Here is a 115,343-nt window from a genome sequence, read left to right on the forward strand (position 1 = left end):
CAAGCGACGTTAATGCCAAGTGCAGGCGGTAATTATAGTGTAAGGATTGTTAATTTGGTAACAGGTTGTGAGAACGACGACAGTACAGAAGTACAAGAAAGTGAGCCACCAAGTGTAACCATCGAGCAGTTAACACAAGCTTTTTCAGAAAACCACGTTATACAAGCAGTATTGGGAGATGAGATAGGCGAGTATGAGTTTAGTTTAGATGGCGGACCATGGCAAGATGAGCCACTGTTTAGTAATGTATCAGCGGGCGAACATGAGATTGTGGCTAGAGATAAGTTTGGCTGTGGAACCGACACCGCACAGACTTTTATAGTGGACTATCCGTTATATTTTACACCCAATGGAGATGGATTTAATGAAACTTGGAACATCGCAGGTATTGGAAGTAATGCAAAAATTTATATATTTGACAGATACGGAAAGTTGTTAAAACAATTAAGTCCAGATGGAAGTGGTTGGGATGGCACGTTTAATGGTAATTTAATGCCAACAAGCGACTACTGGTTCACAGTAGAGTATGACGAGCCAGGTACTGATATCCGTAAAGAATTTAAAGCCCATTTTACCTTGAAACGATAAAGAAAATATGAAATTAAAAAAGTATTGTTTAGTAGCCTTAATATCCTTAGTAGCAAATTTTGGATTTGCTCAAGAAGGAATCCCTAACTATTCAGATTATTTAACAGATAATTATTATTTAATTCACCCATCTATGGCTGGTGTGGCAAACTGTGCCAAAATTAGGTTAACGGCAAGGCAACAATGGTTTGGTGTAGATGATGCGCCTAGCCTTCAAACGTTAAGTATAAACAGCCGATTAGGAGACTCTCCTGTCGCTCTTGGTGGTGTTCTTTTTAATGATGAAAATGGATATCATTCTACGGTAGGTGGATATGCGACTTTTGCATATCACTTAATGTTCTCAAGAAATGAAATTGATTTAAATATGTTATCATTTGGTCTTAGTGCCGGATTTTTACAGTATAATTTAGATCAAACTAGTTGGTTAGCACCTGGTGAATTTGATCCTATTGTAGATCCTTCACAACAAAGCGCTACTAATTTTAATATAGATTTTGGTTTCTCTTACCACTTTGTAGACTTCTATGCACACTTTACAGCTAAGAATATTTTAGAAAACGATGGTGTTAACGTAAATGAAAACGGTCAATTTGAATTTAAAAATCTAAGAACATACTTATTATCTTCTGGTTATACATTTAGTAAATTTGGTAGTGAATGGAGCTATGAGCCTTCAATTATGTATATGTACAGAGATGCTACTGAAGAATCTTCTATAGACATTAATGCTAAAGTTTATAAAGAAATGGATTTTGGTAAAGTTTGGGGAGGATTATCTTATAGACGTAGTTTAGATGGTGCAGAATTTTTTGATGGTACTGGCGTTAGTAGTCAAAAATTACAATATATAACACCATTCTTAGGTGTTGATTATAATAACTTTGTATTTGCATACACATATTCTTATCAAGCAAATACTGTGAATTTTAATACTGGTGGATTTCATCAGTTTACTTTAGGATTCAACTTTAATTGTAGACGAGAGAAGTACGAGTGTAATTGTCCTGCAATTAACTAATAATATTAAAAAAGGCTCAATGAAAATTGAGCCTTTTTCTTTTTCTATAATTATATTATTCCCATTTATAGTTTTTCTTTTCCGCCTGAGTTTTTAATGCTTCAAGCATTGCATTTTCTAAATTGTTTGTAGAAGTTGTTTTTTGTTTAGCGACATAATTTCTTCGTTTTACGTTTAGTGCTTCTATTTCATCTTGCAATTTCTCTCTAGCTTTAGCTTTCTTTTCAACATAAGCTTTAATTTCAAGTTTAGTTTTTCCTTTTAACTCTTCAGGTAATTGTTTTTCATCTAAATCATCATAAGAAAAGTCTTCTTCTTTTTCAGCGTCAACTAAATCCCAAGAACTATTTTTATACAAACGAGAGCTTTTGCTAACCGTTCTGCTGACGGCATTAGCTTTATTATAGCTCATAGCATTAGAATCTTGTTCTGCTTGCATTTCCATTTTTTTACGGCCATTACTACCATACGCTATATATGTTTTATTCAGTTTTTTATTCAGCTCTAAAATTTCATCGTCATAAGGAGATGCAATATGCACTGTTGCTTCGTTATGATTAATAGCCATATAATTTCCGTGCGTTAAATCTGCGCCATCTTTCCAAGATGCTGTAATACCTTGGTTATAATCGCCACAAAAAATTGTGTTAACGGTAACATCGTTGTTATGTGCTAGTTTTGATGCTTCTTTATAACTTACACTACCTTGGGAGTAAGGTTCATTTCCGGCTATAAAAATGAGTTTTAAATCCTCCTTATTATCTCCCCATTTCAGTTGGTTTAATGCCGTTTTAATTACTTTACCACAGAATTCATTGCCTCCATTTGTGGTTAATGAAAATAGTGATTTTGAAATGTCATCTAAGTCATCACTGAATGCAATAACTTGTCTTAAGTAACCTTCATCAGCATTAAGATTGTCATTACCATATTCGTATAGTGCAATTTTTAAATTTGGACTTTCATCATCACATTTGGCATAAGATAATTCATTAACAATTTTCCATAATTGGGCTTTAGCTTGGTCTATTAATCCATCCATGCTGTTACTTGTATCTAACAAGAGTGCTACTTTAATTTCTGGATTATCTTTTTTTGTTTTGGTCTCAATGACTGTTTCCGCAATTAACTCATCAGTAAGGTTTGTCTTTTTATTGTTGGCATTGCAAGCCATTAAAGTTGATAGGCTTAATGCGAAGACTAAAGGTTTAAAATGTGTTTTCATAATTTTTTATTTTTTTTCATTAGTAATTAATGGGATTATAGTTTCGTCCTCCTTTAAGTACCCTTTTAATTCAAATATGTTTTTGTATTCATAGCCATAGAGGTTAATAAATGTTGGGATGTTTAAGGCTAAACGAACATTTTTATCTAATAAAGAAGTCTTTTTACTTTCAAAATTATTGTTACAGTATATAAGAATTCGGATTGTTTTATCAGGAATTATGGCTTCTAGTTTATCTTTTGTAAAATCTGAAAAATTGATATGAATTGCACCTTGTATATGGATTTCATCAAAAGCACTCTTAGATCTAGTATCTAGAATTATAGTCTTAGGTTCTTGTCTGAACGTATTAAAAGTGGCTTCATTTATTAACCTTTTTTTACGATAAGATTTAAGGCTATCACTTAATTCTACAAAGCCGTTGTAGTTGATTTTTTCAACACCATTTTGAGCAAAGGCAGTATTGCCAAGCATTGAAAGAATAATTAGTGATGTTATAATTTTAATAGTTTTCATTATTGCTTAGTATTTAGTTCCTTAACATCAATAGTTCCATTAGGAGAAATAACATAATACTTGTGGTCTATTTTTGTTTTTACAATGGGTTGCGGTTTTTGCTCCACGGGTTTAGGTGTGAAAACCAATTTAATATTCATGCCTATTTGCACAACAGGTTCTAAAATCGAAGGATTAATAACCACATCATAGTTTTCGTAAGTGAGTGGTTGATAATAGTAGGACGCTTGTTTCTTTACAGTTGTAACGCCTTTATTTTTGTTTAAAGCTTCAACAGAAGTACTATTGTATGCTTGGTAACTTTGGTAAAAATCTTTTGGAAAATAACAGTATTTATCATCTGCTATAGCAACATCATATTTAGACATATCAAAACCTAAAGCCTTATAGTAGACTTTTTTATCATCTATCAGTTTTAATAATTCGTCTTGTAGGTTTTTATAGACTTCTTGTATGTTTTCAATATAATAATCAACCTTAACTAAATTATAAACTTCACTTTGTGCACAAGCGTCTAAAATGGATTCAAATTGATTGGTTTTTGTAAATTGAATGTGAATATTTTGCTGTAGTTCAAATCCCTTAGGAACTTCAGTATACGTTTTGCTGAATAATTTTTTTGTAACCTCAACCTCGTAAATTGGAATAAAAGAAATAACATCAATAGCAATATCCTTTTGAGAAATACCTTTAGAGTTTAGTCTGTATTTAATACTATCAATGCGCTCTTTCATTAATTGACTTGTCTTCTCTGCAGTTGGACCCATTTGATATAAATTAAATATTGCAGTGTATGTCGTTGCACTTGCGTTTTGTAGCGCTTTTACGTCAACCGTTACTATATTACTTGGGTAAAGTGCTTTGTTAATTTGTTGTTGAACAGTTGGATTGTAGATTTGAGCATTACCAGATGTTAAAATATTCTGTCTGGAAATATCTTGTGTTATTTCATTATAATTTCCGCGATGTTGAGCAGAGAGTTGAATACTAAATGCTAACATAATAATTAAGGTAAATTTGATTGTTTTCATGCTATTTCTGTTTTTTGATTTATAGCGTAAAACTCTGTCTAAAAAACAACTAGTAAAAACCACAATGAGTAAAGTGTGCATTTAGATGAGTGAAACTGTCTACTCTTTTAGTAGAAGTGTCTTTTTTGAAGTTTAAATAGACCCATCTCTAAGTTTACCATTTTTTGGAACCAAATAAAGTGCGTAAGTTTAGTCCAAGAAATAAAATATTAAAGTGAAACTTTTTAAATCATATTGTTTAGTAGTGTTGTTTTCTATTGTAGGAAGTTTGTCTTTTGCGCAACAAAATGAGGTAGGCGATAGAGATACTAAAGCAGTTTTCTATACGATTAGAGGCTCTGTATATGAAAAAGATTCTCGTAAGCCTTATGAAAACGTTGAGATCATTGTAAATGGCGGACGCTATACAAGAACCTTGAGTGATGGCACGTTTACAGTAAGAGCACAAGTAGGTGATGAACTCATTATCAGTCATGATGATTTTGAAACCAAATATCATACCATTACATCTAATGAGCGCATTACAATTGTTGTTATTGACGCCAAGCAGAATGGCAGAAGTAATAATATAACGAGTGATAAAAACCGATTCAATGAAATGATAGATTCTGCAGATGCATACCTTAAAAAAGATGCAGGTAAGAGTTTAAAATTTATTGGAAACGCACTAGATGTAAATATTAACACAGCACAAAGTGCACAAGCTCAAGAACTATTAGGCGATGTTTATATGTATTGGAAACAGTATGATTTGGCAATTTCCGCTTATAAAATTAGCATTCAAAATGCTGAAACAACTTCAGCTCAACTCAAATTAGCAAGGGCGTATCTCAGTAATGAGGAATTCGATACAAGTCTTACAACTTTTCAGAACATAAAAAAGTCTAGTTTGTCTAATTATCAAAAAACGGTTTGGTATGAAGGTATAGGTGATACGTATCTTAAACTTAAAGACTACAAAAAAGCAATTGTGTCATATGAAGATGGATTAGAGGTTGCAAACAAACATTTAATAGCACCTAAGGTTACAGATTTAAATTCTAAAATAGCACAAGTTTACAGTGAACAAGGGCAGACAACTAAAGCTAAAATGTTCTTTAATAATTCGTTGAATTTAGCGAAAAATGAAAATAAAAAACGAGCAGTAGAGGAGCAAGTAAAAGTAGCGGAGTTCAACAGTGATAATGCTGATTATGATGATGAAATTATCCTGAGAAAACAAGCAATAGAAGGTATAAAGGATATTGAAAGAGATTCTGTAATTGCTAACGAAAGTGCCATTACAACTCAAAAGCAAAACTATAAAATAGGTAATGCTTACTATTTACAGAATGATATGGAAAGTGCTATTCCGTATTACGAAAAAAGTAGAGAAGAAGCAGAAGAAAGAGAGGATTTAGATGTAAAAATGGATGCTACAAGAAAATTGTCTGAAGCTCATTTAAGATCAGGAAACACAGAAGAAGCTATTGCATATACTGAAGAATATAATAATGTTGTTGATGAACAATATGCTAAAAAATTACAAGAAATTACACAAGCTGCACGTTTTAGTAGAAACATCGCAGAACAGCAAAGTAGAATAACATCTTTAGAAAGTGATAGAGCATTATCTAAAAGTAAATACGATTTAACTCAAGAAAAAAACAAAAGTCAGCAACTTATAATTTACAGTTTAATAGGTGGATTAATTTTACTATTAATAACAGGTTACTTGATGTTTAAATACATAAAGCAACAACGATTGGCGAATAATTTATTAGCTTTAAAATCGTTGCGTAGCCAAATGAATCCGCACTTTATATTTAATGCATTAAACTCGGTTAATACTTTTATCGCAACCAATGATGAGCGAACAGCCAATAAATATTTATCTGATTTTTCACTATTAATGCGAGCTGTTTTAGAGAACAGTGAAGAGGATTTTATCCCATTGAAAAAAGAAATTGAGTTATTAAATTTATATACAAAACTTGAACATTTCAGGTTTCAAGATAAGTTTGAATATGCTATAGTTGTAGATGAAAATGTTGATGTAGACGAATTTCAGATTCCACCAATGTTACTGCAACCCTATATTGAAAATGCGGTTTGGCATGGCTTACGTTATAAAACCGAAAAAGGACAACTGCATATACATATTGCGCCAAAATCTAAAGATGAGATAACAATAACAATATCTGATGATGGTATAGGACGTGACCGATCTAAAGCTTTAAAAACAGATCACCAGAAAAAGCAAAACTCTAAAGGAATGAACAACATTAAAAAACGTGTTGCCATTTTAAATGAAATGTATAAGGATAAAGTAGATGTAGCCATTAGCGATTTTCAAGAATTGGAAGATGCAGGTACAGAGGTTGTTGTAACCTTAAAAAAGGATTAAATATGAAATTAAACGCCATAATTGTAGAAGACGAAGAAAATAGTAGACTAATTTTAAGGAATTATCTAACTAAATATTGTCCAAATATTTCAATTCAAGGTGAGGCTTCAAATATTGAAGAAGCGCTTATTTTAATTAGAAATAACGATTTAGATGTCGTGTTTTTAGATGTAGAAATGCCTTATGGTAATGCGTTTGATTTGCTTGATAAAGTTGGTGATATAGATTTTGAAACCATATTTGTAACAGCCTACAATCATTATGCAATTGATGCATTAAATGCGCATGCCTCTTATTACTTAATGAAACCAATTTCTATAGATGAGTTAATAAAAGCTGTAGACTACGTTACCGAAATAAAAACCAAAGAAGACGCTTTACAAGATCAAGTCCTTGTGCCAAAAACCAATGCTGTAAACGGTAAAATTACGCTGCCTCAGCAAGATGGTTTTGAGGTTATAGAGACATCCGATATTATGTATTGTAAAGCTGATGATAATTACACAGAATTATATTTAAGCAACAACAAAAAGAAACTCGTAAGCAAAACTTTAAAATATATAGAAGAAAGTTTATCCGAAGGAAATTTTGCCAGAGTCCATAAGAGCTATTTGGTTAATGTCAATGAGATCGTAAAATACGTCAAAGGAAAAGGAGGTAGCGTGATTTTAAGTAATGGAAAAGAAATTATGGTATCTGCTTCTAAAAAATCTGATTTGTTGTCTTACTTTAAATAGTAACTTTTTGCTATTTACCTTAAAATTTAAATACCTAACTCTACTACTAAGCCTTCATTTGCTCTCACGTTAAAAACAGTATTATCTTCAAAAATTAAATATTGACCTTTAATTCCTACTAGTTTTCCTGAGTAATTGGGCGTTTTACTAAGATTAAGGCTTTTAGGTTTTTCAGGATATTGGTCTACTGGGAAATTGATGTGTGTTTCAGTATTATTTTCAATCACATATTCTTGCGCTTCTTCTGGTACATATTGTTTTAACTTATGTGACCAATCTAATAAATTTTCATCTTCAATATCATTCTTCAGCATTTTTCGCCAGTTGGTTTTGTCTGCAACATGTGCTTTGAGCGCAACTTCAGTAATACCTGCTAAATATCGGTTGGGTACTTCTACAATTTCCACAGCTTCGTGTGCACCTTGATCTATCCATCGTGTTGGGACTTGACTTTTTCTTGTAACGCCCACTTTTACGTTGCTAGAGTTTGCCAAATAAACAATATGTGGTTGTAGTTGTACCTTTTTTTCGTAGTCTAAATCTCTATCTTCTTTTCCTAAATGTGCAGTACTTAATTCTGGTCGCATTATCCAATCACCAGCAAAAGGTTTATCAAAAAAACAAGTTCTACAAAAGCCTTGTCTGTAAATAGGTCTATCTAATCCACAGCTTAAACATTGGTGTCCAACTAGTTTCATGTTAATAGATTTATTTAACAATTGATTCATGTGTATAAAATCATTTTCAAAGACTAAATAATACTGAATAGGTTCTAAAAATTCAGTTTGCATTTTTGTGAGGACTCCTGTGTAAACCATAAAAGAAATTTAGTATTTTTATCAAATTACATCTTTAGAATATCTGTAAAGAATGTATAAAACAACAAGATTTATATTTACCTTAACTAATAATATACCAATCTCGCCTGGCGAGTAAAGATAGCTATTCTATGCCAATTCCAATTGTAAACTCTATAGCTTCATGGTTTTTAAAAAAGCGATTTCATCAGATTGAATTGTTTATTAAATACCCAAATGAAGTACAGAACGAATTGCTTTTCAGCTTATTAAAAGTTGCAAAGGATACAGAAATAGGTAGAAAATATAATTTTGAATCTATAAAGTCATACCGAGAATTTAATCAAAGAATTCCTATTGTTAATTACGAAGAATTTCAACCGTTAATTGAACGCTCAAGAAACGGCGAACAAAATATCTTTTGGCCAAGTGCCATAAAATGGTTTGCTAAATCTAGCGGAACAACTAACGCTAAAAGTAAATTTATTCCGGTTAGTGCCGAGTCTCTAGAAGATTGTCACTATGCAGCGAGTAAAGATTTACTTTGTATGTATCTCAATAATAATGAAGATGCACAACTCTTTACAGGTAAGAGTTTACGATTAGGTGGTAGTAAAGAATTGTATAAAGAAAACGGAACAGCTTTTGGCGATTTAAGTGCTATACTTATTGATAATATGCCATTTTGGGCAGAATTTAGTAGTACACCAAGCAATAGAGTGTCTTTAATGAGTGATTGGGAAACTAAAATGCAAGCCATCGTTGAAGAAACTATTGAAGAAAACGTTACTAGTCTCGCAGGTGTACCATCATGGATGTTAGTATTATTAAATAATGTATTAGAAAAAACAAATAAGGATAGCTTATTTGATATTTGGCCAAACCTAGAAGTTTACTTTCATGGAGGCGTTAGTTTTAATCCTTATGTTGAGCAATACAAAGCAATATTGCCATCTCATAAGTTTAGATATTATGAAATTTACAATGCTTCAGAAGGCTTTTTTGCCATACAAGATCAAAACAATTCTAGTGATTTATTGTTAATGTTAGATTATGGTATTTTCTATGAGTTTATACCAATGGATAATTACCGAACTCCAAACCAAACAGTAATACCTCTAAGTGAAGTGCAACTTAACGTTAATTATGCTGTTTTAATAACAACAAATGCAGGTTTGTGGCGATACAAAATAGGTGATACCATTCGTTTTGTTAGTTTAAGTCCTCATCGTATAAAAGTAACAGGTAGAACAAAACATCATATCAATGCTTTTGGCGAAGAATTAATTATTGAAAACGCAGAAAGTGCTTTTAAAAATGTGTGCCTACAAACGGCTGCAGAAATTGTAGATTATACAGCGGCTCCCATTTTTATGGAAGGCAAAGAAAAAGGTTCTCATGAGTGGATTATAGAGTTTAAAACACCTCCAAAAGATATGTCTAATTTTGAAGCGTTGTTTGACCAAGAACTAAAATCCCTAAACTCTGATTATGAAGCCAAGCGGCTAAATAATATGACGTTAAATAAACCAAAAATTCATAGTGCCAGACCCAATTTATTTTACGATTGGTTAAGGGATAATGATAAGCTTGGTGGCCAACATAAAGTACCACGTTTATCTAATTCTAGAGCTTATTTAGAAGAATTACTACAACTCAACAACCAATAATGTAGGTTTTTTTTGACCGAAAAATTGACAATCTGTACAGTTTTGTCGTCAAAATTGGGAGATTTACCCAAAAAAATGTGAAAATTAGATAGTTTTTGTATGCATAAACGTATATTGAAATTGAATTAATCCATTATCCCTACATTATGAAATTTACAATTCATGTGCTCTGCGCACTACTGTTTTGTACATACACCTCGTATGACAAAACCGACCCAGTAAAATCAACAAAAGTTGATGCTCTCAATAAAAGCGGTTATGCTTTTAACGTAAAAGTTTCTCAAATAAATTCTAATTACTCCGAAATTGCAAGTGCTATGTTTAGAAATAAACTAGTCATTGTCTCTTCTAAAAAAATAGGAGGTTTAGGGTCTGGTGTAGATCCTAAAACTAAGGAACCATACACAGATTTATTTTGTTTAGATGTTGAAGAAAATGGCAGCTTTTCTCAGCCCTTTTTATTTAGTAGAATTTTAAATACAAAAGGAAACGAAGGTAAGGTTGCATTTTCTCCAGACGAACACACTGTTTATTACACGCGTAGTGAACGAGATAATGTTCTAAATTATAAACTTTATAAAGCAGAATTAAAGAAAAATTCACAAGGAAAGTGGATAAACGAAACAGAACTTGCTATCAGTAGTGATGATTATTCTGTAGAAAACCCACATGTTTCTGCAGATGGTAAATTTTTATTCTTTTCGTCTAATATGAAAGACGGTTTTGGTGGTTTTGATATCTATATGGCCAGAATTAACAAAGATGGTAGTATAGGAAGCCACGTTAATTTAGGCGGTAAGATTAACACTGAAAGTGATGAGAAATACCCTTATACAACAGATGATAATAAGGAATTATATTTTTCTTCAGAAGGTCACAATAGTATTGGTGGTTATGATATTTTTATTTCTAATCGTAAGCAAATAGCATATAGTAAGCCTAGAAATTTAGGAAGAGCAATTAATTCTAACAAGGATGATATTGCGTTTATGATTATTAATGGTGATACAGGTGTGTTTTCTTCTAATAAAGGGAAGTCAACTAATGCTTATAACATGTATCATTTTAAATCAGAAATGATTTATAAAGATTTGCAAGGTGTAGTTACAACCCAAGATAATAAGATTTTACCTAATGCAACCATTGTATTGTTAAATGACGAAGGCGAAGAGGTAGAACGACAAACAACGAGTGTAGATGCGTCGTACAGTTTTAAGTTAAAGCCTTATGATGATTATGAAATTGTTATTAAAAAAGAAGGTTTTGAAGCTTACACCAAAAAATTAGCGCCTAATACGTTTCCGGAGAAATCTGTTGTAAAAATGGAACCAAAAGTAGAGGTAAGTTATAATACCGTAAAACATTAACGGTTTGTCTGAAAAATATACAGTTAAATACCATAGAGCGTAAATTATTTAGCATTTAACCATTAAATGACAACAAATGGTTAAACTCTATTGAAGGCTTATATATTTGATAAAAATTAATGTGCTATTAACATAACAACAAATATTGCTAGCAATATTATTAATTAATCCTAACCAAAAAAACCACAATTTCAATATTAGAAATTGTGGTTTTTTATATAGTATTTTAATTGAGTTAAGACACGGCCTTAAGTTTTTTTAAAGTCGATTTATTTAATCGGTCTTCTGCATAGGCTTTAGTTATCGTCAACTTAGTTTCTCCAGATCCTGGCAATTCAAACATAGCTTCGGTAAGGATTTCTTCGCAAAGCGATCTTAATCCTCTAGCACCTAACTTATATTCTATGGCCTTCTCTACAATATACTCTAATGCACCATTAGTGAGTGTTAATGCAACCTCATCCATAGCAAACAATTTTTTGTATTGTTTTACAATAGCATTTTTAGGTTCTGTTAAAATAGCTCTTAACGTTTTAGCATCTAAAGGATCCATGTGTGTTAACACAGGTAAACGACCAATAATTTCAGGTATTAAACCAAAATCTTTTAAATCCTTAGGAATTATATATTGTAAAATATTGTCCTTGTCTACACTTTCTTTATTTATAGAGCTATAACCAATGGCTTGCATGTTTAAACGTTTAGTTATAACGCGTTCTATACCATCAAATGCGCCACCAGCAATAAATAAGATGTTTTCAGTATCGACTTCTATAAATTTTTGATCAGGATGCTTACGTCCACCTTTAGGTGGAACATTAACTACAGTGCCTTCTAAAAGTTTTAATAACGCTTGTTGCACACCTTCACCAGATACATCTCTAGTAATTGAAGGGTTATCACTTTTACGAGCAATCTTATCTATTTCATCAATAAAAACAATACCGCGTTGTGCTTTTTCTAGATTGTAATCTGCAGCTTGTAATAAACGCGTCAAAATACTTTCTACGTCTTCACCAACATAACCAGCTTCTGTTAATACAGTTGCATCTACAATGGCCAAAGGTACATTTAGCATTTTTGCAATGGTTTTGGCCATTAAGGTTTTACCTGTACCTGTCTGCCCAACCATAATGATATTACTTTTTTGTATTTCAATATCATCTTCTGTAGGTGCTTGCAATAAACGCTTGTAGTGATTATAAACCGCTACAGACATGACACGTTTGGTGTACTCTTGTCCTATAATATACTCGTCTAAGAAACTTTTTATTTCTTTAGGCTTTCTAAGCATTAACTCAGCGCTCAAATCTGAATTACCAGATTGTTTAGATTCCTCTATAACAATACCATGAGCTTGCTCTATACAACGATCACAAATATGCGCATCTAAACCAGCTATTAATAAACTAGTTTCTGGCTTTTTCCTTCCACAAAATGAACATTCTAATTCTTCCTTTGCCATAATTTTAAATTGGTGTCATTCTCATTAATGTGTCGCTTATTAAAAAGCGTTGCATCAACATGACTGTAAATAGTTTTGTAACTAGACATATTTAGTCGAAAGTAAATGGAATTACTTTCTTGTTAATACTTCATCAATCATTCCGTATTCTAATGCTTCTTGTGAGCGCATCCAGTAATCTCTATCAGAATCTTTTTCTACTTGTTCAATAGACTTACCAGAATGTTTTGCAATCACTGCATATAATTCTTCTTTAACTCTTATCGTTTCTTTTAAGGCAATTTGCATATCGCTTAACTGACCTTGAGTTCCGCTACTTACTTGGTGAATCATTACACGAGAGTGCGTTAATGCAGAACGTTTACCTTCTGCGCCAGCACATAATAAAACAGCTGCCATTGAAGCTGCAATACCTGTACAAATTGTAGCAACATCTGGCTTTACAAACTGCATAGTATCATAAATACCTAAACCAGCATATACTGATCCTCCTGGAGAGTTAATGTAAATTTGAATATCCTTTGTGGCATCTGTACTTTGTAAGAATAATAATTGTGCTTGTATAATATTAGCCACTTGGTCATTCACACCTGTACCTAAAAATATAATACGATCCATCATTAAACGAGAAAACACATCAAAAACGGCAATATTCATTTGTCGTTCTTCAATAATATTTGGCGTCATGTTGGAAGGGTACATGCTTTCTATTATTTTACTGTAATAGTTGCTATTAATACCTTGATCCTTTATTGCAAATTTTTCAAATTCTTTTCCGAAATCCATATAAATTTTAATTCTTTTAATTAATGAGTTTTATCTAATAAAACTGAAAATTACGCTAAATAGTATGTAAGTTTTTGATGTAAAACTAATTCCATAAAAAAAGCGTAAAACCAATCAGTTCTACGCTTTAAAGATACTAATTATTTTAAAGACTGCTTAACTATAAAATTCTTTTACGAAATCATCATAAGTGATTTCTTTAGTTTTTATATTAGCTTCTGTCTTATATAAGTTTAATAATTTTTGACTAACCAATTGCTCAGACATACGCTTTACTTCATCTTGGTTACCTAAAATACGTGCTGCAATGTCTTCTAATTCTTTTTCTGAAGGATTCATTTGACCAAATTGTGCCATTTGACCTTTAATCATATCCATAGAATACGACTTTAATTCTTCAAACTGTACTTGAAGATTGTGTTCTGCAATTAGCTTACCTTCAATAAGTTGGTAACGCATGCTTTTTTCAGACTTTTCGTATTCTTCTTTTGCTTGCTCTTCAGTCATTTCTTCTTCACCAGCAGTTTGCATCCATTTTTGTAAGAAACTAGATGGTAAATCGAATTTTGTATTTTCAATTAAGCTCTCGGTAACATCGTTTAATAATTTCTGATCACCTTGTTGTGCAAATTGCTTTTCAGAATCTTCTTTTATTTTGTCTTTTACTTCTGTAACAGACGTTACTTTACCTTCACCAAATAACTTATCAAATAACTCTTGGTCTAAATCTGCTAATTCACGTTCGTTAATTTCAGTAACGGTAAAGTTAACTTCAATTTCTAATCCGTGAGCATCATCGTGAGGTACTTTTAACGCATTCATTAAGTCGTGATCGTCATTAAATAAACCTTTTGTTTTTAATGTTATTACGTCACCAACTTTTGCTCCGATAAACTTCTTAGGATTTGTTTTTCCTTTTAATTTATCTAAAGTAATCATTGTAGAATTCTCGATTTCTTTTTCCTCGTTAGTAAACGTACCCGTAATTTCAGAGTCTTTTGTTACTTCGGTTTGAGAAACGATTTTTCCGTATTGTTTTTGGATGTTTTCAATTTGATCGTCGATCATTTTGTCATCTGCAACAATATTATAATGTGTTATTGCTTTTTTACTTTTTAGGTTGACATCAAATTCTGGAGCTAAACCTAATTCAAATTCAAACGAAAATGCTTCAGCATCCCAATCTAAATCGTCTTGAGCTTTTGGTAAAGGATTACCTAAAACGTCTAGTTTTTCTTCAACTAAATACTTACCAAGTGCATCTTGTAGTAATTTGTTTACTTCATCTACTAATACAGCTTTACCATATTGCTTTTTTACCATTCCCATTGGTACGTGACCTTTTCTAAAACCAGGAATGTTTGCAGACTTACGGTAATCTACTAATATTTTTTCTACTTTATCGCTATAATCTTCCTTTGCGATATCAACTTTTACAACTGCATTTAATGCATCGATGTTTTCTCTTGTAATGTTCATTTTTATTGAAACTAAAATTGGGCTGCAAAAATACAATATTTTTTGCAACCCAACAACAGTTTTAAGCGTTTGTATATCAGCTACTTTTTATCGTCTTTTAAAAAGGATTGTAGCAGCCATTGCAAGATAGACAGTAGGATGCTAAATAAAATTGCGGTTCCGAAATTGGCAACGCTAAATCCGTCGATTAATTTGTCTGCGACTAATATTATTATTGCGTTAATTACGATTAGAAAAAGTCCTAATGTAATTATAGTAATGGGTAAGGTTAAGATGACTAAAATAGGCTTTACCAATAAATTTAAAATAGATAATACAACGGCTACAATTAGTGCGCCAACATAACCATCTACCGCTACACCAGTTAAAACATGTGCTAAAACAAACACAGCTAGGGCGTTTAATAAAAGTCTTAAAATTAGATTCATAATTTTTTTAATTTATGACAAAAACAATTGGTATTGAGAACGGCATTTTTACGGCCTTACCAAATTGCATTGCTGGTTTAAATTTTGGCAACTCTCGCATGACTCTTTCTGTTTCAATTCTAAGAATATGATGAGGTGCTTTTATGCTTACAATACTTACATAACCGTAAATATCTACTTCAAATTTAACTAAAATTATTTGTTCGCCAGATAAACCAATATTGTTTGCTAAGTTAATATCGAAGTTATCTAGAATTATTTTATTAACCTTTTCATTGGTACATTTTTTAAGTGCCTTATTACTTTTGTGAGACTCGCAACCTGGATAAATTGCAACATTCTCTACGATACCTTCTGGTACCTTGGTGCTTTTTAAATTAGAGGCATTATCTAAATTGGTAGAACCATAATAGTATTTAATTTTCTCAGTTTTTTTGCCATTAGAATCATATCTTATCCAAGTATTATGCAAGCGATTTTTATTGTAATTACCTTTCCATTCTAAAATTTCATTGGGTAAATAGCGGTATTCATCGCCTTCAAGTTTATCCTTTTTATTTTGGCCTTTTAATTTGAGGTCTCCATTTTCGTAAAAATGCTTGTACAGGCCATTGCGCTCGTTATCTTTATAATTTACCAGCCATTCTATTGTTCCATTCTCATAATAGCGTTTCCATTCACCTGAAAGCCCATTTTTGTCATAATTAGCTTCAATTTCTAATGTTCCATTTTCGCGATAGGTTTTAAAATAGCCTCCTTTTAATTGTCGCTTATATTGTAAATTTCCGCTCTTGTAGTAGCCGAACCAAATATGTTCTCCGTTAATTTCTTCCGTTTTACTTCGTAATATTCCATCGTCGTAAAAAGAACGATATTCCACATTGAGTTTTCCTTTCTGATAACTGTACAATCTTGAAACTTGACCGTTTTCATAATAACTTTTCCAATCGCCATCGCGTTTTCCATTTTTATACTGTCCTTTAACCTTAATCGTATCTGAATCATAAAATATTTCAAATGGACCATCAGGAGGGTTTTGAGCAATTGAAAATTGAACGCTTAATAAGAAAACAATTAGTGTAAAAAGGTATTTCATATTGAAGATGGTTAACGACATTAGATTATCTACTAACTTGAAATACAATAGGAATAGAGAAAGGCATTATAACAGGTTTGTCTCTTTGAAATCCAGGAGACATTTTTGGCAACAATTTAATAACTCTTATCGCTTCTTCGGCTAAACCAGGATGAGGAGCTTTCGCTTTTGCCTCTATAACATTTCCGGTTTTGTCTATTTTAAAATTTAGGACAATTCTCTGTCTTCCTATTAAATTTAATTTTGTTGCTAATTCAGTGTTGAAGTTTTTACCAATTAGTTGGTTTACGTTTTTATTCATGCACCCTTTTCTAGTTTTATTGGTTAACATGTCTTCACAACCAGGATAAACAGGAACGCGCTCAATAACACCATCTGCAACTTTAGATGGGTTTAAAATCCCATTAAATTCAGCTTTGCTTGAAATTCCATCTTTAAATTTAATTTTTTCAACTTTCTTGCCTTTCGCATTATATTTAATCCAAGTATTAGCTAGTCTGCCATCTGCATAACTGCCTTCCCATTCAAGTATATTACCTTCTAAATATCTTTTTTCTTTGCCATGGAGTTTTTCTTTGGCCATAGAACCTTCTAATTTAAGATCTCCATTTTCATAGTAATTTTTATAAGAACCATGTCTATAACCATCTTTGTATGTTACGACCCATTCTAACTGGCCGCTTTCATAATATTTTTTCCATTCACCCACTAAATCAAATTTTAAATAAGTGGCAACGATTTCTTTAGCACCACTTTCGTAAAAACTTTTAAAATAGCCGGTTTCAAATTGCCTTTTATAATCTAAATTTCCACTTTTAAAATATCTAAAATTGACATAGACACCATCTTCTAATTCGGTTTTGTGGCTTAGAACACCATTTTCGAAATATGACATTTCTTCTTTATCGAATTTGCCATTTGTGTAGCTATAAATTCTTGAAACCTGTCCGTTTTTATGATACTGTTTCCATTTACCTACGCGTTTTTTGTTTTTGTATTGGCCTTCTTTTTTAAGTTCACCAGAATCGTAGAATTCTTTGTATGGACCATCTGGTTGTATTTGTGCTATTGTGAACTGAAACGTAAATAAGAAAACAGTTAATGTAATAAGGTATTTCATATTGAATATTATTGATGAAATTAGGTTATCTCGTAACTTGAAAAACTATAGGTATTGAAAATGGAAAATTTTTAAGTTTTCCATCTTGCATAGCAGGAACAACCTTAGGAAGCATTTTTATAACTCGATAAGCTTCTAATTTCAAAGAAGGAGTTGGTCCAGCTACATCTATGACTTCAATTTCTCCTTTTTTATTTGCTTTAAACTTGATGAAAATCCGTTTTTTTCCTGGAAGTAAACCCTTTGCTAGATTCGTATTAAAGTTTTTTAATATAAATGCACTAACGTTATTGTTCATGCAGGTTTTTCTTTTTCTGTTTGTTAAAGCCTTTTCGCATCCTGGATAAATAGGAATACGTTGAGTAACTCCATCAGGTACTTTAGTAGGAGTTATTATTTTCCTAAATTCTTTATTTGAAGATAATCCATTTTTAAATTTTATTTTTTCAGGTTTAGAACCTTCAGCGTTAAACTTCGTCCACGTGCCATGCAATTGGCCTTTTTGATAAGTCCCAGTCCATTCTAATTCTCTGTTTTTTAAAAACCTTTTTTCCTGTCCATTTACTTTGTCTTTAGAAATGTTACCTTCAAGCTTTATATCTCCATTTTCGTAGTATTGCTTGTACATCCCATGTCTATAACCATCTTTATAAGTTACAATCCATGCTATTTGTCCATTTTCATAAAATTGTTTCCATTCACCAGAAAGTTCAGAATTACTGTAGGTAGATTCTACAAGTAGTTTTCCGTTTTTTAAAAATTTTTTGAAATAACCATTGCCAAGTTCATTGATTGTTTTCAATTCACCGCTTTTGTAAAAACTTCTTTTAATATAAGTGTCATCTTCTTTTTCTGTTTTACTTTTAAGAGATCCATCTTCATAATAGGATATAAAGTCTTTGTTTTGTTTTCCATCTTTATAACTGTATATACTTTTAACTTGACCGTTTTTATAATAGCTCTTCCATGTTGAAGCACGTTTGTTAGATAAATATTGACCTTCAAGTAGTAATTCGCCAGAATCATAATATTTTTTATACGGACCATCTGGTTGTATTTGTGCTATTGTGAACTGAAACGTAAATAAGCACAAAACAACTAAAACTATATACTTCATATGGATTAATTAAGTTTTATAAAGTTAAACGAAATTTATGACAGCGTCATAAAATTCTTGAGGGTTTTCAGCATGCAACCAATGGCCAGCTTTGCTGATGGTTATAATTTTAGAATTGGGAAAATGACGATGAATAATAGTTTCGTCTGCTTTTGGTATATATTCTGAACGATCACCTCGTAAAAATAAAGTGTCCTTATTAAAACTGGCATGTATTGGTAAGGCTTCACCAACTTCAGAAACATTTTCTTTTAAAACTTCTAAATTAATTCGAAGACCTAGCTGTCCTTTCTCAACCCAATATAAGTTTTTTAGCAAAAACATACGTGTGCCAACGTCTTGTATATAATTACTTAGAGCTTTATCTGCTTCTCCTCTAGATTTAATTTGCGTAAAATCTAAACTACTTAATCCTTCTAAAATTGCATCGTGATGTACAGGGTAATAGCGTGGCGAAATATCAGCCACCAATAGTTTACTTACTAATTCTGGGTATTTTGAAGCAAACAGCATAGCTGTTTTTCCACCCATAGAGTGCCCTAATAATATGATGTCGTTTAAATTATGAGATTCACAGTAATTTTTTAAATCTTCAGCTAATAGATCATAATCAAAATCGTTTGAATGAAAACTGCGACCGTGATTACGTTGATCTACGAGGTGTATTTCAAAATTAGATTCAGAAAATTGTCTTGCCAAGGTTTTCCAATTATCTCCCATGCCTAAAAATCCATGTAGAATAATAAATGGTTTGCCTTCTCCTATAATGTTTGAGTGTAGTTTCATGTTTTTTAATTTTTACACAAAAGTGCAATGACAATGCGTGTTAAACGAGAATGTGTTTTTGTAAAATTGTATTTAAATAATTGAAATTTCTCATTTTAATCTGAGATACTTCAACTTTACAATATGGTTTTATTTTAGCTTTTCTAAATACATGCTAATTACATTCTCAATGCCTAAATATAAGCTTTCAGCAATAAGAGCGTGCCCAATTGAAACCTCTAATAATCCATTAATATGTTCTTTAAAAAACTGAATATTTTCTAAGGATAAATCATGTCCTGCATTAATACCAAATTGCAATGAATTTGCTAATTCTGCACACTCAGAATAAGGCTTAATCGCTTCTTTATTACCTAGGCTATATTGATGAGCAAACGCTTCAGTATAAAGTTCAATTCTATCCGTTCCTGTTGCTTTTGCACCTTCAATCTGGTGTAAATCTGGATCTACAAATATGGATGTTCTAATACCATTATCTTTAAATTCTTTAATTACTTCAACTAAAAAATCTTTGTGCTTTATGGTGTCCCAACCAGCATTAGATGTTATAGCATCAATAGAATCTGGTACTAAAGTAACTTGCGTGGGTTTTATTTTTAGAACCATGTCTACAAACTTAGGAATAGGATTGCCTTCAATATTGTATTCTGTGTAAACTTCTGGTTTTAAATCATAAGCATCTTGATAGCGAATATGTCTTTCGTCTGGTCTTGGGTGAATAGTGACACCTTCCGCACCAAAACGCTGAACGTCTTTTGCAAACTGAACCACATTTGGTACGTCACCACCACGACTATTTCTGAGAGTTGCAATCTTATTTATGTTTACACTTAATTTGGTCATAATTAAATTTTTTGATTAACAAAAATACAAACAAGTGCATGCTTTTTGTGGGTTTTTTTGATTAATTTGCACCTAAATTTATTTTGCATAATGGAGCTTCAAAATTTTGTAATCAATGATATTAAACCCTTAAGTGTAACTGATAAAATTGGCGATCTACAAACGTTATTTAATCAATTGACATATTCACATATTCCTGTAATGAAGGATAATGTCTATATGGGTTGTATTTCTGAAACTGATACGCATTGTTTTGAGAACAATATTACCATTAGTGACTGTGCCTATGCTATTGAAGGTTTTTTTGTGAGACCTACCACAAATTGGTTAGATGTATTAGAAGCATTTGCACAAAATGACTCTAATATTTTGCCAATTCTAGACCAGAATAATAAATATCTTGGCTATTATGAGCTAAATGATATTATACATTTGTTTAATGAAACGCCATTTTTTTCTGAACCTGGTGGAATTTTAATTGTTGAGAAAGGAATTAACGATTATTCGTTTAGTGAAATTAGCCAAATTGTAGAGTCTAATGATGCTAAGCTTTTGGGTGCTTTTATTTCTAAAATGGATGGCGATTTAGTGAAGGTAACTTTAAAAATAAGTAATGCAAGTGTTAATGAAGTGATTCAAACCTTTAGACGTTACAGTTATAACATTGTTTCTGGTCATGAAGATGATTCTTATATTGAAAGTTTAAAAGAACGTTCACAATATCTCGATAAATACCTTAATATGTAATGATGAATTAAACTGTTTTAGATTTTTTTTGAATAAAAATAAAAGCACCGTTTAAGACTATTATAGAATAACAATTATACATGAAAGTAGCAATATACGGTCAAAATTACGTTAAGGAAACTACACAAAAGGCTGTAGAGCAATTACTTGATGTCTTATTAGATAAAAAGGCTGATGTTTTTTTTGAACGCGAATTTTTAACGACTCAGAGTTCTGAAATCCAAAATAGTTCAAAAGTGCAAATATTTGATGCGCTTGATACATCGTATGATCTATTAATTAGTGTTGGAGGTGATGGTACCATTTTAAGAGCTGTAACCTATGTTAGAGATTTAGGAATACCAATTGTAGGTATTAACACAGGGCGTTTAGGGTTTTTAGCAACTATACAAACCGAAGATATTGAGTCTGCATTAACTGAGATTTTTAAAGGCGAATACAAAATATCGGAGCGTTCATTGTTAAGTGTATCCACCGAGCCAGAACATGAGGATATACTTAAAACAAATTTTGCTCTTAATGAAATAGCTATTAGTAGAAAAAATACAACCTCTATGATTACTGTAGATACACATCTTAATGATTTGTATTTAACGTCTTATTGGGCAGACGGTCTTATTTTGTCTACACCAACTGGGTCAACAGGTTATTCTTTAAGTTGTGGTGGGCCAGTGATAACGCCAGATGCTAAGAGTTTTGCTTTAACACCTATAGCGCCTCATAATTTGAGTGCTCGTCCGCTTATAATACCAGATAATACAACAGTAAAGTTAAAAGTCAATGGACGAGAAGATCAGTTTCTCATGTCTCTTGATTCTAGAATTGTAACCTTATCTAATACAACCACTGTAACGATAGAGAAAGCAAATTTTGTTGTAAAAATGGTGGAATTATTAGATGAAACCTTTCTAGAGACGCTTCGAAAAAAATTACTTTGGGGAGAAGACCGACGCAACTAAATAATTAGGAATAACAATAAATACCTTAAAAATCAGTTAATCTGTAATACATTTTGTGTCAAATTGTTTCACAAAATTCTTAATTGTTATATTTGCAAACTTTGAAAAATTTATGAGGTATTTTTTTCTATTTTTATTTAGTGCTTTTATGGTTAACACAATTGATGCTCAAATCTATGAGGTTGGTGTGTTTGTTGGTGGTAGTAATTTTATTGGAGATGTAGGCTCGAGTAAATACATTTCTCCAAATCAGCCAGCTTTTGGAGCTTTATTTAAGTGGAATAGAAGTCCTAGGCATTCATTTAGAGCTTCCGTTACGTTTACAGATTTAAACGGTATTGATGGAAAATCTGACGATCCTAGAAGAATAGAAAGAGGTTATGAATTTAATTCTAATATTTTAGAAGTATCAGCAGGTATGGAATTTACGTTTTTTGATTTTGATCTTCATACAAGCGGAATGAAAGGAACACCATATTTATATACAGGTATATCAGTTGCCAATCATGATAATTTTTATTTTTCGCCAGCAGGCGAGATTGTTTCAGAAGATACAGATAGTTGGGCATTTGGGATTCCTATGGCCATTGGTTATAAAACCAATATTACCAATCAATTAATTTTGGCAGCAGAAATTGGTGCTCGTTATACGTTCTCAGATGAGTTAGATGGTAGTATGCCAGACTCAGAATATAGAGAGCAGTTTAGTTTTGGAAACATCAATAATAATGATTGGTATATGTTTACAGGATTTACACTAACTTACACCTTTGGTAGACGACCTTGTTATTGCAATTTTTAAAATGAGTATTAAAGAACAAATAAATAAAGATAAGCTTCCTAAACACATTGCTGTTATTATGGATGGTAATGGACGTTGGGCAAAGCAGCAAGGGCTAATAAGAGCAATTGGTCATGAGAATGGTACAAAATCTGTAAGAGAAACTGTAGAAGCCAGTGCAGAATTAGGGATAAAAAACCTCACACTTTATGCGTTTTCTACAGAGAACTGGAATAGGCCAAAATTAGAAGTTCAGACATTAATGAAACTTTTGGTTAAATCTTTAAAGAAAGAGATTAAAACCTTACAAGATAATGGTATAAAACTATCAGCCATTGGATCGCTAAAAGATTTACCTAGAAAAGCGCATAACGAACTATTAGATGTAATAGAAAAGACAAAAAATAATGATAATATGACATTAACCTTAGCGTTAAGCTATGGTTCTCGTGAAGAAATTGTTAATGTTATCAAAGAATTGTCAGTTAAAGTTAAAAATAATATAATTTCTTCTGAAAGTATTGATGAATCAATTATAAATAAGCATCTTTACACGCAAAATTTACCAGACGTAGACTTACTTATTCGCACAAGTGGAGAACAACGTATTAGTAATTTTTTGCTTTGGCAGATAGCCTATGCAGAATTATATTTTACAGATATTTTATGGCCAGATTTTAAAAAAGAAAATCTTTATGAGGCAATCGTAAATTATCAAAACAGAGAACGAAGATTTGGAAAAACAAGCGAACAACTTACCTAATAATTCAGTTTTGAATTCATTCATAAAACTTTTTTGTACTGTATTACTGTTTACAATTTCATTTGCAAGTAATGCTCAAGTAAAAGCAGGAGAAACCTATTTAATTAAAGAAATTACGGTTACAGGAAACACTAACTTTAGTGCACAAACCATAATAGCCTATTCTAAATTAAGAAAGGACGAAGAAATACAAGTTGGTGGAGAAAAAATCGCCAATGCTGTAAAAACATTATGGAAATCTAATTTATTTAGTAGTATTGATATCTATGTGACTAACATTGATGGAAGCACTGCAGATTTAGAAATTCAATTAATTGACTTGCCAGAACTTAAAGAACTTACTATAGAAGGTGTTAAGAAAAGTAAGAAAGATGAAATAATTTCGGAAAATAAATTAAAGCCTGGTGTAAAAGTTACAGAAAACTTAATCGCTACTACTAAAAACTATCTTACCAATAAATATAGAAAAAAAGGGTTCTTAAATACTAAAGTTAGTATTAAGACCACCCAAGTTATTGATTCTGTTGAGAAAGAGCGTGTTAATATGACTTTGGATATTAACCAAGGCGAGAAAGTAAAAATTAAGGCTATTACTTTTGATGGTAATGAAAAAATAGCGGATAAAAAGCTTCGTAAAGCAATGAAAAACACGAAGCAAAAAAGTCTAAGTCCGTTGAGAATCTTAAAACGCTCTAAATATATTGAAGACGATTTTAAAACAGACCTAGTTAGCTTAGTTGATTATTATAAAGAGAATGGATACAGAGATGCGAGAGTGATTTCAGATTCTATTACTTATATAGACGATAAAACGATAAACCTTAATATAAAAGTAGAAGAAGGTGAGAAATATACGTTTGGTAAAATAACTTTTGTAGGTAATACAGTATATTCTGACAGACAACTAGCACTATTATTAGGTATTAAAGAAGGCGATACATATAATGGAGTAGAATTGAGAGAACGTATTGCAGATGATACCAATCCAGATGCTCAAGATATTACCAACTTATATCAAAATAACGGTTACATGTTCTCTACAATTAATCCAGTAGAAGTAAGTGCAGAAGGTAATGTTATTGATATGGAAATTAGAATTTCTGAAGGTAAGCCAGCTTATTTTAACAACGTGACAATTGTTGGAAATGATGTTACTAATGATCATGTTATTTATAGAGAAATAAGAACACGTCCAGGAGAGTTATATAGAAAGTCTGATATAATTAGAACAATTAGAGAATTAGGACAATTAGGATTTTTTGACGCTCAGCAAATTACGCCAAATATCAAAAACCCTAATCCTGTAGATGGTACATTAGATGTAGAATATTCTGTTGCAGAACAAGGATCTAGTCAAATTCAACTGCAAGGTGGATATGGTGGAGGAGGTTTCATCGGTACTTTAGGTTTGTCATTCAATAATTTCTCAATTAAAAACCTTTTTAATAAAGAAGCGTACGTACCAGTTCCTAGAGGTGATGGCCAAAGTTTAGCATTAAGACTTCAAGCTAGTCAGTATTTTCAAACATATAGTTTTTCATTTAGTGAGCCTTGGCTTGGTGGTAAAAAGCCATACCAGATGTCAACGTCGCTTTCGCATTCTAAACAGTTTTTGTATGATTCATCTACAGGAACAGCAAATAAGAGTAGAAGTTTTAATATTACAGGTATAACCTTTGGATTGTCTACTAGACTTTCTAAACCAGATGATTACTTTTTATTATCACAGGCATTAAGTTATCAACATTATAATCTAAATAACTACACAACCAGCTTATTTACATTTGGTAACGGGACGTCTAATAACCTTTCTTATACTATTGGCTTAAGTAGAAGTGACCTTAGAATTGATCCAATTTTCCCAACAGGAGGTTCAAGTTTCAATATTTCTGCTAAATTTTCATTCCCATACTCTTTAGTAAACGGTGTAGATTACGGAGCCTTAAGCGAAGATAGAGCAGATGAGGTAGAAAATTTAAATAACTCAACCGTTGGAAGTACAGCTTATAACGATGCTAATACTAGAATTGGAGAGATAGATCAAGAACGTTTTAAGTGGTTAGAATTTTATAAAATTAAATTTAAGGCAGATTGGTACCAATCTTTAACAAAAAAGTTTGTATTAAAGCCTAGTGTAGAATTCGGGTTTCTTGGAGCATATAACAATGATAGAGGTGTAATCCCTTTTGAACGTTTCTTCGTTGGTGGTGATGGATTAGCAAACTATTCCTTAGATGGAAGAGAAGTGATTCAGTTACGTGGTTATCCTAATCAATCATTATCAGATACTGATGGTGGTTCTATATATAGCAAATTCTCTTTAGAATTGCGTTATCCTATTACTTTAGCCTCTCAAGCTAAAATATATGCGTTAACATTTTTAGAAGCAGGTAGTTCTGTGAATACATTCAAGGATTTTGATCCGTTTAACCTACAGAGATCAGCCGGTTTTGGGCTTAGAATCTTTATGCCAGCCTTTGGTTTATTAGGGATAGACTTTGGTCATGCATTTGATGCAGCTCCATATGGTGCTTCAGTGAAAAGATGGGAAACTCACTTTATAATTGGTCAACAATTTTAAGTTTGGCACGATATTTTCTAATAGCTTATTAAGAAATCATCATGGTGTTAAAATTTTTAAGAATTTATTTCGTTAAATTTGAACATTAGTAACATTAAACTATAAAAATTTAATGTTACGACAAAAATGTCTCAAAACATGAAAACAAAAATGATGAATTTTAAAGTTCTTTTTTTATTAGTAATTATAAGTTTCTTTGGCTTTAATGCAAATGCACAACGAGGTGTTAGAATAGGATATATTGATACAGAGTATATCTTGCAAAATGTACCAGAGTATCAAGAAGCTTCTGCGCAATTAGATAAAAAGGTATTAGGATGGAAATCTGAAATAGAATCAAAACTAAATGTCATTGCTCAAAAGAAAAAGGAGTTAGATAACGAAAGTGTTCTTTTAACGAAAGAGTTATATGACGAACGTTATGAAGATATCACTTATGAAGAAGCAGAGGTTTTAGATTATCAACAAAAGCGATTTGGACCAAATGGCGATTTAATGATACAGAAGCGTCAATTGATTGAGCCCATTCAAGATCAGATTTTTGCAGCTGTACAAGATATAGCAGAAACAGGTAAATATGATTTTGTGTTTGATAAATCAGCAGATGTTGTAATGCTATATTCAGCAGATCGCTATGATATTAGTGAGCGTGTTTTAAAAACGATTACAAGATCATCTAAACGCTCGCAAGCCAAAAGTAAAAAAGAACGTAAGGCTTTAGAGGAGGAGGAAGTTGTACCAGAAGTAAGTGAAGGTAAAGATGAACGTCAAAAAGCATTAGAAGAGCGTAAAGCTAAGCGTGAAGAACAATTGGCAGCAGCAAGAGCAGAGCGTGAAAAAGCAGCAGAGGAAAGAAAAATAGCTCAGCAAGAATTAAGAGATAAAAAGAAAAAGGAAGCAGAAGAACGTCGCCAGAGTGCAATTGATAAGAGAAACGCGAGAACTGAAGCTGTAAATAAAAATACTGACACGAAAAAGGATTCGATATCAGATAAAAGTAAATCAGCAGTAAAAGTAGATAGTACCATGGCAAAAGGAATCGTTAAGAAAGATTCTTTGAGCGGCAAGACACCTAAAACACCAGCTGAAATAGCAGAAGCAAAACGTCTGCAAAAAATAAAAGAAAGAGAAGCACGCCAAAAAGCGTTAGAAGATAGAAAAAAGAAAATTTTAGAAGACCGTAAAAAAGCGAGAGAAGAACGTGAGAGGCAAGTTAGAAAGAATGACTCTATCGCTAAGGCTAAGAAAAATGACTAAATAGTAAACAAACAACAAACAATAAATAATTTATAACACACAAATACACTTTAGAAAAATGAAACATTTAAAAACATTATTATTTGCAGCAGTACTTTTTATTGGAGCTACTAGTTTTACATCAGCACAAAGTAAAATTGCACATATAAATAAGCAAGAGCTAATTAAGGCGATGCCAGAATATGCTTCAGCTCAAGCTGAGATTGAAAAATTAGGTAAAACCTATGAGGCAGAAATTCAAGGTTCTTACAAAGAATTAGACGCTAAATATAAGCAGTACAACTTAGAGGCAGAATCTAAGACGGAAGAAGAAAACTTAGCACGTATGCAAGAAGTTGAAACGATGAAGCAAAGTTTAGGTCAATACCAACAACAAGCGCAAAAGCAATTGCAAGAGAAAGAATTTAATCTTTTAAAGCCAATTGTAGAAAAAGCAGATAACGCTATCAAAGCAGTCGCTAAAGCTCAAGGTTTTCAATACGTTGTAGATGAAGCAATGCTTATCGTTGCAGATGGTAAAGATATCATGGCAGATGTAAAAAAGCAATTAGGAATGTAATCCTAAGTTAAAATAAATAATTAGAAAGTCGCTTATTGTTAAGCGACTTTTTATTTTTGTAATAATGAGTAAAAAACCTATCGGTATATTCGATTCTGGAATTGGAGGTACATCTATCTTCAAAGAAATCCATGCCTTGTTACCAAACGAGAATTGTTTTTATTTGGCAGATAGTAAAAATGCACCTTATGGAGATAAATCTAAGGATCAAATACTTCAACTCAGTATTAAAAACACAGAATACCTAATAGCTAAAGAGTGCAAAATTATTGTGGTTGCCTGTAATACAGCTACAACAAATGCTATAAATTATTTAAGGGAAAATTACAATATTCCATTTATAGGTATAGAACCAGCTATTAAGCCAGCTGCTTTAAATACACAGACTAAAGCAGTCGGTATTTTAGCGACTAAAGGAACACTAAGCAGTCAGCTTTTTCATAAAACAACGGACTTGTATGCTTCAGGAATAAAAGTGATAGAACAGGTTGGTGAAGGTATTGTGCCATTAATAGAAGAAGATAAAGTAGGTACAAAAGAAATGCTACTGCTTTTAGAAAAGTATTTAGAACCAATGTTAAAGCAGAATATAGATTATTTGGTTCTAGGATGCACACATTATCCTTACCTGATTCCTATGCTAACCAAAATGCTTCCTAGTACAGTTAAAATTATAGATTCTGGTCTTGCTGTAGCAAAACAAACACAATCTGTATTGTCTGCTCATAATTTATTGAATGATTCTGAAGCGAAACCAAATATTAATCTATTCTCTAACGGTAATGTTGCAGTTTTAAATTCTATTCTAGATCATAAATTCAATGCTTCTTTTTTGGAATTCTAGTAAGGAATTATCATATGGTTGCACTAAGGTAGCATGAAATTACTTTTTATTTACAATGCTAATTCTGGGAAATTAAACGCTTTGTTTCATGTAGGTCATAAATTAATTAGCCCTTCAACATATAATTGTCGCTTATGTACATTAACGCATGATGTGTTTTCAGAAAACTCAACCTGGAAAAATTTTAGATCTCAAAGCCCTTTTGACATGGAGTTTTATCACAAAGATGAATTTGAATCTAAGTTTCCAAACGTTAAGATGCTTTATCCTACAATTTTAAAATTAAATGGTAATGAAATTTCAACAGTTTTAAGTGCGGATGTGTTAAATGAAATTTCAGATATTGAAGTTCTAATAGAACGTTTAAAACAAAGTTTTTAAGTACTACTACTTAAACCAACCAGAGTATTTTACATAGTTGTTAGCAATTCTATCTATTTCCCCTGAGATCAATTCCTTACTAATGTCTTTAACTTTTTTTGCTGGTACACCAGCATAAATGCTCCCAGATTCTACAATTGTATTTTTCGTGACTACAGCACCTGCAGCAATGATACTGTTGCTTTCTATAATGCAATCGTCCATAATAATACTGCCCATACCAACAAGTACATTATCTTTAATGGTACAACCATGTACAATAGCATTATGTCCTATAGAAACATTATTACCAATGGTCGTAGGAGATTTTTCATAGGTAGCATGGATAACTGCACCATCTTGAATATTAACTTTATTACCCATCTTTATAAAATGAACATCGCCTCGTATTACAGCATTAAACCAAACACTACATTGTTCTCCTAGGGAGACTTCTCCAACTATAGTTGCATTTTCAGCAACGTAACAATCTTCAGGGATTTGAGGTTGTTTTCCTCTAACAGCTTTAATAATTGGCATATAAAATTATGATTTTAAATTTTTAGCACTTCAAGATAAAATGAAATGTTTAGAAAAACTGAAATTAAAGCATAAAAAAAGAGTAGCACAAAGGCTACTCTTTTATAAAAACTTTATAAATGAGAAAAACTATACGTTTTCAGCGTCTCTTAAACCCTGAATATATTCAGCTTTCTGAATTTCTCTTCTTCTCTTTACAGAAGGCTTAGTGAAATAACGAGACTCTCTAAGGTTTTGCATAATTTGCACATTTCTGTGTTTACGCTTATAACGCTTAAGTGCACGTTCTATATTTTCTCCTTCTTTGATTTCGATTTTAATCATTATCGATATATTTTTGTTAACTAATTCTTGCAAATGGTCGGCAAATATATGCTAACTATTTGAGAATAAAAAATTAAATTAATGTTTTAGATATTTATTTTTAACCTAAATACGTTTTTAAGATTTTACTCTTACTTGCATGTCTTAATCTACGGATACCTTTTTCTCTAATTTGTCTAACTCTTTCTCTGGTTAAATCATAGATACTTCCAATTTCTTCTAAAGTCATTGGTGGTTGATCGCCTATTCCAAAGTTTAAACGAATAACATCACTTTCCTTTTGAGTTAACGTCTCTAATGCACGTTCTACTTCTGTATTTAAAGATTCTTTCATTAAATCTTTATCAGGTCTTGGTGATTCGCCAGAACTAACTACATCATATAAACTAAACGTTTCGCCATCTTTTAATGGTGCATCCATTGATAGGTGACGTCCTGAATTTTTCATAGACTGCTTTACCTCACGTTCGCTAATGTCTAACTCACGTGCAATCTCATCTGCATTAGGTGGTCTTTGGTTTATTTGCTCTAAGTGAGAAAATGCCTTATTAATCTTATTAATTGTACCAATTTTATTTAATGGTAAACGTACAATACGCGATTGTTCTGCTAAAGCTTGTAAAATAGCTTGTCTAATCCACCATACAGCATAAGAAATAAACTTAAAACCTCTAGTTTCATCAAAACGTTTAGCTGCTTTTACTAAACCAGCATTACCTTCATTAATTAAATCTGGTAATTTTAATCCTTGATTTTGGTATTGTTTTGCAACAGATACAACAAACCTTAAGTTGGCTGTTGTTAATTTGTCTAATGCTGCTTGATCACCGTTTCTGATAAGTTGTGCTAACTCCACTTCTTCATCTGCGGTAATCAATGGAATTTTACTAATGTCTTGTAGATATTTATCTAAAGACTTATCTTCTCTATTGGTTACCTGCTTGGTGATTTTTAACTGCCTCATATATACTTTTTAATATTTAGTGAACCTACATTATAACGTAATAATTAAGAATTCCAAATTATTTAATGATTATTAACTTATTTTTATAAAATAAATGCAATTTTAACGATTAACGGTTAGTTTTTGGTGGAATCTTGTGCTTTTGAGTCTTCAGTTTTCTTTTTGCCTCCTAGAAGACCACCCAAAATATTACTTACGCCCTCTTTAACTTTATCAGTTGCTTCTTGCTTTGTAGTTTCTTCTTTTGTGGGTGTATCAGTAGTTGTAGAGTCGGTTTCTTTGGTATTTGTATTTCCGCCTAAAAGTCCGCCTATTAAATCGGTAACCTTATCTTTTCCTGTGTTAATTAATTTTTGTTTTTCAATCTCAATTAATTGCTTTGTTAAGTTGGTAACACCAGAAGTTAAATCCGTCTGTATATTAGGACTAGTAAATGTACCACCAATATTAGCCGTAACCGGAATGGTTAAATTAGTCACTTCGCTATCATCAATCTTACCTATTAACTGATTAACATCACTACCTAAATACTTTGCTGGTACTTGAAGTACTGCATTATAATTCATGGTGTTTGAAAAACTATGAGAACCAGAAACTTCAATAGGAATGTCCTTATAATTTATGGTAAATGGTTTTACAGACACTTGTCCGTTTTCAAAACTTAATTTTGTTTTAAGGTCTTTAAGGTCTAATTTACTGAAATCTATAAAATCTAATTTACTATCTAAATTAGAAAGTAGTGGACTACTATCAGCATCAATATTATTAGTTAATATATCTGCGATAGCACTACCAGAAATAGAACTTAAATCTGGCGAAAAACTACTGTCTAATAAACCGCTAACATCTATTGTAGAATTTAATTTTCCTTGTAATACTTTGGCAATTGGTGCTAAAGCTTTTAACATATCTAAATCTTTAAAGGATTGAGAAATATCAAAATTTTGCATGGCTAAACTCATATCAAAAGCAGGTTGAGCCTCTTTTGTAGATACATTACCAGATAATCCTAATTGACCATTAAAAATATCAGTAGTCATGTTTTTAAGGGTTGCAGTTTGGTCTTTTATTAATAACTGTCCTTTTACATTTTTTAGATTTAAATTATCATAAATAACTGTTTTTGCATTAGCTGTTATGGTACAATCTAAAAAATCTGGAATCTTCAACGATTCGGTTGTTGATGTGGTTTCAGAAGGTGTTTTATTTGTATCTGTTGTTTCAGCTGATGGTTCTTCCTCGGACATAAAATCTGAAAGCGCAAACGTGTTAGAAGTCAAGTTAAAATTTCCTTCTAATTTTTTGTCGCTTAACAAAAAACCTAATAAATTATTAATGGTTCCTGTGGCTGAAAAATCACTTTTTCCGGTTAATGCATCAAAACTATTTAGACTTACCGTTCCTGGTTTAAAAGATAAATCCGCTGTATTTATTTGCACAGGATTTATAATGTCTTCCGAAGAAAATATAAAATTACTCATCGACACATTACCTGTGTTTTTAATACGTTGGTAAGCATTAGTTTCAAGAGCATTCATATCAAAAGAGGTATTGATGTTTGCTTTTAAAATACCACTCAATTCATCTTCTAATTCAACAGGATACGCTTTAGTAATGTTTGCTAAATTTAAAACACCATCGAGTTTAGCATCGATTTGTTGATTTGTAGTTAGGTTTTTTACATGAATTTCGGACTTAAAAGAATCGTCATCAATCTGAAAATTAAGCTTATCAATATTTACAAATGTATCATCAATATTTCCAGTTGTGTTTTTTACAGAGGCATCAATGGCAATATTTCTGACACTTTTTGGAAGGTCTGGATATTTAAAAGATGCATTAGTTGAGTTTAAATTAATATCCAAAGTGGGAATTGTTTCTTCTGAAACCAATCCTTTTATAATTCCATTTACGGTAAAGTTTCCTGTGGTGCTTACATTCTCAACATCCTTAGCATAAGCTTTTGGTATTACTGCTAAAAAATCTTTAAATGAAGCTTCCGGATTTTTAAACGTAATATCCATTTGTTGTCCGGCTTCAACCATTTGTATATAACCATCAAACTCTAAAGGCAATGCGTTTATATAACCTTTATTTTCTTTAAAGGTGTATTTTTCTTGTTCTAAATCTAAATCTATAAGCGCATCTAATTTTATGCTGTTATTGCTTAAATATTCAGTGCTATCCATTGCAAAAGTTATGTTTGCTTCTGTGTTGGTGTCTAATTGCGAAGTACCACCAGAGAAAATACCTGTTCCGTCGTGATTAATTTCTGTGAGGTAAAATTTTAAATCGGAAGTGTCATCTATATATGTAAAAGCGCTATTATTTAATTCGTAATGGTCAATGTCAAAACTAAAACCTGCAGCACTCTCTGTTTCTGTTGTCGTGGTTGTTTCTGCTGTATCACTTTCTTTTACAATATCATAGTTTACAGCACCTGTTTTATTGGTTTTTATAACTAGCAGAAGCTCGTCTGCTATGATTTCGTTAATTTCTAAAGGGTCTTCAGTTCCGTTTAATAATTGAGTCATTCCCATTTCAAACGATAATGATTTTGCAATCACTAAGTTTTCGCCCTCAAAAGGTGCTCTGTTTGTAATTTTTAAATTTTCTACGCTCACTTCGGCTTTAGGAAAACTACTAATTAAGCTCAAGCTAATATCATCAAAGGATAAGTCTGCGTCTAAATTTTCATCGGCATAATTCTGAACAATAGTGTCGATTTTAGATTCTAAAACAAATGGTATAGCGATAAGAATTGCAATGAAAATAAGTAATACAATTCCGATAATTTTTAAAAATTTCTTCATAAGGTTTTATTGTGCTTTTAAACAGCGTCTTTATATGATATACGCAAATTTCTGTATAAAAGTTGCTGCGGTTGTCAAGTTTAAGAAGATTTTAATGTTTTGTTTAACCGTTACAGTAAATTTATTTCCTCATTTACTTTTAGTTTAAAACGTTTTTTAAATAGAAACACACCAAGGTATAAAAATGGTGTATCTAAAAATGCAATTAAAACTTTGAACAGAAAGCCGCTAATAAGTAAGCCTTTAAAGTTTTCCCATGGTATAATTCCGAAACTACACAGTAAAATAAGTATAGTAAAAGTGTCTACAAATTGCGAAAACCATGTAGAAAAATTATTACGAAGCCACAGATGTTTGCCTTTGGTTAAGCGTTTCCAGAAATGATAAATCTGAATATCTACAAATTGCGCAAACAAATAAGTAACCATACTCGCAAAAACAGCGAGCGATGTGTTACCAAACACCAATTTAAATGTGCTGTCGTCTACATAAGACCACGTTGTGGCTGGAACGTTTGAAGCTGTGTAAATAATTAATAACGAGAATAATGAGGCGAATATACCCACAACCACAATGTCATTGGCTCGTTTTTTGCCGTAAATCTCACTGATTAAATCGGTAATAAGAAAGGTGATAGGATACGGTAAAATACCCACTGAAATTTCGAATAATTTAGAGCCAAATATCTCAATATCAAAAGGGTGCCAATAAAAGAATTTTTGAAAAATTAAATTTGAAACCACAAGTGATGTGATAAAAAGTCCACCAAGTAAAAAGTAAATACGTTGTGCTAAAAGCTTGTCTTTTAATGACATTGAAAATGGTTAATAAATAGTTTCCTTAAAGGTAAAGTTATAAAAATTGTTTTAGTTATTTTGTTGTTTCAAATGAAACCGACCAAAATCACTCACATAGCATTAGGAAGTAATAAAGGCAACAAATTGCAATATTTGCAGGCTGCTGTAGATGCTATATTTGTAAAAATTGGTGCGGTAAAAAAGATTTCTAAAGTCTATAAAACACCAGCTCTAGGTTTTGAAGGCGATGATTTTTATAACGCTTGTATAAGTGTGGGAACCGAATATAGACCTAAAAAAGTACTCAAATTGCTTCAAACAATTGAGTCTGATTTAGGACGAGAAACGAAAACAACCACAGGTTATGCGTCTCGAGAAATCGATTTAGATATTTTGTTTTTTGAAGATGAAATCGTCGATGAAAAGAATTTAGTGATTCCGCATCCACATTTACAACATCGTAAATTTGTATTGCAACCGCTTTCGGATTTAGCTAAAGACTTTGAGCATCCTGTTTTGGGCAGAACAATAGATTTGTTGTTAACAGAATGTGTAGATGAATCTGAAATAGAGCCGATAAATATCTGGCTTAAAAATCCAAGAAAATCTTACAGCTTTACCAATTACAATTATATTGCCATTGAAGGAAATATTGGTGCCGGAAAAACAAGTTTAACGAATAAGATTTCTCAAGATTTTAATGCAAAACTTATTTTAGAACGTTTTGCAGATAATCCGTTTCTGCCAAAATTCTATAAAAATCCAGAACGTTACGCTTTTACCTTAGAAATGTCTTTTTTGGCAGACCGTTTTCAGCAAATCAGTGATGATTTATCGCAATTAGATTTATTTAAAGATTTTATGGTTAGTGATTATGATGTAAACAAGTCCCTTATATTCTCTAAGATAACCTTGCCAGAAGACGAATTTAGACTGTACAGAAAACTATTTTACCAAGTATATAAGGATATTGCAAAACCAGATTTGTATGTGTATCTCTATCAAAACACAGAGCGTTTACAACGGAATATTAAAAAACGCGGACGCAACTACGAAAAAGATATAAAGGACGATTATCTTAAGAAAATAAATTCAGGATACTTAGACTTTTTAAAAAGTCAGCCAGAAATGAATGTGAAAATCATTGATATATCAGATAAGGACTTCGTGAAGCATCGTGAAGATTATTTGTGGTTGCTGGGCGAGATTAATGCGGCTTCGGTTAGTAGTGAGACGTAATTAGTTGGAAGTAAAAAGTTCAAATTAGGAAGTAAATAGTGTGAAGTCCTTGTTGTCATTGACTGCGTCGAACCACTTCGTTAGGTTTCCGAAATGAGGCACGATTGAGGAATCTCATCATCATTAATATAATTATTCCTGCAAATCAAGAACAATGTGATTTCTCGCTTTCGCTCGAAATGACAGAAACTTTAATCAATAATATAAAGCGCAGTCACAATAACCCCTTTATTATCCGCTGGAATTATTTCATTTAAAATTTTCATTTCTCTTACCTTTAAATTGAAAGGTTCTACCAACACATCAACACCACTTTGTTTTTTTATTCTGATGCCTTGACCTGAAATAATATCTTTATTCGGTTCAAAATTTCCAATGGGTAGATGTTCTGTAAGGATTACATAATTGTAGTTTGAAAGTTTCTTCACAATTTTTAGAATTTCAGCATTAGATAAATGTTGCAAGACTTGTCTAAGTACGATGCAATCGGCTTTTGGTAATTCGTCTTCCACAATATCTAGGCAATAAAATTCTAAATTTTCAGCTTTAAATAGTTTTTTGTTGCGTTCAATGAGATTGTCTACAATATCAATTCCGATGTATTTTTTAGTGTATCGGATTAATTGTTTTCCAATGTTAAAATCGCCACAACCCAAATCGCAAACCGTTAGTGCATTATTGTGCGCTTGTAAAAACGAAGAAACACATTCTATATAAGGTGTAACAATTTCAGCATCATGAGAACCTGAACCCGAATAAAAATCAAAGTCTTTTCCGCCCCAAAGATGCAGGTCATAGACTTGTTGCATAGCGTCTTTTGTGGGCCAAGACTGTTTTGATTTTTTAGTCATTTTGTTTTTATCATTCCTGCGAAGGCAGGAATCTACTTGTTTTTGTTCTTAAGGTTATGGATTCCTGCCTTCGCAGGAATGACAGTTGAGTATTAAATTGTATTTTTAAGCTTACTAAACACATCCCAAATCACAACACCACAACTTACCGAAATATTTAAAGAATGTTTGGTGCCATATTGTGGAATTTCAATAACCACATCACTAGCGTCAACCACATCCTGAGCTACACCTTTCACTTCATTACCAAAAACAAAGGCATATTTTTGGTTGGGTTGAGGTTTAAAATCATTAAGCATCGTGGCATTTTCTGCTTGCTCTATAGAACAGATATTTACGTCTTCTGCTTGCAGTTTTTCAATCACATCTAAAGTGTGTTCTGCATATTCCCAATCCACTGTTCCCGTGCTTCCAAGAGCGGTTTTTCTAATGTCGTTATGTGGTGGTTGTGCTGTGATACCACAGAGGTAGATTTTTTCAATTAAAAAAGCATCACTCGTTCTAAACACAGAGCCAATATTATTTAAACTTCTAATATTATCTAGAATAATAATGATTGGCGATTTTTTAGCATCCTTAAATTCGGAAATTTCTAATCGGTCTAATTCTTCGTTTTTTAGTTTTCTGCTTATAGTATGCTTCTGTGACATCGAATATGTTTGTCATTCCTGCGAAGGCAGGAATCTATTTCTAATTAATTTCTTTTATGGATTCCTGCCTTCGCAGGAATGACAGCTTATTTCACTTATCAACACCTGTAAATAACTTCTAGTCTTTCGGTTTTAATAAGCCTCAAAATATAAGTAATTTAGCAAACTTGCAATTTTGAAATAATTCAGCACAAAAGTATAATTTAAAACGTGATTACCATTGGCTAAAAAGGCAAAAAAAGTAACACCACTAATGAAACAGTATAATGCGATTAAGGTGAAATATCCTGATGCACTTTTATTGTTTAGAGTTGGCGATTTTTATGAAACTTTTGGAAGTGATGCCGTTAAGGCTTCAAAAATTTTAGATATTATTTTAACCAAACGTGGTGCTGGTAGCGAAAGCGAAATTGAATTGGCAGGTTTTCCACATCATTCTTTAAATACCTACTTGCCAAAATTGGTAAAAGCAGGAGAGCGCGTTGCTATTTGCGACCAATTAGAAGATCCAAAACAAACCAAAACCATTGTAAAGCGAGGCGTTACGGAATTAGTAACACCTGGTGTGGCTTTTAATGATGATATTCTACACTCTAAATCGAATAACTTTTTAGCGGCTGTTTATTTTGAAAAGCAACGTATTGGAATATCCTTTTTAGATATTTCAACAGGTGAGTTTTTAACGTCTCAAGGCAATGCGGAGTATATCGACAAGTTACTTCAGAATTTTAATCCGAGTGAAGTTTTAATTTCAAAACAAAGCCGAAAAGTGTTTTCTGAAACTTTTGGAACTGATTTTCATACCTTTTATTTGGAAGATTGGGTGTTTCAAGCTGATTATGCAAATGAAACTTTAACCAAGCATTTTAATACGAAAACGCTTAAAGGTTTTGGTATTGAGGATTTGTATGAAGGTATTATAGCTTCTGGTGTTGTACTTCATTATTTAGGAGAAACACGTCATAATAAATTAGAGCATATTGCAACCATTTCAAGAATTGCAACGGATGATTATGTGTGGATGGATAAATTCACGATTAGGAATCTAGAACTTTATAATTCTACCAATGCTAATGCCGTAACGTTAATCAATGTGATTGATAAAACGATTTCTGCCATGGGTGGACGAACCTTAAAACGTTGGTTGGCTTTACCTCTAAAACATGCCGAAAAAATAAAACAACGTCATGAAGTTGTTAAGTATTTATTGGAAAATGAAAGTGTACTTCAAGATATTCAAGGACAAATTAAGCATATAGGCGATATTGAACGCTTAATTTCAAAAATTGCAACGACTAAAGTGAGTCCTCGTGAAGTGATTCAACTTAAAAATTCTTTAGATGCTATTGTGCCTATAAAATCGGTTGCAGAAACTTGCGAGAATGAAGCCTTAAAAATATTAGGCGATAATTTACATCGCTGTGATTTGCTTCGAGATAAAATAAAGGAAACTATTAACGAAGAAGCGCCAGTAAATATTTTAAAAGGAAGTACGATTGCTGCAGGTTTTTCAGAAGAATTAGATGAATTACGAGGTTTATCTCAATCCGGAAAAACCTATTTAGATAATATGCTAACGCGCGAAAGTGAGCGCACAGGTATTACCTCTTTGAAAATAGCATCTAATAATGTTTTTGGCTATTATATTGAAGTTAGAAATGCTCATAAAGATAAAGTGCCAGAAGAATGGATACGTAAGCAAACACTAGTCAGTGCAGAGCGCTATATCACAGAAGAGCTTAAAGAATACGAAGCTAAAATATTGGGAGCTGAAGAACGTATTTTAGCCATTGAGCAGCAATTATTCGCCGATTTGGTGACTTGGATGCATCAGTTTATCATTTCGGTACAACAGAATGCACAGCTTATTGGGCAATTAGATTGTTTATGTGGTTTTGCAAGTTTGGCAAAAGCTAATAAATATGTCTATCCGCAAATAGATGATAGTTTCGATTTAGAAATAAAAGAAGGGCGTCATCCTGTTATAGAAAAGCAATTACCAATTGGTGAGCCTTATATTGCCAATGATGTGTTTTTAGATAGAGACGCGCAACAAATTATAATGATTACTGGGCCAAATATGTCTGGTAAATCGGCTATTTTAAGACAGACGGCTTTAATTGTACTCTTAGCGCAAATTGGAAGTTTTGTGCCAGCAGGAGAAGCGCGAATCGGTTTAGTGGATAAGATTTTCACTAGAGTAGGAGCGAGTGATAACATTTCAATGGGTGAATCTACGTTTATGGTAGAAATGAATGAGACGGCTTCAATTCTTAATAATATATCGGATAGAAGTTTGGTGCTTTTAGATGAAATAGGAAGAGGAACCAGTACCTACGATGGTATTTCAATTGCTTGGGCTATTAGTGAGTATTTACATGAGCATCAATCGAAACCAAAAACGTTATTTGCTACACATTACCATGAGTTAAATGAAATGACTGAAACTTTTGGTCGCATTAAAAACTTTAATGTTGCTGTAAAGGAATTAAAGGATAATGTGCTTTTTGTTCGAAAACTGGTAGAAGGTGGGAGCGAGCATAGTTTTGGAATTCATGTGGCAAAAATGGCGGGAATGCCGCAACAAGTGATTAGACGTGCTAATAAAATTTTATCTAAATTAGAGAAGTCACATTCGAGTGAAGAACTTACAGATAAGGTAAAAAGTATAAAAGACGATTTACAGTTAAGTTTCTTTAATTTAGATGATCCATTATTGGTTGAAATAAAAGATGAAATATTACATACTGATATTGATACACTTACGCCAGTGGAAGCCTTGATGAAACTCAATGAAATTAAGAGAATGTTGCTTAAGAAAAAGCAAGCTTAAAATTTTTTTAATTTATTTTTAAAAAAGGCTTTGCAATTCTAAGAAATATTATAAATTTGCATCCGCTTTGAAAGCGAAATTGTTCTTTAAAAACTGCGAAAGTAGCTCAGGGGTAGAGCATCACCTTGCCAAGGTGGAGGTCGTGGGTTCAAATCCCATCTTTCGCTCTATTCTTTAAAAAATATACCAATTTGATTACAGTCTGTAATCAAGATGCTGAAGTGGTGGAATTGGTAGACACGTTGGACTTAAAATCCAATGTCCATTAGGACGTACGGGTTCAAGTCCCGTCTTCAGTACAGATGAAAAGCCGAAAACGAAAGTTTTCGGCTTTTTTGGTTTTGCACTTTTCTATTTTTTTTGCAGTATTGCAAGTTCAAGAATAATGATCGTTTATTTAACATTGTAACTATAAGTTTTTGTTGTAGTTTTAATGTAATAGTCTTAGTTGTTCATGGTTATTATAACTATACTCTTTAATATACAAGCACTACAATTGCTACTACATCCTTTTATTTATCTATATTAGTACCTTAACAAAGGCAAAATATTAGTCTGACTACTTTGTTAAACACAAACTAATAATATAGAACTAATGGATATTATTAAATTTTATCTCTACACTTTTTTTGTTTTTATTTCATTTGCGACACAAGCTCAGGAATTTTCTCCCATACAAGTGTTTACTCCTCAAGATTATGGTGCTGAAGACCAAAATTGGGCTATATCTCAAGCTCAAAACAACTTTGTTTATGTCGCTAACAATAAAGGATTATTAGAGTTTAATGGAGCTTCATGGAATACATATAAGTCTCCAAATAATTCTATTTTACGATCAGTAAATGTTATTGAAGATCGCATATATACTGGTGGATATATGGATTTTGGTTATTGGTTAAGGGATAACAAAGGTTCTTTAAAGTACATATCGCTAAAGGGGAATTTAGAAACTAGTATTATACAAGACGAGGACTTTTGGGGTATTATTGATCTTGGTGAATTTGTTTTGTTCCAATCATTTGATCGGATTTATATTTATCAAGTTGAAAAGGGTAGTTTTTCAATTATAGAGTCGGACAAAAGAATTAATAAGATTTTTAAAGTTGATGAGGCTATTTATTATCAAATAATTGGAGAGGGAGTGTTTGAAATTATAAATGGAGAGCCTCGTTTAATTGTAGATGCCAATCAGATAGGTGATAATAAGCTAGTTAGCCTATTCAATTCTCACATTGGTCTTCTATTACAGACTGAAGAAAATGGTTTTTTTAAGCTTTCAGCTGATAAAGTTGAGAAATGGAATATTTCAGCAGATAGTTTATTATCAAACACGAGCGTTTATAGTAGTCTAAAACTGAAGAATGGCACATATATGCTAGGTACGATTTCTAAAGGTATAGTTCATCTAAATGCCTATGGAGATGTGTTGATGCAAATTGATCAAAATAGAGGTTTAAGTAATAACACAGTTTTGTCTATCGCAGAGGACGATTCAGGTAATATTTGGTTAGGTCTTGATAATGGCATAAATGTCATAAATATGAATTCGCCATTCAAAGTATATAAAGACAAACAAGGTAAAATAGGTACAGTGTATTGTGCTGCAGAAGTAAACGGCTATTTGTATTTAGGAACAAATCATGGATTATTTTATAAAACTATAGGGTCTAAAAATGAATTTAGTTTTATAAATGGTACTAAAGGGCAAGTGTGGAGTTTAACTATGATTAATAATGATTTGTTCTGCGGACATGATAAAGGAACATTTATTATTGACGGTGTTTCTGTTGAGAAAATCGCTAGCGAATTAGGGACTTGGGGAATTAAACAGATAGAGGGACGTCCTAACCTGTTAATTCAGGGTAATTATAAAGGTTTAAATATTCTTCAAAAAGTTAATGGGCAATGGCAATTTAGAAATAAAATTAAAGGTTTTGATATTTCATCAAGGTATTTTGAATTTCTGAATTCTTATGAGGTACTAATTAGCCATGAACATAAAGGTGTTTATGAAATTAAAATCGATAATGATTATTTAAGAGTTATTAATAATGATAAAATACCAGTAAAGGAAGGAGTAAAGTCAAGCATAGTTAAATACAATAATAGGATTTTATACAACACGCAAGATGGTGTGTATACGTATGAAGTAAATAATCAGGAGTTTAAAAGAGATTCAATTCTTAGTCAATTATTTAGTGGAGAAAAATACGTGTCAGGAAAGTTAATTTATGATATTGCTGATGGCAAACTCTGGGGTTTTTCTGCAAGTGGAATTATATATATTGAACCTGGGAAATTATCGAGTTTACCAAAAATTAATACAATTGTTATTTCAAGTGATGCGAGAAATACAAAATCGGCTTTCGAGAATATTTTGCATTTAGAAAATAACAATTATTTAATCGGAACAAAGGGAGGATATATAACTATGAATTTGGATAAGATTGGAAAGGATGTTTTGGATATTCATCTCAATAATGTCGATTGTGGTAAAACTTTAAATGATTTATCTGCTGTAGATTTGGGTTCCGTTGAAACTTTTATTAATAAAACTAATAATGTAAGGTTTAAGTATAGTGTTGCAAATTATAATCGTTTTACACCAACGATGTATCAATATAAATTAAGTGGTATATATGATAAATGGAGTGATTGGTCTTCTGAATCTGAGGTATTCTTTAAGAATTTACCACATGGAGAGTATACTTTTCAAGCTAGAGCGATGACTAATGGTATTATGTCAAATAATAGGATTACCTACGAGTTTGGTATTGAAAAACCCTGGTATCTAAAGCCCATGGCAATTATTTCTTATTTTTTGTTATCCTTACTTTTTATATATGTGCTTTATTACTTTAATAAAAAACATTACAAAAAAATTCAGATTAAACTTATTGAAAAAAAACAAAGGCAAATTGAGTTAGAACAACTTGAAAATCAGAGACAATTGATTCAATTTAAAAATAAAAATCTACAATTAGATATAGATAATAAAAATAGGGAACTTGGTATGGCTACTATGAATTTGGTAAAGCGTAACGAATTACTAAGTAATATAAAAAGTGACTTAACTAAGAGTACTTCACTGATGGAGGTTAAAAAAGTTATAAAAACCATCAACTCTAGCATTAATGATACGAGTAATTGGCATTTGTTTGAGGAAGCGTTCAATAATGTTGATAAGGATTTCATGAAACGCATAAAATTAATTCATCCAACAATTACCCCAAATGATTTAAGAATGTGTGCTTATTTAAGATTAAATCTTTCATCTAAAGAAATTGCGCCTTTACTTAATATTTCTCATAAGAGTGTAGAAGTTAAGCGTTACCGCCTAAGAAAAAAATTAGGATTGGATCATAATCAAAACTTATCAAATTATATCATTGAGCTTTAGAGCCTATACAACATTGTATTTTACCTATACATTACCTATACAATTGTGTTATCCTTGTCTTCTGACTAAGTAATTGTTAATTGTTGTTAAATCTTTTTTTGTTTTGAGAATACCATAAATTATAGGTGTTTGCATTGTGATATTAGTATTTTATCATTATTATTTTTAAAGTGTATGTTTTTTGTATAGTGTTATATTGAGAAGTTGTCAATACAATTGTGGTAAATTGCAATAACTAAATAATAAACTATGAAAATAAAACTTTTAACGCTCATGGCTCTCGTTTTTACGATGATGGTATTTGGGCAAAATGTAAATGTTTCTGGGACAGTTATAGAAGCTTCCTCAGGACAACCTTTACCAGGTGTTAACGTAGTTGTTAAGAACACCTCAAAGGGAGCCTCAACAAATTTTGATGGTGAATTTACTTTAAATGATGTGCCAGTAAACTCTGTAGTTGTCATATCATATATTGGTTTTGTAACTCAAGAAATTACTATATTAAATAGTGATTCATTAAGTATTTCACTTGTGGAGGATGCAGAATCTTTAAATGAAGTTGTTGTTATTGGGTATGGCTCTCAAAAGAAAAAAGAAGTTACAGGTGCGGTGTCAATTGTTAGTTCTGAAACTTTAGAAGAATTACAACCCGTTAAAGTAGAACAAGCTTTACAAGGTACAGTTTCTGGTGTAAATGTAACCTCTCAATCTGGAGCTCCGGGAGCAGGATTGGATATAAGAATTAGAGGAATATCCACTAATGGTACAAATGGACCATTGGTAATAATAGATGGTTATCAAGGCGATTTAAGTATTCTTAATCCAAATGATATTGATACTATAACAGTTTTAAAAGATGCGCAAGCTGCCATTTATGGTACTGTAGGTGCTAATGGAGTTGTTCTTATTACCACTAAAGGCGGTAAGAAGGGAGGAAAAGTAAAAGTTTCATATAATACATATGTGGGCCTGCAAGAAACTTCAAGAAAATTACCATTGTTGAATGCTACAGAATATGCATTATTACTAAATGAAAGTTATGCTAATGGAGGTCAAGCTCTGCCTTATACTAATGTATCGAATTTAGGAGCAGGTACGGATTGGCAAGATGAAGTTTTCAATGAGTCAGTTCCAATCAATAGTCATGACTTTAGTATTTCAGGTGGTTCTGATAAAATAGCATATTCCTTAAGTGGTTCTCACTTATACCAACAAGGTATCATTGCTCCAAAGAAATCAGATTTTAGAAGAAATACAGCAAGAGCTTCTATTCGCGCTGATTTATCAGATAAATTTAAAGTAAGTACAAATATTATTTATACTTATTTAGATCGAGATTCTGTTAATGATTTTGGTTTGGGGTCGGTTTTGTTTAATGCATTAAATACACCATCTACTTTATCTGCATATGACGAAAATGGAGATTTTACGTTGGTGCCAAGTGTAGCAGGTCTGGGTATAGAAATTATTAATCCGCTAGCTCAAATAGCTAATACATTTAATGATTATGATTTAAGAAAATTAAATGGTACAGTTTCTCTAGATTATCAAATACTAGAAAAACTTAATTTAACTGGTCGTATTGGATTCAATACTACGAATAGCGAAAGCAAATCATTTTCTAAGATTGTGGATTATGGCGGGAAAGTATTTGATGTTAACAGAAGCAGTGTTGCTCAAAATTCTATAAATGATAATGATTATTCATTTGATTTATACGCGACATATAAAAATAACTTTAATGAAGATCATAATGTAACTCTTACAGGAGGAACGACAGTTTTTAAGACTTTCGGAAATGGACTATTTGCTACAGGTTATGATGTGCCTAATAATTCGTGGGAATTTGCTGATATTTCATTGGCATTAGGAACAGGAGGAGATGGCGTTAGAGATGTAGGCTCTTATTCTTACGACGAAAGAAGATTATCTTTCTTCACTAGAATGCAGTACGATTATAAAGGGAAATATTTATTTTCTGCAATGTTACGTAGAGATTCTTCTACAAAATTTGGTCCTGAAAATAGGGTCGCTTATTTCCCTTCTGTAACGGCAGGTTGGATTATATCAGATGAAGAATTTTTTAATGATTCTGGTGTATTTGATTTGTTAAAATTGAGAGCAAGTTATGGTATATTAGGAAATGATCAAATTCCAAATAACGGATATGTTGGTCAATTAAGTGGTGAAGCAACATATATATTTGATAACTCATTAGTCAATGGAACTGCAATAGGTCAATTGCCAAATTCTGAATTGCAATGGGAGGAAGCAAAAAAACTAGATATAGGTCTTGATATTCGTTTGTTAGATAATAAGCTAGATATTACTACTGATTATTTTATTAATAAAAGAGATAATCTATTAATAGCAAATATTCCTGTTTCCGGAATTACAGGTGTATTTGCACCAGGTAGTTCTGCTCCAACAGTAAATGCTGGTGGTGTAGAAAATAGAGGTTTTGAATTTGCTGTAAATTATAAAGATAATATATCAGATAATTTTAAAATATCAGCAAGTTATAATATAACTACTTTGAAAAATGAAGTGACTAAAGTAAACAATAGCACTGGTTTTGTAGAAGGTGGAACATTCGGTGTTGGTCAGCCTGCCATTTCCAGAATGGAAACTGGTCAACCTCTAGGTTATTTTTATGGGTATAAGACAGATGGAATTTTTCAAAATCAAGCTGAGGTAAGCGCACACCCTTCGCAGATTGATTTAGGTGCAGAAGCATCGCCAGGAGATTTAAGATTTGTTGATGTTAATAATGATGGTGAAATAAATGCAGATGATAGAACAAATCTTGGTAATCCTATTCCAGATGTTACAATGGGACTTAATCTTACTTTAAATTTCAAAAATATTGATTTTACAGCGTATGCATTTGCTTCAATTGGTAACGATATGGTTAGAAATTATGAAAGAACGTTAACTGATGTAAATAGATTAAACTACGTTTTAGATAGATGGACTGGTGAAGGAACTAGTAATTCTGTGCCAAGGCTAACTACAGCGTCCACATCTAACAATGTGTTTTCAGATTACTTTGTTGAAGATGCCTCTTATTTAAGAATTCAAAATGTACAAATAGGCTATTCCATACCAAAAGATGTTATTGAAAAAATAGGAGTAGATAAAGTTAGAATTTATGTAGGAGTTAACAACTTATACACATTTACAAAATACAAAGGTTATGATCCTGGTGCTACAAGTGGAGCACCTATTGGTGGCGGTATTGATTTTGGTTTTTACCCAATTCCTAGAACTTATTTATGTGGTCTTAATCTAAACTTTTAAAAAAGATGAAAATGAAAAATAATAGTATAAAAAAGGTACTTGCCTTATTGATAGCTTTAGTTTGCTACCCATCTTGTACCGATGATTTTGTGGAAAGAGATCCAGTATATTCTATAGACTCAGAAAATTATTTTAATTCTGAAGATGATTATTATAACGCATTAATTGCAACCTATGATTTATTACAGTCAACATATGTAAATGTTATGTTGGGTGAGATAGCTTCAGATAACACTTTATGTGGAGGAGAAAGTGCGACAGATGTAATAGGTTTTCAGCAAATTGATGACATGATACATACTTCTGTAAATAGTAATTTAAGAGATATTTGGAACTGGATGTTTGCAGGTGTTAATAGAGCAAATTATTTATTGGAATTTCAAAATAAAATAGATTTTGAAGGAAAAGAAATAATATTAGCAGAAGCTAAATTTTTAAGAGCATATTATAATTTCGAACTCGTAAAATGGTTTGGAGGTATTCCATTAAAAGTAGATCAACGATTCAATTTAGGTGATGAAACAACTATTCCTAGATCATCCGTGTCCGAGGTTTATGCTCTAATTGAATTAGACTTGCAATATGCAATAGCCAATTTGTCCTATACAGCACCACAAACAGGCAGAGTTACTAAAGGTGCGGCAGAAGCGTTATTAGGTAAAGCTTATTTATATCAAGACAAATTTGCAGAAGCGGCTACAGTTTTAGACAATTTAATTATAAATGGACCATATAATTTGGTTTCTGATTATGATACGATTTTTGAAAATGCAGGAGAAAATGGAATTGAATCTGTATTTGAAGTTCAATATACAGATGTAGAAGGAGCAGGTTTTGGGTGTCTGCAATGTAGTGAAGGAAATGTAGCTGTAGGTTTTAACGGAATTAGAAATTACAATGGTCCAATGTTTGATTCTGGATTTAGTTTTAATGTTCCGACACAAGAGGTTGTAGATGAGTTTGAAGATGGTGATTTACGTAAAGATGTTGCAATTTTAGATATAAATAATTGGGCAGCAGATACAGGAGCTACATTTGGAACCGGTTTTGAGCATACAGGGTATTATAATAGAAAATATATTGCTAGACAAGGCGATTTGAATACAGGTGATCAAAACTTAACAAATCCTAACAATTATAGAGCTATTAGATATGCTGATGTATTATTAATGGCTGCTGAAGCTTTTAATAGAGGAGGAATAGATGATGCCAAAGCGCAGCTCTATTTAAATAGAGTAAGAAATAGAGCATTTGGTAATACCGACAACGAAGTTAGTGCTTTAGGAGCAACACTTACTGAGGCTATATATCATGAAAGAAGAGTAGAGCTAGTTGGCGAAGGGCATCGCTTTTTCGATTTAGTGAGAACAGATAGAGGATCTGAAATTGATGGTTTTTCTTCAAATAAAAATGAATTATTTCCAATACCGATAGAAGAAATTCAATTCTCTAATGGTAATTGGAACCAAAATCCTGGATATTAAAAAAAAACAAGCATGAAAATATTAAAACACACATTAAGATTTTGTCTTTTAGTTATAGTCTTTTACGGCTGTACTAAAGAAGATGATAATACAGATTTTATAGATGCTATAGAAGCACCAATTAATGTTTCTGCAAACGTTACTATAACTCAAGATAATTCAGGTTTAGTTACATTAACTCCTCTTGGCGAGGGCGTAACTAATTTTGTGATTAACTTAGGTGATGGTTCAGAATTGTCTGATCCAATCACACCAGGTTCTAGTTTAGAGCATACATATGAAGAAGGAAGTTATGAAGTTCTAATTACAGCATATGGTTTAAATGATTTGTCAACTACAATTTCACAGACAATAGTTGTTTCGTTTCAAGCACCTCAAAATTTGGTGGTTACTATTGAAAATGATGGAACTTTATCCAAAACGGTTAACGTAACGGCTTCTGCAGATTTTGCAATGTTCTATGAGGTTTCTTTTGGAGAAGACCCAACTGTTGATCCAACAACTGTAAATATTGGCGAAACAATATCATTTACCTATCAAGAAGCAGGTATTTATACCATATTTGTTGAGGCAATGGGAGGAGCAATTGCTACTACAAGTTATTCAGAAGAATTTGAAGTTACAGCAATTTTGCAGCCTTTAGCATCAGCAGATATTCCGCCAGCTAGAGCAAGTGCGGATGTTATTTCTATTTTTAGTTCTTCATATACAGATGTAGAAGGCTCAGATTTTTTTCCAGATTGGGGTCAAGGAGGATGTTGTGGTAGCGGATGGTCGTTATTCGATTTAGAAGGTGATGAAATGTTACAATACAGTAACCTAAGTTATCAAGGTAATCAGATAGGTGAAACTATTGATGTTTCTCAAATGGAATATTTACATTTAGATGTTTGGACAGCAGATGTATTGCAAACAATTGAAGTTTCTTTAATAAGCGTATCTAACGGTGAGCGTCCTATTGTAGTAGATTTAACTCCAAACGAATGGACAACCATTGATATTCCTATTTCAGATTTTACAAGTCAAACAGGTTTTACAGTTGAAGACATACATCAATTAAAGTACGTTGGAACTCCTTTTGGTGAAGGAGGAACTGCATTTATTGATAATATCTATTTTTATCGTGCCGCAACCGAAGAAGTGTCAATTGCAGGAACTTGGAGAATGTCTGCAGAAGGCGGTTCATTAGGTGTTGGTCCTAGTGTTGGAGACACAAGTTGGTTTGCATGTGATGATAGTTGTGTAGCTGAAAGATCATGTTATTTCGATGATGCTTATGTGTTTGGTGCAGATGGTTCATTTGCAAACGTATTAGGAACTGAAACTTGGATTGAGCCATGGCAAGGAGGAAGTGACGCTTGTGGAACTCCTGTTGCACCTCATGACGGATCAGTTGCAGCAACCTATACTTTTGACGCTGTTTCTGGGTCACTTACTGTTAGTGGTGTTGGGGCATATATTGGTCTTCCAAAAGCGAATAACGAAGGTGAGTTACCAAATGTGTCTGTGCCTAATTCTATTACATATACAGCAACGCTTTCTGATAATAACAATACAATGGATGTTTATATTGAGTCTGGAGCAGGTGTATTCTGGCAATATAGATTGGTTAAAGATACATCAGTTGTTAGTTCACCAATTGAAGGTTCATGGCAAATGTCTTCGGAAAGTGGATCCTTAGGTGTGGGTCCTAGTGTTGGAGACACAAGTTGGTTTGCATGTGATGACGGTTGTGTTGCTGAAAGATCATGTTATTTTGATGATACTTATGTGTTTGGCGCAAATAATTCTTTCGCAAATGTTCTTGGCACAGAAACATGGATTGAACCGTGGCAAGGAGGAACTGACGCTTGTGGAACTCCAGTTCCACCACATGATGGTAGTGCAGCTGCAACATACGTTTTTGACGAATCAGCTGGAACACTTACTATTAATGGAACAGGAGCTTATATTGGTTTGCCAAAAGCAAACAACCAAGGTGAATTACCTAATGTAGCGGTTCCTGAGTCTATCGTTTATAACGTTACACTTTCTGATAATAATAATACAATGGATGTATATATTGAGTCAGGAGCAGGTGTATTTTGGCAGTATAAGCTTACTAAAATTTAAAAAAATTGAAAATGAAAAATTTAATATTTAATTCGTTTACACTTTTAGGTGTTTTTCTATGCCTATTCAGTTGTCAAGAAGATGATGCATCAATAGGAGATATTGTAGCACCAAGTAACCTAGTTATATCTTCAGAAATTTTTGGACAAGATAATTCAAATCTATATGGAGATGGTAGTGGTGTAGTTAATTTTGTTGCTTATGCAGATAATGCTATAAGTTATAAATATTTTTATAATGAAACAGAGAGAAATGCACCGTCAGGAGAGCTTGAGGCATTGTTCACTAATTTGGGTATTAATACTTATGATGTTACTGTAATTGCTTATGGAACAGGTGGTTTGTCTACCTCTATTTCAACTACAATCGAAGTCTTAGCAACATACTCTCCTCCCCAAGATTTATTAGATACCTTAATTGGAGATGGCACTAAAGTTTGGAGAATGAAATCAGAAGGTCCAGGACATTTTGGTTTAGGTCCTGTTGGCGGAACAGTCCCAGCAGAATGGTATGGTGCGGGACCTGACGAAAAAGTTGGGGTTGGTATGTACGATGATCGATTTATATTTGGTACAGATGGTACATTTACACACATAACAAATAATACTAATGATGATGCAGGCACTGATACTTCGGGTACTGTATTTGGTAGAGATGGTTTAATCAGTGATTTAGGTTCTGGAGGAAATGTAAATGGCGCAGATGTAGAAAATCTTCCATATGCTGATTATACAGAAGACTATGTTTTAATTGCGCCAGGAGGCGTAGAAACGATTAGTTTAAGTGGAATAGGATTTATCTCATATTATATTGGTGGCAGTCATTCATATGAGATTTTTGATAGATCCGTGCCTAATGAATTGGTGTTAAGATCAACAGATGGTAATGGAGAATTTGATTGGTGGTTTACAATAACCTCAGTTGAGGAAGATCCAGGTACAGTGGTTGATTATGAATTAGTTTGGTCAGACGAATTTGATACAGATGGAGCTCCAAACGCAGCAAATTGGACATACGACCTAGGTGCAGGTGGCTGGGGAAACCAAGAAGTTCAAACGTATACTAACAACGCGGAAAACGTTATTGTAGAAGGTGGCTCATTAAAAATTACAGCCAAGGCAAATGGTTCTGGAGGTTATACCTCAGCAAGAATTAAATCTCAAGGACTTCAGTCATTTACTTATGGTAAAATAGAGATTAGTGCAAAGTTACCATCGGCTCAAGGTACTTGGCCAGCACTATGGATGTTGGGTTCTAATTTTCCAACTGTAGGTTGGCCTCATTGTGGCGAAATGGATATTATGGAGCAAACAGGTTGGGATAAAAATACAAGCTTAGGAACATGCCATTGGTTTGATAATGGCACCTCTGCGAATGCAAGCTATGGAGAAACAACTGGTGTGGCAAACGCTTCAACGGAGTTTCATTTGTATTCGATCGTATGGAGTGAAGAAAGTATACAGATTTCATTAGATGACGTTCCGTTTATGACATTATCTAACAGTGCAGATCTTCCATTTAACGCAGATTTCTTTTTTATAATGAATATTGCAATGGGTGGAACTTTAGGAGGAACCATTGATCCTGCGTTTACAGAAGACACTATGGAAGTAGATTATATTAGAGTTTATCAATAAAAACACATAATGATTAATTGAGTTAAGTTTAGGTTACATAAGGTCGAGTTTTTTGTGCTCGACCTTATTTTCTAAAAGCTTTAAAGTCAATTCAGTTAAATATATATTAAGATTATAAATTACCAATGACAAAAAACCCAATCTATATAGGAAATAAAATCGCTTCTAACGATGAGTTTAAAGTAAAAGGAGAACTTGTAATACTTCACAATGAAACGTATTACAAAATCTCTAACAGTGATAAAATGAGACCATTCTTTATGAGTTTGGTAAGTAATTCTAATCACTGGTTATTTATTTCTAGTAACGGAGCATTATCTGCAGGTCGTAAGGATTCAAACAATGCATTATTTCCTTATTATACAGATGATAAAATCACAGAATCATTAGAAACGACAGGAAGTAAAACTATAGTTCAGGTGCATAAAGATGATAAAACATTTTTATGGGAACCGTTTTCTAATCGTTATCAAGGGGTTTATGCTACCAAACGCAATTTGTACAAAAACAGTTATGGTAATAAAGTGCTTTTTGAAGAAATCAATGAAGATTTAAACCTCACTTTCAGATACGAGTGGAACACAAGTGATCAATTCGGTTTTGTTAGAAAAGCTAATCTTATAAATAATGCAAACGGAAACGTTGATGTTACAATTTTAGATGGTATTCAAAATATTCTTCCATATGGATTAACGTCTGTATTTCAAAATGCAACGAGTAATCTAATTGATGCTTATAAAAAGTGCGAATTAGAATCAGATTCTGGCATTGGTATTTTTGCTTTGAGTGCAATTATTGTAGATAAAGCAGAACCAAGCGAAGCATTAAAAGCGAATACAGTTTGGTTTTCAGGATTAGAAAACCCTACACATCTTATTTCATCATTACAGTTAGATAATTTCAGAAACGGTAAAACCATTTCTCAAGAAGAAGATATCAGAGCAGAAAAAGGCGCTTATTTTATCTCGAAGGATTTAAGTTTAGAACCAAATAGTGAAAACAGTTGGATGTTTGTAGCAAACGTCAATCAAACCATCTCTGCAATAAATAGTATTTCTGAAAAAATAAAAGGCAATACTAACCTTGAAGCACTTATTCAAGAGGATATTGATGCAGGTACACAAAACCTCTTAGAATTGGTTGGAGCTTCCGACGGAATTCAACTTGGAGATGATAAATTAAGAAATACAAGACATTTCGCAAATACACTTTTCAACATTATGAGAGGTGGAATTTTCGATGATGATTATAAAATTGAAAAAGATGACTTTTTGAAATATATGGCGAATGCCAACGTAAAAGTTTCAAAAAGTAAAGAAGATATTTTAAACAATCTACCAGAAATTTTCAATGTAAATGTTATCAAAGACATTGCTGACAAAGATGAAGATACCAACTTCAAAAGATTGTGTTATGAGTATTTACCACTAAAATTTAGTAGAAGACATGGAGATCCTAGTCGTCCTTGGAACAAGTTTTCAATTAACACACGTAGCGAAGTAGATGGATCTAAAATCTTAGATTACGAAGGTAACTGGAGAGATATTTTCCAAAACTGGGAAACGCTAGCACATTCCTATCCTGCTTTCATGGAAGGCATGATTCATAAGTTTTTTAATGCCACTACTTTTGAAGGTTACAACCCTTACAGAGTTACCAAAGGCGGATTCGATTGGGAAGCTATTGAGCCAGACGATCCTTGGTCTTATATAGGATATTGGGGAGATCATCAAATTATATACTTGCTCAAATTTTTAGAGTTTATTGAAAAGCATTATCCTAAAAAATTAGCAGAAAGTTTTACAAAAGATGTGTTTGTATATGCAAATGTACCTTACAAGATTAAAAGCTATCAAGACACCTTAAATAATCCAAAGGACACTATTGATTTTGATTACGAATTACACGATAAAATCAATCTCGTAAAAGAAAGATTAGGCGCAGATGGTGCTTTGTTGAGAGATGAGAATTACTTTATCCACAAAGTCAACTTAATCGAAAAATTATTAGCAACAGTATTAGCTAAAGTGTCAAACTTTATTCCCGAAGGTGGAATTTGGTTAAACACACAACGACCAGAATGGAACGACGCTAACAACGCATTAGTGGGTAACGGAGTTTCTATGGTAACTTTATATTATCTGAGACGTTTTATCAATTTCTTTGAAGATATTGTAGAGAATGGTTCAGATGAAAATTACAACCTTTCTGTTGAGTTAAAAACCTTTTTTGAAGCTGTAGTGTCTACTTTAAATGCTAACTCAAAAGTATTATCGGGAAAAGTGTCTGATACTGAAAGGAAAACAATTTTAGACGGACTTGGAACTGCAGGAAGTGATTACAGATTAAAAATCTACGAAGCAGGTTTTACTAGTGATAAAGAAGCGATTTCAAAATCCGATTTATTAGATTTTTTCAAAGTATTAAAAGATTATTTAGACCATACTATTAAAGCGAATAAGCGTACAGATAATTTATATCATGCGTACAATTTAATGACGGTTGAGAGTGATACAGAAGTATCAATTTCATATTTGCCAGAAATGTTAGAAGGGCAAGTAGCTGTTTTAAGTTCTGGCTATTTAAAACCAAAAGAAGCATTGAGTTTATTAGATGGTTTAAAGGCAAGCGCACTTTTTAGAGACGATCAATACAGTTATATTTTATATCCAAACAAGCAGTTATCTCGCTTTGTGGATAAGAATAATATTCCGGCTCAGTCTGTAGAAAAATCAAAATTATTAAAGCAATTAATAGCAGATAGTAATACGCAGATTATTGAAAAGGATGTTACAGGTCAGTATCATTTTAATGGTAATTTTAATAACGCAGACAGTTTAAAAGCGGCATTAAATAAATTACCAGAAGGAAAATACGAAACCTTAATTAATGAGGATAAGCAATTACTGTTAGATGTTTTTGAAGAAATGTTTGATCATAAATCGTTTACAGGTCGTTCAGGAACATTTTACGGTTATGAAGGTTTAGGTTCTATTTATTGGCACATGGTTTCTAAATTATTGTTGGCAACACAAGAAAACTGTTTGTTAGCGGTAAACTCAAACGAGAGCGAAGAAACCATCGGAAGATTATTAGAGCATTATTACGAAATCAACGAAGGTATTGGAGCGCACAAGTCGCCAGAATTATATGGTGCTTTTCCAACTGATCCATATTCGCACACACCAGGTGGAAAAGGTGCACAGCAACCAGGAATGACAGGTCAGGTTAAGGAAGATGTGTTGTGTCGTTTTGGAGAGTTAGGTGTTTTTGTTGAAGATGGTAAATTATATTTTAACCCAAGACTTTTAAGAACTGAGGAATTTTTGAGTGCTTCAAATGATTTCAATTATACAGCTATCAATAAAGCACAAAAAACAATTCATCTAAAGAAAGATTCGCTTTGCTTTACCTATTGTCAAGTACCAATTATTTATAAACTTGACGATACTGAGAAACTAGAAGTTATATACAAGGATGGTACGTCTTCAAAATTTGAAACTTTAAAACTCGATGTGAATACTAGTGATAAAATTTTCAATAGAACAGGAGAGGTTGATCAAATTATCGTGTCAATTAAGAAATAATTAAAAGGATTTAATATGTATAAAAGTATAAAATTGATAGTATTGGTTCTTATGGCGCTTTTTATGTTTTCATGTAATGACTCAAAAAAAGAAAACAAGAAAGAAACTGAAAAAGAACAGCCAATTGTTAATGCAAAAGACATATTAGGAAATTCAGAATATTTAGCGATTTCTTATGGTGGTTATCGACAAAAAGACAGAAATATTCAACCAACAATTCCAGAACTTAAGGAAGACATGAAAATCTTAAGTGCCATGGGAATAAAAATGTTGAGAACCTATAATGTGCATTTTGATCAAGCGGCAAATCTTTTAAAAGCAATAGATGAATTAAAGAAAGAAGATTCAAAATTCGAAATGTATGTAATGCTCGGTATTTGGATTGATTGCAAAAGCGCTTTCAATTGGGAAAACGGAGAACCAAATCATAAAGAAGAAAGCAAAAGAAATACTGTTGAAGTTAAAACTGCCGTAGAATTGGCAAAACAATATCCAGATATTGTTAAAGTTTTAGCGGTTGGTAATGAAGCTATGGTTAAATGGGCAACCAGTTATTTCGTAGAACCGTGGATCATTTTAAAATGGGTAAATCATCTTCAAGACTTAAAACAAAATGGAGAATTATCTAAAGATTTATGGATAACAAGTTCCGATGATTATTCATCTTGGGGAGGAGGCGATGCTATTTACCACACCGAAGATTTAGAAAAATTGGCGCATGCTGTAGATTACATCTCTATGCATACCTATGCGTATCATAATTCGCATTACAATCCTGGATTTTGGAAAGTTCCTGAAAACGAGGAAAGTTTATCTGATAAAGAGAAAATTGATGCAGCCATGTTAAGAGCATTAGATTTTGCCAAAGTTCAGTATGATAGTGTTTCAAATTACATGAAAAGTATTGGTGTAAACAAACCGATTCATATTGGAGAAACCGGTTGGGCATCAGTTTCTGGTGGTCACTATGGCAACAACGGTTCTAGAGCTACAGACGAGTATAAGCAAGGTTTATATCATAAGCACATGAGAGCATGGACTGAAAAAGAAAATATTTCATGTTTTTATTTTGAAGCGTTTGACGAGCAATGGAAAGATGGACAAAACCCTTTAGGTTCAGAAAACCACTTTGGCTTAATCAATTTACAAAGCGAAGCAAAATATCCTTTATGGAGTTTGGTTGATGATGGAACTTTTGATGGATTAACAAGAGACGGCAAACCAATAACAAAAACGTATAACGGAAATTTAGAGGAATTAATGAAAGACGTTTTAGTGCCAAATACAGATTATCCAAGAGATTAATAATGAAGAAATTTTTAGTCATAGCAGCTATTCTATTCACTTTTGTTTCATGTAAAGAGGAAACAAAAAAAGAAGCCGTTCCAGAGATTGAAAACGATTCTAATAAAGACGTGGTTTCTGTTTCAGGCAGACATTTAATGCTGAATGATCAATTTTATTTAATTAAAGGCATTTGTTATCATCCAGTTCCAAAAGGAGATTCTACCGAACGAGATTTTGGAACTCTGACCCAAGATTTAAAATTAATGGTTGATGCTGGGATTAATACCATCAGAGTGTATTCGCCAATTAATGAAGAAAGCGTACTCGATGAAATCGGTAAAGCAGGTATAAAAGTAATTATCGGTTTTGGATACAATCAAGGTGGAAAAAATGATATCCTCTCTGGTACATTTATAGATTACGTTAATAAATACAAAGACCACAGCGCTATTTTAATGTGGGAATTGGGTAATGAATATAACTATCATCCAGAATGGTTTGATGGCGATATTAAAAATTGGTACACAGCAATGAATGCTGCTGCCGCTGCAATTCATAAAAACGACCCATCGCATCCTGTAACTACGGCACATGGAGATTTACCAAAAGAATTAGCACGTTCTATGAGTCCTAATATTGATGTTTGGGGAATGAATGTATATCGTTCAGTAAGACCAGAAACGATATTTAAAGAATGGAAGGAAGTTAGCTATAAACCAATGTATTTATCTGAGACAGGAGCAGACAGCTATATGCAAATGGCAACGGATAAATATGAACAAGGTGTAAATGAATTAATGCAAGCTGATGCTTCAGATATTATTTTGAAAGCCACATTTAATGGTCAAGATATTTGCTCAGGAGTAACACTATTTCAGTTTACAGATGGTTGGTGGAAAGCAGGAAACAACAACGTACAAAACACAGGAGGTACAGCACCAAATAGCACAGGAGTTCCTTTTGATGGGAGTCCAAATGAAGAATTTTGGGGTATTGTAGATATTGATAGAAATAAGAAAAAAGTATTTGATGTTGTAAAAAACATCTATACGAATGTAAATAGCACTAATAATTAGATTGTTTGAATGCAATTATTCAATTATTAAAATTAGTTTATATATGAGTATTGTCCCCTTGAGGGGACTTTAGGGGTGTTTTATAGGAGCACACTAAACAGTTATAGAAAGAAACAAATAATATAAGTGTAATCAACACATGAAAACATCAAAACACAGCATATTAGCACTCTTAATTTTTACTGTAATTAGTTGTGCTTCAGAAAAAAAAGAAATTGAAAACTTAGATGTCGAAATTTATGAAACTTCAGAAAGTGGAAATAAACTCACAAGAATTACAGAGTTTTCTAAGGTAGATTCTTCAGCAGTTATAAAAATATTACCAGAGCAAAAATTTCAAACCATAACAGGTTTTGGTGGTTCGTTTACTGAGTCTTCGGCTTATTTGTTAAATAAGTTGAGTAAAAAGAATCGCGATACTATTCTTCAAGCTTATTTTGCAGAAGATGGTGCGCGGTATTCATTAACAAGAACACATATTGCGTCTTGTGATTTTTCATTAACTAACTATACCTACGCACCAAAAGTTGATGATATGGAAATGGAAAGTTTCAATATCGATGAAGATCGTGATGATTTAATTCCGATGATAAAAGAAGCGCAAGCTATTTCTCAAGATGGTTTTAAAATCATTTCTTCACCTTGGACGTCGCCACCTTGGATGAAAGACAACAAAGCATATGTTGGTGGAAAATTATTGCCAAAATATTACGATGCGTTTGCCTTATACTTTTCAAAATACATAGAAGCTTATAAAGCTGAAGGAATTGATATTTGGGGATTAACACCAGTTAATGAGCCTCATGGAAATGGAAATAATTGGGAAAGTATGCACTTTTCACCAGAAGAAGAAACTGATTTTGTGCAAAACCATTTAGGTCCAAAATTAGAAGCTGATGGTTTTGGAGACGTAAATATTCTCGGATATGACCAGAACAGAAAAGGTATAAAAGAATGGGTAGATGAAATGTATAAAAATGAAGCGTCATCAAAATATTTTGATGGATTAGCTATTCATTGGTACGAAAGTACATTCGATTATTTACCTAAGGAATTACAATACGCGCATAACAAAGCACCAAAAAAATATCTTATTGAAACCGAAGGTTGTGTTGATTCTGAAAATCCAAAGTGGCAAGATGATGCTTGGTATTGGAAAAAAGAAGCTACTGATTGGGGTTGGGATTGGGCTTCGCCAGAAGAAAAACATCTACACCCGAAATATTCGCCCGTAAATCGTTACGCCAGAGATATTATTGGTTGCCTAAATAATTGGGTAGATGGTTGGGTAGATTGGAACATGGTTTTAGATCGACAAGGAGGACCAAATTGGTTTAAAAATTGGTGTGTGGCACCAGTCATTGTAGATCCAGATGCAGATTCCATTTACTTTACACCATTGTATTACACAATGGCTCATTTTAGTAAATACATAAGACCAGGTGCTGAGGTTATTGGTGTAGAGAATGCTGATAAAGATTTAATGGTAACGGCAGCTAAAAATCTTGATGGATCAATTGCAGTTATATTATTTAACGAAGGTAAAACACCAAAGAATTTTACACTGTCGCTTGGATCCGAAACTGTAAAAGTAAAAATAAACCAACAAGCTATTCAAACGATTTTAATTCCAACGAAAACGAAATAAACATGTCCACGATAACCAATAAAGTGCCATTAGGTCAGAAAATTGCTTTTGGATTTGGAATGCTAGCCAATCAAATGTTTCCTGCTATTATAAGTATTTTTATTGTAGTACTTGTTCAGGGTATGGGATTTCCTGGCTGGATGTGGGGAGTAGTTTCTTTAGTTCCAAGACTTTTTGATGCTATTACAGATCCAATTATGGGTTTTATTTCAGATAACACAAAATCAAAATGGGGAAGAAGAAGGCAATATGTTTTTATTGGTTCCATAATTATGGGTATTACGTTTACAATAATGTGGCAACTATATCCTGTGAACGGCATCGATTATAATTTTGCTTATTTTCTTTTTTGGTCTCTATTGTTTTATTTAGGACTAACTATCTTCAGTGTACCATATGTTGCTATGGGATATGAAATGAGTGATGATTTTCATGAGCGTACTAATATTATGGCAATTGCTCAGTTTATAGGACAATGGGCTTGGGTAATTGCACCATGGTTTTGGATTTTAATGGATGACAAAGATTGGTTTGCTTCTAGTGCAATAGCAGTAAGAGAATTGGCTATTTGGGTCGCACTTGCGTGTATGATTTTCGCAATGATACCAGCGATTTTTATAAAAGGAAAATCTACGATAAATGAAAATTATGAGAGCGTAACTTTTGCAAGCATTCTTCAAAAATTACGTATAATTTTTGTTGTTAATTTTAGAGAGGCTCTTAAAATGAAGCCGTTTAGAAAACTATGTTTAGCTACTTTTTTAGTTTTCAATGCATTTAATACAGTAGCCGCTTTTACTTATTTTATTGTAGTGTATTATTTGTTTGATGGTGTGACAGGTCCAGATGGTGCATGGTGGTGGCCAACACTTTTTGGTAGTGTTGGTGCGTTAGTAACTACGTTTATGGTAATTCCGGTAGTTGCGAAAATGGCTAAAGTATTAGGGAAGAAAAAAGCCTTTATGGTATCTCAAGGTGTCTCAGTAATCGGCTATATTATGTTATGGTTCTTGTTTATACCTGGAAAGCCATATATGTTTTTATTTGCATTACCTTTTTTCTCTTTTGGAATTGGAGGTTTATTTACTTTAATGATGTCTATGACGGCAGATGTAATAGATCTAGATGAACTTAACACAGGCAAGCGACGCGAAGGTGTTTTTGGCGCTATCTATTGGTGGATGGTAAAGTTTGGATTTGGAATTGCTGGTGGACTAAGCGGACTTATTTTTTCAATCATAGGTTTTGAATCTGGTGCTACAACTCAAACAGAAGAAGCAATTACAGGTTTAAGGTTGTTCTTCTCCGGCTTACCTATCTTAGGTACACTTGTAGCGATGTACATCATGCGTAATTACAATTTATCTGAAGAACGTGCCAATGAAATTAGAGCAGAATTGGATGCACGAAAAGCAGAATCTTAGTATGTAATTGTATTCTTAGCCTTCATAATTCCATATCTTTACTACATTGATTATAATACTAAATATAATATGAAGACTACTAAAATTCAACTTTCAATCGCAAGTTTATTTTGCCTTTTTATTCTTAATTGTAATCAAGAACCAAAACGAGATTTAAACCCAGAAACTTTAGTTGGTGGATTTCAGTTATTATCTCCAAAACAAACAGGTATAGATTTTAACAACGCGATTAAAGAATCGGAGAAAGTCAATCATTTATACTATAACCAAATATATAGTGGAGCTGGTGTAGCTATAGGAGATATCAACAATGATGGATTGCCAGATATATTCTTCTGTGGTAACCAAGTTAGTGATAGACTGTATTTAAATAAAGGCGATTTAAAATTTGAAAATATTACAAAATCATCGAGAGTTGCAAGAAATTCTGGATGGTCTTGGGGAGTGACCATGGCAGATGTGAATAATGATGGTTATTTAGATATTTATATTAGTAGAAATGGCGAATCTATGAAGCCAGAAGAGCGTAAAAATCAACTTTTAATAAATAATCAAGACCTTACGTTTACAGAATCTGCTTCGCTCTATGGGTTAGCAGATCTTGGATTCTCTTCGCAAGCCGTATTTTTTGATATGGATAATGATGGTGATTTAGATATGTATCAAGTCAATCAACTTCCTGACTCTAGATTGTTTAAGCGCTACATAAATATTCCTAAAAAACGCGAAGTTTATTATAAGGATAAATTATATAGAAATGATAATGGGAAATATACTGATGTATCTGAAGAAGTGGGTATTTCTAGAGATATGACATACGGATTGAGTGTAAGTGCGTCAGATTTTAATAACGATGGATGGACGGATTTGTACATAGCAAATGACTATGATAAACCAGATATGTTGTATTATAATAATGGCGATGGAACTTTTAAAAATGTAATTGATGATAAACTAAAACACATCTCTCAATTTAGTATGGGAACTGATACAGGTGATATAAATAATGATGGCCTTATGGATCTAATTACCTTAGACATGGCATCAGATGACCACTATCGCTCAAAGACTAATATGGGTTCTATGAGTGCTGAGAAATTTCATGCTTTAGTAGATGATGGTAATCATTACCAATATATGACCAATACGCTTCAAATTAATAATGGAAATAGTTTTTCAGATATTGCAAATATTGCAGGTATTGCAAAAACCGATTGGAGTTGGGCAGGCTTATTAGTGGATTTAGATAATGATGGATTAAAAGATATAATCATTTCAAACGGTGTAAAAAAAGATGTTAGAAACAATGATTTTTTAACAGATTTATACAAAAAATTGGAAACGGATTCTCAAGAGTTTTTTGAGATGACAAAATCTGCGCCATCTGTACCATTAGCTAATCATGCCTTCAAGAATAAAGGGAATTATAAATTTGAAAGAGTTGCAGAAGATTGGAGTTTTAATACACCAAGTTTTTCTAGCGGAATGTCTTATGGCGATTTGGATAATGATGGCGATTTAGATATTGTTGTTAATAATATGGAAGCGCCTGCTTTTGTTTATGAAAATAAAACCAACGGGAATTACCTTAAGATTAAATTTAAAGGTTCAGATAGAAATCAATTAGGTTATGGTGCAAAAGCAATAATTTATCATAATGGAAAAAAACAGGTTTCAGAGAATGTGGTAACGCGAGGCTATTTATCGTCGGTAGAACCTGGTCTGTTTTTTGGCTTAGGTAAAGATAAAGAAATAGACAAAATTGAAGTGATTTGGCCAGATGGTAAAACTAATATGTTTGAAGATGTTAGTGCAAACAAAGCAATAACCGCAATTTATTCAAAAGCGGAAGCCGTATCAAAAAAAGCAGAAGTCTCAGAAAAACTCTTTTTAGAAACCAAAGCATCAAATTTAGGTATTGATTTTGTTCATGATGAAAATGAGTTAAACGAATACAAAGAAGAAGTTTTGCTACCGCACAATATTTCTCAAAACGGACCTTTTTCGTCTGTTGCAGATGTGAATAATGACGGATTTGAAGATTTATTTATTGGTGGAGCCGCAGGACAATCAGGTGTGCTTTATTTACAAAAACCAGATGGAAGATTTGAATTAAGTAGCTCTCAGCCTTGGCAACAAGACAAAGCATCTGAAGATTTGGGAGCATTATTTTTAGATGTTGATGGCGATAATGATTTAGATTTATACGTTACTAGTGGAGGCAGTGAATACACTCAAGGAAACACGTTGTTAAAGGATAGATTGTATATCAATTCAGGAACCGGAAGTTTTATAAAAAATGAGAAAGCAATTCCTAATGTTTATGAAAGCACAATTTGCGTAAAAGCTTCAGATATTGATAACGATGGCGATTTAGATCTGTTTGTAGGTACAAGACTAAAATCTGGTCAATATGGATTTCCTGCAAGTAGTTATTTGCTCATCAATAATAATGGTATTTATAGTAAAGCATCTAATGAAACAGCTATAGAATTAAGCAATATTGGTATGGTTACAGATGCCGTATTTTCAGACGTGGATAAAGATGGAGATGAAGATTTATTAATTGTTGGTGAATGGATGGAGATCAAAGTGTTAGAGAATAAAGAGGGCATTTTTAAAAATAGTTCTACTGATTTTGGTTTAAAAAATACAAGAGGAATTTGGTGGTCTATTACAGCTAGTGATTTAGATAATGATGGTGATGACGATTACATTATAGGAAACCTTGGTTTAAATAATAAATTTAAAGCCTCTGCAGAGCACCCTTTTAAAGTTTACGTTAATGATTTTGATGATAATGGAACAAATGATGTGGTCCTAGCAAAATTCTATAAGGATGATTATGTGCCAATGCGAGGAAGAGAATGTACAAGTCAGCAAATGCCTTATGTTGCAGATAAATTTAAAGACTACCATAGTTTTGCATCTTCAAAATTAATAGACATTCTACCTGTAGATAAAGTTGAAGAAGGAGTTGTTTATGAGATAGAGAGTTTTGAAAGTGTTATTTTAATTAATGAAGGTGGTCGCTTAATTAGAAAACCACTACCTATTGAAGCTCAAGTAACGCCAATTAAATCGTCTATCGTTATGGATTTCAACAACGATGGAAATAGCGATATTTTAACAATTGGTAATCACTACGGTGTTGAAGTTGAAACCACGCGCTATGATGCTGGGTTTGGTAATGTCTTATTGAACGATGGTAACAATAATTTTGAAAATCTTTCCACTTCTCAAAGTGGTTTTTATATCCCAGCAGATAGTAGAGATGCTAAAGTTCTAAAATGTGGTAAAAAGAGTATTCTGATTATTTCTAATAATGATAGTGCGGTTTCTGCATTTGAAATCAAAAAGTAAATCGAAAGGTTTTGGCACTTTTAGCATATGTCTTGAAATATACAATTTCAATATAACAACTTAAGGATGTTTAAAATTGAATTAACTCGCGTTTTTACCATAGTATTATGTTCCATTAGAGAAAAAACGAACACATCATTGAAAAAACGAACCACTACATTACCTATACATAACTGATTTTTCGATTAATTACAGTTGGATTAAAAGGGTTTCGAACTATTATGAATGCTTATATCTGCTGGTCTTATTTGGAATTTCGCACTAAAGCTGTATTTTGATTGCGATGTATGCTTTTTGTATTGTAAAAATTTTAGAATTTCACAAAAAACAAGCTTAATTTTAAAGGTATTGATAATTGGTGGGTTCAACTCTGCTTTCAGATTATTACAATGACCACTAATTATTGATTCAATAAACTAATAAATAAACAAACTAATTATGAAAAAAATTACTTTACTGTTTGCTCTTTTGGCTATGTCATTTGGGTATTCACAATCTTTACCTTTTGATTTTAGCGATCCAGAGCAGTTAATGACTGGGCAAGAAGGAACATCGGCAAGTATTATTGATGATGCTGGTAATGACGTTATGGAAATTGTTGGTGGAACGACAGATTGGGATCACGTATCAATTACTTTCGCAGAAAATGTTGATCTTTCTGATGACGCTAACAACACAATAACCCTGAGATTTAAGCCAACAACAGATTTGGGTACTAGAAACCATATCTTAAAGTTTGAAGGAGGCGTAGGTGGTGATGCAGCTACTGAAATGGGCTTTACAAGTTCGGGTGCAGATTGGCAAGATATTACTCTAGATATGCCGGCAGGAGCAGGAAATTATTCAAGCATGATTCTTTTTACAGATGCTGGAGGAGGAACTGCTACAGGGACTTATTTAGTTGATGATATTGCTTGTACATGTGGCAATATTGCGCCACCTCCACCATCAGAAGCTACTTTGCCAATTGATTTTAGTGATGCTTATGAATTATTTGAAGGTGTAGGAGCGGTAACAAGTTTAACAGTAGATCCACTTGATGCTAATGATGCCGTAATGGAAGTTACTAGTGGAGGAGGAGATTGGGATCACGCCAAAATAGAATTTGCACAAAACGTTGATCTATCTGATGATAGTAATAATACCATTTCATTTAGAATTAATCCTTTAAACGGTACAGGAAGTAATAACCACTTATTAAAGTTTGAAAATGGTACTACCGCGCCAACTGAAGTTGGTTTTACCACTATAGGAACAGGTTGGCAAGATGTTAGCTTAGATTTTCCAGCAGGTTTAGGTAACTATCCGTTAATGATTTTATTTACAGATGCTGGTTCAAATGGCCAAGATACTTATTTAGTAGACGATTTTTCAGGTGCTACAAATATTGTACCTGTCGAAGATCCAGAAGCTGCACCAATTCCAAATGCACCAGATGGAGAGACCTATAGTATTTATAACGATACCAATAGTTATTCTACAACTTTTCCGGTTGCTTATAGTTTTGGTACGTTAAGTGATGAGCCAGATTTAGATCCAGGAGCCAGTGAAAATAAAGCATTAAAATTTGACTTTAGTTTTGCAGGTTGGGGACAAGGTGAAGGAGGACCAGATGACGTGTCTAGCTACGGTTTTGTGAACTTTATGTATTGGGCTGCTCCAGGTGTACCAGGTTTTCAGTTTAATATGATAAGTAATGTTGGTGGAAATGTTACCGAGCATACTTATGAAATAGGAACACAAGAAGCAGTAGTAACAGGAGAATGGACTCAAGTATCTATTCCGATGTCTTATTTCACTAATATAGGATTTTCTAGCACAGATTTTTTCCAATGGAAGTGTGATGCATTTATGGCAGTAGTTCACGATCCAGGTGTTGTTTTCTTTGACAACTTAATTTTAACACAAAATGCATTATCGGTTAATTCTTTTAATGCTGCGGAATTTACAGCGTTCCCTAATCCAACAAATGATAACTGGAATATTTCAAGTAGTGTTCAAATGAATAGTATCGGTGTATTTAACGTTTTAGGAAGACAAGTATTAACCTTGGCTCCTAATGCTAACGAAACTGTAATTGATGCAACATCATTAAAAACAGGGATTTATTTTGTCAAAATTGAAGGAGAAAACGGTTCTAAAACCATCAAATTAATTAAAGAGTAAGATTAATAGCAATAAATATAATTTTAGATAAAGCGTGTTTATTAAATTTAAACACGCTTTTTTTATAAATTAACTTTTGGAAGTTTTAATTTAGTTGCTTGTCATTAGTTCAATAGAAAATAATAGATGTTTAAAAAGTTACATTTCTACATAGTTATCGTTGCAGTCCTTACGAGTTGTTCTCAAGGTAAAAATCCTAAAGAAACCAATACTGATGATAGAGCTAATGATTTAATAAATGAAACTAGTCCTTATTTGCTTCAACACGCATACAATCCCGTAAATTGGAAAGCTTGGAATAAAGAATCACTAAATTATGCAAAACAAGAGAATAAACTTATTGTGATCTCAGTAGGATATTCTGCTTGTCATTGGTGTCATGTGATGGAAGAAGAAAGTTTTGAAAATGATTCTGTGGCAAAATTGATGAATGAAAACTTTATTAGTATAAAAGTAGATCGAGAGGAACGTCCAGATGTAGATCAGATCTATATGAATGCTGTTCAATTGATGACAGGTAGTGGTGGTTGGCCATTAAACTGTATAGCTTTACCAGATGGCAGACCTGTTTTTGGTGGTACATATTTTACAAAAGCGCAATGGACTAAAATTTTAAAAGATATGTCTGCATTGTATAAAAGTGATCCTCAAAAAGTAATCGCATATGCAGAACAACTAACGGAAGGTGTTAAAAATTCAGATTTAATAGCTGTTAATAAAGAAGAGGTTCTATACACACCTTTGGCAGTTAAAACAATGGTAAAACAATGGCGATCTTCATTAGATTTTAAAGATGGAGGACATGAAAAAGCGCCTAAGTTTCCTATGCCTAGTGATCTACATTTCTTATTGCGATATAGTTTTCAACTTAATGATAATGCCATTAAAGATTATGTTCTTACAACTTTAACTAAAATGGCTAATGGTGGAATTTATGATCAAATTGGAGGAGGTTTTTCAAGATATTCAGTTGATGAACGCTGGCATGTGCCTCATTTTGAAAAAATGTTATATGATAACGCACAACTAGTAAGTTTGTACTCAAAAGCCTATCAAATAACAAAAAATGAAGCCTTTAAAAATATAATTATTGAGACCTTAGATTTTGTTGATAACGAACTTACACAAACTGAAGGTGCCTTCTATTCTTCAATAGATGCAGATAGCCATACTAAAGATGGCGAATTAGAAGAAGGTGTTTATTATACCTGGACAAAGGAAGAATTAAAAGCAGCATTAGGTAACGATTTTAAATTATTTCAAGACTATTATAATATCAATGCTCTAGGTAAATGGGAAAATGACCAATACATTTTATATAAAACTAAAAATGATGTTGAGTTTTCAAAATCAGAAGGTTTATCATTAATAGATCTCCAATCAAAAGTCAAAACTTGGAAAACAAATCTTTTAAATTTAAGAACTCAACGAGAACGACCAAGAACTGATGATAAGGTTCTGACTTCTTGGAATGCTTTGATGTTAAAAGCCTATGTAGATGCCTATCGTGTTTTAGGAAATGAAATTTACTTAAATAAAGCCATTAGAAATGGTAAGTTTCTAAAAGAGAATCAAATAAATAAAGATGGTTCTATGTTTCATAATTATAAAAATGGAAAGAGTTCTATAGAAGGTTTTTCTGAAGATTATGTACATACTATTTCTGCCTTTATAGAATTGTATCAAGCCACTTTTAATGAAGAATGGTTGCACTCTGCAAATGAATTAATGATATATGTTATAGCGCATTTTCTTGATAAAGAAAGCAGTATGTTCTATTTTACTTCAGACAAAGCCACAGATCTAATAGCTAGAAAAATAGAAATTTTTGATAATGTTATTCCTTCATCTAATTCCGTTTTAGCAGATGGTTTATTCAAATTAGGACATTACTTTTCAAATAAAACATATACCAATTTAGCGCAGCAAATGTTAAGTAATGTAAATAAAGATTTAGAGCAAACGCCATCTGGCTATTCTAATTGGTTAAACTTATATCTTAATTATTCTAATCCATATTATGAGGTGGCAATTTCAGGTAATGATGCTAAGGAAAAACTAAAAGAATTAGATAAATCTTATTTGCCTAATGTGCTATTTTCTGGAGCTAAAAATGAAAGTGAGTTACCTCTGTTGCAGAATAAATATATTGAGGGAGAAACATTTTTATATGTATGTGTTAATGGAACCTGTAAAATGCCCGTTTCAAGTTCTAAAAAAGCAATAGATCAAATATTAAAGTAAAGTTAACAGAGTTTACATATTTTGAAAAGAGTATATTTGGTAATACCCTTTTTCTAGTTAAAATAGAACCATTATGACAACACTTAAAGAATTAGCAGCCCTTTTAAATATTTCAGTTTCTACGGTATCAAAAGCCTTAAATGATAGTCATGAAATTAGTGAAAACACAAGAACTCGTGTTAAGGAGTTAGCGACTAAACTTAATTATAAGCCTAATAGAATTGCGCAACAATTAAAGACCAATAAATCTAAAACCATAGGTGTCATTCTTCCAACAGTTACTAATCCATTTTTTGCAGAAGTATTACATGGCATTGAAAAAACGGCCACAAATAACGATTACGATATCATTGTTTGTTTGTCTAACGAAACGTTTTTAAAAGAAAAACGAAGCTTAGAGTTATTATCTAATGGAAGTGTTGATGGATTTATAATGGCCGTTGCTAGAGAGAGCCAAGTTAAAAATGAAACAGAGCATATTTTAGATGTTATTAAAAGTAGACTGCCAGTTTTAATGTTTGATAGAGTGGTAAACGAAATTGAATGTAATAAAGTTATAGTAGATGATTTTCAATCTGTATTGGAAGCTACCGAATATTTAATTGAAAAAGAAAATCGAAAGCACATTTTATTAGTTAGTAATATTGAGGAGCTTAGTGTTGGTAAATTAAGAATAGAAGGGTATTCAAAGGCTCTAGAAAATCACAATTTAAAACCGCACATACTTAAGTTAGATCATGCGGTAGATGTTGATGTTGAAAAAAAGATATACGACTATTTAAAGGCCAACACTACTATTGATGCTATCTTGTCAATTGATCATGTGACCGGAATTGTAGCCATCAATATGGCTAAGAAATTAGGACTAAAAATCCCAGAAGAAATGTCTGTAATGGGATTTGGTTTTGACCATACACCTTTACTATCTAGTCCAAAAATTTCTATTATTCATCAAAAAGCACATGAAATAGGAGAGATATCTACGAAATTATTAATTGATAGTCTAAAAGATGATTCTCTACAATTACAAACAATTGTTGTGCCAAGTGATCTTAAATTAAATGAATCTACCGATTAAATTTTAAAAAAGACACAAAAAAAAGACCTGATTTAAAATCAGGTCTTTTTTTTATATCTAAAAGATAGATTACATATCTTTTACTTTGTTTACTGCATTTTGTCCAGCTTCTTTAGCTCCGTCAACTGCATTTTTACCAGCTTCTTTAGCTCCATCAACAGCATCGTTAGCAGCATCTTTTACGCTATCTACAGCGTTAGAAGCACCTTCTTTTACGCTATCAGCAGCATCACCAGCAGCTTCTTTAGCTCCATCAACAGCATCACTAGCAGCACCTTCTACAGCGTCAGCAGCGTTATCAACAGCATCTCCTGCAGCATCAGCAGCATCTTCTAATGCATCACCTGTAGCATCAGCAGCGTTTTCAACAGCATCAGCAGCATTTTCAGCAGTTTCTCTACATGACGTAAATGATAAACCTAATACAGCAACTAGTGCTAAACTTAATACAACTTTTTTCATTTTAATAGTTTTAGTGTTAATTTTTGTTAATGTACGAAAATACTAATTTCAATGTAATTTTAACATAATTTTTTAATTTATTATCCGTACAGCTGTGGTATATACGTATGTAGGTTTAAGTTTGGACTATGAATTTAAGTTTTTTTTTCAATTGTAAATAGGTTAATATTTATATTTACATGTAGAACGTATATGGTAATTTATTATGATAAATTTAAAATCTATAGATAGAGGAATTCTATTTTTTCTTTTTTTGAGTATCTCTATTCTGAGTTTCGCACAAAATGATAAAATTGAACGTAGAATATTAAAAGGTGTAGATATACACTTAGAAAATGCTATTGATCTGATTAAAACATCAGTTAATATTAATAGTGGAACTATGAACTTTAAAGGTGTAAGAGAAGTTGGTTCATTATTTCAAAAAGAACTAGATAAATTAGGTTTTAAGACGGAACTTACTAATGGACAAGCTTATGGTAGAGCAGGTCATTTAATAGCAACGAGGAAGGGTACAAAAGGACCTAAGTTTTTAATGATAGGTCATTTAGATACTGTTTTTGAGTTAGAAAGCCCTTTACAAGAGTACACCATGCAAAATGATTCCATAATGAAAGGTCCTGGTGTAGCCGATATGAAAGGAGGAGATGTTATCATCATTCTGGCATTGCAAGCGTTAGAAAAAGCTGGTGTTTTAAATGATATGTCAATTGAAATTATAATGACTGGTGACGAGGAGAAAAGTGGTAAACCGTTAGAGTTGTCAAAAAAAGATTTAATTGAAGCAGCAAAGCGATCTGATATTGCGTTAGGTTTTGAGAATGGCGATAATGACCCAACGACCATTGTTGTTGCTCGAAGAGGTTCTACTGATTGGGAGCTTAAGGTAACTGGAAAACCAGCCCATTCTTCTCAAATATTTACAGAAGAAGTTGGTGTAGGCGCTATTTATGAAACCTCTAGAATCTTAAATGAGTTTTATCTACAATTGGCCAAAGAAAAAGATTTAACTTTTAATCTAGGGTTTATAATTGGTGGTACCACGTTAAATCAAGAAGAAGATGGAACGGGAGGTTTAGCTTATGGAAAGACTAACGTTGTGGCACAAAACGCAATTGTTCGAGGAGATTTAAGAGCAGTTTCCCTTGACCAATTACTAAAGGCAAAAGAAATAATGACTAAAATTGTTTCCGACAATTATGCCCAAACAAATGCACAAATCAACTTTTCGTCCGGTGGTTATCCGCCATTATCTTTAACCGAGGGTAATACTAGGCTATTAGGTTATTTTAATACTGTAAGTGAGGATTTAGGTTTTGGTTCGGTTACAGCAGTGAACCCAAGAAATGCTGGTGCTGCAGATATATCGTTTACTTCAGGATATGTAGATATGGCCATTGATGGTTTAGGACTTACAGGTGGAGGAGGAGATCATACAATCCATGAGTCAGGTAACTTAAAAACCGTTGAAAAGCAAGCGAAAATTACAGCTGTATTAATGTATAGATTAGTTAATTCAAAGTTTTAAAAATTACTAAAAATTAGTTTGGACTTATTCAATTCAAAAATACAATCTAACCTTTTGCCCTTTGATGGTACAGTTCATTATTATGGATCTATTATGTCTGTTCAAAATGCGCAAGAATATTATAAATATTTATTAGAAAATATTGAATGGGAAAACGATAAGGCCATCATTTTTGGAAAACTCATCGTTACAAAGCGAAAAGTCGCCTGGTATGGAAATAAGCCTTATAGTTATACCTATTCTAAGACGACTAAGTCTGCTTTACCATGGACAAAAGAACTTCTGGACCTTAAAGAACTTGTGGAGCAAAAAACAGGCGAACGTTTTAATTCGTGTTTGCTGAATTTATATCATAGTGGTGAAGAAGGAATGTCTTGGCATAGTGATGGTGAAAAAGATTTAAAAAAGAATGGCGCAATTGGTTCTTTAAGCTTTGGAGCAGAACGCAAATTTTTATTTAAGCATAAAGTTACTAAGCAAAATGTTGCTGTTAATTTGCAAAAGGGCAGTCTATTGGTAATGAAAGGCGCTACGCAAACGAATTGGTTACATCGCTTACCTCCAACAAAGAAGGTAAAAACGCCAAGAATAAATTTAACGTTTAGAACAATTGAACCTAAGACTTAAATTTTTAAGTAGTCAATAATCTTAAGAACGGCCCCTTTATTAGAATCTATATAGTTTTTGTTAATATAACCTTTATTTTTTCTATAAGTACTCTCAGTAATTAAAGTGTTAATATTAGAATTAAATTCTGTAGAATTACTCACAGTAATTACACCATGTAATTCAATTAGCTCTTTTGCTTCTGGGAATTTGTCATAGTTTTTTCCTATTAATATTGGGATTCCAAATACAGCAGGTTCTAATATGTTGTGAAGCCCTGTAGAACCAGCTCCTCCACCAACATAAGCTATGTCGGCATAGCTGTATACTTTGCTTAAATATCCAATGGTATCTAGGATAAAAACAGGGTAGCTTGAAAGATCTATATTGTCATTTAATTGAGAATAACAAATGGTTTCTACACGTAATTGCGTTTTTAATGAGGTTATATAACTAGGTTTTATATTGTGTGGTGCAATAACAAATTTTAAATTCGGATCAGAATTTGAATTAATAAAATCCATATATATTTTGTCGTCCTCTGGCCATGTGCTTCCAAAAACAATACAGATGTTTTCATTTTTAAACTCCTCAATAAACGCAACATTATTGTCTGTTTTTAATTGGTTGTGAACACGGTCAAATCTGGTGTCGCCAGAAATAGTCACATTATTATAGTCAATATCTTCAAGTAAAGATTTTGAATTTTTATCTTGAGTAAAAATATGATTAAAGGCAAATAAAGCAGATTTTGTATAGCTTCCATACCATTTAAAAAAAGTTTGATCTTTTCTAAATACTGCCGAAATTAAAATAGCTTTTAGCTGACGATTTTTAAGTTCATTTAAGAAGTTAGGCCAAATTTCATACTTAACGAATAATGTATAATCAGGATTTACGATGTCAAGAAATTTTTTGGCATTCGCTTTAGTATCTAAAGGTAAATAAACGACAACATCTGCAATCTCAGTGTTCTTTCTAACTTCATAGCCAGAGGGAGAAAAAAAGGTAAGTACGACTTTGTAATTTGGGTATTTGGCCTTTAGAGCTTCAAAAACAGGGAGTCCTTGTTCGTATTCTCCAAGTGAAGCACAATGAAACCAAAAGCTATTATCATTGGTTTTTATAGAATTTTGAAGTTTTAAAAAGGTGTTTTTTCTACCATCAACACCTTGTTTCAATTTAGAATTGAATAATGCTAAAATTCTAATCACTAAACTAGCGATATTAATTCCTATGGAATAGAGTGCTTTCAAAAACAAATATTTGTGCTAAAATACAGTTCTTTCAATAAATTGCGTTGTTATAGCGCTTACAATTTTGTATTTTCGCTGAGCTCATCTTGACTTTTTGTTTTTAACCGAAAATGTGATAGAAAAATGTGTAATTGAAGTTATTTTTGATGAGCATAGCCTCACTGCGCACAAGAATATAGCAAGTATTTGATTATATAATATTCTCAATTGAATATGGAGAAGAATAATTAAATATTTTATGCTATTAATTTTCTTATTTATTTACAATAAATGTAATCTCGAGAATGAAAAAAATTCAAATGGTTGACCTTCAGAGTCAATACGCAAAAATAAAAGATGTTGTAGATCCTTCAATTGCCGAAGTGATGAATAGTGCTGCATTTATTAATGGACCAAAGGTACATGAGTTCCAAAAAAATCTTGAAGATTATTTAGGTGTAAAACATGTTATTCCTTGTGCCAACGGAACGGATGCTTTACAAATTGCCATGATGGGTTTAGGTTTAAAACCTGGTGACGAGGTCATAACAGCAGATTTCACTTTTGCAGCCACTGTAGAAGTAATTGCTTTACTGCAGTTAACACCTGTTTTAGTAGATGTAGATCCCGTAACTTTTAATATCGATGTAGATGCTATTAAAAAAGCAATAACACCAAAAACAAAAGCAATTGTGCCAGTTCATTTGTTTGGACTGCCTGCAGATATGGATGCTATAATGGATTTAGCTAAAGAGCATAATTTATTTGTCATTGAAGATAATGCGCAAGGTATTGGTGCAAATTACACGCACAAAGATGGTAGTAAAACGAAAACAGGAGCAATCGGTCATGCGGCTTCAACGTCATTTTTTCCGTCTAAAAATTTAGGTTGCTATGGTGATGGTGGTGCAATTTTTACAAACGATGATGACTTAGCACATACGATTAGAGGTATTGTAAACCATGGTATGTACAAACGCTATCATCATGATGTTGTTGGTGTAAACTCTAGGTTAGATTCTATACAAGCCGCAGTATTAGATGCGAAATTACCCCATTTAGATACGTATAATCGAAAAAGACGTGCTGCAGCCAATAAGTATAATGAAGCTTTTAAAAATCATCCTAACATAACAATTCCAACAGGAAGAGATGTTTGTGAAGGTATTTGCGATACCTGTGACTGCCATGTATTTCATCAGTATACATTAAATTTAAAGGATGTAGATCGTGATGCTTTAGTAGCACATTTACAAGAAAACAATATTCCATGTGGTGTGTATTATCCAATTCCACTTCATAGACAAAAGGCTTATTTAGATGAACGTTATAATGAATCTGACTTTACAGTTACAAATCAACTGATTAAATCTGTTATTTCATTACCAATGCATACAGAATTAGAAGATGATCAAATTGAATTTATAACGAGTTCGGTTCTTAATTTTATTAATAATAATTCTTAAATATGAAAATATTAGTTACTGGAGGACTTGGTTTTATTGGGTCTCATACAGTTGTGGAGTTACAAAATAAGGGTTTTGAAGTTGTAATTATTGATGATTTATCTAACTCTTCAGAGGAAGCTTTAGATGGTATCACAGCAATTACTAACGTGAAGCCGCATTTTGAAAAATTAGACCTAAAAATAAAAACAGACGTACAAGATTTTTTTAAGCGTCATAATGATATCGCAGGAGTTATACATTTTGCGGCAAGTAAAGCGGTTGGAGAAAGTGTTTTAGAACCATTGAAATATTATGAAAATAATATTTCTACGTTGGTTTATTTACTTCAAGAATTAAAAGGTTTAAGTAGAAAAAATTTTATATTTAGTTCTTCTTGTACAGTATATGGTCAAGCAGATGAATTACCTATAACTGAAAACGCTCCAGTAAAACCAGCAGAATCTCCGTATGGTAATACAAAACAAATTGGAGAAGAAATTATTAGTGATACATGTAAAGTGAACGAAGATATTAATGCAATCGCTTTACGCTATTTTAATCCAATTGGAGCACATCCTTCAACTGAAATTGGCGAATTGCCAATTGGAGTACCACAAAATTTAGTACCTTATATCACTCAAACAGGAATTGGGATGCGTGAACAACTTTCAGTATTTGGTGGTGATTACCTTACTTCTGATGGAACATGTGTTAGAGACTATATTCATGTTGTAGATTTGGCAAAAGCGCATGTTGTTGCATTACAACGTTTATTAGAGAATAAAAATGATTCTAATTATGAGTTTTTTAATTTAGGATCAGGCAAGGGTAGTACAGTTTTAGAAGCTATTCAATCTTTTGAACGTGTTTCTGGTAAAGTCTTAAATTATAAAATTGTAGATAGACGAGAAGGTGATATCACTGCGGCTTATGCTGAAACATCTAAAGCGAACAATGTCTTAGGCTGGAAAACACAGTTAAGTTTAGATGACGCAATGGATTCCGCATGGAAGTGGGAACAGAAAATTAGAAATAAATAAAAATTAACTTATGAAAACTTTACTCAGAATTTTTGTACTACTCTGTTCAATTTCTTTAACTGCGCAAGATACCTATTTGCATTGCGGAAAATTAGTAGATACAAAATCGGGTAAAATACTCAAGAAAAAAACAATTATAATTTCTGGAAATAAGATTAAATCTGTTGAAAGCGGTTTTATAGAGTCAAGTAATAATGAAGATTTAATAATTGATTTAAAGTCTAAAACGGTAATGCCAGGTTTAATAGATATGCATGTTCATATTGAAGGTGAAACAAACCCTAAATCTTATTTAGAAGACTATACATTAAATGACGCTGATGTAGCTTACAACTCAGTAAACTACGCAAATATTACTTTAATGAGTGGTTTTACAACAGTTAGAGATTTAGGAGGATCTGGAGTAAATGTTTCATTAAGAAACGCAATAAATGCGGGGAAAATTACAGGTCCAAGAATTTTTACTGCAGAAAAGGCATTGGCTACAACAGGAGGTCATGCAGATCCTACAAATGGTGCTAAAAGATCTTTAATAGGAAATCCTGGTCCTAAAGAGGGTGTTGTTAACGGCATAGAAGATGCAAAAAAAGCAGTGCGACAACGTTATAAAAACGGAGCAGATTTAATTAAAATTACGGCCACTGGTGGTGTTCTAAGTGTTGCAAAGAGTAGTCAGAATCCTCAATTTACTGTAGAAGAAATAAAGGCAATTTGCGATACAGCTGCCGATTACGGGTTTCATGTTGCAGCGCATGCACATGGCGATGAAGGTATGCAGCGTGCTATTTTAGGAGGCGTAAAAACTATTGAGCATGGTACTTTAATGAGTGAGGAAACCATGGAATTAATGAAAAAGCATGATGTTTATTTAGTGCCTACTATAACTGCAGGAAAATTTGTTTCGGATAAAGCAAAAATTGATGGCTATTATCCTGAAATCATTGTGCCTAAAGCTTTAAATATAGGTCCTAAAATTCAGGAAATGTTTGGTAGAGCCTACAAAGCTGGTGTTGGTATTGCTTTCGGAACTGATGCCGCAGTTTTTTATCATGGCGATAATGGAAAAGAATTTGGTTATATGGTAGAAGCAGGAATGCCGGAAATGGAGGCGCTTCAGAGCGCAACACTCACGAATGCCATGCTGTTAAAAATGGAAAATGAAATAGGGCAAATAAAGCCTGGTTTTTTGGCGGATATTATTGCCGTAGATGAAGACCCAATTAAAAACATTTCTACAATGGAAAACGTCACTTTTGTGATGAAGGAAGGTGTTGTCTACAAAAAATAGTAATATTTAATTCTAGATTTCTATTAGTGTATAATAACTCAAACAATTCCTCGTTAAGGATTGTGTACGTATTAGTACATCTAAATTTCAATATGCTAATTCTATAAGCACTTAACTAGGTTTTAACGTTTACAACTTGGGATTGGTTTCTAATCTTTGTTATTTTGTAAGGAATGATAATTGAATAAGATGAAATTGATAAGTATTAAACGAGAGACCAAAACAGAAGGTCGCTTCACAAAAAAAATGGGTGTATTGTCTACAAACGTTACCTACATTAAAAAACAATTCTTAAGTATCCCTTACCAAACTTTACACAAATATCGTGAAACATATTATGGTAAAGTTAAAGATTGCGACGATTGCCAACTAGCGCGTTAGGTTCTTTTTTAAATTATGAGTTGAATAGATCTATTTTTACTAAGATTGTAGATCAGCTTTCTTTTTACTTTTTAGTGTAAAACCACTCCATAATAACATAACCATTCCTAAAGAAACAGATAGGTCAGCTATGTTAAATATACCAGTTTTAAAGACACCACCTAAATTAATAAAAAAGAAATCTGTTACTTGACCAAATACAATTCGGTCAAAAACATTAGCAATTCCACCACCAACAATACAGCAAAAAGCGATTAAGCTTAATTTGTCTAGTTCTTTCGTTTTCACAATGTAGTAGATAACGTAGCCTAAAACAATTGTTGGTAAAACTAATAAGAAGATTAATCTAAGTGTAGGATTCATATCGCTTCCCATACCTAAAAAAGCACCTTTATTTTCAACCCAAATTAGTTGAAAATATTCGCCTATAATATTAATTACTTTTTTAAATTCTAAAGTGTTTCTCACAACTACTTTAGATATTTGATCGATAGCAATATTGAAAATAATAAGTACTGTGATAAATAAGTTTCTATTCAAAACATATATGGTTTAAGCATTAGTTTCAAAAGTAGCTGAAGCTGTTTCAGATGCTCTATTTATTTTCTTAACTAAGCCTTGTAACACTTTACCAGGACCAACTTCAGTAAAGAGAGAAGCACCATCTTCTATCATTTGTTGTACAGATTGCGTCCAACGAACAGGAGCTGTTAATTGCGAAATTAAATTAGCTTTAATTTCGTTTTCATCGGTAATGGCAGAAGCCGTTACATTTTGATAGATAGGGCAATTTGGTTTACTAAATGTTGTGTTTTCTATGGCTGCTGCTAATTCTTCACGAGCGGGTTCCATTAAAGGCGAGTGAAAAGCACCACCAACAGGCAGCACTAAAGCACGTCTTGCTCCTGCATCCTTAAGAGATGCACATGCTTTATTAATAGCTTCTACATCACCAGAAATTACTAATTGTCCAGGACAGTTGTAGTTTGCAGCAACTACAACACCTTCTGTTGTAGAGCATACTTTTTCTACTATGTCATCTTCTAATCCTAGAACGGCAGCCATAGTACTTGGTTGTAATTCACAAGCTTTTTGCATGGCCTGAGCACGTTGCGAAACTAATTTTAATCCATCTTCAAATGTTAATGCTCCTGCAGCAACGAGTGCTGAGAATTCACCAAGTGAATGACCAGCAACCATGTCTGGCTTAAAGCTATCTCCAAGTGTTTTGGCTAAAATTACCGAATGTAAAAATATAGCAGGTTGAGTTACTTTAGTTACTTTAAGGTCTTCAGCAGAGCCTTCAAACATTATATCTGTAATATGAAAGCCTAAAATATCGTTGGCTTTTTCAAACAATTCTTGAGCTAAAGGAGAATTTTCGTAAAGGTCTAATCCCATTCCTGAGAATTGAGCACCTTGACCTGGAAATATATATGCGTTCATTTTTATTAAGATTAGTTAGGCAAAAATAGATATAAAATATCAATTTATATAGTTCCTTAAATTTTGGTTATTTATCTAATTTAAACTTAATACTAAATAAAGAAATGTTCTTTTGTATTCAGCTTTATACCATACAATTCAATAGGTTGCCATTTTGTATTTAAGATGTATTCTTTCAATCGTTTTTTTAGATGATCATTCTTTTTGTCTTGATAACCTATATTGTAAGTTTCTAAACTATCAATTTTTCCAGATTTAGTTATAATGAATTGGGCAGAAAAATGATAGTCTTCTTCGCTTTGTGGTTGAAATGCTATAGTGTGTTTTATATTACGTATTTCATTTTGAATAGAGTCTTTCCATAGTCTATAATTTTTTGATCTATGTCTGGTATTTAAGGCATAAGAATCACTCCAAGTATAAATTAAGTTTTTGTTATGATGTAAGTATATACTATCAACAATTCTTTTTGAATCATTTATAAAGTCAGCTCCATATTTGTCAGCAATGGCTTTATGCATTATACGCTCATAGCATTCGTAATATTCGTCATCTGCAGACACTATGCAGCTTAATAGTAATTCTATAGAATTTATTGAGTAATTGTTCTCTAAATAATTTGGAAAGTTTCTAAGACTTGGAGGTAAATGTTCTCTCTCACTTCCTATAAAATATGTTAGCTTATTTTTCTTAATATCAATTTCGGCTTTAAATGAATCTAGCAAGCAATAAGATTCTTTAATGGGTTTAAGTTCTGATATTCGTTGATGATATTTACGATAAGAATCATAATCGTTAATATCTAAAGTATCTAACATACTATGGTATTCTGAGATTTTTTTATGTTCAGAGTTATTACAGCCAGCTGCTAGAATAACCAATAGAATTGTAGGAATAATTTTTCTCATATTAGCATAACGTTTATTGAGAAATTTTCTTATTTCTAAAAAAACCAGATCATTATTTTTAAAACGTGACAAAAGCTTATTATTGACAAGCTGCTTCAGCACAACGCTCACCATCCATTGCTGCAGAAATAATACCACCAGCATAACCACCACCTTCGCCACAAGGAAATAAATTAGCAATTTCTGGATGTTCTAAAGTTTCTGTCCTTGGTATACTAACAGGTGAAGAGGTTCTAGATTCTACACCAATAATATTAGCTTCTTCTGTATAGTATCCTTTCATTTTTTGCCCAAAAGCTTTAAAACCTTTTCTTAGTGAACCACCAATTATTTTAGGTAATAAAGAGTGTAATGGTGCGGAATTTAGGCCTGGTTGATATGAGGTTTCGTTAAGGCTATTTGATGTTTTTCCTTCCACAAAATCCGTTAGTTTTTGTGCAGGTGCAGATTGTTTTCGTCCTCCAGATGTAAAGGCTAAACGCTCTAAATCTTTTTGATATTCTAATGCTTTTAGAGCACCAAAATGTTCGTATTTATATAAATCTTTATCTGCATTTATTTCAGTAACAATACCAGAATTGGCAAACTTATTATTTCGTTTAGAAGGTGACATTCCATTTACTACTACTTCTCCATTTGCGGTGGCAGCAGGTACAATAAATCCACCAGGACACATGCAAAAAGAGTACACACCTCTATGATTAATTTGTTCTACCAAACTGTATGATGCAGCAGGTAATAATTCGTCTCTTGGTTCACCTGAACAATGGTATTGAATACCATCAATAATCTCTTGTGGATGCTCAACTCTAACTCCCATTGCAAAAGATTTCGCTTCAAGTTTAACCTTTTTGTCATTTAATAAATAGAAAATATCTCTTGCAGAATGACCAGTTGCTAAAATTACTTTTTCTACATTAAGTTCTTTTCCGTCTAAAAGTTGAAGCGCAACAATCTTATTATCTTTTAATGTAAAATCTGAAACTCGAGATTCAAAGTGAACTTCTCCTCCATATTTTAAGATGGTTTCGCGAATGTTAGTGACAACCTTTGGCAATTTATTAGTACCAATATGAGGATGAGCATCCACCAATATTTGATCAGTAGCACCATGATAAACTAAATTTTCAAATACTCTACGTACATCACCGCGCTTTAAGCTTCTGGTGTAAAGTTTACCATCAGAGTAGGTGCCAGCACCACCTTCGCCAAAACAATAATTAGAATCCTCGTTTACAAAATGATCTTGATTAATGGCTTTTAAATCGCGTCGTCGGTCTTTTACATTTTTACCGCGTTCTAAAACAATAGGCTTAAAACCTAACTCTATACAACGCAGTGCTGCATACATTCCTGCTGGTCCAAAACCAATGATATGTATAGGTTTTGAATTAGAAACATCTTTGTAGTCAAAGTGATACTCAGAGGTTTCTGGCATTGGTTCATTAATATAGACCTCAACTTTGTAATTAAATATGATGTTGCGTTTACGAGCATCAATAGATTTTCTTAGAATTTTAATTCCAGAAATTTCAGAGGTTTTAATATCTAAATTATAAGCTGCTTTTTTTAGCAAACCATCTGGTTGTCTTTCTTCGAATAAATTAACACGTAATTGTAAGGCTCTTATCATGTGGCGAAATTAATTATAATTATGAATACTTACTGTTTATCCTTCTAAATTTAGATAAAACGGTTAAGATGTTTTAAAGCTTTGTAGATTTTACTATCTTGAAAATTATTAAAAATAATTTCATTTGAGCTGGTTAAAGAAAGATCCATTACAGATTATAGCTTTTCAAGGTTATGGTACTGATAATCATTTTTATGCACGCGGAAGAGCACTAGAAGATGAGTCTATAGATTTAGATGAGCAGCATATTTGGCATCTTATTGTAAATACTTGGAAGCGTTTTGAGACTGATGAAATTAAAAACGTAGGTGTTAGTATAAAATTGCCCAATAATACCATTCTAAAAGGTGTTACAGATAATAAAGGATATTATAAGTTTGAAGAGAGCTTAGAAAATTTAAAAACTCTTACTAATGAAGAAGGTTGGTTGTCTTTTGAATTGTTTTATGATGATTTAAAGATAAAACGGACGATACAGAATAAAAATAGATTTCCAGGTGAGATTCTAATACCTTCCTCTAAGGCGCAATTTGGTGTGGCTAGTGATATTGACGATACTATTTTGCACACTGGTGTTGTGTCTACCTTAAAATGGAAAGTAATTTATAATTCAATTTTTAGGCATGCTAAGAATAGAATTCCGTTAGAAGGTGCTGCAGATTTTTATCATAAACTGCATAGAGGAATTTCTGGCGAAAATGCAAATCCTATTTTTTATGTCAGTCATAGTCCATGGAATTTATATCGCTATTTAGAATTGTTTTTAAGACAGAACAAATTTCCTAAAGGTCCTATTTTATTAAGAAGTTTAAGCAATTTTTTAAAGAAGAAATCTCAAGATGAAAAACCTCAGAAACAAAAAGAAATTCTTAATCTATTAAAAACGTATCCAGATTTACCATTTATATTAATTGGTGATAGTGGTGAGCATGATCCAGACATTTACATGGAAATTGCAGAAGAATTTCCAAATCGAATTTTGGCAATTTATCTTCGTAGTGTGCAACACAAAAAGAAAATGTTGCGGGTAAAAGGATTAGTGGAAAACTACAAAACCACAATGGTTTTAATGGTGGAAAGTAGCGCACAGGCCATTGAGCACGCTAGAGAGAATGGCTTTATTGTATAATTTCAGCATTTATTTAAAAAGTGCCAACAACACCAAAAGTACCTGCACCCATTTTTAGTTGCCAAGATATTTGCTTTGGCTCTTTAATTTCATAACGCTGATTACGCTTCATAAAATTATCGATGCCGTCTGTAATAACAATGCTAAAAGCCATACCAAAACCTACATCAGATATCCAATGTGCATTTTTCCATAATCTAGAAATTGGAGCAATTGATCCAACAGTATAAATACCAGCTTTAACCCAAAAATTATCAAATTGTTTAGCTATAGCATGAGCCATAGAAAATGATAAAATTGAATGTCCGGAAGGAAAAGAGTGGTAGCCAGGTTCATTACTAAATGGACTAAAATGATCATGGTTTCCTGTTTTTGGCCTAGCACGACCAATAGCAGTTTTTGCAACACTTTGAAACAAGCCTGAAGCCACAGCAGACGAAATAATTAAAACACCTGTATATCTTACTTTTTCATTTTTTGTTAGTAATCCAAAACCATAAACACCAGCCGTTACCATGAAGAAATTTTGAGGACTGCCAAAATACCATCCAAAATCTTGTAATATAGTTGGAGCATGCTCACCTTGTTCTGTAAAAATGCGTTGTGCTTCATTATCTGCAAGATATAGTAAACTTGTACCTGCAATAAAACTTCCTGCAGTTATAAAATCCTTCTTTTTCCATCTTAAAGGTTGGGTGTAAGCATTGCCAACGCCTTTAATAATAGATATACCGTCGTATTTAAAATCGTTCCATATTCTTTTACCATCAGAAATAGAATCGTTTTGTGATTGAATATTAAGTGTAGATAATACTGCGAGAGCAAGTAAAAAGTATTTCAATTTTTAGCGTAATAATTGAAGACTATAACTTTAAAATAATCCATTAATTTCAGCATCAATTCGGTTGATTATGTCTCCTAAATCTTCAGGATTAGCAACAAAATCTAAATTGTCTACGTCTATAATTAATAAATTTCCTTTATCGTATTTAGAAATCCAAGCTTCATAACGTTCGTTTAATCGGCTTAAATAATCGATACTAATTGTGTTTTCGTAATCGCGTCCTCTTTTATGGATTTGTGCGACTAAATTAGGAATAGAACTACGTAAATAAATAAGTAAATCTGGTCCTTTTACAAAAGATTCCATTAATTCAAATAACGAAGAATAATTTTCAAAATCACGATTGGTCATTAAACCCATGGCGTGTAAGTTGGGTGCAAAAATATGTGCATCCTCATAGATTGTTCTGTCTTGAATGATATCTTTTCCGCTATCGTGAATTTGGTTAACTTGTCTAAATCTACTATTTAAAAAATAAACCTGCAGGTTAAAACTCCAACGCTCCATCTGATTGTAAAAATCATCTAAATACGGATTGTCAACTACATCTTCTAACTGTGCTTCCCACTTAAAATGTTTCGCTAGTAATTTTGTAAGTGTAGTTTTTCCGGCTCCAATATTTCCTGCAACGGCTACATGCATAATCTAATCTAATTTTAATTGGTATTGATATAGTAAATTTTCTCGGTAAAGATACACTGTTTCGTTGGTTACCAAAAACTGATTTATTAACATTTTTGGATGTTTAACAGGTAATATTTCTGTTTGGTTTTTTTCTAAGATAAACAAAGAATCTTCTTTTTTTAAAACCAAATGCGCTTCGTTAAATGCCAAACTTTCGTAACCTGTGTTTTTCAGTTTTCTTATTAAGCTTCCAAAATAATTATAGATATAAAGATAATTTTCAGTGAGTAAGAAGCAATAATTATAATCGCTTTTTAAATCTAGAACTTTAGATTGTACTGGTACTGTTTTTAGTTTGGTTTTGTTTGAAGCATAATCGTATAATTCTAAATATTGAAAATCTTCATTAAATAACCAAAGTGTATTGTTATAGCCCGAAGAAACAAACGATACATTTTTGTAGGTTGTGTTAGAGTTAAAATCAATTTTTGAAATTTCAGCCAAGCGATTATCTAGGATTATAACTGTATTAAAGTCTTTATAGAACAGATTTATTTTTAAAGGATTAAATGTGTTTGCCGATGTAATTTCGCCTAACTGAAAATTAGAATAACTAATAATAGTGTCCTTCGTTTTTTTATTGAAGGTGTTATTTTCCGTTGAATAATAAAAGGTTCCATAATTATCTATTCCGAAAATAGACTCCGCTTTTATAATTGTAGAATCTTTTAAAGTCGCTGTAGCTGTAACGAGTTGTTGGTTTTCTCCTTGCGCAAAGCCTAAAAAACTAGAAATTAAAAATAAAAGAAAAAGCTTTTGCATAAAGGTTGACCACTTAAGACTGAAAAATACAAAATTGTACCAATTAATAACGCTTAAGGATTGCAGTAATTTTAAAAACGAACAGATTTCATAAAATTATACCGTTAATTTATAACCAAACCCACGAACATTAATAATCTGAATGTTTTTATCCTTTTGTAATTTTTTTCGCAGTTTACTAATAAAAACATCCATGCTTCTTGCGGTAAAAAAATCATCAGTTCCCCAAAGTTTATTCAATATTAAAGAACGGTCTAAAACCTGATTTTTATTTTTTATAAGATGAAACAATAAGTGTGCTTCTCTGTGAGTGAGCTGAACGGACTCCTCATCCATGAAACTTAATTGTTGTTTAGGAAAATCGAAAGCGAATTGACCAAGCGTTATAATTTCAGAGGTTTTTTGCGTTTTAGTTCTATCTACTAAATTATGCACCCTAACAATAAGCTCTTCCATGCTAAATGGTTTTTTAAGGTAGTCATTTCCGCCAATAGAAAAACCTTCAACCACATCTGCAGTTTGAGATTTTGCCGTTAAAAATATAATAGGAATAGTATCATCTTCAGCTCTAATTTCTTTGGCTAAAGTGAAACCATCTTTTTTAGGCATCATTACATCCAAAACTAAAATGTCTGGCGCTTCAGTTTGATGTTTTTTAAAAGCAATATCTCCATTTTCGCAAAGGGTAACTTCAAAGTCCCTTGTTTCTAAGCTTTCTTTTATAATCTGTCCTAGCGCTGCTTCGTCCTCAGCCAATAAGAGTTTAATTTTATTAGCCATTTGGAAGTGTGATTTTAAACGTAGTTAAATTTTTATTCAATTCTAAATTTATAGAGCCTTTATGTTTTTCTATAATCGTTTTGGTGTAATATAAACCAATGCCAAATCCTTTTACATCGTGCTTATTGCCTTTTGGTACACGATAAAACTTGTCGAAAATTTGTTCTTTATTGGTTTTAGTCAAACTGTTACCGTTGTCAGAAATTAGAATGATGCAATTATTTTTGTTTTCCCTTAATTGAACAGTAATTTCTTCGCCACCATATTTTATAGCATTATCTAAAATGTTATTTAAAGCATTTTCAATATGAAATATATCTGCATTAATGATTAAGTTTTCAACTAGAAAATTATTGTTTATGGTTTTTTCTCTGAATTGTATTTTATAACGATTGGTTAGTGTTAACAGCAATTCAGATAGATTAAAGTTTTCGTTTTTTAGGTCTAAATTATTACTGTCTAAGGTTGCTGTTTCTAACATTTTTTCAACCATAACATTTAGTTTCCCTAATTGCACTGAAGACATGTTTAGGTATTTTTTGGTCTTTTCCTTGTCTTCAATGGCATTAAAACTATTTATACTTTCTATTGCTGCACTTATGGTGGCTATAGGCGTTTTAAACTCGTGCGTTATATTACTAATAAGGTCGTTTTTTACTTCGGCTAGTTGTTTTTGGTCTCGTATAATTTTCAGTAGGTAAAATAATGAACTTATTACAGCAAGTATGAGAAGTGTAGAAATTAAAATTCCACCTAAAATTCTATATAAAATAGCTTCAGTTGTATTTGTAAACAATATGGTTAAAAAAGTACCTTTTGGCAGAAACGTAGATTTTGAGTCCGTCTGTAAATAATCGGCTGACATGTGATTAGGATCAAGCTCTGGCATTTCTTTTGTTTTAATCCAATGTTCAATATCGTGTTTAGGATTTTTATAGTCTAAATAGAATGCGATATCAATATTTTTGCGTTTTAATTCTTGCTTAACTAAACTATCTACGCTTTTTATATCTAGAGTATCATTAGTCATTGAAATCATGACTTTTGATGTTAAAAACTCAGCAGTTTTAAAATCAATGCCCTTATTTTTTAAACTGTCTTTTTTTAAATGAAAATTTTCTATTGTTAAAGGGTTGAGTTTTTCATCTTCTTTTTTAGCCATCGAGTCGGCCTTACGTCCCCTAAGTATCGTTATGCCGTCTATGGCAGTGACATCTAAAGAATCAATATTACTAAAGCCAATATTAGATTCATCTAAGTTTTTTAAAAAATTTTGAAGTTTACTTCCTTCTTTAAAGGCATCCTTTTGTTGATCGCCTTTTAAGAAAATACCAATAGTAGATTGTTCTGCTAAAGCGGTATAATAATCATCAACGGCTTTGTCTAAACTAATTTGTACATCATTAATGAGCTGTTGTTTGCTAGTTTGGTAGTTTTTGTAATTCCAATAGACTTGTATTCCAATTGTACCAAGAATAACAACCACTATAGTATATAAAATCCATTTGTATCTTACATCATTCATAATTCAAATGTAGAAGTAAAAAAAATAGATTGCTAATCGGTTAACACTCGTTAACGTTGGTTAACATAAGTAGTGGTTTAATTTTCAGATAATTGTAGTATATTAATCAAAAACATAATCAATCTATAATATATCAAATTATGAAAAATCTCTCAATCTTATTCTCATTAATATTAATTCTTGTGGCGTCATCAGTTTTAGCTCAAGATTTTCAAGGCGTGGCAACATATAGAACACAACGCAAAATTGACATAAAAATGGATAGCACTAAAATGAATGACGCTATGCAGACCAAGATGATAGAAATGATGAAAAAGGGATTTCAGAAAACCTACACTTTAACCTTTGATAAATCTTCATCATTATATAGGCAAGAAGTTGAATTAGACAAGCCGCAAGTTGGTGGCGAAATGATGATGTCTTTTGGAAATAGTGGTAACGATGTTTTTTATAAAAATATAAAAGACAAAAGCTATATAGATCAAAAAGAAACGATGGGTAAAAATTTTTTGATAAAAGATTCAATTGTCTCAATTGACTGGAAATTGGAGTCAGACACTAAACATATTGGAGAATATATGTGTTTTAAAGCAACTTATACTAAACAAGTGCCAAAAAGAAAGAGTATTAGTTTTAGCAGTAATACAAATAAAAAAAAGAAATCTGATGATGAAAAGGAAGAGGAGGAAGCGGTTGAAATGGAAGATCGTATAATCACAGCTTGGTACACACCTCAGATACCTGTGAGTAATGGGCCAGCTAAATATCAAGGATTACCCGGGTTAATTTTAGAAATTCATGATGGAAAGTTAACTGTTATTTGTAGTCAAATAGTAATTAATCCAGAAGAAAAAATAGAAATTACAGAACCTACTAAGGGTAAGCAAGTTGACCAACAAGAATATGACGATATAATGGATAAAAAGGCCAAGGAAATGATGGAGCGTTATGCACCTCGTAAAGGTTCAAAAGGAGAGCACGTTATAATTTCAGTTGGTGGTTAATTTTCTTAACATAAATTTAACGGTATAGGATTTTACTTTTCTTCATTCAATGAGTCTTACGTTTAGTGAGATTAACTAAATTCGTTTTGGATTTTATAACAACATCGATAAACACATGAAGAAATTACCATTTAAAATTGCATTACTGTTAACAGTCTTTTTTACGAGTTTCAATGCATTTGCTCAAGATTTTCAAGGCAAGGCGTATTACCAATCTAAAACCACTATGGATATGGAAGGTATTGGTGGGCCAGACGCAAGTCCGGAACGTAAAAAGCAAATTGCCGAACGTATGAAAAGCTTTTTAGAAAAAGAATATGTCTTAACGTTCAACCAAGCGGAATCTATTTATAAAGAAGATGAGAAATTAGCAGCTCCAGGTGGAGGAAGAGGATTTGGAGGATTTGGTTCTAGTTTTACTGGTGGTCCAAAATATAAAAATGTTAAAACCAAAGAAGCTATTACGGACCAAGAATTTTTTGGTAAGAAGTTTTTAATTGTAGATGATTTAAAAAACTTAGAATGGAAAATGGGTACTGAGACAAAGCAAATTGGTCAGTACACATGTTTTAAAGCTACAGCAACTACAACATCTGATGCCTTTGATTTTAGTGCTTTTAGAAGACCAAGTAGAGGTAGTAATGAGAGAGAAGAAGGTAAAAAAGAAAAAGATAGCACTAATAGTAAGAAAAAAGAAAAAGATAAGCCAGAAGCTAAGGAACCAAAAATTATCGAAGTAGTTGCTTGGTATTCTCCGCAGATACCTGTTAACCAAGGGCCAGATGGTTATTGGGGTTTACCTGGATTAATATTAGAAGTTAATGCAGATCGTACTACTATTTTATGTACAAAAATTGTTTTAAATCCTGAAGAAAAGGAAGAGATTGAAAAGCCTAAAAAAGGAGATGAAGTTACACAAACAGAATACAACGAAATTGTAACAAAAAAGATGAAAGAGTTAAGAGAGTTACGCGGAGGTCGAGGCGGACGAGGAGGAGGTCGAAGACGAAATTAATTCGTCACTATCTTTTTTATGTACAACCACATTTATTATCAAATGTTAATGCGTTTGATAAGATTAAAAATTTAATATAACAATCACAACCAAATTATATGAAGAATGTTTTAGCGCTATTATGCCTATTAATAGCAAGTAGTTCCTTTGCCCAAATTAAACTTCAGGGTGTTGTAAAGGATAGTATTGGTACACCTTTAGAACTCGCAAATGTTATCGCAATTAATAAAGATTCAAATACTTTAGAGTCTTATGGAATAACAGATTCTGCAGGTAAATATGTATTGTCTTTAAGTAAGAATACGTTATATAATATTCAAATTAGTTATATCGGCTTAAAATCTGTAGACGAAACCATTCAAACTAAGGAAGACGATATTACTAAAAACTTTAATATGGTTTCTGATAATCAGTTAGATGCTGTTGAGATTACCTATGAAATGCCTGTAACCATAAAAGGAGATACATTAATCTATAATGCAGATTCTTTTAAAAACGGATCGGAACGGAAACTAGAAGATGTTTTGAAAAAATTACCTGGCGTTGAAATAAATGATGATGGACAAGTTGAGGTAGAAGGAAAGGTTGTAGATAAATTAATGGTTAACGGAAAAGATTTCTTTGATGGCGACTCTAAATTGGCAACAAAAAACATTCCATCTAACGCTGTTGATAAAGTACAAGTATTACGAAATTACTCGGAAGTTGGTCAGTTAAGTGGTGTGCAGAATAACCAAGATAATGTAGCTATTAATATTAAATTAAAAGAAGGTAAAGAAAACTTTTGGTTTGGTGATGTTACAGTAGGAGGAGGTGTAGCACCTTCACCAACAGATGAGCTTTACTTGGTGCAGCCTAAACTTTTTTACTACAGCCCTAAGTATAGTATCAATGTTATTGGTGATTTAAATAATACAGGAGAAGTAGCATTGACAGGAAGAGATTTAAGAAATTTTGGTGGTGGATTTAGAGCACCAAGCAGCAGTAGCGGAACAAGTATAAATCTTGGAGATAATGGGTTAAGAGGTTTAACTAACCTTGGTGATGCACAAAGTATTGAGTCAAAATTAGGCGCTGTGAACTTTAGCTATGCACCAAATAAGGCATTAGACCTTAGTGGATTTATTATCTACAATGCCAATAGGTTAAAAACAAGACAGGAGAGTTTTGTACGTTATACAGATTCGGATTTAGGAATTCCAGATGAAGAAACTGTTCAAACCGGACGAGAAGCAACCAATCAAGGCTTAGCGAAACTAAGTGCTAGTTATAAACCAAACACGAATAATCAATTGAATTATGATATTCTTGGTCGTATTTCTGATGACTCTGAAATGAATAATGAATTTTCTACAGTAGTTGGTACAACCAATCAGTTAGATGAAGCGAAACCTTATAGTATTAATCAAAACGTTAACTACTATTACACCCTAAATGAAACTAATATTTTTGCTTTTGAAGCACAACATTTATTAAAAGATGAAGATCCATTTTACAATGTTATAGGTTTAAAAGATGAAGATGCTTTTGAAAATACAGCTAGTGCATTAGGATTAGATGTTAACCAGAATGACTATAATCTTAATCAAGAAAGACGAATAAAATCTAATCAATTAGATGCTAAATTAGATTACTATAATATCTTAAATTCTAAAAGTAATATCAATTTTACTTTAGGAACCATATTGAGTAATCAACAATTTGACTCTAATATATTTCAATTTTTAGATGATGGTACTTTCTTTGATCCAACAGCGACGTTAACAAATGATGGTGATTTGTTACGAAACGAAAATGATATAGAATATAATTTTAGTGATGTGTACTTAGGGCTTCATTACACCTTAAAAACAGGTAAGTTTACCATTACTCCTGGGTTTTCAGTACATGCATATGGAAATAAAAATACGCAGTTTGGAACAACTTACGAAGATAATTTCTTAAGATTACTTCCAGATTTTGAAACAAGAATTCAGTTTAAAAAGAGTGAAAGTTTAACCCTAAGTTATAATATGCAAAACTCCTTTACAGATGTTACGAGTTTAGCCGAAGGGTTAGTATTAAATAATTACAATAGTATACAATATGGAGAACCAAATTTGCAAAATGCACTTTCTCATAACATCAGTCTGCGTTATTTTAGCTTTAACCTTTTTAATTACACTAATGTTTTTGCGTTCTTTAACTACAATAAAAATATAGATCAAATTAGATCACTTACAGATTTTGATAATGTTATTAGAACAAGCACTTATTTTAATTCTAATTTTGCAGATGAAAGTGTGTCAACCTTTGGGCGTATACAACGTACATTTGGAAAGTTAAGAGCTAGTTTAAGAGCTAACTTTAACTATAGTAAAATAAATCAATTTGTGCAGGATGAAAGATCGGTAAATGAGAGTTTTACTCAAAGTTATACGCCAGAATTGAGTACTAATTTTAGAGAGTGGCCAAACGTCACTTTAAAATACCGTCATAGTATCAGTAATACAAATCAAGGAGGCGATGATATTAAATATACTACGAGTGCGCCATCTGTAGAGTTTGATGCTTACATTTGGGATTCGTTAACGTTAAAAACAGATTACGCTTACACGAATCAAAAAAGTAATATTTCACCTTCAGAGTCTTACCAAACGTGGAATGCTAGTTTAGCGTATCGAAAAGATCAAGATGCTAAATGGGAATACCAAATTAAAGCAAGTAACCTTTTAAACATAGATTCTAACGTAAATAATGGGTCTAGTAATATTTCGGTTTACAGTTCTGAAACCTTTATTTTGCCAAGGTTTATTACTTTTAGATTGACTTATACTTTGTAAACATTTCAATTTTTAAAATTGAAAAACCTTCAATTCATATATAGAATTGAAGGTTTTTTTATTTTTTTTATAGATTTTTAATAATCTCTCAAAACGTGTACAACACCATTTATAGTATGTTGAGTACCATCAAAAATTTCGAAATCTCCACTGAAATTAATATCTATATACTCACCAATAGCTCCAAGAGAAGTTAGGTTGTATGTAATATTGTCTGTAGAAGCCATGTTTAAACACTCTCGAAGCGTAAAACCTGTGTCACTTCTGTCATTTGTATTATACCAATCTAAAAAGTCATAAGTCCCTTCATAATTTGAATCATTTAAAGCTCCAAACATAAAAAAGCAAATATCATCTTGAACTGAATAATATGCAATTTTAAGTTCTGGATGAATATGATAAGAAGTTGACGGATTTATATCAAGAATAGCATTGAAATTACCTGTAAAAGAAACCAAATCTTCATTGTCAATTCTATATTGAATAAATTCTGTGATAGTATTACAGGCACTAATAGTTCCAATATTAGTTAAAGGTGTCGTAAACGTATAGTTGATATTATGCGTAGTTTGAAGATTTAAAAAATCACTACCTTTAATTTGGAATGTATTATCATCAGTACAACGTAATAAATTAATTTCAAATGTACCATCATCAACAGTATTAGTGAATGTTTGATTTGCATAGAACAATTGTACATAGCCATCAGTTACCATATTGTCATTACAGGTGTTAAAGTTTCCGATAATAGATTCAACAACAATATCGTCATTTTCTGGTAAAGTAACTGTGATACTAGAATCTGAATTAAATGGCCCTATGATATCAGAAAATAAAGTTTCATTATCACAAAGATCATAACTGTAAATATCTATTTCTAACGATTCTCCACTAGGTACCATTCCACAAAGCTCACCTTGGTTATTTATGTAGCCTGTACGAGCACCATAAGTAGCACTTGTAATAGTAACAGCAAGGTTACTTAATAAGTTGTTTTCAGTGTCTGTAGTTGTAACACACAGCGTAATAGTTTCAGCAGGAATATCCCAATTCCAAAAAGAGAAATGAGATACAGTACCAACATACATATTGCCTTGCAATGTGGCTTTACCTTCTTCTTTCCAATAGCCATTTACTTCATCAAAATACCATAGCGGAATCGTAGTGGGTGCAATAGACATTAAACTGGCATCAACCGGTATTTTAATTTCAGAAGTTGAGCCTTCTGCTAAATTTAATTCTTCTCCACCAGAACCTCTTAATTCTACAGCCAGCATTCCAAGAGTCTGTAACATGCGTTCCGCACCTTCTTCATTTTGAGCATATAACATACCAGGCATTTGTATCGTCATATCTTCATTTACAGGGTCTAAATGATGCATTACAATATCTACCGACCCAAAGTAAGCAGAGCCATCTTCTTCAATAAAATTACCATCAAATCTTACCGAACTTCCATTTGCTAAAGATACAGTTTCACTATTACCACTATTTACTGTGCCAACGATGCTAGCCTCTAATAGCATAATTGTAACTTTATTCGTTCCGTTAGATGGTATTATGCTGCGAGATCCATGAATATAGCCTATTTTATCTGCTTTTATGTAACCAAAACGTTCTTTTACATTGGCATCTTTAATTAAAAACACACCATTATTATCTGTAATAGCTGTGTCATTGCCTATAGTAATTGTAACACCTTCAATTGGGTTATTGTTAGTGTCAACTACGTTGCCTAGAAAATCTCTTGAAATGGTATTTCCAAAGTATTCAGAAAATGTATTTGGGATTATTTCTTGTTGATCTCCACCCGAATTTCCATCATCTTTTTCACAAGAGTTAAATGAAAGACAAAATAATAGAAGAATTGTAAGTAAAACTTTGTTTGATTTCATAGCTGATTATTTGTGGTTATATTCAATAGATGGAAAAACCTTAAAATGGTTGCGTTTAAATTCTTACAACAAAAAAAAACCTCATAAAATTAATTATGAGGTTCTTTAAAAAAGTAAAATTATGTTGATGAGTATTACTTAGAAATATCAATACTTTCTATAGTTCTTTTAGTCTTGCTATCAGAATTGTTTATAGATGTTTCAAAAGCAGCTAATTCTTTCTTTACCTCAGCTTCTGTACCTTCAAAAATAATAGTTTCTACAATCTTTTTTCCATTCTTAATCGTAGAATAGTCAACAGTAGCTTTTGCTAAATCTTGTGAAGCAATAGCCATTTCTATAGAAACGTCTTCTTCATTGCTAGCTAAACCAGTTTCTTCAGTGTGTCCTCCTAAAATAGGCGCAATTACTAAACCAATTAAACAGGTCAATTTAATTAAGATGTTCATTGATGGTCCTGAAGTATCTTTAAAAGGATCACCAACAGTATCACCTGTTACGGCAGCTTTATGTGCTTCAGAACCTTTGTAGGTCATTTCTCCATTGATTTCTACACCAGCTTCAAAAGATTTCTTTGCGTTATCCCAAGCACCACCAGCATTGTTTTGGAAAATTGCCCATAGTACACCAGAAACAGTTACACCAGCCATATAGCCACCTAGCATTTCTGCAATGGCTAAAGAATCCATTCCAAAAATCATTGGAACAAAAGCGATAATTAAAGGAAAACCAATAGTTAATAAACCAGGTAACATCATCTCTTTTAAAGATGCTTTAGTAGAGATCGCAACACATTTATCGTATTCTGGAGTACCAGTACCTTCCATAATTCCAGGAATGTCTTTAAACTGACGACGTACTTCATGTACCATTTCCATGGCTGCTTTTCCTACAGCATTCATTGCTAAAGCAGAAAATACGACAGGTACCATTCCACCAACGAATAACATAGCTAAAACGGGTGCTTTAAATATATTAATACCATCAATACCAGTAAATGTAACGTAAGCTGCAAATAAGGCTAAAGAGGTTAATGCTGCAGACGCAATGGCAAAACCTTTTCCTGTTGCTGCAGTGGTATTACCAACTGAGTCTAAAATATCTGTACGCTCTCTTACTATTGGTTCTTGTTCGCTCATTTCTGCAATACCACCTGCATTATCAGATATTGGTCCAAATGCATCAATAGCTAATTGCATTGCTGTAGTTGCCATCATTGCTGAGGCAGCTAATGCTACACCATAAAAACCAGCAAAGGCGTAAGATGCCCAAATTGCACCTGCAAATAAAAGAACAGAAGGGAAAGTAGAAATCATTCCTGTTGCTAAACCTGAAATAATATTAGTACCAGCTCCTGTAGATGATTGTTGTACTATTTTTAAGATAGGACGTTTCCCTAATCCTGTATAATATTCCGTAACTGAAGAAATAACAGCGCCTACAAATAAACCAACTAAAGTAGCATAGAAAACTCGCATTGAAGAAATTTCAACTAAACCTTCACTAAAAAACTCCATTCGCATAGTTTCTGGTAACATATATTTACATAAAGCAAAACAAGCTAAGGCTACTAATACTATAGATGTCCAGTTACCTTTATTTAAAGCTCCCATAACCTGAGACTCCTTAGCGTCATTACTGCTTATTTTTACAAGCATAGTACCTATTATAGATATAATGATGCCTACACCAGCAATGACCATAGGTAACAAGATAGGACCAATACCACCAAATGCATCAGAAATAGCGCCTCCCATATCTTTAATAACATAGTTTCCTAAAACCATAGCTGCTAGTACTGTTGCTACGTAAGAACCAAACAAATCTGCTCCCATACCGGCTACATCACCAACATTGTCTCCTACATTATCTGCAATAGTTGCAGGATTTCGAGGATCATCTTCAGGAATTCCTGCTTCTACTTTACCTACTAAATCGGCACCAACATCTGCAGCTTTTGTGTAGATTCCACCACCAACTCTAGCGAATAAGGCAATAGATTCAGCACCTAATGAGAAACCAGCTAATGTTTCTAATACAATTGTCATATCCATAGTGTTTGTCCAAACACCATCCATAAATACGTTGAAAAATATAATGAAGAATACGGTTAATCCTAATACAGCTAAACCAGCAACGCCAAGACCCATAACGGTTCCACCTCCAAAGGAAATTTTAAGTGCATTTGGTAAACTAGTACGTGCAGCTTGTGTAGTTCTTACGTTGGTTTTTGTAGCTATTTTCATTCCTATATTGCCTGCAAATGCAGAAAAAACGGCTCCGAATATAAAAGCAATGACTATAAGCCAATGAGTTGTAGGAACTACATAAGATACAATAGCAAGAAGTATACTTACTATAACAACAAAAATACCTAGTAATTTATACTCAGCATTTAAAAAGGCAAGAGCACCTTCATATATATGATCTGAGATTTCTTTCATTTTACCGTCACCAGCATCTTGCTTCATTACCCAAGATTGTTTAATTATCATATAAATTAAACCTAAAGCAGCCAAAGCTATTGGCATATAAATCATCATTGAATCCATATATTTTTTATTTGATTAGTTTTTTGCTCGGCAAAAGTAGTAAAATGAATCATATTTTACGAAAAAAGCAATATCAATTACTTGATATTGCTTTTTTATTATTTAAAAGTTAAAAAATCTACGATTCCGAAAACGATGTAGTTGAGAAGTAAGATCAAATTATATATTTATAGTGAACTATTTTTTTAAACAAATGAAGAGATGGTAATAATTAATTCTACAAAAAAATAACCCTCTTGCTTTTAAAGCAAAAGGGTTATTTTTATATAGCGTATATTTTTTTAAATCGTAAAAGTACGTTTCTTTTTATGTTCACTATCATCATAACGTTTTACACATTCATGATAAATTTGAACCGCTTCTTTTGCATCTCCCCAATCACCAACATCTACTTTCTTTTTTTCTAAATCTTTATATACTCTAAAGAAATGTTCAATCTCCTTTAATCGATGTGGATTTAAATCGCTTATGTCCTTATTATTACTCCAAATCGGGTCTGATACTGGTACACAGATTATTTTTTCATCTGGTCCTTTTTCATCCGTCATATGAAATACTCCAATTGGTCTAACTTCCATAACAACCATTGGAAAAGTTGGTTGATGTCCTAAAACCAAAACATCTAAAGGATCACTATCTAGTGCTAAAGTTTCAGGTATAAATCCGTAATCTCCAGGATACATCATTGAAGAAAATAGCATACGGTCAAAACGAATTTTATGTAAAGTAAAATCGTATTCGTATTTATTACGGCTACCTTTTGGTATTTCAATTAATACATCAAATGTTATTTCTGGTGTTTCAGACATGTTATATTTTTTTAATAATTTATATAAAGAATATCGTTGTAAAACTTGAGCCCGTTAGGTCTAAGTATACTGCAAATATAGTATAATGCGTGCTTTTGCCAAAGGAATAAAGGCTTAATGAAAGTTTAAAAATAAAATCCAAAACTACCCGTAATACCAAATCGTCTGGCATCTGGACGATCTAAGTAATTACCTCTAAAATTAAAATCGAGTCTTAAAACTTTAAAAATATTGGCTACACCAAAACTGTATTCATAATACATTCTAGAGTCTGGTGCTATTAATGGAATCTCAACGGGACTGCCTGTAGTATTAAGAGCAATGTTTTCATCAGATAACTCTCCCCAAACCCCTCGTAAACCTAAAATAGCTCTAAGGTTATATTTTTTTAAGAACGGAATTCTAGAAAATATTCTACCATTAAAGTTATGTTCTAAATGAATTGAACTATAAGTATCTGTTACAAACTCATAAAAATCTAACTGAGGAAATGTATTATAAATTGAAAAATAAGTTTGGTTTCCTGGTACTACATTTAATAAAGCTAAGGGAAGTTCTCCAAAAGTTTTACCAGCTTCTATTGATGAGGTTAAACGACCAAATCCACCAATTTGCCATGGTTGTATATATGAAAACTGAACCTTGGTGTAATCAAAGTCACTACTAAACCAGTCACGATCTCCACGGCTAACTTGAGCAAATAACCTTGCAAAATTTGTGTTCTTTTCTCGTCGTTCTACACCAAAACCAGTCATTTCGCGATTTGGAAAATAGGATAATGACAATCGAGATTCAAATTGGCTTAGCTCAGAGGAAATGCCAGTTAATGAGTTAGGATCATTATAGTCTAAACTAAAAGTTGGAGATGCAGAGCTAAGATCTCTAAAGCTACCATCTACACGTACTTCAAAATTTCTCATTGGCTCAATTGAGAACCCTAAATTGGTTAACTTTATATTAGTTAATTTGTCGTTAGAACCTGTTCCGATAATTGAAGACGATGCTAAACTTCGACCTAAAACATCTGTAGAGCTTGTTAAACTAGCTCCAATTTGTTCTACATCACGTCTATTGCCACCAAAAATTGTTAATCTGCTCCGCTTGTCTAAAAGCCATTTTCCAGAAATTCCGTATTTGAATTTGTCATCTTTAAAACCGTAAGCTAAAAACCCTTCTATACGCCATAAGTCATTAGGTCCAAAATAAGTTCGTCCACCAGTTCTAAGTCTTATGCCTTCTACTTCGTTATAGCCAAACGTTGAAAAAATAGGTCCATAATCTAAGTTTAAACTTGTGAATTCAATATAACCAGAAGCTAAAATGCTTCCTAAATTATACATTCTTTTAAATTTCTTTACGGTTTTAAGCGTGTCTAACATTTTGTAAACACCTTTCTCATCTTTACTTAATTCTTCAAGTCTATTGGTTTCCCAAAAATCATCTTCTCTATTGTAAACGTCAGCTTCATAATTATAAACTACCTTATCATAAAACTTTTCATCCTTTGCTTCGTTGAATTTATAATTATCATATATAGTGGTTCGTTTTCCATATATACCTCTTGACTTTTCCTTTTTATTCATAGAAAAATCAGATAGGAAGTAATCGCGTTTTATAAGAAATAGTGAATCATTTAATACGTCAAATTCTTGTTCAATATAGATTTCTTTAACCCAGTTTATATTAGCACTTTTTGAAGCCTGAAGATTAATTTCTTTTATGGCAAAGGTGGAATCATTGACCCAAAAATCGCCTTTAAAGGTTAATTCGTTTTTACGTCTAGGATAGTATATTATATTATAACACCATTTATTGTCTATATATGCGCTATCTGATAATACATAGTTGTAGGTCTGTACACCAGTTTTACTTAATGGACTCACAAAACTTTTATCAAAGAATTTTAGATAATTATCGTAAACGTTATATTCTGAGTAAAGATCATCAATGAAATCTATAATAATTTGATTATTACTGAAACCAGAATTCTTATTTCCTATTAAATCTTCACGCTCTTTACTCATGGCATTATCGCCAGAGATTTTCTTTACTGATTCGTTTAAAAATATCGGTAAGTATGTTTTTCCTGTAACGTTAGAGGTGTCAACTTCCTCAAAAACAAACTCCATACCTTTAAAAAGCTTACTTTTTATTAAGGCGCTATCAATAGTGTTTAGGTCAAATTCTACTTTTTCGTATTGGTCGTATTCGTATTGTTTAAATTGACTTAAACCATTTTCTCGTTTACGGTCCCAAATCTTTTTGAGTATTCTTATAGCCGGATTTTCAGATGCTTTTTTAGATTGTTTACCCGTAACTATTAAAACTTCATCTAACGAGGATTCCTCTTCAATAAGTGTAAATTTTAGCTCGTAATTAATTCGTTTTGCTAATGGGATCTCAATAGTTTTAAAACCAACAAAAGAAACCACGAGTGTTTCCCAGTTTTCTTCAGATTCTAAATAAAATTTTCCGTCTTCATTGGTAATTGTACCAATAGTAGATCCCTTAAACATAACATTAGCAAAAGGAATAGGTGTATTGCCTTCATCATAGACGTGACCACTAACTTTTGTCTGCGCAAAAGTAGATGCAAGGCCAAGCATGAAGCATATATAAAGTAGTTTCAATTTCATAATAAAAAATAAACTTCATCAACAACCATGCTAAATTTAACTTTTAGGGTCGCTGATGAAGTTTTATAAACGCAGAAAACTGCTATTTATTTGTACATCACTTTTTTTACTGCTTTAATAACATCGTCACTGTTAGGTAACCATTCTTCTAATAAAACAGGTGAGTACGGTGCAGGTGTATCTGCAGTGTTTATTTTTACAATAGGAGCATCAAGGTAATCAAATGCTTCAGACTGAACTAAATATGTAATTTCAGTTGATACATTTCCAAAAGGCCATGCTTCTTCTAATATAACTAATCTATTTGTTTTCTTTACAGATTCTAAAATTGCTTTTCTATCTAAAGGACGTACTGTACGTAAATCTATTATTTCACAAGAAATATTTTCTTTAGCTAATTCATCTGCAGCTTTATACGCTTCTTTAATAATCTTACCAAAAGATATGATCGTTACATCAGTACCTTCTCGCTTAGTTTCTGCAACACCAATTGGTACTACGTATTCTCCTTCTGGCACTTCACCTTTATCGCCATACATTTGCTCACTTTCCATAAAAATAACAGGATCGTCATCTCTTATGGCAGCTTTTAACAAACCTTTTGCATCGTATGGATTTGAAGGTACAATAACTTTTAAACCAGGTGTGTTAGCAAACCAGTTTTCAAAAGCCTGAGAGTGCGTAGCTCCTAGTTGACCAGCAGAAGCTGTAGGTCCTCTAAAAACAATTGGGCACTTAAATTGCCCACCAGACATTTGTCTAATTTTTGCTGCATTGTTTATAATTTGATCAATACCAACTAATGAGAAGTTAAAAGTCATATATTCTACTATAGGACGGTTGCCAGTCATCGTAGAACCGATAGCAATACCAGCAAAACCAAGCTCAGCAATTGGCGTATCTATGACACGCTTAGCACCAAACTCATCTAACATACCCTTTGATGCCTTGTACGCACCATTATATTCTGCTACTTCCTCACCCATAAGATAAATACTCTCATCTCGGCGCATTTCTTCACTCATGGCTTCGCAAATAGCTTCTCTAAATTGAATTGTCTTCATATTCTAGTTTTTGTTCTAAAAGCAAAAATAATAATTATTGCTTATATAATAACATTAAATGTGTTTCGAATAATGAAAAAAATTGTAACTTTATTTATAAATAAATAATTAAAATTCCATGATTGGTAAGAATTGCGTTTTTCTCTGTTTGCTAGTTATTATTTCTAACTCTGTTTTGGGACAAGAAACAATTTTATGTCCTTTGCAGTCGGATATTCTGAAAATAGAAAATTCTACTAATATTCCCGCTATTTCGTATAATACTGATGACACCATTTCATTAACATTTCCGGATCAGTATATAAATGATATTTTTGCCAACTATACCATTTATGATTTTTATCAAACTTTTCCTAATACGAGTGGTGCTCTTTTAGATTATTATACTGTGGTGCACAGGAATAAGGATTTAATTAATGAAGTGTATCTTTCTGTACCACAGAACGTTCTAAATATTGAAAATGATTATCCTTTTGGGGCCATTAATAATAACATCATTAATTTAGTAGATGGCAAAACTTTTAGAGTAATAAAGACTTGTAGTAATAATCCTGAGACTGGTCAGTATTGTTCAACTACAGAAGTGGTTGTGCCAGAGACCTTAGATATAAATATCGAATTCTCCTATAATTCCGTAACAAATATTATGAATATTGAAACCGCGGATAATACTTCGCCTTGTGGTAATTATTTTTCAGCAGATTATAAGGGGTTTTCAACAGGGTTGCAGCTATGGTACTCAAATCCTGGTATTATTTCGGAATCTAGTCCCAGTGAACCTTGTCATAGTTTTGAAGAAAAATTATATCAAATTCTAGGAATTGAATGTCAAGGTTTTAATGTTGGTGCTTTATCAATTTATACAGAAGTCGATACAGGTAATTTAATATTGGAAAGAGAGACAGCGGTGTTTTCTTCAGATTTGGTAGTATTACAAGAATATAATCTTTCTATTACTGAAAACAATTTAGATGATATAAAATTTTTTCAAATTAATAATAATCCGTATTTACAAGCTAGTTACCTCAATGATCAACGTTTTAGTATTTACATTTATGATATTTCAGGACAACAAATTTTGAAAGCTGAAAAGTTTGAAGAAAACAGTATTAATATTTCAAATCTATCAACAGGATTATATTTCATTAAAGTAATAGATGTGGATAATCGACAAAAAATCTTCAAATTTTTGAAAAATTGATAGTTTAATTCCATAAAACTGACATTTCACAAAAATTTATTATGCGTGCATAGTAAAATTTCAATATTTATATTTATCTTCGTCGGGAATAAATAGACGTTTAAATAAATCATTTTTATATGAAAATATTAGTATGTATTAGCCATGTGCCAGATACAACCTCAAAAATTAACTTTACAGATGGTGATACTAAGTTTGACACTAATGGTGTGCAATTTGTAATCAATCCTAATGACGAATTTGGTCTTACACGTGCCATGTGGTTTAAAGAAAAACAAGGCGCAAGTGTAGATGTAGTTAACGTTGGTGGAGCAGAAACTGAACCAACCTTAAGAAAAGCATTAGCGATTGGAGCAGATGCTGCTATTAGAGTAAATACACCAGCAACAGATGGTTTTGCTGTAGCAAAGCAATTAGCGAAAGTAGTAAGTGATGGTGGTTATGATCTTGTTATTGCAGGTAGAGAATCTATAGATTATAATGGAGCTATGGTTCCTGGTATGTTAGCTGGTATGATTGGTGCAAACTTTGTAACTAATTGTATCAGTCTAGAAGTAGATGGTACATCTGCTAAAGCAGTAAGAGAAATCGATGGAGGTAAAGAAACTGTGAGTACATCATTACCTTTAGTAATTGGTGGACAGAAAGGTTTAGTTGAAGAAAGTGATTTACGTATACCAAATATGCGAGGTATTATGATGGCACGTAAAAAACCGCTTACAGTTGTAGAGCCGGCAGAGGTCAGTAATGAAACAAAAGCAGTTAGTTTTGAAAAACCAGCACCAAAAGGAGCGGTTAAATTGGTAGATGCCGATAATATAGATGAATTAGTAAGCTTACTTCATAACGAAGCTAAAGTGATTTAATCTGTTATTCCTGTGCAGTCAGGAATTCGCAAATAAATTATAATAATAATAGATTCCTGCCTTCGCAGGAATGACAAAACAGAAAATTATGTCAATTCTAGTATATACAGAATCCGAAAACGGAAAATTAAAGAAAACAGCTCTAGAAGTAGTTTCTTACGCTAAAGCGGTGGCAGACCAAATGGGTAGTTCAGTGACAGCTGTTGCTATTAATGCAGAGCAAGCTGAAACACTTGGGAATTATGGAGCTTCAAAAGTACTTTTAGTTAATGATGATAGTTTAAAGTCATTTGATGCTAAGAAATATGCAGCAGTTATAAACGAAGCAGCCAAGAGTGAAGATGCAAAAGTAGTTGTGGTTAGTTCTAGCGCAGATAGTAAATATTTAGCGCCATTATTGGCAGTAGGTTTAAATGCTGGTTATGTGTCTAATGTTGTAGCTGCGCCATCTAACGTATCTCCATTTACAGTAAAACGTTCTGCATTTACAAACAAAGCATTTGCCAATACAGAAATTACTACAGATGTAAAAATTGTAGGTTTATCTAATAATTCATTTGGTATTGTTGAATCAGCAGGAAGTGCTTCAGTTGAAGACTTTTCTCCATCAGTTCCAGATTCTGGAGTATCTGTAGAGTCTGTAGATAAAGCTACTGACAAAGTAAGTATTGCCGATGCAGAAGTTGTTGTCTCAGGAGGAAGAGGTCTAAAAGGACCTGAAAATTGGGGGATGATTGAAGAATTAGCCGAAGTATTAGGGGCAGCAACGGCATGTTCTAAACCAGTATCAGATTTGGGTTGGAGGCCACATAGTGAGCACGTTGGTCAAACAGGTAAGCCTGTAGCTTCTAATTTATATATTGCAATTGGTATCTCAGGCGCTATTCAGCATTTAGCAGGTATTAATTCGTCTAAAGTAAAAGTTGTAGTAAATACAGACCCAGAAGCACCTTTCTTTAAAGCTGCAGATTATGGTGTTGTAGGCGATGCATTTGAGGTTGTTCCAAAATTAATTGAAAAATTAAAAGCTTTTAAAGCGGCAAACGCATAATTTTATTACCTTTAAAATTCAATATTTTATCTATTCAAATAGATAAGGTAACAATAAGGACTGTTTAAATTTAGAAAACTCCTTTATACTAACATTTTATCGAAAGTATAGGGGAAATTAGCCAAATCTGTATTTTGCAGTTGGTAAAGTCCAAATTTAAACAGTTCTTTGTGTTTTGTAAATTATGAGTTTAGTTCGTTTAAATATAAAAGGCATTTCTTACAGTCAAACCCAAAATGGTGCCTACGCTTTAATACTTAATGAAGTTGATGGAGATCGAAAGCTACCAATAGTTATTGGTGCTTTTGAAGCCCAATCTATTGCTATTGCTTTAGAGAAGGAAATACGTCCTCCTCGTCCTCTCACTCATGATTTATTTAAAAACTTCGCTGATCGTTTTGATATTGTGGTAAAACAAGTAATCATACACAAGCTGGTGGATGGTGTGTTTTATTCAAGTTTAATTTGCGAACGCGATAAAATTGAAGAAATAATTGATGCAAGAACTAGTGATGCTATAGCTTTAGCCTTGCGCTTTCATGCACCAATATTCACTTATAAAAATATTTTAGATAAAGCAGGTATTTATCTAAAAGTTAATCCTAAAAAGGAAGACGAAGAACAAGATAGTATTCTTGTTGATGACCTTATTGTTGAAGAAATTGAAGCTGCTTCAGTAGAACAAGAAGGTTATAAAAACGCGTCTCTAGAAGAACTACACAAGCTACTAGATGAAGCAGTTAATAATGAAGATTATGAAACTGCAGCTAAATTAAGAGACGAAATTTCTAAACGCTAACTAACACTACATTTTATGAATTATTTTTTCAAGGCCTTTCTTGCTATATTTATTGGACTCTCATCAATTACAGCACAAGAACTTGAAAAACCCATAAATGATTCCATTAACATAGAAACCAGAAAAGATGTCCCACTCCAAATATCTGAGATTGGAGATTCAAAACTTAAAGATTGGCAGTTATTTGAATATACAATTTATGAAAGCTATCCAGATAGTATTCAAGAGCAAAAACAATTTTCAAAAGGTAAAGAATTTCTGAATCTAAGTAAAAATGGAGAATATGAATCTATTCTTAATAGCAGCTATAACAAAGGTGTTTGGCTTCAAAATAATAACCTTATAGTTTTTAAACAAAAAGTCCCTACAACGGTTGATATATATTATGAAATCTTAAAACAAGATACAACAACATTACAACTAAAAAAGGGAGATGACGTTCTTACATATGTATCAGAAGGGCATCCTAGTTATATAATACAAGCAGTAACGGATGATGCTATTATTAAAAGTGAAGGCTTTACTTTCACTAGTTTTTGGCGTGGTATTCTAGGTATGATTTCCTTAATATTTATTGCCTTTTTATTTAGTAGTAATCGTAAAGCAATCAATTGGAGAACAGTTGGTATTGGTCTAGCGTTTCAATTACTAATTGCTGTAGGAGTTTTAAGAGTTGAATTCATTAAAAATGCTTTTGAAGGCATTGGACAAGTATTTATAAATATTTTAGATTTTACCAGAGCAGGTAGTGAATTTTTATTCAGTGGAGTTATGGATGTGAATTCTTATGGATTCATCTTTGCATTTCAAGTATTGCCTACCATATTATTCTTTTCTGCATTGACATCTGTATTATTCTATCTTGGAATAATACAAAAGGTAGTAAAAGCAATGGCCTGGTTGTTATCTAAAGCTTTAAAAATATCAGGTGCGGAAAGTTTGAGTGTTGCAGGAAATATTTTCTTAGGGCAAACTGAAGCTCCATTATTAATAAAGGCGTATTTAGAAAAAATGACAAAGTCTGAAATTCTGCTTGTAATGATAGGTGGAATGGCAACAGTTGCAGGAGCAGTGCTTGCAGCTTATATTGGTTTTTTAGGTGGTGATGATCCTGCTCTACGTTTATTTTATGCTAAACATTTATTAGCAGCTTCAGTAATGGCTGCACCTGGCGCCATTGTCATTTCGAAAATATTATTTCCGCAAACTGAAAAAGTAAATACTGATGTTGCCGTATCTCAAGAAAAAATTGGAGCAAATATTCTAGATGCTATTGCTAACGGAACAACAGAAGGTTTAAGACTTGCTGTGAATGTAGGAGCAATGCTCTTAGTCTTTGTTGCATTTATTGCAATGATAAATGGTATACTTGGTTGGGTAGGGGATGTTACATCTCTAAATGGCTGGATGGCCGCAAATACACCATATCAAAACTTTTCTCTCGAAGCTGTTTTAGGGACTGTATTCGCACCATTAATGTGGTTAATTGGTGTGGCTAAAGAAGACATGATGTTAATGGGGCAATTATTAGGAATCAAACTAGCAGCCAGTGAATTTATAGGATATATACAATTAGCAGATTTAAAGAATGTTGCTAATACAACTCATCTAACATATGAGAAATCAATAATAATGGCAACATACATGCTATGTGGTTTTGCAAATTTTGCATCCATCGGAATTCAAATTGGAGGTATTGGTTCTTTGGCACCAGGACAACGTAAGCAGCTATCTAAATTTGGAATGAAAGCTCTAATAGGAGGGACAATTGCCTCGTTGATTTCGGCTACCATTGCAGGTATGATTATTGGGTAGCCAATTCCTGCGAAAACAGGAATCTTTAAAATTATAGTTAATAACTTATCATATATAGTAAAGCATCAAATATTTAATTTTGATGCTTTTTTTTTATTTTCGTAAGCTGTCATGCTGAACTAGTTTATTCATTTGATTTACTTTAGTTTAAAAAAAATATGAATCTTCAATTTAAGCATCTCATCATAACAAAATTTTAGTTTAATTTAAAAGGATTCTCACTTTTGTGGGAAGTGCACATGAAACAATACCACGACTTAGTAAAACACGTTTTAGGCGAAGGCAACGAAAAAGGAGATAGAACAGGGACAGGTACAACCTCTGTTTTTGGTTATCAAATGCGATTTGATTTAAGCGAAGGTTTCCCAATGGTAACCACCAAAAAGTTACATTTGAAATCTATAATACATGAGCTGCTTTGGTTCTTAAAGGGCGATACAAATACTAAGTATTTAACAGAGAATGGCGTAAGAATCTGGAATGAATGGGCTGATGAAAATGGCGATTTAGGACCTGTTTATGGTCATCAATGGCGTAATTGGGCCAGTGAAGACATTGACCAAATAAAAGAAGTTATTTCAACTTTAAAAAATAATCCGAATAGTAGAAGAATGATGGTTTCTGCATGGAATCCTTCTGTTTTACCAGATACATCTAAATCTTTTTCAGAGAATGTAGCTAACGGAAAAGCGGCTTTACCGCCTTGCCATGCATTCTTTCAATTTTATGTGGCAGATGGAAAATTATCTTGTCAACTGTATCAACGTAGTGCAGACATCTTTTTAGGTGTACCTTTTAATATAGGCTCTTACGCTTTATTTACTATGATGATGGCACAAGTTTGTGGTTATGAAGCAGGCGATTTTATTCACACATTTGGTGATGCGCATATTTATAATAATCATAGGGAGCAATTAGAATTACAATTATCTAGAGAGCCTAGACCATTACCTAAAATGATTTTAAATCCGGATGTAAAAGATATTTTCGACTTTAAATTCGAAGATTTTACCTTAGTAGATTATAATCCGCATGCTCACATTAAAGGTAAGGTTGCTATATAAATTTAAGAAGTAATTATTAAAGAAAAAGCGTTTCGAAATAAATCGAAACGCTTTTTATATTTATAGATAATGTAGTATCTTATAAGTTGATAACACCATTCTCTGCTCCAGCAAAGTCACTCCAAGCATAAGAATCTGCCTGTTCATCATTGATGTAAGATTTACCATCAACAAGGTATCTGAATTCGTAAGAATTGTCTTTTTCTAAATCAACAGTTGCTTTAAAAGTACCGTTTTTTAATTTCTTTAATTTAGTAGCTTTTTTTGCGTTCCACTCGTTAAAGCTTCCAACAACAACTACACTTTTTGCCTCTTCTGCAGGTACAGAAAATGTTACCTTACAAACAGGCTTGCTTTTTAAATACTGCTTTTTAATTGCCATAATAATTAATTTAATTACAAGGCAAAAGTATAAAACAATAAGACATCATTAATCTATTAAGAAACTTAAAACTAAAGAATTATGAATTTCTCAATTTTGACTTTGCATTTTGTTGAAGTAAATAATAAATAAACTCTAATTTTAATGGATTAACAATCCTGAGAATGAATTCTTTATGCCTGATTTTCAACTAAATCGATTGCGAAATGAAAATTTTTAGCAACTCTAAATGATACAGTAATATTAAAATGAAAAAAAAGGTATCTTTATACTATTAAATTAAGATCATGTTTGGGAAGAAAAAACAAGTTTCTACAATAGATAAAGACCAATTAGAGCTTATAGAAAATGCTCAAAAACGAATTAAGCAAAAGAAGCGTTTGTACATTCATTTTGTGGTGTTTTTAATTGGATCTATTATTTTAATTTTATCTGAAACCGTTTTAGGGATTGGAAAAAACTTTAAAATTGCTGGTATTAACTGGTTTGTGTTTGCAATTATTGGCTGGTTGTTTTTACTTATTTACCATTTTGTAAGTGTATTTATCACCAATAAGTTTATGGGTAAAGCATGGGAGAAACAGCAATTAGAGAAGTTAGTAAACCAACAACAAAATAGAATTAATAAATTGAAGGAAAACTTTGTAAAGGAAGAAACTAAAATAGCTCAAACACAAGCTTATAATGAAGTTAAAGATGGCGCTATAGAAATAGAAAAAAAAAAGGCAACTGAGTTAACAATCATAGTTGCTGCTGGAGAAAATAATGCCATAGGGAAAGACAATAAATTAATATGGCATTTAATTGACGACCTTAAGCATTTTAAATCATTAACAAATGGTCACCATATTATAATGGGACGGAAAACTTTTGAAAGTTTCCCAAAGCCATTACCAAATAGAACACATGTCGTTATTACTAGGCAGAAAGACTATAAAGTACCAGAAGGAGTAATTGTAGTAAATTCATTAGACGATGCAATTGACGCAGCAAGATTTGATAAACAGCCTTTTATTATTGGCGGAGGAGAAATTTACAAACAAGCCATGTCTTTAGTAGATAAATTAGAGATTACAAGAGTGCATTCTAATTTTGAAAACGCTGATACTTTTTTTCCAGAAATTGATAAAACAAAATGGCAAGAAGTTAGTAGAACTACTCATCGTGCTGATGAAAAGCATGCTTATGCATTTTCATTTATTACGTATATAAAAAAGTAATATAAAATGGACATTGAAAAAAGCCCCTAACTATTTTTAGATAGGGGCTTTTTTATAGGCTTAAACAGAATTTAAATATTAAAAGCAGCTTTTACTTGATCAACGTAATCTAGTTTTTCCCAAGTGAATAATTCTACATCTAAAGTAATAGACTCACCATTTGGTTGTGTAAAAGATTTACTTACCGTTTCATGTTGTCTTCCCATATGTCCATATGCTGCAGTTTCGCTATACATTGGTTGACGTAATTTTAAACGTTCTTCAATTGCAGCTGGTCTCATGTCAAAGATTTTTTCAACTTTTTTAGCAATTTCGCCATCAGTTAAATTAAACGGACAAGTACCGTAAGTTTCAATAAAAATACCCATTGGTTCTACAACACCAATAGCATAAGAAACTTGCACTAATACTTCTTCACATAAACCTGAAGCAACTAAGTTTTTAGCAATATGTCTTGTTGCATATGCAGCACTTCTATCCACTTTACTTGGATCTTTACCTGAAAAAGCACCTCCACCATGCGCACCTTTTCCGCCATAAGTGTCTACAATAATTTTACGACCAGTTAAACCTGTGTCTCCATGAGGTCCACCAATTACAAACTTTCCGGTTGGGTTTATATGGTAAGTTATATCATCATTAAATAGTTGCTGAATTGCTTCAGGTAATTTTGCAACAACCCTTGGGATTAATATATCAACAATATCTTTTCTAATTTTAGCCAACATTATTTCGTCTGCATCAAATTCATCATGTTGTGTAGAAACTACAATAGAATCAATTCGCTGAGGTGTGTTGTCGTCACTATATTCTATAGTTACTTGACTTTTAGAATCTGGTCTTAAGTAATCTATATCTTTATTCTCACGACGTAGTTCTGCAAGTTCAAGTAAAATTCTATGTGATAAATCTAAAGCCAAAGGCATATAGTTATCAGTTTCATTAGTGGCATAACCAAACATCATACCTTGGTCGCCAGCACCTTGTTCTTCTTTAGTAGCTCTGTCTACTCCACGATTAATTTCTTCAGACTGTTCGTGAATAGCAGAAAAAACACCACAAGAATTACCATCAAACATATACTCACTTTTTGTATATCCGATTTTGTTAATTGTGTCTCTTGCAATTTTCTGTACATCGAGATAGGTGTTTGATTTTACCTCACCAGCTAATACTACTTGTCCTGTTGTTACTAATGTTTCACAAGCCACTTTAGATTCTTTGTCAAAAGCTAAAAAGTTGTCAATTAATGCATCACTAATTTGGTCTGCGACTTTGTCTGGGTGTCCTTCAGAAACACTTTCTGAAGTAAATAAATATGCCATAAATCCTATTTTTAGGTATCGTGTTATGAAAAAAAATGAGATTGCTTGGTCGCTAGAGAAGTCCTTAACTTACTGCTTTAGCATTTTTTGTTTCGGCTGAAAATTTTTCAACGTCAGAGGTTGCAATCAGATCAAATTTTTCCTCTAAATTTTGATAATGCAAAAGTAGAAAAATTAAATGAATATTAAATCCATTTCATTTTTTTTATGTTTTTTTTAGCGTTAAATGCTTATGCTTTATTTTATTATTTTTGTTGCATGGGTTTATAAATCCTTCAAAACGAAGATTACTTATTTTATATAAATTATCATCAAGTATTCGTTTTGTCACGTATTTTAGACTTTTTACAAAATATTATACACGCATGAAATTATTATCCTTGGCTTGTTCTTTATTGATTTTTACAGTTCTATTTGGTTGTAGTTCTAAGGATTCTGATGAAGATGATGTTACAGAAAATTTAACCTTAACTGGAGTTTCTGAATTTACGGCAAATGAACAAACGCAGTACATTACAGTGGCCTCTAATTTAGATTGGAGCGTAAGTGTAAACGCAGATTGGATTACTGTTTCACCAATTAGTGGATCTGATAATGGTACCGTTTATGTTACTGCGCAGACTAATACAACCTTAAATAATAGAACAGGAAGCGTAACAGTTTCTGGTGGTAATATTTCGAGAGTTGTTTCAGTATCTCAAGCAGCAGGTGAAGAAACAGGTGTTTTAGACCCAAACAATCCACCTTCTGATAATTTTGATTTATCTACATGGAAATTAAGTATACCTGATGACCAAGGAAACGGTACAGCTTCAACGATTTCAGTAAGCGATATACAAGGTTATCAAAACAGCTCTTATTTCTATACAGCTTCAGATGGTGGAATGGTGTTTAAATGTCCAGTGGCAGGTTTTACAACATCCGAAAATACGAGTTATACTAGGGTTGAATTACGAGAAATGTTAAGAGGAACTAACACGAGTATAGGTACTCAAGGCGTAAACGGAAATAACTGGGTTTTTGGTACTGCTCCAACTTCAGACATTAATGCTGCTGCTGCTTATGATGGTGTAATGAATGCTACACTTGCGGTTAATCACGTTACGACAACAGGGAGCAGTAGTCATATTGGTCGTGTAATAATAGGTCAAATTCATGCAAATAATGATGAGCCTATTCGTATTTATTATAGAAAATTATTGAACAATGAATTGGGATCAATTTATTTTGCTCATGAGCCAACAGATGGTAATGGTGATGAACAATGGCATGAAATGATTGGCTCAAGAAGTAATAGTGCAGCAAATCCTGAAGATGGAATTGCTTTAAATGAAGTGTTTAGTTATACAATTAAAGTTGTTGGCGATAGTTTAACATGTACCATTATAAGAGAAGGTAAACCAGATGTAATTAAAACTATAGATATGGTTAATAGTGGTTTTAATGTTGGTGGTCAATATATGTATTTTAAAGCAGGAGTTTATCATGTCAACAACTCAGGTAATGATGACGATTATGTACAGGCAACATTTTACGCTTTAGATAAATCACACACAACAAATTAGTATATTGTTATTAAAACACGTATTATAACCTAATGTTATCAAAAAAAACAAAATACGGAATAAAGGCATTAGTTTATTTAGCTAGGCAAGAAGACCGTATGCCTGTACAAATTTCTACCATTTCTCAATCAGAAAATATATCTCGAAAATTCTTAGAGAGTATCTTGCTATCCTTGAGAAAAAATGGATTATTAGGATCTAAAAAAGGTAAAGGAGGAGGTTACTATTTATTAAAAGACCCTAAAGAAATCCCTATGACTACGGTTATGCGCTTATTAGAGGGGCCAATTGCAATGGTGCCTTGTGTGAGTTTAAATTTTTACGAAAAATGCGACGATTGCACAGACGAAGATGTTTGTGCAGTAAATAAACTCATGCTAAAAGTGCGCGATAATACTTTAGAAATATTTCGTAATACAACCTTAGCAGATTTGTCTAATTAGCAGATTCTGAATTTTTCACACTTATTTTTTCGAATTTTTCACATGATTCATTCAAATAAATGTTTTATGTTTGCATTATCCTACTAAATCGATAGGGTTTAAGGATTAGTAAATTAATAGCAATTAATGCAAAGCGCAATAGTAGAAGATTTTAGTTATTAGACATCATACTTTCTTTCTCTTAAAATGCCTTTGAATTATTTAAAATAACGAAATGATAAACATAGATATAGACATTTGGAATAAAAAACTAAGGGACAAAACACCTAGTGAAATTGCTGAATGGGCATTACAGCTTTCAGACAATTATATTGTTACCACAAGTTTTGGTATATACTCATCTGTATTACTTAGCACTATGTCTCAACTCGATAAAGATATAAGAGTAGTTTGGTGTGATACACTTTATAACCAACCAAGTACTTATGAGCATGCTTCAAAATTAATAGAAAAGTATAAGCTTAATATTCTTAAATATCAGAGTTTATATACTAAAGAAGAAATTGATGCAACAATAGGTTTACCAAGTCTAGAAGATGATAATCATGCTGTTTTTTCAGAAGCAGTGAAGTTAGAACCATTTAGACGTGCCTTAAAAGAGCAGAATCCAGATATATGGTTTACTAATATTAGAGTTAGGCAAACGGAATACAGGAACAAAAAAGATATTTTAAGTTACAGTAAAGATGGTATACTCAAAGTAAGTCCATTTTACTATTGGAGTGATGCCGATTTAGATACATATATAGAAGAACGTCAATTAGAAAAGAATGGCTATTACTTCGATCCCATTAAAGCGCTACTTAATAGAGAATGTGGAATTCACTTTCAATAAATAGAACACATGCAAAGTTTTAGAACAGAAATAGAAAACCCGATAGTAGAGAAGGACATCATTGAATTAGCTAATAAAATTGAGCTTTTTCACAATGGTAAAATTGACGAAGAAAAATTTCGAAGCCTAAGGTTAGCCAGAGGAGTTTATGGTCAGCGCCAAGAAGGTGTGCAAATGATTAGAATTAAATTACCTTATGGTAAAGTAATGAGCAATCAATTACGCAGAATTTCTGAAGTTTCAGATGAATATTCTAGAGGAAGATTGCATATTACAACACGTCAAGATATTCAAATTCATCATGTAGACTTAAACAGAACGCCAGAGTTATGGGCAGAGTTAGAACGAGATGATGTAACCTTACGTGAAGCTTGTGGAAATGTAGTAAGAAACGTCACAGCTTCCGAAACAGCTGGTATTGATATAAACGAACCTTTTGATGTATCTCCATATGCAGATGCATTATATAAGTTCTTTTTACGTAACCCAATTTGTCAAGAAATGGGACGTAAATTTAAAGTGTCATTTTCTTCAACAGACGAAGATACAGGCTTATCGTATTTACACGATCTAGGATTTATTGCTAAAATTGAAAACGGAGTAAGAGGGTTTAAAGTGATGGCAGCTGGTGGATTGGGTTCTCAACCACGTCATGCAGAAACGTTATACGAATTTTTACCATCTGATAAAATTATTCCAGTAATGGAAGGTGTTTTAAGGGTTTTCGATCGCTATGGTGAACGTAAGAGTCGTGCTAAGGCAAGAATGAAATTTTTATTAAAAGATATCGGTTTAGAAGCTTTTAAAGATTTAATAGAACAAGAACAAAACGCTATTGAATTAAAAACAGTTGCCATTGATGCAGATGCTTATGTGGCTTCCACACCAGTTTCTGTAGAAACACCTAATACTGAAATAAAAGACCAAGAGGCATTTGATTTATGGAAGTCAACTAATTTAATTCCTCAAAAACAAGACGGTTTTGTAGCCATTGGGATTAAAGTGTTATTAGGCGATTTTTATACAGATAAAGCACGTTTGTTAGCAGATTTAGTTGATAAATATGCCGCAGGAGAAATTCGTTTAACCTTACGTCAAAATATAGTAATTCCGTTTGTAAAGAAAGAACTAGTTCCTTTTTTCTATCAAGAATTA

The 115,343-nt window shown here is 32.4% G+C and carries 90 protein-coding genes and 2 tRNA genes (1 of these 92 running past the window's edge); 54 read left to right on the forward strand and 38 right to left on the reverse strand.

Features of this window, described 5'->3' with window-relative positions; all coding sequences use genetic code 11:
• Both Q0891_RS03410 and Q0891_RS03415 read left to right on the forward strand, forming a co-directional pair.
• Nucleotides 1-588, forward strand: a 588-nt coding sequence (locus tag Q0891_RS03410; RefSeq protein ID WP_299098781.1) for a T9SS type B sorting domain-containing protein, incomplete at its 5' end; no start/stop codon positions are given.
• Between the two features lie 7 nt (nt 589-595).
• Nucleotides 596-1,609 (forward strand): type IX secretion system membrane protein PorP/SprF, encoded by a 1,014-nt coding sequence (locus Q0891_RS03415; RefSeq protein ID WP_299098783.1) that lies wholly within the window; start codon nt 596-598, stop codon nt 1,607-1,609.
• 55 nt (nt 1,610-1,664) lie between these two features.
• Here the strand turns inward: Q0891_RS03415 and Q0891_RS03420 are convergent, their stop codons facing one another.
• The 3 genes from Q0891_RS03420 to Q0891_RS03430 are packed head-to-tail and all read right to left on the reverse strand — an operon-like array spanning nt 1,665 to nt 4,381.
• Nucleotides 1,665-2,834, reverse strand: coding sequence for a VWA domain-containing protein (locus tag Q0891_RS03420; RefSeq protein ID WP_299098785.1), 1,170 nt, complete (start codon nt 2,832-2,834; stop codon nt 1,665-1,667).
• A gap of 6 nt (nt 2,835-2,840) precedes the next feature.
• Nucleotides 2,841-3,350, reverse strand: a complete 510-nt coding sequence (locus Q0891_RS03425; RefSeq protein WP_299098787.1) for a rhodanese-like domain-containing protein — start codon at nt 3,348-3,350, stop codon at nt 2,841-2,843.
• Nucleotides 3,350-4,381 (reverse strand): SIMPL domain-containing protein, encoded by a 1,032-nt coding sequence (locus Q0891_RS03430; protein WP_299098789.1) that lies wholly within the window; start codon nt 4,379-4,381, stop codon nt 3,350-3,352. Before Q0891_RS03430 ends, Q0891_RS03425 begins: the two co-directional genes overlap by 1 nt.
• 214 nt (nt 4,382-4,595) lie before the next feature.
• Between Q0891_RS03430 and Q0891_RS03435 the strand changes: the two genes are divergently transcribed.
• Nucleotides 4,596-6,767, forward strand: a complete 2,172-nt coding sequence (locus tag Q0891_RS03435) for a histidine kinase (RefSeq protein ID WP_299098791.1) — start codon at nt 4,596-4,598, stop codon at nt 6,765-6,767.
• 2 nt (nt 6,768-6,769) lie between these two features.
• Complete coding sequence (locus Q0891_RS03440) at nt 6,770-7,504, forward strand: LytTR family DNA-binding domain-containing protein (protein ID WP_299098793.1); 735 nt, start codon at nt 6,770-6,772, stop codon at nt 7,502-7,504.
• 26 nt (nt 7,505-7,530) lie between these two features.
• Here the strand turns inward: Q0891_RS03440 and Q0891_RS03445 are convergent, their stop codons facing one another.
• Nucleotides 7,531-8,322: a DUF2797 domain-containing protein gene (locus Q0891_RS03445; RefSeq protein WP_299098795.1), complete on the reverse strand. Its 792-nt coding sequence runs from the start codon at nt 8,320-8,322 to the stop codon at nt 7,531-7,533.
• Nucleotides 8,323-8,453: 131 nt separating this feature from the next.
• Here Q0891_RS03445 and Q0891_RS03450 point away from each other — a divergent pair, with 131 nt between their 5' ends.
• Together Q0891_RS03450 and Q0891_RS03455 are read left to right on the forward strand one after the other, a co-directional pair.
• Complete coding sequence (locus Q0891_RS03450; protein WP_299098797.1) at nt 8,454-9,971, forward strand: GH3 auxin-responsive promoter family protein; 1,518 nt, start codon at nt 8,454-8,456, stop codon at nt 9,969-9,971.
• Between the two features lie 146 nt (nt 9,972-10,117).
• Nucleotides 10,118-11,338 carry a carboxypeptidase-like regulatory domain-containing protein gene (locus Q0891_RS03455; RefSeq protein ID WP_299098799.1) on the forward strand — a complete coding sequence of 407 codons (1,221 nt, stop codon included), beginning with the start codon at nt 10,118-10,120 and terminating at the stop codon, nt 11,336-11,338.
• A 235-nt stretch (nt 11,339-11,573) separates the two neighbouring features.
• Here the strand turns inward: Q0891_RS03455 and clpX are convergent, their stop codons facing one another.
• The 9 genes from clpX to Q0891_RS03500 all read right to left on the reverse strand — a co-directional run bounded on the left by clpX (nt 11,574) and on the right by Q0891_RS03500 (nt 20,458).
• Complete coding sequence (gene clpX / locus Q0891_RS03460) at nt 11,574-12,803, reverse strand: ATP-dependent Clp protease ATP-binding subunit ClpX (RefSeq protein WP_299098801.1); 1,230 nt, start codon at nt 12,801-12,803, stop codon at nt 11,574-11,576.
• Nucleotides 12,804-12,914: 111 nt separating this feature from the next.
• Nucleotides 12,915-13,589: a ClpP family protease gene (locus tag Q0891_RS03465; protein ID WP_173282063.1), complete on the reverse strand. Its 675-nt coding sequence runs from the start codon at nt 13,587-13,589 to the stop codon at nt 12,915-12,917.
• Between the two features lie 156 nt (nt 13,590-13,745).
• On the reverse strand, nt 13,746-15,068 hold the full coding sequence (gene tig, locus Q0891_RS03470) for a trigger factor (RefSeq protein WP_299098803.1): 1,323 nt from the start codon (nt 15,066-15,068) through the stop codon (nt 13,746-13,748).
• Nucleotides 15,069-15,148: 80 nt separating this feature from the next.
• Entirely contained in the window at nt 15,149-15,496 is a 348-nt protein-coding gene (locus Q0891_RS03475; protein ID WP_299098805.1) for a phage holin family protein, read from the reverse strand.
• A gap of 7 nt (nt 15,497-15,503) precedes the next feature.
• The gene (locus Q0891_RS03480) at nt 15,504-16,592 is read right to left on the reverse strand and encodes a hypothetical protein (protein WP_299098807.1); all 1,089 of its coding nucleotides are present in this window, start codon (nt 16,590-16,592) and stop codon (nt 15,504-15,506) included.
• Between the two features lie 25 nt (nt 16,593-16,617).
• Nucleotides 16,618-17,712: an energy transducer TonB gene (locus Q0891_RS03485; RefSeq protein ID WP_299098809.1), complete on the reverse strand. Its 1,095-nt coding sequence runs from the start codon at nt 17,710-17,712 to the stop codon at nt 16,618-16,620.
• 25 nt (nt 17,713-17,737) lie between these two features.
• On the reverse strand, nt 17,738-18,829 hold the full coding sequence (locus Q0891_RS03490; protein ID WP_299098811.1) for a toxin-antitoxin system YwqK family antitoxin: 1,092 nt from the start codon (nt 18,827-18,829) through the stop codon (nt 17,738-17,740).
• Nucleotides 18,830-18,853: 24 nt separating this feature from the next.
• Complete coding sequence (locus Q0891_RS03495; RefSeq protein WP_299098813.1) at nt 18,854-19,615, reverse strand: alpha/beta fold hydrolase; 762 nt, start codon at nt 19,613-19,615, stop codon at nt 18,854-18,856.
• A 129-nt stretch (nt 19,616-19,744) separates the two neighbouring features.
• The gene (locus Q0891_RS03500; RefSeq protein WP_299098815.1) at nt 19,745-20,458 is read right to left on the reverse strand and encodes a pyridoxine 5'-phosphate synthase; all 714 of its coding nucleotides are present in this window, start codon (nt 20,456-20,458) and stop codon (nt 19,745-19,747) included.
• A 90-nt stretch (nt 20,459-20,548) separates the two neighbouring features.
• On the opposite strand from Q0891_RS03500, the gene Q0891_RS03505 reads away from it, so the two are divergent.
• The 9 genes from Q0891_RS03505 (at nt 20,549) to Q0891_RS03545 (ending at nt 29,330) form a co-directional block, all read left to right on the forward strand.
• Entirely contained in the window at nt 20,549-21,205 is a 657-nt protein-coding gene (locus Q0891_RS03505; RefSeq protein ID WP_299098817.1) for a CBS domain-containing protein, read from the forward strand.
• Nucleotides 21,206-21,285: 80 nt separating this feature from the next.
• The gene (locus Q0891_RS03510) at nt 21,286-22,164 is read left to right on the forward strand and encodes an NAD kinase (RefSeq protein WP_299098819.1); all 879 of its coding nucleotides are present in this window, start codon (nt 21,286-21,288) and stop codon (nt 22,162-22,164) included.
• 112 nt (nt 22,165-22,276) lie between these two features.
• Complete coding sequence (locus Q0891_RS03515) at nt 22,277-22,966, forward strand: DUF6089 family protein (protein WP_299098821.1); 690 nt, start codon at nt 22,277-22,279, stop codon at nt 22,964-22,966.
• A gap of 1 nt (nt 22,967) precedes the next feature.
• Nucleotides 22,968-23,708, forward strand: coding sequence for an isoprenyl transferase (locus tag Q0891_RS03520; protein WP_299098824.1), 741 nt, complete (start codon nt 22,968-22,970; stop codon nt 23,706-23,708).
• 10 nt (nt 23,709-23,718) lie between these two features.
• On the forward strand, nt 23,719-26,289 hold the full coding sequence (gene bamA / locus Q0891_RS03525; protein ID WP_299098825.1) for an outer membrane protein assembly factor BamA: 2,571 nt from the start codon (nt 23,719-23,721) through the stop codon (nt 26,287-26,289).
• 138 nt (nt 26,290-26,427) lie between these two features.
• Nucleotides 26,428-27,546 carry an OmpH family outer membrane protein gene (locus Q0891_RS03530; protein WP_299098827.1) on the forward strand — a complete coding sequence of 373 codons (1,119 nt, stop codon included), beginning with the start codon at nt 26,428-26,430 and terminating at the stop codon, nt 27,544-27,546.
• Nucleotides 27,547-27,604: 58 nt separating this feature from the next.
• Nucleotides 27,605-28,105, forward strand: coding sequence for an OmpH family outer membrane protein (locus tag Q0891_RS03535; RefSeq protein WP_299098829.1), 501 nt, complete (start codon nt 27,605-27,607; stop codon nt 28,103-28,105).
• A 64-nt stretch (nt 28,106-28,169) separates the two neighbouring features.
• Nucleotides 28,170-28,949 carry a glutamate racemase gene (gene murI, locus Q0891_RS03540; RefSeq protein WP_299098832.1) on the forward strand — a complete coding sequence of 260 codons (780 nt, stop codon included), beginning with the start codon at nt 28,170-28,172 and terminating at the stop codon, nt 28,947-28,949.
• A gap of 33 nt (nt 28,950-28,982) precedes the next feature.
• Nucleotides 28,983-29,330: a GTPase gene (locus Q0891_RS03545; RefSeq protein ID WP_299098834.1), complete on the forward strand. Its 348-nt coding sequence runs from the start codon at nt 28,983-28,985 to the stop codon at nt 29,328-29,330.
• 6 nt (nt 29,331-29,336) lie between these two features.
• On the opposite strand, the gene Q0891_RS03550 is transcribed toward Q0891_RS03545, so the two are convergent.
• The 5 genes from Q0891_RS03550 to Q0891_RS03570 all read right to left on the reverse strand — a co-directional run bounded on the left by Q0891_RS03550 (nt 29,337) and on the right by Q0891_RS03570 (nt 34,765).
• Nucleotides 29,337-29,849, reverse strand: coding sequence for a gamma carbonic anhydrase family protein (locus tag Q0891_RS03550; protein ID WP_299098836.1), 513 nt, complete (start codon nt 29,847-29,849; stop codon nt 29,337-29,339).
• A 129-nt stretch (nt 29,850-29,978) separates the two neighbouring features.
• Entirely contained in the window at nt 29,979-30,173 is a 195-nt protein-coding gene (gene rpsU / locus Q0891_RS03555) for a 30S ribosomal protein S21 (RefSeq protein WP_008269492.1), read from the reverse strand.
• Nucleotides 30,174-30,273: 100 nt separating this feature from the next.
• Entirely contained in the window at nt 30,274-31,137 is an 864-nt protein-coding gene (locus Q0891_RS03560) for an RNA polymerase sigma factor RpoD/SigA (RefSeq protein WP_157362674.1), read from the reverse strand.
• A gap of 116 nt (nt 31,138-31,253) precedes the next feature.
• A complete protein-coding gene (locus Q0891_RS03565; RefSeq protein WP_299098838.1) occupies nt 31,254-33,950 on the reverse strand; it encodes an AsmA-like C-terminal region-containing protein in 2,697 nt (898 codons plus the stop codon).
• Nucleotides 33,951-34,060: 110 nt separating this feature from the next.
• Nucleotides 34,061-34,765 (reverse strand): queuosine precursor transporter, encoded by a 705-nt coding sequence (locus Q0891_RS03570; protein WP_299098840.1) that lies wholly within the window; start codon nt 34,763-34,765, stop codon nt 34,061-34,063.
• A 72-nt stretch (nt 34,766-34,837) separates the two neighbouring features.
• Between Q0891_RS03570 and folK the strand changes: the two genes are divergently transcribed.
• Nucleotides 34,838-35,986: a 2-amino-4-hydroxy-6-hydroxymethyldihydropteridine diphosphokinase gene (gene folK / locus Q0891_RS03575; RefSeq protein WP_299098843.1), complete on the forward strand. Its 1,149-nt coding sequence runs from the start codon at nt 34,838-34,840 to the stop codon at nt 35,984-35,986.
• Nucleotides 35,987-36,177: 191 nt separating this feature from the next.
• Here the strand turns inward: folK and Q0891_RS03580 are convergent, their stop codons facing one another.
• Nucleotides 36,178-36,837 carry a class I SAM-dependent methyltransferase gene (locus tag Q0891_RS03580; RefSeq protein WP_299098845.1) on the reverse strand — a complete coding sequence of 220 codons (660 nt, stop codon included), beginning with the start codon at nt 36,835-36,837 and terminating at the stop codon, nt 36,178-36,180.
• A 92-nt stretch (nt 36,838-36,929) separates the two neighbouring features.
• Nucleotides 36,930-37,487 carry an RNA methyltransferase gene (locus Q0891_RS03585; RefSeq protein ID WP_299098847.1) on the reverse strand — a complete coding sequence of 186 codons (558 nt, stop codon included), beginning with the start codon at nt 37,485-37,487 and terminating at the stop codon, nt 36,930-36,932.
• Between the two features lie 220 nt (nt 37,488-37,707).
• Between Q0891_RS03585 and mutS the strand changes: the two genes are divergently transcribed.
• The 17 genes from mutS (at nt 37,708) to Q0891_RS03670 (ending at nt 70,126) form a co-directional block, all read left to right on the forward strand.
• Nucleotides 37,708-40,320 carry a DNA mismatch repair protein MutS gene (gene mutS / locus Q0891_RS03590; protein WP_299098849.1) on the forward strand — a complete coding sequence of 871 codons (2,613 nt, stop codon included), beginning with the start codon at nt 37,708-37,710 and terminating at the stop codon, nt 40,318-40,320.
• 95 nt (nt 40,321-40,415) lie between these two features.
• Nucleotides 40,416-40,487: transfer RNA gene (locus Q0891_RS03595), tRNA-Gly, on the forward strand.
• Between the two features lie 48 nt (nt 40,488-40,535).
• Nucleotides 40,536-40,619: transfer RNA gene (locus Q0891_RS03600), tRNA-Leu, on the forward strand.
• 296 nt (nt 40,620-40,915) lie between these two features.
• On the forward strand, nt 40,916-43,720 hold the full coding sequence (locus Q0891_RS03605; RefSeq protein WP_299098851.1) for a triple tyrosine motif-containing protein: 2,805 nt from the start codon (nt 40,916-40,918) through the stop codon (nt 43,718-43,720).
• 249 nt (nt 43,721-43,969) lie between these two features.
• Nucleotides 43,970-47,020, forward strand: a complete 3,051-nt coding sequence (locus Q0891_RS03610) for a TonB-dependent receptor (RefSeq protein WP_299098853.1) — start codon at nt 43,970-43,972, stop codon at nt 47,018-47,020.
• Between the two features lie 11 nt (nt 47,021-47,031).
• Nucleotides 47,032-48,504, forward strand: a complete 1,473-nt coding sequence (locus Q0891_RS03615; protein ID WP_299098854.1) for a RagB/SusD family nutrient uptake outer membrane protein — start codon at nt 47,032-47,034, stop codon at nt 48,502-48,504.
• Nucleotides 48,505-48,516: 12 nt separating this feature from the next.
• On the forward strand, nt 48,517-50,616 hold the full coding sequence (locus Q0891_RS03620; RefSeq protein ID WP_299098855.1) for a hypothetical protein: 2,100 nt from the start codon (nt 48,517-48,519) through the stop codon (nt 50,614-50,616).
• Between the two features lie 11 nt (nt 50,617-50,627).
• A complete protein-coding gene (locus Q0891_RS03625) occupies nt 50,628-52,253 on the forward strand; it encodes a glycoside hydrolase family 16 protein (RefSeq protein ID WP_299098856.1) in 1,626 nt (541 codons plus the stop codon).
• 125 nt (nt 52,254-52,378) lie between these two features.
• Nucleotides 52,379-55,840, forward strand: coding sequence for a hypothetical protein (locus Q0891_RS03630; protein ID WP_299098857.1), 3,462 nt, complete (start codon nt 52,379-52,381; stop codon nt 55,838-55,840).
• Between the two features lie 15 nt (nt 55,841-55,855).
• On the forward strand, nt 55,856-57,145 hold the full coding sequence (locus tag Q0891_RS03635) for a glycosyl hydrolase family 17 protein (RefSeq protein WP_299098858.1): 1,290 nt from the start codon (nt 55,856-55,858) through the stop codon (nt 57,143-57,145).
• A gap of 2 nt (nt 57,146-57,147) precedes the next feature.
• The gene (locus Q0891_RS03640; protein ID WP_299098859.1) at nt 57,148-58,203 is read left to right on the forward strand and encodes a glycoside hydrolase family 2 TIM barrel-domain containing protein; all 1,056 of its coding nucleotides are present in this window, start codon (nt 57,148-57,150) and stop codon (nt 58,201-58,203) included.
• 139 nt (nt 58,204-58,342) lie between these two features.
• On the forward strand, nt 58,343-59,851 hold the full coding sequence (locus tag Q0891_RS03645; RefSeq protein WP_299098860.1) for a glycoside hydrolase family 30 beta sandwich domain-containing protein: 1,509 nt from the start codon (nt 58,343-58,345) through the stop codon (nt 59,849-59,851).
• A 2-nt stretch (nt 59,852-59,853) separates the two neighbouring features.
• Nucleotides 59,854-61,275 carry an MFS transporter gene (locus Q0891_RS03650; RefSeq protein WP_299098861.1) on the forward strand — a complete coding sequence of 474 codons (1,422 nt, stop codon included), beginning with the start codon at nt 59,854-59,856 and terminating at the stop codon, nt 61,273-61,275.
• Between the two features lie 69 nt (nt 61,276-61,344).
• Nucleotides 61,345-64,638 (forward strand): VCBS repeat-containing protein, encoded by a 3,294-nt coding sequence (locus Q0891_RS03655; RefSeq protein WP_299098862.1) that lies wholly within the window; start codon nt 61,345-61,347, stop codon nt 64,636-64,638.
• 438 nt (nt 64,639-65,076) lie between these two features.
• Nucleotides 65,077-66,804 (forward strand): T9SS type A sorting domain-containing protein, encoded by a 1,728-nt coding sequence (locus tag Q0891_RS03660; protein ID WP_299098863.1) that lies wholly within the window; start codon nt 65,077-65,079, stop codon nt 66,802-66,804.
• A 126-nt stretch (nt 66,805-66,930) separates the two neighbouring features.
• The gene (locus Q0891_RS03665; RefSeq protein WP_299098864.1) at nt 66,931-69,048 is read left to right on the forward strand and encodes a thioredoxin domain-containing protein; all 2,118 of its coding nucleotides are present in this window, start codon (nt 66,931-66,933) and stop codon (nt 69,046-69,048) included.
• Nucleotides 69,049-69,121: 73 nt separating this feature from the next.
• Nucleotides 69,122-70,126: a LacI family DNA-binding transcriptional regulator gene (locus tag Q0891_RS03670; protein WP_299098865.1), complete on the forward strand. Its 1,005-nt coding sequence runs from the start codon at nt 69,122-69,124 to the stop codon at nt 70,124-70,126.
• A gap of 69 nt (nt 70,127-70,195) precedes the next feature.
• Here Q0891_RS03670 and Q0891_RS03675 read toward each other — a convergent pair whose 3' ends face one another.
• A complete protein-coding gene (locus tag Q0891_RS03675; protein ID WP_299098866.1) occupies nt 70,196-70,588 on the reverse strand; it encodes a hypothetical protein in 393 nt (130 codons plus the stop codon).
• A 205-nt stretch (nt 70,589-70,793) separates the two neighbouring features.
• On the opposite strand from Q0891_RS03675, the gene Q0891_RS03680 reads away from it, so the two are divergent.
• Both Q0891_RS03680 and Q0891_RS03685 read left to right on the forward strand, forming a co-directional pair.
• Nucleotides 70,794-72,116, forward strand: coding sequence for a M20/M25/M40 family metallo-hydrolase (locus Q0891_RS03680; RefSeq protein ID WP_299098867.1), 1,323 nt, complete (start codon nt 70,794-70,796; stop codon nt 72,114-72,116).
• An 18-nt stretch (nt 72,117-72,134) separates the two neighbouring features.
• Nucleotides 72,135-72,743 (forward strand): alpha-ketoglutarate-dependent dioxygenase AlkB, encoded by a 609-nt coding sequence (locus Q0891_RS03685; protein ID WP_299098868.1) that lies wholly within the window; start codon nt 72,135-72,137, stop codon nt 72,741-72,743.
• Here Q0891_RS03685 and Q0891_RS03690 read toward each other — a convergent pair.
• On the reverse strand, nt 72,740-73,978 hold the full coding sequence (locus Q0891_RS03690) for a glycosyltransferase N-terminal domain-containing protein (RefSeq protein ID WP_299098869.1): 1,239 nt from the start codon (nt 73,976-73,978) through the stop codon (nt 72,740-72,742). The genes Q0891_RS03685 and Q0891_RS03690 overlap by 4 nt on opposite strands.
• A 284-nt stretch (nt 73,979-74,262) precedes the next feature.
• Between Q0891_RS03690 and Q0891_RS03695 the strand changes: the two genes are divergently transcribed.
• The 4 genes from Q0891_RS03695 (at nt 74,263) to Q0891_RS03710 (ending at nt 78,114) form a co-directional block, all read left to right on the forward strand.
• The gene (locus Q0891_RS03695; protein ID WP_299098870.1) at nt 74,263-75,423 is read left to right on the forward strand and encodes a DegT/DnrJ/EryC1/StrS aminotransferase family protein; all 1,161 of its coding nucleotides are present in this window, start codon (nt 74,263-74,265) and stop codon (nt 75,421-75,423) included.
• 2 nt (nt 75,424-75,425) lie between these two features.
• Nucleotides 75,426-76,445, forward strand: coding sequence for a UDP-glucose 4-epimerase GalE (galE, locus tag Q0891_RS03700; RefSeq protein WP_299098871.1), 1,020 nt, complete (start codon nt 75,426-75,428; stop codon nt 76,443-76,445).
• Between the two features lie 10 nt (nt 76,446-76,455).
• The gene (locus Q0891_RS03705) at nt 76,456-77,733 is read left to right on the forward strand and encodes an amidohydrolase family protein (RefSeq protein WP_299098872.1); all 1,278 of its coding nucleotides are present in this window, start codon (nt 76,456-76,458) and stop codon (nt 77,731-77,733) included.
• A gap of 189 nt (nt 77,734-77,922) precedes the next feature.
• Nucleotides 77,923-78,114 carry a hypothetical protein gene (locus Q0891_RS03710; protein WP_299098873.1) on the forward strand — a complete coding sequence of 64 codons (192 nt, stop codon included), beginning with the start codon at nt 77,923-77,925 and terminating at the stop codon, nt 78,112-78,114.
• 39 nt (nt 78,115-78,153) lie between these two features.
• Here Q0891_RS03710 and lspA read toward each other — a convergent pair whose 3' ends face one another.
• From lspA to Q0891_RS03730, 4 genes are all read right to left on the reverse strand, one after another.
• Entirely contained in the window at nt 78,154-78,654 is a 501-nt protein-coding gene (lspA, locus tag Q0891_RS03715; RefSeq protein WP_367179556.1) for a signal peptidase II, read from the reverse strand.
• Between the two features lie 12 nt (nt 78,655-78,666).
• Nucleotides 78,667-79,560 carry an ACP S-malonyltransferase gene (gene fabD, locus Q0891_RS03720; protein ID WP_299098874.1) on the reverse strand — a complete coding sequence of 298 codons (894 nt, stop codon included), beginning with the start codon at nt 79,558-79,560 and terminating at the stop codon, nt 78,667-78,669.
• 92 nt (nt 79,561-79,652) lie between these two features.
• Nucleotides 79,653-80,468, reverse strand: coding sequence for a hypothetical protein (locus Q0891_RS03725; RefSeq protein ID WP_299098875.1), 816 nt, complete (start codon nt 80,466-80,468; stop codon nt 79,653-79,655).
• Nucleotides 80,469-80,547: 79 nt separating this feature from the next.
• Nucleotides 80,548-82,101: an NAD(P)/FAD-dependent oxidoreductase gene (locus Q0891_RS03730; protein ID WP_299098876.1), complete on the reverse strand. Its 1,554-nt coding sequence runs from the start codon at nt 82,099-82,101 to the stop codon at nt 80,548-80,550.
• Nucleotides 82,102-82,225: 124 nt separating this feature from the next.
• Between Q0891_RS03730 and Q0891_RS03735 the strand changes: the two genes are divergently transcribed.
• Nucleotides 82,226-83,230 (forward strand): App1 family protein, encoded by a 1,005-nt coding sequence (locus tag Q0891_RS03735; RefSeq protein WP_299098877.1) that lies wholly within the window; start codon nt 82,226-82,228, stop codon nt 83,228-83,230.
• A 13-nt stretch (nt 83,231-83,243) separates the two neighbouring features.
• On the opposite strand, the gene Q0891_RS03740 is transcribed toward Q0891_RS03735, so the two are convergent.
• The 5 genes from Q0891_RS03740 to Q0891_RS03760 all read right to left on the reverse strand — a co-directional run bounded on the left by Q0891_RS03740 (nt 83,244) and on the right by Q0891_RS03760 (nt 87,825).
• Complete coding sequence (locus tag Q0891_RS03740; protein ID WP_299098878.1) at nt 83,244-84,071, reverse strand: phosphatase PAP2 family protein; 828 nt, start codon at nt 84,069-84,071, stop codon at nt 83,244-83,246.
• Between the two features lie 30 nt (nt 84,072-84,101).
• Nucleotides 84,102-84,716, reverse strand: coding sequence for a deoxynucleoside kinase (locus Q0891_RS03745; RefSeq protein WP_115817884.1), 615 nt, complete (start codon nt 84,714-84,716; stop codon nt 84,102-84,104).
• A gap of 3 nt (nt 84,717-84,719) precedes the next feature.
• Complete coding sequence (locus tag Q0891_RS03750; protein WP_299098879.1) at nt 84,720-85,520, reverse strand: hypothetical protein; 801 nt, start codon at nt 85,518-85,520, stop codon at nt 84,720-84,722.
• Nucleotides 85,521-85,616: 96 nt separating this feature from the next.
• On the reverse strand, nt 85,617-86,300 hold the full coding sequence (locus Q0891_RS03755; protein WP_299098880.1) for a response regulator transcription factor: 684 nt from the start codon (nt 86,298-86,300) through the stop codon (nt 85,617-85,619).
• Nucleotides 86,293-87,825 (reverse strand): HAMP domain-containing sensor histidine kinase, encoded by a 1,533-nt coding sequence (locus Q0891_RS03760; RefSeq protein ID WP_299098881.1) that lies wholly within the window; start codon nt 87,823-87,825, stop codon nt 86,293-86,295. The genes Q0891_RS03755 and Q0891_RS03760 overlap by 8 nt, the downstream gene beginning before the upstream one ends.
• A 140-nt stretch (nt 87,826-87,965) precedes the next feature.
• On the opposite strand from Q0891_RS03760, the gene Q0891_RS03765 reads away from it, so the two are divergent.
• The 3 genes from Q0891_RS03765 (at nt 87,966) to Q0891_RS03775 (ending at nt 92,666) form a co-directional block, all read left to right on the forward strand.
• Entirely contained in the window at nt 87,966-88,829 is an 864-nt protein-coding gene (locus Q0891_RS03765; protein ID WP_299098882.1) for a GLPGLI family protein, read from the forward strand.
• A 115-nt stretch (nt 88,830-88,944) separates the two neighbouring features.
• Nucleotides 88,945-89,844, forward strand: coding sequence for a GLPGLI family protein (locus Q0891_RS03770; protein WP_299098883.1), 900 nt, complete (start codon nt 88,945-88,947; stop codon nt 89,842-89,844).
• 98 nt (nt 89,845-89,942) lie between these two features.
• Nucleotides 89,943-92,666 carry a TonB-dependent receptor gene (locus Q0891_RS03775; RefSeq protein WP_299098885.1) on the forward strand — a complete coding sequence of 908 codons (2,724 nt, stop codon included), beginning with the start codon at nt 89,943-89,945 and terminating at the stop codon, nt 92,664-92,666.
• A gap of 77 nt (nt 92,667-92,743) precedes the next feature.
• Here Q0891_RS03775 and Q0891_RS03780 read toward each other — a convergent pair whose 3' ends face one another.
• The 5 genes from Q0891_RS03780 to Q0891_RS03800 all read right to left on the reverse strand — a co-directional run bounded on the left by Q0891_RS03780 (nt 92,744) and on the right by Q0891_RS03800 (nt 101,622).
• Nucleotides 92,744-94,561 carry a hypothetical protein gene (locus Q0891_RS03780; RefSeq protein WP_299098886.1) on the reverse strand — a complete coding sequence of 606 codons (1,818 nt, stop codon included), beginning with the start codon at nt 94,559-94,561 and terminating at the stop codon, nt 92,744-92,746.
• A 134-nt stretch (nt 94,562-94,695) separates the two neighbouring features.
• A complete protein-coding gene (locus Q0891_RS03785) occupies nt 94,696-97,113 on the reverse strand; it encodes a sodium-translocating pyrophosphatase (protein WP_299098888.1) in 2,418 nt (805 codons plus the stop codon).
• A gap of 281 nt (nt 97,114-97,394) precedes the next feature.
• Complete coding sequence (locus tag Q0891_RS03790; RefSeq protein ID WP_299098890.1) at nt 97,395-97,922, reverse strand: inorganic diphosphatase; 528 nt, start codon at nt 97,920-97,922, stop codon at nt 97,395-97,397.
• Nucleotides 97,923-98,047: 125 nt separating this feature from the next.
• Nucleotides 98,048-100,558 (reverse strand): DUF5686 and carboxypeptidase-like regulatory domain-containing protein, encoded by a 2,511-nt coding sequence (locus Q0891_RS03795; protein ID WP_299098892.1) that lies wholly within the window; start codon nt 100,556-100,558, stop codon nt 98,048-98,050.
• Nucleotides 100,559-100,644: 86 nt separating this feature from the next.
• Nucleotides 100,645-101,622: a pyruvate dehydrogenase complex E1 component subunit beta gene (locus Q0891_RS03800; RefSeq protein WP_299098894.1), complete on the reverse strand. Its 978-nt coding sequence runs from the start codon at nt 101,620-101,622 to the stop codon at nt 100,645-100,647.
• 175 nt (nt 101,623-101,797) lie between these two features.
• On the opposite strand from Q0891_RS03800, the gene Q0891_RS03805 reads away from it, so the two are divergent.
• The 6 genes from Q0891_RS03805 (at nt 101,798) to Q0891_RS03830 (ending at nt 108,418) form a co-directional block, all read left to right on the forward strand.
• Nucleotides 101,798-102,823 carry a T9SS type A sorting domain-containing protein gene (locus Q0891_RS03805; RefSeq protein ID WP_299098896.1) on the forward strand — a complete coding sequence of 342 codons (1,026 nt, stop codon included), beginning with the start codon at nt 101,798-101,800 and terminating at the stop codon, nt 102,821-102,823.
• Between the two features lie 119 nt (nt 102,824-102,942).
• A complete protein-coding gene (locus tag Q0891_RS03810; protein ID WP_299098898.1) occupies nt 102,943-103,689 on the forward strand; it encodes an electron transfer flavoprotein subunit beta/FixA family protein in 747 nt (248 codons plus the stop codon).
• Nucleotides 103,690-103,777: 88 nt separating this feature from the next.
• Entirely contained in the window at nt 103,778-104,740 is a 963-nt protein-coding gene (locus tag Q0891_RS03815) for an electron transfer flavoprotein subunit alpha/FixB family protein (protein WP_299098900.1), read from the forward strand.
• A 184-nt stretch (nt 104,741-104,924) separates the two neighbouring features.
• Nucleotides 104,925-105,539: a bifunctional nuclease family protein gene (locus Q0891_RS03820; RefSeq protein WP_299098901.1), complete on the forward strand. Its 615-nt coding sequence runs from the start codon at nt 104,925-104,927 to the stop codon at nt 105,537-105,539.
• A gap of 474 nt (nt 105,540-106,013) precedes the next feature.
• Complete coding sequence (locus Q0891_RS03825; protein ID WP_299099674.1) at nt 106,014-107,354, forward strand: nucleoside transporter C-terminal domain-containing protein; 1,341 nt, start codon at nt 106,014-106,016, stop codon at nt 107,352-107,354.
• Nucleotides 107,355-107,593: 239 nt separating this feature from the next.
• Entirely contained in the window at nt 107,594-108,418 is an 825-nt protein-coding gene (locus Q0891_RS03830) for a thymidylate synthase (protein WP_299098903.1), read from the forward strand.
• A 79-nt stretch (nt 108,419-108,497) separates the two neighbouring features.
• Here Q0891_RS03830 and Q0891_RS03835 read toward each other — a convergent pair whose 3' ends face one another.
• The gene (locus tag Q0891_RS03835) at nt 108,498-108,800 is read right to left on the reverse strand and encodes an isoamylase early set domain-containing protein (RefSeq protein WP_299098905.1); all 303 of its coding nucleotides are present in this window, start codon (nt 108,798-108,800) and stop codon (nt 108,498-108,500) included.
• A gap of 287 nt (nt 108,801-109,087) precedes the next feature.
• Here Q0891_RS03835 and Q0891_RS03840 point away from each other — a divergent pair, with 287 nt between their 5' ends.
• Nucleotides 109,088-110,020: a dihydrofolate reductase gene (locus tag Q0891_RS03840; protein WP_299098907.1), complete on the forward strand. Its 933-nt coding sequence runs from the start codon at nt 109,088-109,090 to the stop codon at nt 110,018-110,020.
• Nucleotides 110,021-110,091: 71 nt separating this feature from the next.
• On the opposite strand, the gene metK is transcribed toward Q0891_RS03840, so the two are convergent.
• A complete protein-coding gene (gene metK / locus Q0891_RS03845) occupies nt 110,092-111,345 on the reverse strand; it encodes a methionine adenosyltransferase (protein ID WP_299098908.1) in 1,254 nt (417 codons plus the stop codon).
• Nucleotides 111,346-111,710: 365 nt separating this feature from the next.
• Here metK and Q0891_RS03850 point away from each other — a divergent pair, with 365 nt between their 5' ends.
• The 4 genes from Q0891_RS03850 to Q0891_RS03865 form a co-directional block, all read left to right on the forward strand.
• Nucleotides 111,711-112,910 carry a polysaccharide lyase family 7 protein gene (locus Q0891_RS03850; protein ID WP_299098910.1) on the forward strand — a complete coding sequence of 400 codons (1,200 nt, stop codon included), beginning with the start codon at nt 111,711-111,713 and terminating at the stop codon, nt 112,908-112,910.
• Nucleotides 112,911-112,942: 32 nt separating this feature from the next.
• The gene (locus tag Q0891_RS03855; RefSeq protein ID WP_299098912.1) at nt 112,943-113,353 is read left to right on the forward strand and encodes an Rrf2 family transcriptional regulator; all 411 of its coding nucleotides are present in this window, start codon (nt 112,943-112,945) and stop codon (nt 113,351-113,353) included.
• A gap of 214 nt (nt 113,354-113,567) precedes the next feature.
• The gene (locus tag Q0891_RS03860) at nt 113,568-114,188 is read left to right on the forward strand and encodes a phosphoadenosine phosphosulfate reductase family protein (RefSeq protein ID WP_299098914.1); all 621 of its coding nucleotides are present in this window, start codon (nt 113,568-113,570) and stop codon (nt 114,186-114,188) included.
• A gap of 9 nt (nt 114,189-114,197) precedes the next feature.
• Nucleotides 114,198-115,343, forward strand: partial view of a HEPN domain-containing protein gene (locus Q0891_RS03865; protein ID WP_299098916.1) — the 5' portion only. Its footprint extends 948 nt past the window's final position; only the first 1,146 of its 2,094 coding nucleotides appear in the window; the start codon lies at nt 114,198-114,200; the stop codon falls past the right edge of the window.

Origin of the sequence: uncultured Winogradskyella sp. (assembly GCF_947498005.1) — a bacterium.
Lineage (GTDB): Bacteria > Bacteroidota > Bacteroidia > Flavobacteriales > Flavobacteriaceae > Winogradskyella.

Bases quoted from the DNA above. Each gene is read 5' to 3' on its own strand.
- Q0891_RS03415 (WP_299098783.1), top strand. From the start codon at position 596: ATGAAATTAAAAAAGTATTGTTTAGTAGCCTTAATATCCTTAGTAGCA.
- Q0891_RS03420 (WP_299098785.1), bottom strand. From the start codon at position 2,834: ATGAAAACACATTTTAAACCTTTAGTCTTCGCATTAAGCCTATCAACT.
- Q0891_RS03425 (WP_299098787.1), bottom strand. From the start codon at position 3,350: ATGAAAACTATTAAAATTATAACATCACTAATTATTCTTTCAATGCTT.
- Q0891_RS03430 (WP_299098789.1), bottom strand. From the start codon at position 4,381: ATGAAAACAATCAAATTTACCTTAATTATTATGTTAGCATTTAGTATT.
- Q0891_RS03440 (WP_299098793.1), top strand. From the start codon at position 6,770: ATGAAATTAAACGCCATAATTGTAGAAGACGAAGAAAATAGTAGACTA.
- Q0891_RS03445 (WP_299098795.1), bottom strand. From the start codon at position 8,322: ATGGTTTACACAGGAGTCCTCACAAAAATGCAAACTGAATTTTTAGAA.
- Q0891_RS03450 (WP_299098797.1), top strand. From the start codon at position 8,454: ATGCCAATTCCAATTGTAAACTCTATAGCTTCATGGTTTTTAAAAAAG.
- Q0891_RS03455 (WP_299098799.1), top strand. From the start codon at position 10,118: ATGAAATTTACAATTCATGTGCTCTGCGCACTACTGTTTTGTACATAC.
- clpX (WP_299098801.1), bottom strand. From the start codon at position 12,803: ATGGCAAAGGAAGAATTAGAATGTTCATTTTGTGGAAGGAAAAAGCCA.
- Q0891_RS03465 (WP_173282063.1), bottom strand. From the start codon at position 13,589: ATGGATTTCGGAAAAGAATTTGAAAAATTTGCAATAAAGGATCAAGGT.
- tig (WP_299098803.1), bottom strand. From the start codon at position 15,068: ATGAACATTACAAGAGAAAACATCGATGCATTAAATGCAGTTGTAAAA.
- Q0891_RS03475 (WP_299098805.1), bottom strand. From the start codon at position 15,496: ATGAATCTAATTTTAAGACTTTTATTAAACGCCCTAGCTGTGTTTGTT.
- Q0891_RS03480 (WP_299098807.1), bottom strand. From the start codon at position 16,592: ATGAAATACCTTTTTACACTAATTGTTTTCTTATTAAGCGTTCAATTT.
- Q0891_RS03485 (WP_299098809.1), bottom strand. From the start codon at position 17,712: ATGAAATACCTTATTACATTAACTGTTTTCTTATTTACGTTTCAGTTC.
- Q0891_RS03490 (WP_299098811.1), bottom strand. From the start codon at position 18,829: ATGAAGTATATAGTTTTAGTTGTTTTGTGCTTATTTACGTTTCAGTTC.
- Q0891_RS03495 (WP_299098813.1), bottom strand. From the start codon at position 19,615: ATGAAACTACACTCAAACATTATAGGAGAAGGCAAACCATTTATTATT.
- Q0891_RS03500 (WP_299098815.1), bottom strand. From the start codon at position 20,458: ATGACCAAATTAAGTGTAAACATAAATAAGATTGCAACTCTCAGAAAT.
- Q0891_RS03505 (WP_299098817.1), top strand. From the start codon at position 20,549: ATGGAGCTTCAAAATTTTGTAATCAATGATATTAAACCCTTAAGTGTA.
- Q0891_RS03510 (WP_299098819.1), top strand. From the start codon at position 21,286: ATGAAAGTAGCAATATACGGTCAAAATTACGTTAAGGAAACTACACAA.
- Q0891_RS03515 (WP_299098821.1), top strand. From the start codon at position 22,277: ATGAGGTATTTTTTTCTATTTTTATTTAGTGCTTTTATGGTTAACACA.
- Q0891_RS03520 (WP_299098824.1), top strand. From the start codon at position 22,968: ATGAGTATTAAAGAACAAATAAATAAAGATAAGCTTCCTAAACACATT.
- Q0891_RS03530 (WP_299098827.1), top strand. From the start codon at position 26,428: ATGAAAACAAAAATGATGAATTTTAAAGTTCTTTTTTTATTAGTAATT.
- Q0891_RS03535 (WP_299098829.1), top strand. From the start codon at position 27,605: ATGAAACATTTAAAAACATTATTATTTGCAGCAGTACTTTTTATTGGA.
- murI (WP_299098832.1), top strand. From the start codon at position 28,170: ATGAGTAAAAAACCTATCGGTATATTCGATTCTGGAATTGGAGGTACA.
- Q0891_RS03545 (WP_299098834.1), top strand. From the start codon at position 28,983: ATGAAATTACTTTTTATTTACAATGCTAATTCTGGGAAATTAAACGCT.
- Q0891_RS03550 (WP_299098836.1), bottom strand. From the start codon at position 29,849: ATGCCAATTATTAAAGCTGTTAGAGGAAAACAACCTCAAATCCCTGAA.
- rpsU (WP_008269492.1), bottom strand. From the start codon at position 30,173: ATGATTAAAATCGAAATCAAAGAAGGAGAAAATATAGAACGTGCACTT.
- Q0891_RS03560 (WP_157362674.1), bottom strand. From the start codon at position 31,137: ATGAGGCAGTTAAAAATCACCAAGCAGGTAACCAATAGAGAAGATAAG.
- Q0891_RS03565 (WP_299098838.1), bottom strand. From the start codon at position 33,950: ATGAAGAAATTTTTAAAAATTATCGGAATTGTATTACTTATTTTCATT.
- Q0891_RS03570 (WP_299098840.1), bottom strand. From the start codon at position 34,765: ATGTCATTAAAAGACAAGCTTTTAGCACAACGTATTTACTTTTTACTT.
- folK (WP_299098843.1), top strand. From the start codon at position 34,838: ATGAAACCGACCAAAATCACTCACATAGCATTAGGAAGTAATAAAGGC.
- Q0891_RS03580 (WP_299098845.1), bottom strand. From the start codon at position 36,837: ATGACTAAAAAATCAAAACAGTCTTGGCCCACAAAAGACGCTATGCAA.
- Q0891_RS03585 (WP_299098847.1), bottom strand. From the start codon at position 37,487: ATGTCACAGAAGCATACTATAAGCAGAAAACTAAAAAACGAAGAATTA.
- Q0891_RS03605 (WP_299098851.1), top strand. From the start codon at position 40,916: ATGGATATTATTAAATTTTATCTCTACACTTTTTTTGTTTTTATTTCA.
- Q0891_RS03610 (WP_299098853.1), top strand. From the start codon at position 43,970: ATGAAAATAAAACTTTTAACGCTCATGGCTCTCGTTTTTACGATGATG.
- Q0891_RS03615 (WP_299098854.1), top strand. From the start codon at position 47,032: ATGAAAAATAATAGTATAAAAAAGGTACTTGCCTTATTGATAGCTTTA.
- Q0891_RS03620 (WP_299098855.1), top strand. From the start codon at position 48,517: ATGAAAATATTAAAACACACATTAAGATTTTGTCTTTTAGTTATAGTC.
- Q0891_RS03625 (WP_299098856.1), top strand. From the start codon at position 50,628: ATGAAAAATTTAATATTTAATTCGTTTACACTTTTAGGTGTTTTTCTA.
- Q0891_RS03630 (WP_299098857.1), top strand. From the start codon at position 52,379: ATGACAAAAAACCCAATCTATATAGGAAATAAAATCGCTTCTAACGAT.
- Q0891_RS03635 (WP_299098858.1), top strand. From the start codon at position 55,856: ATGTATAAAAGTATAAAATTGATAGTATTGGTTCTTATGGCGCTTTTT.
- Q0891_RS03640 (WP_299098859.1), top strand. From the start codon at position 57,148: ATGAAGAAATTTTTAGTCATAGCAGCTATTCTATTCACTTTTGTTTCA.
- Q0891_RS03645 (WP_299098860.1), top strand. From the start codon at position 58,343: ATGAAAACATCAAAACACAGCATATTAGCACTCTTAATTTTTACTGTA.
- Q0891_RS03650 (WP_299098861.1), top strand. From the start codon at position 59,854: ATGTCCACGATAACCAATAAAGTGCCATTAGGTCAGAAAATTGCTTTT.
- Q0891_RS03655 (WP_299098862.1), top strand. From the start codon at position 61,345: ATGAAGACTACTAAAATTCAACTTTCAATCGCAAGTTTATTTTGCCTT.
- Q0891_RS03660 (WP_299098863.1), top strand. From the start codon at position 65,077: ATGAAAAAAATTACTTTACTGTTTGCTCTTTTGGCTATGTCATTTGGG.
- Q0891_RS03665 (WP_299098864.1), top strand. From the start codon at position 66,931: ATGTTTAAAAAGTTACATTTCTACATAGTTATCGTTGCAGTCCTTACG.
- Q0891_RS03670 (WP_299098865.1), top strand. From the start codon at position 69,122: ATGACAACACTTAAAGAATTAGCAGCCCTTTTAAATATTTCAGTTTCT.
- Q0891_RS03675 (WP_299098866.1), bottom strand. From the start codon at position 70,588: ATGAAAAAAGTTGTATTAAGTTTAGCACTAGTTGCTGTATTAGGTTTA.
- Q0891_RS03680 (WP_299098867.1), top strand. From the start codon at position 70,794: ATGATAAATTTAAAATCTATAGATAGAGGAATTCTATTTTTTCTTTTT.
- Q0891_RS03695 (WP_299098870.1), top strand. From the start codon at position 74,263: ATGAAAAAAATTCAAATGGTTGACCTTCAGAGTCAATACGCAAAAATA.
- galE (WP_299098871.1), top strand. From the start codon at position 75,426: ATGAAAATATTAGTTACTGGAGGACTTGGTTTTATTGGGTCTCATACA.
- Q0891_RS03705 (WP_299098872.1), top strand. From the start codon at position 76,456: ATGAAAACTTTACTCAGAATTTTTGTACTACTCTGTTCAATTTCTTTA.
- Q0891_RS03710 (WP_299098873.1), top strand. From the start codon at position 77,923: ATGAAATTGATAAGTATTAAACGAGAGACCAAAACAGAAGGTCGCTTC.
- fabD (WP_299098874.1), bottom strand. From the start codon at position 79,560: ATGAACGCATATATATTTCCAGGTCAAGGTGCTCAATTCTCAGGAATG.
- Q0891_RS03725 (WP_299098875.1), bottom strand. From the start codon at position 80,468: ATGAGAAAAATTATTCCTACAATTCTATTGGTTATTCTAGCAGCTGGC.
- Q0891_RS03730 (WP_299098876.1), bottom strand. From the start codon at position 82,101: ATGATAAGAGCCTTACAATTACGTGTTAATTTATTCGAAGAAAGACAA.
- Q0891_RS03745 (WP_115817884.1), bottom strand. From the start codon at position 84,716: ATGCATGTAGCCGTTGCAGGAAATATTGGAGCCGGAAAAACTACACTT.
- Q0891_RS03750 (WP_299098879.1), bottom strand. From the start codon at position 85,520: ATGCAAAAGCTTTTTCTTTTATTTTTAATTTCTAGTTTTTTAGGCTTT.
- Q0891_RS03755 (WP_299098880.1), bottom strand. From the start codon at position 86,300: ATGGCTAATAAAATTAAACTCTTATTGGCTGAGGACGAAGCAGCGCTA.
- Q0891_RS03760 (WP_299098881.1), bottom strand. From the start codon at position 87,825: ATGAATGATGTAAGATACAAATGGATTTTATATACTATAGTGGTTGTT.
- Q0891_RS03765 (WP_299098882.1), top strand. From the start codon at position 87,966: ATGAAAAATCTCTCAATCTTATTCTCATTAATATTAATTCTTGTGGCG.
- Q0891_RS03770 (WP_299098883.1), top strand. From the start codon at position 88,945: ATGAAGAAATTACCATTTAAAATTGCATTACTGTTAACAGTCTTTTTT.
- Q0891_RS03775 (WP_299098885.1), top strand. From the start codon at position 89,943: ATGAAGAATGTTTTAGCGCTATTATGCCTATTAATAGCAAGTAGTTCC.
- Q0891_RS03780 (WP_299098886.1), bottom strand. From the start codon at position 94,561: ATGAAATCAAACAAAGTTTTACTTACAATTCTTCTATTATTTTGTCTT.
- Q0891_RS03785 (WP_299098888.1), bottom strand. From the start codon at position 97,113: ATGGATTCAATGATGATTTATATGCCAATAGCTTTGGCTGCTTTAGGT.
- Q0891_RS03790 (WP_299098890.1), bottom strand. From the start codon at position 97,922: ATGTCTGAAACACCAGAAATAACATTTGATGTATTAATTGAAATACCA.
- Q0891_RS03795 (WP_299098892.1), bottom strand. From the start codon at position 100,558: ATGAAATTGAAACTACTTTATATATGCTTCATGCTTGGCCTTGCATCT.
- Q0891_RS03800 (WP_299098894.1), bottom strand. From the start codon at position 101,622: ATGAAGACAATTCAATTTAGAGAAGCTATTTGCGAAGCCATGAGTGAA.
- Q0891_RS03810 (WP_299098898.1), top strand. From the start codon at position 102,943: ATGAAAATATTAGTATGTATTAGCCATGTGCCAGATACAACCTCAAAA.
- Q0891_RS03815 (WP_299098900.1), top strand. From the start codon at position 103,778: ATGTCAATTCTAGTATATACAGAATCCGAAAACGGAAAATTAAAGAAA.
- Q0891_RS03820 (WP_299098901.1), top strand. From the start codon at position 104,925: ATGAGTTTAGTTCGTTTAAATATAAAAGGCATTTCTTACAGTCAAACC.
- Q0891_RS03830 (WP_299098903.1), top strand. From the start codon at position 107,594: ATGAAACAATACCACGACTTAGTAAAACACGTTTTAGGCGAAGGCAAC.
- Q0891_RS03835 (WP_299098905.1), bottom strand. From the start codon at position 108,800: ATGGCAATTAAAAAGCAGTATTTAAAAAGCAAGCCTGTTTGTAAGGTA.
- Q0891_RS03840 (WP_299098907.1), top strand. From the start codon at position 109,088: ATGTTTGGGAAGAAAAAACAAGTTTCTACAATAGATAAAGACCAATTA.
- metK (WP_299098908.1), bottom strand. From the start codon at position 111,345: ATGGCATATTTATTTACTTCAGAAAGTGTTTCTGAAGGACACCCAGAC.
- Q0891_RS03850 (WP_299098910.1), top strand. From the start codon at position 111,711: ATGAAATTATTATCCTTGGCTTGTTCTTTATTGATTTTTACAGTTCTA.
- Q0891_RS03855 (WP_299098912.1), top strand. From the start codon at position 112,943: ATGTTATCAAAAAAAACAAAATACGGAATAAAGGCATTAGTTTATTTA.
- Q0891_RS03860 (WP_299098914.1), top strand. From the start codon at position 113,568: ATGATAAACATAGATATAGACATTTGGAATAAAAAACTAAGGGACAAA.